105 protein-coding genes and 1 tRNA gene (1 of these 106 running past the window's edge) are annotated in these 115,343 nt (G+C 49.6%); 54 read left to right on the forward strand and 52 right to left on the reverse strand.

Annotation, left to right across the window (positions count from 1 at the left end; translation table 11 throughout):
- Positions 1 to 241 precede the first annotated feature (241 nt).
- The 10 genes from ACN4EK_RS12495 to ACN4EK_RS12540 all read left to right on the forward strand — a co-directional run bounded on the left by ACN4EK_RS12495 (position 242) and on the right by ACN4EK_RS12540 (position 5,590).
- A complete protein-coding gene (locus ACN4EK_RS12495) occupies positions 242 to 463 on the forward strand; it encodes a hypothetical protein (protein WP_431658224.1) in 222 nt (73 codons plus the stop codon).
- Positions 441 to 698 (forward strand): ParE family toxin-like protein, encoded by a 258-nt coding sequence (locus ACN4EK_RS12500; RefSeq protein WP_431658225.1) that lies wholly within the window; start codon positions 441 to 443, stop codon positions 696 to 698. The genes ACN4EK_RS12495 and ACN4EK_RS12500 overlap by 23 nt, the downstream gene beginning before the upstream one ends.
- A gap of 216 nt (positions 699 to 914) precedes the next feature.
- The gene (locus ACN4EK_RS12505; RefSeq protein WP_431658226.1) at positions 915 to 1,187 is read left to right on the forward strand and encodes a hypothetical protein; all 273 of its coding nucleotides are present in this window, start codon (positions 915 to 917) and stop codon (positions 1,185 to 1,187) included.
- A gap of 152 nt (positions 1,188 to 1,339) precedes the next feature.
- On the forward strand, positions 1,340 to 1,555 hold the full coding sequence (locus ACN4EK_RS12510) for a hypothetical protein (protein WP_431658227.1): 216 nt from the start codon (positions 1,340 to 1,342) through the stop codon (positions 1,553 to 1,555).
- Positions 1,556 to 1,969: 414 nt separating this feature from the next.
- Positions 1,970 to 2,194 (forward strand): DUF433 domain-containing protein, encoded by a 225-nt coding sequence (locus tag ACN4EK_RS12515; RefSeq protein WP_431658228.1) that lies wholly within the window; start codon positions 1,970 to 1,972, stop codon positions 2,192 to 2,194.
- Entirely contained in the window at positions 2,191 to 2,523 is a 333-nt protein-coding gene (locus ACN4EK_RS12520; RefSeq protein WP_431658230.1) for a DUF5615 family PIN-like protein, read from the forward strand. The genes ACN4EK_RS12515 and ACN4EK_RS12520 overlap by 4 nt, the downstream gene beginning before the upstream one ends.
- A 274-nt stretch (positions 2,524 to 2,797) precedes the next feature.
- Positions 2,798 to 3,856 (forward strand): anthranilate phosphoribosyltransferase family protein, encoded by a 1,059-nt coding sequence (locus tag ACN4EK_RS12525; protein WP_431658231.1) that lies wholly within the window; start codon positions 2,798 to 2,800, stop codon positions 3,854 to 3,856.
- A 51-nt stretch (positions 3,857 to 3,907) separates the two neighbouring features.
- Complete coding sequence (locus tag ACN4EK_RS12530; protein ID WP_431658232.1) at positions 3,908 to 4,384, forward strand: CYTH domain-containing protein; 477 nt, start codon at positions 3,908 to 3,910, stop codon at positions 4,382 to 4,384.
- A gap of 42 nt (positions 4,385 to 4,426) precedes the next feature.
- A complete protein-coding gene (locus ACN4EK_RS12535; protein ID WP_431658233.1) occupies positions 4,427 to 4,879 on the forward strand; it encodes a ribonuclease III domain-containing protein in 453 nt (150 codons plus the stop codon).
- A 108-nt stretch (positions 4,880 to 4,987) separates the two neighbouring features.
- Entirely contained in the window at positions 4,988 to 5,590 is a 603-nt protein-coding gene (locus ACN4EK_RS12540; RefSeq protein WP_431658234.1) for a hypothetical protein, read from the forward strand.
- Positions 5,591 to 6,301: 711 nt separating this feature from the next.
- Here the strand turns inward: ACN4EK_RS12540 and ACN4EK_RS12545 are convergent.
- On the reverse strand, positions 6,302 to 7,213 hold the full coding sequence (locus tag ACN4EK_RS12545) for a DMT family transporter (RefSeq protein WP_431658235.1): 912 nt from the start codon (positions 7,211 to 7,213) through the stop codon (positions 6,302 to 6,304).
- Between the two features lie 206 nt (positions 7,214 to 7,419).
- Here ACN4EK_RS12545 and ACN4EK_RS12550 point away from each other — a divergent pair, with 206 nt between their 5' ends.
- A complete protein-coding gene (locus ACN4EK_RS12550) occupies positions 7,420 to 7,803 on the forward strand; it encodes an RpnC/YadD family protein (protein WP_431658236.1) in 384 nt (127 codons plus the stop codon).
- A 33-nt stretch (positions 7,804 to 7,836) separates the two neighbouring features.
- Complete coding sequence (locus ACN4EK_RS12555) at positions 7,837 to 8,331, forward strand: Rpn family recombination-promoting nuclease/putative transposase (RefSeq protein ID WP_431658237.1); 495 nt, start codon at positions 7,837 to 7,839, stop codon at positions 8,329 to 8,331.
- A 94-nt stretch (positions 8,332 to 8,425) separates the two neighbouring features.
- Here ACN4EK_RS12555 and ACN4EK_RS12560 read toward each other — a convergent pair whose 3' ends face one another.
- The 7 genes from ACN4EK_RS12560 to ACN4EK_RS12590 form a co-directional block, all read right to left on the reverse strand.
- Positions 8,426 to 9,409, reverse strand: a complete 984-nt coding sequence (locus ACN4EK_RS12560) for a carbohydrate kinase family protein (RefSeq protein ID WP_431658238.1) — start codon at positions 9,407 to 9,409, stop codon at positions 8,426 to 8,428.
- Between the two features lie 50 nt (positions 9,410 to 9,459).
- Positions 9,460 to 9,801 carry a KGK domain-containing protein gene (locus ACN4EK_RS12565; RefSeq protein ID WP_431658239.1) on the reverse strand — a complete coding sequence of 114 codons (342 nt, stop codon included), beginning with the start codon at positions 9,799 to 9,801 and terminating at the stop codon, positions 9,460 to 9,462.
- 374 nt (positions 9,802 to 10,175) lie between these two features.
- The gene (locus ACN4EK_RS12570; RefSeq protein ID WP_431658240.1) at positions 10,176 to 10,565 is read right to left on the reverse strand and encodes a type II toxin-antitoxin system VapC family toxin; all 390 of its coding nucleotides are present in this window, start codon (positions 10,563 to 10,565) and stop codon (positions 10,176 to 10,178) included.
- Positions 10,555 to 10,764 (reverse strand): hypothetical protein, encoded by a 210-nt coding sequence (locus tag ACN4EK_RS12575; protein ID WP_431658241.1) that lies wholly within the window; start codon positions 10,762 to 10,764, stop codon positions 10,555 to 10,557. The genes ACN4EK_RS12570 and ACN4EK_RS12575 overlap by 11 nt, the downstream gene beginning before the upstream one ends.
- A gap of 141 nt (positions 10,765 to 10,905) precedes the next feature.
- Positions 10,906 to 11,535 carry a hypothetical protein gene (locus tag ACN4EK_RS12580; protein ID WP_431658242.1) on the reverse strand — a complete coding sequence of 210 codons (630 nt, stop codon included), beginning with the start codon at positions 11,533 to 11,535 and terminating at the stop codon, positions 10,906 to 10,908.
- 4 nt (positions 11,536 to 11,539) lie between these two features.
- Positions 11,540 to 11,908: a hypothetical protein gene (locus ACN4EK_RS12585; RefSeq protein WP_431658243.1), complete on the reverse strand. Its 369-nt coding sequence runs from the start codon at positions 11,906 to 11,908 to the stop codon at positions 11,540 to 11,542.
- 436 nt (positions 11,909 to 12,344) lie between these two features.
- Positions 12,345 to 13,382: an IS5 family transposase gene (locus tag ACN4EK_RS12590; protein ID WP_431655305.1), complete on the reverse strand. Its 1,038-nt coding sequence runs from the start codon at positions 13,380 to 13,382 to the stop codon at positions 12,345 to 12,347.
- Between the two features lie 464 nt (positions 13,383 to 13,846).
- Here ACN4EK_RS12590 and dnaK point away from each other — a divergent pair, with 464 nt between their 5' ends.
- Together dnaK and ACN4EK_RS12600 are read left to right on the forward strand one after the other, a co-directional pair.
- Positions 13,847 to 15,742, forward strand: coding sequence for a molecular chaperone DnaK (gene dnaK, locus ACN4EK_RS12595; RefSeq protein ID WP_431658244.1), 1,896 nt, complete (start codon positions 13,847 to 13,849; stop codon positions 15,740 to 15,742).
- A gap of 401 nt (positions 15,743 to 16,143) precedes the next feature.
- Positions 16,144 to 17,148: a branched-chain amino acid ABC transporter permease gene (locus ACN4EK_RS12600; protein WP_431658245.1), complete on the forward strand. Its 1,005-nt coding sequence runs from the start codon at positions 16,144 to 16,146 to the stop codon at positions 17,146 to 17,148.
- Between the two features lie 228 nt (positions 17,149 to 17,376).
- Here ACN4EK_RS12600 and ACN4EK_RS12605 read toward each other — a convergent pair whose 3' ends face one another.
- The 3 genes from ACN4EK_RS12605 to ACN4EK_RS12615 are packed head-to-tail and all read right to left on the reverse strand — an operon-like array spanning position 17,377 to position 20,881.
- Positions 17,377 to 19,236, reverse strand: coding sequence for a CheR family methyltransferase (locus ACN4EK_RS12605; RefSeq protein WP_431658246.1), 1,860 nt, complete (start codon positions 19,234 to 19,236; stop codon positions 17,377 to 17,379).
- Entirely contained in the window at positions 19,229 to 19,855 is a 627-nt protein-coding gene (locus tag ACN4EK_RS12610) for a chemotaxis protein CheB (RefSeq protein ID WP_431658247.1), read from the reverse strand. Before ACN4EK_RS12610 ends, ACN4EK_RS12605 begins: the two co-directional genes overlap by 8 nt.
- 6 nt (positions 19,856 to 19,861) lie before the next feature.
- Positions 19,862 to 20,881: a chemotaxis protein CheB gene (locus ACN4EK_RS12615; protein WP_431658248.1), complete on the reverse strand. Its 1,020-nt coding sequence runs from the start codon at positions 20,879 to 20,881 to the stop codon at positions 19,862 to 19,864.
- 141 nt (positions 20,882 to 21,022) lie between these two features.
- Between ACN4EK_RS12615 and ACN4EK_RS12620 the strand changes: the two genes are divergently transcribed.
- The gene (locus ACN4EK_RS12620; protein WP_431658249.1) at positions 21,023 to 21,346 is read left to right on the forward strand and encodes a histidine kinase dimerization/phospho-acceptor domain-containing protein; all 324 of its coding nucleotides are present in this window, start codon (positions 21,023 to 21,025) and stop codon (positions 21,344 to 21,346) included.
- A 69-nt stretch (positions 21,347 to 21,415) separates the two neighbouring features.
- On the opposite strand, the gene ACN4EK_RS12625 is transcribed toward ACN4EK_RS12620, so the two are convergent.
- Both ACN4EK_RS12625 and ACN4EK_RS12630 read right to left on the reverse strand, forming a co-directional pair.
- Positions 21,416 to 22,747, reverse strand: coding sequence for a PAS domain-containing sensor histidine kinase (locus ACN4EK_RS12625; RefSeq protein WP_431658250.1), 1,332 nt, complete (start codon positions 22,745 to 22,747; stop codon positions 21,416 to 21,418).
- Between the two features lie 3 nt (positions 22,748 to 22,750).
- On the reverse strand, positions 22,751 to 23,986 hold the full coding sequence (locus ACN4EK_RS12630; protein WP_431658251.1) for a Crp/Fnr family transcriptional regulator: 1,236 nt from the start codon (positions 23,984 to 23,986) through the stop codon (positions 22,751 to 22,753).
- Positions 23,987 to 24,184: 198 nt separating this feature from the next.
- On the opposite strand from ACN4EK_RS12630, the gene ACN4EK_RS12635 reads away from it, so the two are divergent.
- Genes ACN4EK_RS12635 through fumC form a run of 3 tightly spaced genes read left to right on the forward strand, consistent with a single transcriptional unit; the run spans position 24,185 to position 28,614 of the window.
- Positions 24,185 to 26,035, forward strand: coding sequence for a PAS domain-containing sensor histidine kinase (locus tag ACN4EK_RS12635; RefSeq protein WP_431658252.1), 1,851 nt, complete (start codon positions 24,185 to 24,187; stop codon positions 26,033 to 26,035).
- Between the two features lie 32 nt (positions 26,036 to 26,067).
- The gene (gene ald, locus ACN4EK_RS12640; RefSeq protein WP_431658253.1) at positions 26,068 to 27,156 is read left to right on the forward strand and encodes an alanine dehydrogenase; all 1,089 of its coding nucleotides are present in this window, start codon (positions 26,068 to 26,070) and stop codon (positions 27,154 to 27,156) included.
- 54 nt (positions 27,157 to 27,210) lie between these two features.
- Complete coding sequence (gene fumC / locus ACN4EK_RS12645) at positions 27,211 to 28,614, forward strand: class II fumarate hydratase (protein ID WP_431658254.1); 1,404 nt, start codon at positions 27,211 to 27,213, stop codon at positions 28,612 to 28,614.
- Positions 28,615 to 28,752: 138 nt separating this feature from the next.
- Here the strand turns inward: fumC and ACN4EK_RS12650 are convergent, their stop codons facing one another.
- From ACN4EK_RS12650 to ACN4EK_RS12665, 4 genes are all read right to left on the reverse strand, one after another.
- Positions 28,753 to 29,574 (reverse strand): SWIM zinc finger family protein, encoded by an 822-nt coding sequence (locus ACN4EK_RS12650; protein WP_431658255.1) that lies wholly within the window; start codon positions 29,572 to 29,574, stop codon positions 28,753 to 28,755.
- Between the two features lie 202 nt (positions 29,575 to 29,776).
- Positions 29,777 to 31,045, reverse strand: coding sequence for an RNA-guided endonuclease InsQ/TnpB family protein (locus ACN4EK_RS12655; RefSeq protein WP_431657960.1), 1,269 nt, complete (start codon positions 31,043 to 31,045; stop codon positions 29,777 to 29,779).
- Positions 31,038 to 31,433 (reverse strand): IS200/IS605 family transposase, encoded by a 396-nt coding sequence (tnpA, locus tag ACN4EK_RS12660; RefSeq protein ID WP_431658256.1) that lies wholly within the window; start codon positions 31,431 to 31,433, stop codon positions 31,038 to 31,040. Before tnpA ends, ACN4EK_RS12655 begins: the two co-directional genes overlap by 8 nt.
- A gap of 90 nt (positions 31,434 to 31,523) precedes the next feature.
- Positions 31,524 to 32,132, reverse strand: coding sequence for a Uma2 family endonuclease (locus tag ACN4EK_RS12665; protein WP_431658257.1), 609 nt, complete (start codon positions 32,130 to 32,132; stop codon positions 31,524 to 31,526).
- A 134-nt stretch (positions 32,133 to 32,266) separates the two neighbouring features.
- On the opposite strand from ACN4EK_RS12665, the gene ACN4EK_RS12670 reads away from it, so the two are divergent.
- Entirely contained in the window at positions 32,267 to 32,923 is a 657-nt protein-coding gene (locus ACN4EK_RS12670) for a Uma2 family endonuclease (protein WP_431658258.1), read from the forward strand.
- Positions 32,924 to 33,085: 162 nt separating this feature from the next.
- On the opposite strand, the gene ACN4EK_RS12675 is transcribed toward ACN4EK_RS12670, so the two are convergent.
- The gene (locus ACN4EK_RS12675; RefSeq protein WP_431658259.1) at positions 33,086 to 36,550 is read right to left on the reverse strand and encodes a DEAD/DEAH box helicase; all 3,465 of its coding nucleotides are present in this window, start codon (positions 36,548 to 36,550) and stop codon (positions 33,086 to 33,088) included.
- An 869-nt stretch (positions 36,551 to 37,419) separates the two neighbouring features.
- Between ACN4EK_RS12675 and ACN4EK_RS12680 the strand changes: the two genes are divergently transcribed.
- Together ACN4EK_RS12680 and ACN4EK_RS12685 are read left to right on the forward strand one after the other, a co-directional pair.
- Positions 37,420 to 39,570, forward strand: a complete 2,151-nt coding sequence (locus ACN4EK_RS12680; protein ID WP_431658260.1) for a polyribonucleotide nucleotidyltransferase — start codon at positions 37,420 to 37,422, stop codon at positions 39,568 to 39,570.
- Positions 39,571 to 40,035: 465 nt separating this feature from the next.
- A complete protein-coding gene (locus ACN4EK_RS12685; RefSeq protein WP_431658261.1) occupies positions 40,036 to 40,893 on the forward strand; it encodes a hypothetical protein in 858 nt (285 codons plus the stop codon).
- Between the two features lie 41 nt (positions 40,894 to 40,934).
- On the opposite strand, the gene ruvC is transcribed toward ACN4EK_RS12685, so the two are convergent.
- The 4 genes from ruvC to ACN4EK_RS12705 form a co-directional block, all read right to left on the reverse strand.
- On the reverse strand, positions 40,935 to 41,429 hold the full coding sequence (gene ruvC / locus ACN4EK_RS12690; protein ID WP_431658262.1) for a crossover junction endodeoxyribonuclease RuvC: 495 nt from the start codon (positions 41,427 to 41,429) through the stop codon (positions 40,935 to 40,937).
- A 39-nt stretch (positions 41,430 to 41,468) separates the two neighbouring features.
- Positions 41,469 to 42,521, reverse strand: a complete 1,053-nt coding sequence (locus tag ACN4EK_RS12695) for an amino acid ABC transporter substrate-binding protein (protein ID WP_431658263.1) — start codon at positions 42,519 to 42,521, stop codon at positions 41,469 to 41,471.
- A 20-nt stretch (positions 42,522 to 42,541) separates the two neighbouring features.
- On the reverse strand, positions 42,542 to 43,120 hold the full coding sequence (locus tag ACN4EK_RS12700) for a retropepsin-like aspartic protease family protein (RefSeq protein ID WP_431658264.1): 579 nt from the start codon (positions 43,118 to 43,120) through the stop codon (positions 42,542 to 42,544).
- A gap of 103 nt (positions 43,121 to 43,223) precedes the next feature.
- Entirely contained in the window at positions 43,224 to 44,405 is a 1,182-nt protein-coding gene (locus ACN4EK_RS12705; protein ID WP_431658265.1) for a S1C family serine protease, read from the reverse strand.
- Positions 44,406 to 44,659: 254 nt separating this feature from the next.
- Here ACN4EK_RS12705 and ACN4EK_RS12710 point away from each other — a divergent pair, with 254 nt between their 5' ends.
- On the forward strand, positions 44,660 to 44,986 hold the full coding sequence (locus ACN4EK_RS12710) for a heavy metal-binding domain-containing protein (RefSeq protein WP_431658266.1): 327 nt from the start codon (positions 44,660 to 44,662) through the stop codon (positions 44,984 to 44,986).
- 25 nt (positions 44,987 to 45,011) lie between these two features.
- On the opposite strand, the gene ACN4EK_RS12715 is transcribed toward ACN4EK_RS12710, so the two are convergent.
- Positions 45,012 to 47,450: a putative PEP-binding protein gene (locus tag ACN4EK_RS12715; protein WP_431658267.1), complete on the reverse strand. Its 2,439-nt coding sequence runs from the start codon at positions 47,448 to 47,450 to the stop codon at positions 45,012 to 45,014.
- Positions 47,451 to 47,635: 185 nt separating this feature from the next.
- On the opposite strand from ACN4EK_RS12715, the gene ACN4EK_RS12720 reads away from it, so the two are divergent.
- From ACN4EK_RS12720 to ACN4EK_RS12735, 4 genes are all read left to right on the forward strand, one after another.
- Positions 47,636 to 48,364 (forward strand): ComF family protein, encoded by a 729-nt coding sequence (locus ACN4EK_RS12720; RefSeq protein WP_431658268.1) that lies wholly within the window; start codon positions 47,636 to 47,638, stop codon positions 48,362 to 48,364.
- Positions 48,365 to 48,617: 253 nt separating this feature from the next.
- On the forward strand, positions 48,618 to 49,769 hold the full coding sequence (locus ACN4EK_RS12725; RefSeq protein WP_431658269.1) for a type II secretion system protein N: 1,152 nt from the start codon (positions 48,618 to 48,620) through the stop codon (positions 49,767 to 49,769).
- A gap of 81 nt (positions 49,770 to 49,850) precedes the next feature.
- Positions 49,851 to 50,429, forward strand: coding sequence for a TIGR04376 family protein (locus tag ACN4EK_RS12730; RefSeq protein ID WP_431658270.1), 579 nt, complete (start codon positions 49,851 to 49,853; stop codon positions 50,427 to 50,429).
- Between the two features lie 383 nt (positions 50,430 to 50,812).
- Positions 50,813 to 51,508 carry a response regulator transcription factor gene (locus tag ACN4EK_RS12735; protein ID WP_431658271.1) on the forward strand — a complete coding sequence of 232 codons (696 nt, stop codon included), beginning with the start codon at positions 50,813 to 50,815 and terminating at the stop codon, positions 51,506 to 51,508.
- An 8-nt stretch (positions 51,509 to 51,516) separates the two neighbouring features.
- Here ACN4EK_RS12735 and ACN4EK_RS12740 read toward each other — a convergent pair whose 3' ends face one another.
- From ACN4EK_RS12740 to murC, 4 genes are all read right to left on the reverse strand, one after another.
- The gene (locus ACN4EK_RS12740; RefSeq protein ID WP_431658272.1) at positions 51,517 to 52,005 is read right to left on the reverse strand and encodes a low molecular weight protein-tyrosine-phosphatase; all 489 of its coding nucleotides are present in this window, start codon (positions 52,003 to 52,005) and stop codon (positions 51,517 to 51,519) included.
- A 211-nt stretch (positions 52,006 to 52,216) separates the two neighbouring features.
- Positions 52,217 to 52,561, reverse strand: a complete 345-nt coding sequence (locus ACN4EK_RS12745) for a YbaB/EbfC family nucleoid-associated protein (protein ID WP_431658273.1) — start codon at positions 52,559 to 52,561, stop codon at positions 52,217 to 52,219.
- A gap of 108 nt (positions 52,562 to 52,669) precedes the next feature.
- Complete coding sequence (gene murB / locus ACN4EK_RS12750) at positions 52,670 to 53,686, reverse strand: UDP-N-acetylmuramate dehydrogenase (protein WP_431658274.1); 1,017 nt, start codon at positions 53,684 to 53,686, stop codon at positions 52,670 to 52,672.
- A 93-nt stretch (positions 53,687 to 53,779) separates the two neighbouring features.
- Positions 53,780 to 55,327: a UDP-N-acetylmuramate--L-alanine ligase gene (gene murC, locus ACN4EK_RS12755; protein WP_431658276.1), complete on the reverse strand. Its 1,548-nt coding sequence runs from the start codon at positions 55,325 to 55,327 to the stop codon at positions 53,780 to 53,782.
- Between the two features lie 514 nt (positions 55,328 to 55,841).
- Between murC and nadD the strand changes: the two genes are divergently transcribed.
- The 3 genes from nadD (at position 55,842) to ACN4EK_RS12770 (ending at position 59,820) form a co-directional block, all read left to right on the forward strand.
- On the forward strand, positions 55,842 to 56,444 hold the full coding sequence (gene nadD, locus ACN4EK_RS12760) for a nicotinate (nicotinamide) nucleotide adenylyltransferase (protein WP_431658277.1): 603 nt from the start codon (positions 55,842 to 55,844) through the stop codon (positions 56,442 to 56,444).
- 295 nt (positions 56,445 to 56,739) lie between these two features.
- On the forward strand, positions 56,740 to 57,753 hold the full coding sequence (locus tag ACN4EK_RS12765) for a type I glyceraldehyde-3-phosphate dehydrogenase (protein ID WP_431658278.1): 1,014 nt from the start codon (positions 56,740 to 56,742) through the stop codon (positions 57,751 to 57,753).
- A 345-nt stretch (positions 57,754 to 58,098) separates the two neighbouring features.
- Entirely contained in the window at positions 58,099 to 59,820 is a 1,722-nt protein-coding gene (locus ACN4EK_RS12770; protein WP_431658279.1) for a diflavin flavoprotein, read from the forward strand.
- Positions 59,821 to 59,834: 14 nt separating this feature from the next.
- Here ACN4EK_RS12770 and ACN4EK_RS12775 read toward each other — a convergent pair whose 3' ends face one another.
- Positions 59,835 to 60,206, reverse strand: a complete 372-nt coding sequence (locus tag ACN4EK_RS12775; protein WP_431658280.1) for a translation initiation factor — start codon at positions 60,204 to 60,206, stop codon at positions 59,835 to 59,837.
- A gap of 53 nt (positions 60,207 to 60,259) precedes the next feature.
- The gene (locus ACN4EK_RS12780) at positions 60,260 to 61,471 is read right to left on the reverse strand and encodes an HhoA/HhoB/HtrA family serine endopeptidase (protein ID WP_431658281.1); all 1,212 of its coding nucleotides are present in this window, start codon (positions 61,469 to 61,471) and stop codon (positions 60,260 to 60,262) included.
- A 122-nt stretch (positions 61,472 to 61,593) separates the two neighbouring features.
- On the opposite strand from ACN4EK_RS12780, the gene ACN4EK_RS12785 reads away from it, so the two are divergent.
- On the forward strand, positions 61,594 to 62,502 hold the full coding sequence (locus tag ACN4EK_RS12785; protein ID WP_431658282.1) for a LysM peptidoglycan-binding domain-containing M23 family metallopeptidase: 909 nt from the start codon (positions 61,594 to 61,596) through the stop codon (positions 62,500 to 62,502).
- On the opposite strand, the gene dtd is transcribed toward ACN4EK_RS12785, so the two are convergent.
- Entirely contained in the window at positions 62,499 to 62,954 is a 456-nt protein-coding gene (dtd, locus tag ACN4EK_RS12790; protein ID WP_431658283.1) for a D-aminoacyl-tRNA deacylase, read from the reverse strand. The genes ACN4EK_RS12785 and dtd overlap by 4 nt on opposite strands.
- Positions 62,955 to 63,049: 95 nt before the next feature.
- Between dtd and ACN4EK_RS12795 the strand changes: the two genes are divergently transcribed.
- Positions 63,050 to 64,525 (forward strand): CoA-acylating methylmalonate-semialdehyde dehydrogenase, encoded by a 1,476-nt coding sequence (locus ACN4EK_RS12795; protein ID WP_431658284.1) that lies wholly within the window; start codon positions 63,050 to 63,052, stop codon positions 64,523 to 64,525.
- On the opposite strand, the gene ACN4EK_RS12800 is transcribed toward ACN4EK_RS12795, so the two are convergent.
- Positions 64,522 to 65,028, reverse strand: coding sequence for a hypothetical protein (locus ACN4EK_RS12800; RefSeq protein ID WP_431658285.1), 507 nt, complete (start codon positions 65,026 to 65,028; stop codon positions 64,522 to 64,524). The two genes, ACN4EK_RS12795 and ACN4EK_RS12800, sit on opposite strands and share 4 nt — an antisense overlap.
- A gap of 309 nt (positions 65,029 to 65,337) precedes the next feature.
- Between ACN4EK_RS12800 and serA the strand changes: the two genes are divergently transcribed.
- The 3 genes from serA (at position 65,338) to ACN4EK_RS12815 (ending at position 71,986) form a co-directional block, all read left to right on the forward strand.
- A complete protein-coding gene (serA, locus tag ACN4EK_RS12805; RefSeq protein WP_431658286.1) occupies positions 65,338 to 66,918 on the forward strand; it encodes a phosphoglycerate dehydrogenase in 1,581 nt (526 codons plus the stop codon).
- A 340-nt stretch (positions 66,919 to 67,258) separates the two neighbouring features.
- Complete coding sequence (gene prmA, locus ACN4EK_RS12810) at positions 67,259 to 68,149, forward strand: 50S ribosomal protein L11 methyltransferase (RefSeq protein WP_431658287.1); 891 nt, start codon at positions 67,259 to 67,261, stop codon at positions 68,147 to 68,149.
- A 543-nt stretch (positions 68,150 to 68,692) separates the two neighbouring features.
- Positions 68,693 to 71,986 (forward strand): Calx-beta domain-containing protein, encoded by a 3,294-nt coding sequence (locus ACN4EK_RS12815; protein ID WP_431658288.1) that lies wholly within the window; start codon positions 68,693 to 68,695, stop codon positions 71,984 to 71,986.
- 8 nt (positions 71,987 to 71,994) lie between these two features.
- Here the strand turns inward: ACN4EK_RS12815 and ACN4EK_RS12820 are convergent, their stop codons facing one another.
- A complete protein-coding gene (locus tag ACN4EK_RS12820; protein WP_431658289.1) occupies positions 71,995 to 73,917 on the reverse strand; it encodes a glycoside hydrolase family 10 protein in 1,923 nt (640 codons plus the stop codon).
- Here ACN4EK_RS12820 and ACN4EK_RS12825 point away from each other — a divergent pair.
- From ACN4EK_RS12825 to ACN4EK_RS12835, 3 genes are all read left to right on the forward strand, one after another.
- Positions 73,916 to 74,041 (forward strand): hypothetical protein, encoded by a 126-nt coding sequence (locus ACN4EK_RS12825; protein WP_431658290.1) that lies wholly within the window; start codon positions 73,916 to 73,918, stop codon positions 74,039 to 74,041. The genes ACN4EK_RS12820 and ACN4EK_RS12825 overlap by 2 nt on opposite strands.
- A 690-nt stretch (positions 74,042 to 74,731) precedes the next feature.
- Complete coding sequence (trxA, locus tag ACN4EK_RS12830) at positions 74,732 to 75,055, forward strand: thioredoxin (RefSeq protein WP_431658291.1); 324 nt, start codon at positions 74,732 to 74,734, stop codon at positions 75,053 to 75,055.
- Between the two features lie 247 nt (positions 75,056 to 75,302).
- On the forward strand, positions 75,303 to 76,373 hold the full coding sequence (locus tag ACN4EK_RS12835) for an LOG family protein (RefSeq protein ID WP_431658292.1): 1,071 nt from the start codon (positions 75,303 to 75,305) through the stop codon (positions 76,371 to 76,373).
- Positions 76,374 to 76,461: 88 nt separating this feature from the next.
- Here ACN4EK_RS12835 and acnB read toward each other — a convergent pair whose 3' ends face one another.
- Positions 76,462 to 79,053, reverse strand: coding sequence for a bifunctional aconitate hydratase 2/2-methylisocitrate dehydratase (gene acnB / locus ACN4EK_RS12840; RefSeq protein ID WP_431658293.1), 2,592 nt, complete (start codon positions 79,051 to 79,053; stop codon positions 76,462 to 76,464).
- 230 nt (positions 79,054 to 79,283) lie between these two features.
- Between acnB and ACN4EK_RS12845 the strand changes: the two genes are divergently transcribed.
- On the forward strand, positions 79,284 to 80,549 hold the full coding sequence (locus ACN4EK_RS12845; RefSeq protein ID WP_431658294.1) for a BMP family lipoprotein: 1,266 nt from the start codon (positions 79,284 to 79,286) through the stop codon (positions 80,547 to 80,549).
- 141 nt (positions 80,550 to 80,690) lie between these two features.
- On the opposite strand, the gene ACN4EK_RS12850 is transcribed toward ACN4EK_RS12845, so the two are convergent.
- Together ACN4EK_RS12850 and ACN4EK_RS12855 are read right to left on the reverse strand one after the other, a co-directional pair.
- Positions 80,691 to 81,404 (reverse strand): hypothetical protein, encoded by a 714-nt coding sequence (locus tag ACN4EK_RS12850; RefSeq protein WP_431658295.1) that lies wholly within the window; start codon positions 81,402 to 81,404, stop codon positions 80,691 to 80,693.
- Positions 81,405 to 81,678: 274 nt separating this feature from the next.
- Positions 81,679 to 81,807 (reverse strand): hypothetical protein, encoded by a 129-nt coding sequence (locus ACN4EK_RS12855; RefSeq protein ID WP_431658296.1) that lies wholly within the window; start codon positions 81,805 to 81,807, stop codon positions 81,679 to 81,681.
- Positions 81,808 to 81,931: 124 nt separating this feature from the next.
- On the opposite strand from ACN4EK_RS12855, the gene leuB reads away from it, so the two are divergent.
- The 4 genes from leuB to ACN4EK_RS12875 all read left to right on the forward strand — a co-directional run bounded on the left by leuB (position 81,932) and on the right by ACN4EK_RS12875 (position 87,228).
- Positions 81,932 to 83,020, forward strand: a complete 1,089-nt coding sequence (gene leuB, locus ACN4EK_RS12860) for a 3-isopropylmalate dehydrogenase (RefSeq protein WP_431658297.1) — start codon at positions 81,932 to 81,934, stop codon at positions 83,018 to 83,020.
- A 338-nt stretch (positions 83,021 to 83,358) separates the two neighbouring features.
- A complete protein-coding gene (locus ACN4EK_RS12865) occupies positions 83,359 to 83,622 on the forward strand; it encodes a hypothetical protein (protein ID WP_431658298.1) in 264 nt (87 codons plus the stop codon).
- A 45-nt stretch (positions 83,623 to 83,667) separates the two neighbouring features.
- Complete coding sequence (locus tag ACN4EK_RS12870; RefSeq protein WP_431658299.1) at positions 83,668 to 84,495, forward strand: prepilin peptidase; 828 nt, start codon at positions 83,668 to 83,670, stop codon at positions 84,493 to 84,495.
- Positions 84,496 to 85,074: 579 nt separating this feature from the next.
- Entirely contained in the window at positions 85,075 to 87,228 is a 2,154-nt protein-coding gene (locus ACN4EK_RS12875; protein ID WP_431658300.1) for a CHASE2 domain-containing protein, read from the forward strand.
- Here ACN4EK_RS12875 and ACN4EK_RS12880 read toward each other — a convergent pair.
- The 7 genes from ACN4EK_RS12880 to ACN4EK_RS12910 all read right to left on the reverse strand — a co-directional run bounded on the left by ACN4EK_RS12880 (position 87,225) and on the right by ACN4EK_RS12910 (position 93,342).
- Entirely contained in the window at positions 87,225 to 88,109 is an 885-nt protein-coding gene (locus tag ACN4EK_RS12880; RefSeq protein ID WP_431658301.1) for a hypothetical protein, read from the reverse strand. The two genes, ACN4EK_RS12875 and ACN4EK_RS12880, sit on opposite strands and share 4 nt — an antisense overlap.
- Before the next feature lie 12 nt (positions 88,110 to 88,121).
- Positions 88,122 to 88,634: a hypothetical protein gene (locus tag ACN4EK_RS12885; RefSeq protein ID WP_431658302.1), complete on the reverse strand. Its 513-nt coding sequence runs from the start codon at positions 88,632 to 88,634 to the stop codon at positions 88,122 to 88,124.
- 337 nt (positions 88,635 to 88,971) lie between these two features.
- Positions 88,972 to 89,262 (reverse strand): hypothetical protein, encoded by a 291-nt coding sequence (locus ACN4EK_RS12890; RefSeq protein ID WP_431658303.1) that lies wholly within the window; start codon positions 89,260 to 89,262, stop codon positions 88,972 to 88,974.
- Positions 89,263 to 89,345: 83 nt separating this feature from the next.
- A complete protein-coding gene (locus ACN4EK_RS12895; RefSeq protein WP_431658304.1) occupies positions 89,346 to 89,762 on the reverse strand; it encodes a ribosomal maturation YjgA family protein in 417 nt (138 codons plus the stop codon).
- Entirely contained in the window at positions 89,759 to 90,946 is a 1,188-nt protein-coding gene (locus ACN4EK_RS12900) for an aldo/keto reductase (protein ID WP_431658305.1), read from the reverse strand. Before ACN4EK_RS12900 ends, ACN4EK_RS12895 begins: the two co-directional genes overlap by 4 nt.
- Before the next feature lie 106 nt (positions 90,947 to 91,052).
- Complete coding sequence (locus ACN4EK_RS12905; protein WP_431658306.1) at positions 91,053 to 92,258, reverse strand: glycosyltransferase family 4 protein; 1,206 nt, start codon at positions 92,256 to 92,258, stop codon at positions 91,053 to 91,055.
- Between the two features lie 169 nt (positions 92,259 to 92,427).
- Positions 92,428 to 93,342, reverse strand: coding sequence for an alpha/beta fold hydrolase (locus ACN4EK_RS12910; RefSeq protein ID WP_431658307.1), 915 nt, complete (start codon positions 93,340 to 93,342; stop codon positions 92,428 to 92,430).
- A 483-nt stretch (positions 93,343 to 93,825) separates the two neighbouring features.
- On the opposite strand from ACN4EK_RS12910, the gene ACN4EK_RS12915 reads away from it, so the two are divergent.
- Together ACN4EK_RS12915 and ACN4EK_RS12920 are read left to right on the forward strand one after the other, a co-directional pair.
- The gene (locus tag ACN4EK_RS12915) at positions 93,826 to 95,274 is read left to right on the forward strand and encodes a glycosyltransferase family 4 protein (protein ID WP_431658308.1); all 1,449 of its coding nucleotides are present in this window, start codon (positions 93,826 to 93,828) and stop codon (positions 95,272 to 95,274) included.
- Between the two features lie 144 nt (positions 95,275 to 95,418).
- The gene (locus ACN4EK_RS12920; RefSeq protein ID WP_431658309.1) at positions 95,419 to 96,609 is read left to right on the forward strand and encodes a Coenzyme F420 hydrogenase/dehydrogenase, beta subunit C-terminal domain; all 1,191 of its coding nucleotides are present in this window, start codon (positions 95,419 to 95,421) and stop codon (positions 96,607 to 96,609) included.
- 34 nt (positions 96,610 to 96,643) lie between these two features.
- On the opposite strand, the gene ACN4EK_RS12925 is transcribed toward ACN4EK_RS12920, so the two are convergent.
- Positions 96,644 to 97,603 (reverse strand): LysR family transcriptional regulator, encoded by a 960-nt coding sequence (locus ACN4EK_RS12925; RefSeq protein WP_431658310.1) that lies wholly within the window; start codon positions 97,601 to 97,603, stop codon positions 96,644 to 96,646.
- A 204-nt stretch (positions 97,604 to 97,807) separates the two neighbouring features.
- Between ACN4EK_RS12925 and ACN4EK_RS12930 the strand changes: the two genes are divergently transcribed.
- Positions 97,808 to 98,209, forward strand: coding sequence for a fasciclin domain-containing protein (locus ACN4EK_RS12930; RefSeq protein WP_431658336.1), 402 nt, complete (start codon positions 97,808 to 97,810; stop codon positions 98,207 to 98,209).
- A 148-nt stretch (positions 98,210 to 98,357) separates the two neighbouring features.
- On the opposite strand, the gene ACN4EK_RS12935 is transcribed toward ACN4EK_RS12930, so the two are convergent.
- From ACN4EK_RS12935 to pheS, 5 genes are all read right to left on the reverse strand, one after another.
- Complete coding sequence (locus tag ACN4EK_RS12935) at positions 98,358 to 100,085, reverse strand: diflavin flavoprotein (protein WP_431658311.1); 1,728 nt, start codon at positions 100,083 to 100,085, stop codon at positions 98,358 to 98,360.
- A 243-nt stretch (positions 100,086 to 100,328) separates the two neighbouring features.
- Positions 100,329 to 100,763 (reverse strand): type II toxin-antitoxin system VapC family toxin, encoded by a 435-nt coding sequence (locus ACN4EK_RS12940; protein ID WP_431658312.1) that lies wholly within the window; start codon positions 100,761 to 100,763, stop codon positions 100,329 to 100,331.
- Positions 100,760 to 100,972, reverse strand: coding sequence for a hypothetical protein (locus ACN4EK_RS12945; protein ID WP_431658313.1), 213 nt, complete (start codon positions 100,970 to 100,972; stop codon positions 100,760 to 100,762). The genes ACN4EK_RS12940 and ACN4EK_RS12945 overlap by 4 nt, the downstream gene beginning before the upstream one ends.
- Positions 100,973 to 101,479: 507 nt before the next feature.
- The gene (locus ACN4EK_RS12950; RefSeq protein ID WP_431658314.1) at positions 101,480 to 102,106 is read right to left on the reverse strand and encodes a YcjF family protein; all 627 of its coding nucleotides are present in this window, start codon (positions 102,104 to 102,106) and stop codon (positions 101,480 to 101,482) included.
- Between the two features lie 764 nt (positions 102,107 to 102,870).
- Positions 102,871 to 103,872, reverse strand: a complete 1,002-nt coding sequence (gene pheS / locus ACN4EK_RS12955; protein WP_431658315.1) for a phenylalanine--tRNA ligase subunit alpha — start codon at positions 103,870 to 103,872, stop codon at positions 102,871 to 102,873.
- A 474-nt stretch (positions 103,873 to 104,346) separates the two neighbouring features.
- Between pheS and surE the strand changes: the two genes are divergently transcribed.
- On the forward strand, positions 104,347 to 105,144 hold the full coding sequence (surE, locus tag ACN4EK_RS12960) for a 5'/3'-nucleotidase SurE (RefSeq protein ID WP_431658316.1): 798 nt from the start codon (positions 104,347 to 104,349) through the stop codon (positions 105,142 to 105,144).
- Between the two features lie 257 nt (positions 105,145 to 105,401).
- Here the strand turns inward: surE and ACN4EK_RS12965 are convergent, their stop codons facing one another.
- Positions 105,402 to 106,199: an SDR family NAD(P)-dependent oxidoreductase gene (locus ACN4EK_RS12965; RefSeq protein ID WP_431658317.1), complete on the reverse strand. Its 798-nt coding sequence runs from the start codon at positions 106,197 to 106,199 to the stop codon at positions 105,402 to 105,404.
- Between the two features lie 1,117 nt (positions 106,200 to 107,316).
- Between ACN4EK_RS12965 and ACN4EK_RS12970 the strand changes: the two genes are divergently transcribed.
- Positions 107,317 to 107,763: an NUDIX hydrolase gene (locus tag ACN4EK_RS12970; protein ID WP_431658318.1), complete on the forward strand. Its 447-nt coding sequence runs from the start codon at positions 107,317 to 107,319 to the stop codon at positions 107,761 to 107,763.
- Here ACN4EK_RS12970 and ACN4EK_RS12975 read toward each other — a convergent pair.
- The 3 genes from ACN4EK_RS12975 to ACN4EK_RS12985 form a co-directional block, all read right to left on the reverse strand.
- Complete coding sequence (locus ACN4EK_RS12975; protein WP_431658319.1) at positions 107,735 to 109,834, reverse strand: protein kinase domain-containing protein; 2,100 nt, start codon at positions 109,832 to 109,834, stop codon at positions 107,735 to 107,737. The genes ACN4EK_RS12970 and ACN4EK_RS12975 overlap by 29 nt on opposite strands.
- Before the next feature lie 83 nt (positions 109,835 to 109,917).
- Complete coding sequence (locus tag ACN4EK_RS12980; protein WP_431658320.1) at positions 109,918 to 110,724, reverse strand: ZIP family metal transporter; 807 nt, start codon at positions 110,722 to 110,724, stop codon at positions 109,918 to 109,920.
- 125 nt (positions 110,725 to 110,849) lie between these two features.
- Entirely contained in the window at positions 110,850 to 111,128 is a 279-nt protein-coding gene (locus ACN4EK_RS12985) for a DUF3493 domain-containing protein (protein WP_431658321.1), read from the reverse strand.
- Between the two features lie 79 nt (positions 111,129 to 111,207).
- Here ACN4EK_RS12985 and ACN4EK_RS12990 point away from each other — a divergent pair, with 79 nt between their 5' ends.
- The 7 genes from ACN4EK_RS12990 to ACN4EK_RS13020 all read left to right on the forward strand — a co-directional run.
- On the forward strand, positions 111,208 to 111,576 hold the full coding sequence (locus tag ACN4EK_RS12990; RefSeq protein WP_431658322.1) for a YccF domain-containing protein: 369 nt from the start codon (positions 111,208 to 111,210) through the stop codon (positions 111,574 to 111,576).
- Positions 111,577 to 111,681: 105 nt separating this feature from the next.
- A tRNA-Thr gene (locus ACN4EK_RS12995) sits at positions 111,682 to 111,753 on the forward strand.
- Between the two features lie 173 nt (positions 111,754 to 111,926).
- Complete coding sequence (locus tag ACN4EK_RS13000) at positions 111,927 to 113,138, forward strand: site-specific integrase (RefSeq protein WP_431658323.1); 1,212 nt, start codon at positions 111,927 to 111,929, stop codon at positions 113,136 to 113,138.
- A 114-nt stretch (positions 113,139 to 113,252) separates the two neighbouring features.
- Positions 113,253 to 113,939 carry a hypothetical protein gene (locus ACN4EK_RS13005; RefSeq protein WP_431658324.1) on the forward strand — a complete coding sequence of 229 codons (687 nt, stop codon included), beginning with the start codon at positions 113,253 to 113,255 and terminating at the stop codon, positions 113,937 to 113,939.
- A 138-nt stretch (positions 113,940 to 114,077) separates the two neighbouring features.
- Positions 114,078 to 114,395, forward strand: a complete 318-nt coding sequence (locus ACN4EK_RS13010; RefSeq protein ID WP_431658325.1) for a hypothetical protein — start codon at positions 114,078 to 114,080, stop codon at positions 114,393 to 114,395.
- Positions 114,396 to 114,559: 164 nt separating this feature from the next.
- The gene (locus ACN4EK_RS13015; RefSeq protein ID WP_431658326.1) at positions 114,560 to 115,252 is read left to right on the forward strand and encodes a hypothetical protein; all 693 of its coding nucleotides are present in this window, start codon (positions 114,560 to 114,562) and stop codon (positions 115,250 to 115,252) included.
- Positions 115,253 to 115,288: 36 nt separating this feature from the next.
- Positions 115,289 to 115,343, forward strand: partial view of a hypothetical protein gene (locus ACN4EK_RS13020; protein WP_431658327.1) — the 5' portion only. Its footprint extends 89 nt past the window's final position; the window shows 55 of its 144 coding nt (coding positions 1-55); it begins with the start codon at positions 115,289 to 115,291; the stop codon falls past the right edge of the window.

Here is a 115,343-nt window from a genome sequence, read left to right on the forward strand (position 1 = left end):
CGTCTAATGGGTCCGACTTTTTGCAATCTCTACAACTTTTGTCCCGTACTTAGATAGAAAACACACAAATAGAAAGCAAACAGGCATTTTCTTAATTCAAATCGTTGCAAGCTAAAAGCGATCGCGGTGTCGTGTGGTGCGATCGGTCAAGCAATTATCATCTAATAGAGTGCCAACAGCACTGACCTCCAAGCCATAGTTAGCGATAAAATGGGCTAATCTGTAAATATGAAATTGTCATATGACTAATCGCCTAGAAGTCGAGTTAGCGATTAAGCAACTGCCAGAGAGTGAAATTCGCGCTCTGGCAAACTGGCTGCAAGAATATCTTGATGAAATGTGGGACAGACAGATTGAAGCAGATGTGGCAGCAGGGAAATTAGATCACCTGATTGCTAGAGCAGAGGCAGATATAGCGACCAACAACATCAGAGATTTAGATGAAGTCCTTCGCGACGGCTGATTTTTGGCAAGCATACGCTGAATTGTCACCTGACATGAAAGAGCAAGCGCGAAAAGCGTACAGGCTTTGGAAGGAAAACTCACTTCATCCCTCTCTACATTTCAAAAAAGTTGGTAAAAAACTTTGGTCTGCTCGGATCAGTGCTGGCTATCGAGCCTTAGCCTTAAAAGAAGGTGAAGATTATTACTGGTTCTGGATTGGTGAGCATGACGAATACGAAAGTTTTTTGAATTAGTGGATTTTTGGTAAACCAGCCAACAAGTCATTGGAGCAGTGATTGAGAATTTTTACATTTATGTTCTAGATCACACACCGATGCTCAATTTAGCCGTTAGCCTATTCTATTTTATGTAGGGCATTCGCTTGATCTCCTCCCTCCACTGTTGCGGAAATTGCCACCTTCATGGCTCAGGTAAAATGGAGAGGCAAGGCTGAAACCGAGGGAAAGCTTATGGTAGTTCGCCAACGACGTTACAGCAAAGAAGAGTTAGCTCGACGTGGGCAAGAACTCTATGAGTCTGGCATTCGGCAGCAAGTCGAAACAGGCAATCAGGGCAAAATTGTGGCGATCGACATTGAAACCGGAGAGTTTGAAGTCGATGAGACCCTTATGGGTGCAACTGAGCGGCTCTATGAACGCCAGCCTGATGCTCAACCTTGGACGCTTCGGGTTGGGCACAGCGCTGTCTATCATTTTGGTTCGAGGAGTTTGAAAAAGGATTAATGATTTATGGAGTTGTTAATTTCCGTTATGAATTAACGCTTCCCCTCATAGTCAGGAACTCAAATGGGCAACGAGAGTTTGTCAATACCGTAATTGACACCGGATTTGATGGATTCTTGTCTTTGCCCTCTGAAATAATTGTTCGTCTTGGATTGCCTTGGAGAACTTCCAATATAGCGACCCTGGGGGATGGTAGCAAAACGCTGCTTGACTTTTACACTGGAACCGTAATCTGGGATGGACAGTATCGCTCGATCGATATTGCCGAAGCCGAAACGGAACCCCTGCTAGGATTGGCAATACTTCGCGGATATCGATTGCAGGTCGATAATGTTGAGGGCGGTATCGTCAAGATTGAAGCGTTGTGATTGTGTACGAGGACGATCGGTGAGGTACGGTCTAACAACCTAATTGGAGCGGACTGAACAAGTTTAGTCGGTGTTACAGCAAAAGTTACTAACAGCCGTTCAATTGAAACGTTAACCTACTCTATTTCATGTAGGACGTTCTTCGCTTGATCTACTCCCTCCACTGTTGCAGAAATTGCCACATTCATGGCTCAGGTAAAATGAAGAGGCAAGGCTGCAACCGAGAAAAAGTCTATGGGAGTTCGCCAACGACGTTACAGCAAAGCAGCGATCTTTTGGTCATTTTGAAATCATTACCAGTGAGAACTTTAGCAGCAGTGGCTCAATACATTGCAGATAAGCTCTCACACTATTCTCGGTCTGTAGGCAGCAAAAGTTCCTATTATAATAAACAAAATTCTCTCATACCACTTTATGGACTACCAACACATCATCACGATTGAACCTGGAAAACGCAGCGGCAAGCCGTGTATTCGGGGAATGCGAATCACAGTGTACGATGTTTTGGAATATTTGGCAGGTGGAATGACCGAGGCAGAAATTCTTGAGGATTTTTCTGAACTTACTTCGGAAGACATCAAAGCTTGTCTAGCGTTTGCCGCCGATCGTGAGAAAAAGATATTTGTGGCATCGCTGTGAAGCTGCTATTGGATGAAAACCTATCAGACCGGATTATTCCCAGAATTGTCGATCTCTATCCGGATTCTGAGCATGTCAAGCCATTAGGACTGATCAATACGGATGATGTGGTGATCTGGGAATATGCAAAGATAAATGGATTTGTGCTTGTTTCCAAAGATTCTGACTTTCACCAGCGCAGTTTACTTTATGGTCATCCCCCTAAATTTATTTATCTTCGGATTGGCAATTGTCCAACATCGTTGATTATTCAAATTTTGATAAACAATTTTGACACAATTACTCAATTTGAAAGTAGTGAAACGGAAAGCCTTCTGGTGTTAATGTAGGGTGAATCTCTCAGGTTCCCTAGCCCTCCTGTCCTGTAACATTTAGTTCATCGAAACTGTTCCAGACAGCTTAGTTGAGGAGGTGCAGGCAAAAATTGAGCCATTGATCTTGTAATGAATGGTTTTAACTTGCTAACCAGAATCAAGGCTGGATGCGGGAGAAGCTAATGCGATCGCCCTGACTCTTGCGACCAACTGATGACCTTTTGCTGGTTCAACTCTGACGCAATAGCCTTTACAATGGCTTATTCCTAGCTCCTCGTCATTGTTATCTATGAGTCATGCCTTTCGAGAGCTGCTTCGCAAGATTGGGAGTGGCACCCATACCAGCGAGAGCTTAACCCGCCAGGAGTCTGCTGCTGCCATGCGGATGATGTTGCTTCAGGAAGCGACCCCCGCCCAAATTGGCGCATTTATGATTGCCCACCGAATTCGTCGCCCCACCAGTACCGAACTAGCCGGAATGCTGGATGCCTATGCGGAACTGGGACCGCAGTTAGCCCCGATCGCGGCTGATCATCCTGTGACTGTGTTTGGGGTTCCCTATGATGGGCGATCGCGAACGGCTCCCATCTTGCCCTTAACGGCGCTGATTCTGGCGACCGCCGGATGTCCAGTGTTGCTGCATGGGGGCGATCGGATGCCAACGAAAGAAGGCGATCCCTTAATCGATTACTGGAAAGGGCTGGGGGTTGATTGGTCGTTGCTGTCCTTGAGCCAAACTCAGGCGGTCTTAGAGACTACTGGCATTGGCTTTGTCTATCTACCGACCCATTTCCCCCAAGCTCACGGCTTAGTGCCCTACCGGGAGCAAATTGGTAAACGTCCCCCGTTAGCCACAATGGAACTGATGTGGTCGCCCTACGCGGGTGAAACCCATGTGGTCGCCGGATACGTCCATCCTCCCACCGAAGAACGATTTCGGGAGACGTTTGCTCACCGAGGGATCACGCAATTTACGACTGTGAAAGGGTTGGAAGGCAGTGGCGATCTACCCAGAGAACGCACTGGCATTATTGGGATGCAAGATCGCGATCGTGACTTTGAGCGCTTACACCTGCATCCTCGTGATTATGGGTTTGAAGGTACCAACGTGCCACTAGATACGACAGCAAATTTGGTGACAGCGATGCACACTGTATTACAGGGGGAACTCTCCGAACTCTGGCGATCGACCCTCTGGAATGGTGGCTTTTACCTGTGGCGACTAGGAGTTTGCTCCACGATCGCCGATGGCATCACCCATACCGAAACCCTGTTACAAACCGGACAAGTCCAACAAACCCTGCAAACCCTCCAACAAGCCATCACTCCCGCGATCGCCCATTCCTAATATCTTCCTTATCTTCCTCATCTCCCTTATCCTCCCCATCCCCAACCTCCCATGCCTACCGAAATCGAACGCAAATTCTTAGTCATCGGCGACGACTGGCGGCAACTAGCTCCTGGAGTGGTTTATTCGCAGGGATATATCGCTAAAACAGACGGACGAGTTGTGAGAGTTCGGATTGCCGGAGATCAGGGATACCTGACGATCAAAGGGGCAACCCAGGGAATTAGTCGGAGTGAATATGAGTACGTGATTCCGATCGAGGATGCCAGGGAACTGTTGCAAACGCTCTGCGATCGACCGTTAATCGAAAAAACGCGGTACAAAATTGTGCAATCCGGGTTGGTGTGGGAAGTGGATGAGTTTGCGGGCGACAATCAAGGCTTGATCATGGCAGAGGTGGAATTAAGCGATGCCAATCAGGCGATCGACCTGCCCAGTTGGATTGGTGAGGAAGTCTCTCATGATCCGCGTTACTATAACTCGAATTTGGTGAAGTATCCGTATTCGCAGTGGGGCGGTCAGGGGTGAGGGCGCTAGCGAAGATGGGGAGATGAGGGAGGTGGGGAAGTTATGTCTCAGGTGGTTGAAGAGAAGTTAGGGTATTACTTTTTTGATAAGCGGTTATTGAGTCGGGCGCTGACGCGGAAAGCTTATGCGTTGGAACAACCGCAATCCTGTGAACACCAGGAAGCCTATGTGATGTTGGGGAATGCGATCGTCACAATGGTTTTAACCGAATGCTTGGTGCGGGCAGGCTATCAAACTGAAGCGGAATTATTAGTCAAAAAACTGGAATTGGAACTGGAGCGAGAAACTGTTCTGAGCCAAGTGGGTATCGCGATCGGGTTGGGCTACTTGATCAAACTGAGTGCGGTGGAACGACAACAACGAATTGAAGAACAGCCCCAGGTTTTAGTAGATACATTGGAAGCGGCGATCGCGGCAATCTACTTTGATGGGGGCTTTATGGCAGCCAGACAAGCTGTACAACGGTTGTTTAGAACGGTGTTGCCAGAAGTTTGACAGTGAGACTAATCAGGATTGTTGCGCGATCGTTGCCTCAGTACAGGTGTTCAGATTTGGCGATTCCCGCGTATCCTTAGAATGACTGGACGTTGAGGAGCATTGGCAATGCGTTTGGGCAAAGTGGTCAAATCCAATTCTCACTGTGACTATATTGTGCAGTTGGATGATGCGATGGATTATGCCGAACCGCCCCAGCCCGATGATTATGGGTTTGGTAGCTTCGTCCGGTTAGACTCCGACGATCGCCATTGGGCGATCGGGATTGTTTACAACTCGCAACTGTTCAATCCCATGTTTTTGAATATGGGACCTCGCCTGTCTAGCGAACCCGATCCAGTCTTTACCCCCGATCTGATCACCGAAACCCGTACCTTGCTCTGGACAGTCTTGATCGGCATGTTGGAATGGGAGAACAACACCTTTTATGGAGTTCACGGCATTCCCAGAGTGGTGGTTCCCGTGAATACGCCGGTTTACACCATGACTCAGCAAGAGGTGTATCGGTTTCACTTGAATGCGGCTCAGAAACCCCAATTCTGTTATTACAGTCACTTACTACGCTGCGGAGGGACATTTGCCTCCCAACTGACCCAGCAGGTATTAACCGAATTAATTGATAGCAATTTGTTTAAAGGTGCAGATCAACGAGCATTGATGGTGTTGTGTAAGGAACTGTCGTGGAAGAACACGATGGCAGCAATGCGTTAAGTAATGACCCTTTAAAACAAAAAACCGACGGTCTCGAAAGAAACCGATCGGCCAGTCGTGTGTTCCCTGTTGATGACTCGGCTAAAGTTGAGTCTCCTCTAATATCCCGGTTTTTACTGATTGGGTGAGCGATCGAAATCAACTTATCCAGTGATTCTCATCACAAAATGAATTGGGTTTAAAACAAAAAACCGACGGTCTCGAAAGAAACCGATCGGCCAGTCGTGTGTTCCCTGTTGATGACTCGGCTAAAGTTGAGTCTCCTCTAATATCCCGGTTTTTACTGATTGGGTGAGCGATCGAAATCAACTTATCCAGTGATTCTCATCACAAAATGAATTGGGTTTAAAACAAAAAACCGACGGTCTCGAAAGAAACCGATCGGCCAGTCGTGTGTTCCCTGTTGATGACTCGGCTAAAGTTGAGTCTTCTTTATTAGACCAGTTATCTAAACTTGAGTGAGCGATCGCTATCAGACTACCCTGTGATTTTGATCACCATAGCTAAATCTCTTTAAAACAAAAAACCGACGGTCTCGAAGAAACCGATCGGCCAGTCGTGTGTTCCCTGTTGATGACTCGGCTAAAGTTGAGTCTTCTTTAGTATCCCGGTTAATGCAACTTTATGAAGCGATCGTGATCATACTTACGTGTGACGTTCATCACATTTATTTGTGATCCGATAGTATTTCTCAATCTTCCTCAATCGAACTTAGCGATTCACGGCAGCCAGTGCCACTCCTAGCAACATTACTCCCGCTCCCGCTAACACGGTTACTCCAGGGACTTCCCTAAATAGCCAGTAGCCCAAAATACTGGAAATGACGGGTTCAAATAAAATCACCAATGTCACCAGGGTCGGAGACACCCAGCGGACTGCCCAATTGAAGCTAGTATGCCCAACTAATTGCGGTAATAACGCCATCAGCACCATATAGCCATAGGTGAGAGTCGGATAGCCACGATAGGATGTACCCATCAGCAGCGGTAACGGCAGTAGGACGATCGCCGCCACTGTATACGCTACAGTTGCATAACCACCAATTCCCATGCCTTGCCGTTGGGCTTCCCGTCCGAACAGGAAATAAGCACTAGCCGCCCAGGCTCCCATTAATGCCAAACCATTACCTAGCCAGGGTTGACTACTAATCACCGTCGAAGATTCACTCCCTAAGCTGATCAGAATGCCGCCGGATAGAGCGATCGCAATGCCAGCCAGTGTTAAGCGTGAGGGAAGTTCTCGCCACCAGATCCAGGAGAACAGCGCCACCCAGATCGGATTCGTGGTGACAAGGGTAGTAGAAGCCGCGATCGAGGTGTAAGACAGTGAGGTAATCCAGGTCGCGAAGTGAATGGCTAAGGCAAGTCCAGCGGCAGCGGCAGCTTGGTAGGCGGCGATCGCGGGTGGGCGACGCTGAATCGATCGCCAGGTCGGTAGCAGTACGATCGAGGCAATCGTGAGGCGGGAAGCGGCTAACACCAAACTAAATCCGACTCCTTGGATAGCGGCGGCGGCGATCGCGAGTCGAATTAAAATGGCAGCTGTAGAAGCGGCAAGAATGCCAATCATTAGCACCAGCCCGATTTGCCAATGACTGGGTGCTTTAGAGGTAGGTTGACTCAATGTATGACGATATCTCCTCTATAACTCTGCTTTTATAAACACTGAAAAATTTCAAATGCAACTGTAGCTCAAATGGGTTGCAGAGTGAAATTGACCACAAAACCCATGGATGAGTTTTCCAGTTACTAGATTCCGGCAGGTACTAAAACGCTAGAACGGAAGAAAAATAGGTAGGATATTTGAACTACTTAGTTTGAATTCAGACTGTGGTTAAAAAAGCAGATATTGGTGGCAAACGGCTGATCGCTTTGGCTCCAAATGCCTGGGTGCAATGGGTAACTCAGCAAGACGATATTGTTGCCCAAGAAATCCTGGGATCAGAGTTTCAATGGATCAGTCGCGAAAACGATGTGCTGATGAAAGCTTATAGCCCTACGCAAGGCGAATTTTTGATCTTAAATGAGTTGCAATTACGCTATAACGACAAGCTACCATCCCGAATGCGAGCCTATGCCGGACTGGCAACCGAGAAGTATGGATTACCGACCTATCCTGTTTTAGTCAATATTTTGCCTCCGTCTACCACGGTGACAATTCGCGATCGCTTTGAATCTACTTTTCTGGGATTACAAGCACGGCAGGATTATTAGGTAATCAATTTATGGGAGGTCGATGCCGCGATCGTGTTTGAGCGATCATTAAGCGCCTTGCTACCGTTTGTTCCGGTCTTGAAAAATGGCGGCGAGTCAACTGTAGTGCAACAAGCCTTAAATCAATTACGGCAGGATGAGCAGTTGGTCGAATTGGAATCGTTGCTGGCATTTTTTGCTAGTTTTGTGTTGGAGAGCGAAGTCGTGCGGCAAATTATGAGGTGGGATATGGCAGTGTTGCGAGAGTCACCCTGGTATCAAGAGATTTTGCGCGAAGGCGAACGTCAGGGTGAGCAGAGAGGCAGACAAGAGGGCAGACAAGAGGGCAGACAAGAGGGTCGGCAAGAAGAAGGACGATCGCTCATCCTTAAACTTCTCACCCGCAGAATAGGCAGTCTTACACCAGAAATGCTGGTTCAGATTCAGGCTCTGTCTATTGAGCAACTTGAAGCCCTGGGGGAGGCATTATTAGATTTCACGCAGCCGGAAGAGTTGATGACTTGGTTAGCCAACCATCAAAGTTCATAGGACAAATCCCCTTTGCCATCAAAAACTGTCCCTTAAAAGTGACGACTGAGAGGCGATCGTGGAACCTAAGCAACATTGTCCAATAGCAATGGTTTTAGCTGGGTTGTTGTTGCAGATGCAGAAAGGCTTCGACTTCGGCGGCAGTTGGTTGAGCCGCGATCGCGCCGGGTCGGGTTGTGGTCAAGGCTCCTACGGCACTGGCATAAGTTACCATCCGGTTGGCAATCTCTGGATCAGATAGGTGTTGGACACCGAATTTACAGAGTTGATGCAAAAAGCCCGCGACAAAACTATCCCCGGCTCCAGTGGTATCTTCTACTTCCACTGGAAATACGGGAACCTTGCCATCATTGCCACTGAGGTAATAAGCGCAGCCTTTTTCCCCGGCGGTGACTAACACCCCTTCCACATGTTCTAAACGGTGGGCAATTACACTTGGATCGGTGGTGTCAAACAGCCATTCGGCTTCTTCATCTGACAGTTTGAGAAAATCTACCCGCTCGATTAAGTCGTGAATCATTTTGGGTGCGATCGTCGGATCTTGCCAGAAGACGGGTCGCCAATTGACATCCAGCAGAATTTTGACATAGTGTTCATCGGCTAATTGCAACGCTCGTTCGATCGCTTTTAGGCTATCGGGATACGCCATTTCTAATGTGCCTAACACCAGATATTCCGCCGATTCAAATAGGGTTGCGGGAATCTGATCGGCTTGCAAATGCGTGTCAGCAAATTCTGTGGTTTGATAGTCACCAAACCCGGCAAAACTACGATCGTTGGTCAGCGATCGCACGACATAAACCCCCCGTGTGGGAGCCGTAGCATGGCGCTGAATCCCTGTCTCATCCACACCAATGTCGTGCAACAATTGCACTAGCGATTCGCCTAAGTGATCCTGTCCGACACAACCAATAAAGCCACTGGATGTGCCTAACTTAACTAATGCCGTCGCCACATTCGCCGGAGCGCCTCCCGGATAGGGAGTCCAGGATTTCACCTGATCTAATGGCAACCCTGGTTGGTCGGCCAGGAAGTCATACAGAATTTCACCAAGACAGAGAATGCGGGGATGGCTCACAGTTCGTTTTGCGGGAATAAGTGCTGTTAGCCATGCTACTACGAGCCTCGTCAGCGATCGCAGTCCTCGGGTTCATCCGGACAGAATTCTAATTGAATTTTTAGCTTTAGTCGCCCTGGTTGAGCGACGGGAATATCGGGCTGTAATACATCACAGGCAATCCCCTGCTGAAACCATGCGGGAGAATCGACCCGGCTCCATTGCCCCTCTGGTGTATATCTGCCCAAATCAATTTCAATCTCTTGAGCCTGCAATTCTGTCATCATCGCTTCTGCCATCTGGCTGTTGGCTAGATCCAGGGCATAGCGGAGTTCACTCATTTTCAAGGTCACATTTTTAAACACAAGAATAGCCTGATCACTCAAGCCTACCAGAGCGTTTTGAAAGCGCATTGGAAAACTCCTAATGTGATTTTTATCACTCTCTATGAGAAGAAGAGTGGTCAAAATTCAGACAAATTGGATTCAGCAAATTCTGCGATCGCGAGTAGCCGTGTGTAATACAGTCGCTAGATTTAAGAGCGGCTCTCCTACTTCCCATCATGCACAATTATGAGAGGGAGTGTAGTAAATATTACAATTCCTTGATATTGTCTTTTCTCACACCAAAATCGAGCAAACCGAAGTCGAACCTGACTCCAGATTCGCCAACCGCATCGCTGCTCCGTTATTTTGGCGAATGCGATCGCTGCCCGCCTCTACCCCAGGCTAAATTCTGCTGTTAATTATTTGGCAATGCTCAAACGTCTACGTTGTGTTAAACCAAGCTACCAACGTTCCAGAATTAACCCGTCCACGTAACTAAAATCCTGATCATCTGTTACCAGCACCCAACCCTGTTCTATGCACTGGGCAGCAATCCATACATCGTTCATGGGGATTGGTCGTCCCTTCTGCTTCAAGGCTAGTCGGGTTTGAGCATAGATTGTTGCTGTATCTCTTCCCAATGGGATAACGACACAAGCTGATACAAATTCTAGGTAACGAGGCAAATTTTGGAGTGGACGGGTGGAATTTTCTGCCCCAAACAGCAACTCCCCCACAACTACGATTGGTAAAACTATTTCCGGTACTGCCAATACCTTTGTAGTGACGGCTGTATCTCCATTCAAAAAGCGAATCGCTACAGAAGTATCTAGGGCAATCTCACCACTCATCGACATCTACCTGCCGACATTCTGCTGCAATGACTTGCTGGAGTTCTTCCGCCTCCGAGTTACTTAAAATTCCAGCAAACTTTGCCAGAGGATGAGTCTCGCGAACTGCCTTGACTCGATGTAAAAAGTCCAGCAGCGTTTGGACTACTTCATCAGGAGCCTGTTCAAGTTCCTGCATCAATTGCTCACGATTTGTCATGCAAGTAAGCTTTCTGACAGACTAAAGTTATCTAATCCTAGTATATCCAAATCCCAAACAGCTAATAACTTTTGCTGCTCTAAAAACTAGAAGAGTCTGAGTTATAGAGAATATGCTTCCACAACTACGATCAAAAGCAAGTTAATGTACGTTGGGGCTAAACCAAATCTCGAAATGCTTTTGATTGGCTTTACTAGTTTTCGTTAATTGTGAAACTACTTGACCTTGAATCCCTGAAGTTTGAAGAGTTTTGACTAGGTTATCTGCAATCTCCTTATCTTGTGGTCTAAAATAACGCACTTGTGTTCTATTACTCGGTCCTGTATTAACCTGATCTAACCCTGGAACAATGAAACCTTCTTTAGTCAAAGTGTTGGAAAGGCTTTGCGCTATCTTTTTCTGTGATTGATCACGAATCTGAATATAAACTAAAGGAGCTTTCTTCGCTATACTGGGATTTGCTGCATAAGCACTTTGAACAATCGGTTGAGGGATTTCAGCAATTAGGGCTTTTTGAGCAGCAATCAGTTGTTCTAACTGTATTTCTTGCTGTTCAAGCTGCGTTATTTGCTTTCTTTTATCTTGGATCTTGTTCTCTAAATCATGCAAGTTGCCCTGGGCTGTGAGAATCAGAGAAGCTGTTAAAGCTAAGTACAGAACTGCGGCAACAGTAGGAATAGTAATTGCGATGATGGTGCGCTTACGTGCTCTTATTTGGCTTTCTTCAGACCGTTCAATAAGAGAATTGATTTCATCTTGTGAAAAAGACATAGGCTTAGTTGGATACAGTTTTTTCAATCAGTTTTAGCAGACCTTCTTTAATTTTTTGCTGCTCATCTAGGCTAAGGGCAGTGTCACTTTTTTGGATCTCTTGGAGTAATGGTCGCGTAGCTTCTAGATTTCTAGCTCTTTCTCGACGATCCAAAATCTCCTTGGCAGGGGTATAGCCTAAACCGCTAAATATACTCCCGCCCAAAAGCCCTGCCAACTTATCAAAGGGTACACCTTGGAAAAGGATAGGTAAGCCTAGTAAAGCCAATACCGCAAGTATGACGTAAATCGTTGTGGCAACAGCCATTTCTTGCGCTGCTTTATACTGGTTTTTGATCAACTGCTCAAGAAAAACTTCATTTGTTTGTGTCATAAATTGAGCCAGCTTTCACTAATAAATTAAGAAACTTTATCCTAGCTAAACACCTGTCTGAACACTGCAATATTCTTCAATCTGAAATTGAAATGAATATCACAGGCATATAACTCAGTGTTGCAAACACTAAGCCTTGAGTATAGACAAGCTAAACATTGATGTAATTACAAAACTATCAATGCAATGTGCTAGAAATTAATAGCCTAACTAGTTAACTATTAGGCTCTACTCAATAGTAGCCTTGGCAAAAAGATGATCTAGCAAATTTTCATATATCTTCAGAAAAGAATTACCCTAGGGAACCTCGATTAATTGAGGTTTTACAAATTTCAAGTCTCATTCCAGTCTCAAAGTCGATTATCAGTCCTCTATGCCGTCAAATCTGCTGTGGATTCTCCGCTCCACTTGCTGCCATGCCGGATGTTGGATAGATCTATCCGTCAGCTTCAACCGGGCGTGTTTGCCAGAAGACCAAACGCAGGAAGTTGTAAGTCAAATTCTTCAACCCTAACTGCACCTTAGCCCGCTCCAGTCCAATCGAGCGTACCAGTTTGCCACCCATTTGCATCACCCAAGCCCCAAAGACATGCTCGACCTTGGCCCGGGTTTGAGAGCGCTCTCGGTTGGCGGCTTTTTGTTCCTCGCTTAAGGGGCGATTGCGATAGGCGCGTTCATGGATGTGACTGATGAAGGTTAAGACCACGAGCAACCCTTCGAGGGCGACGGAACGATAGGCACTGTCCGCCCACACCTCATCGCCTTCATTGTCAGCATCGAGCACTGCCGTGAAGGCTTGACTATCGTGCACGGCGGCATCGGTCACGGCATAGCGACGAATAAAGCCATGGTTGGCATCAATACTCAGGTGATCCTTATAGCCGAAGTAACTCTTGCCGTTTTTCTTCGTCCAGGTCGCATCGCCATCTTTTTGTGCCCCCTGATGCGGATTCTCTTGCCATTGGGGTGGCCTTTTTCCAGCCTCCAGATGGGCTTTTTCATCCTGGTCAAAGTGCTGTTTTGGCACCGGGATCAAGGTCGCATCAATAATTTGCCCCCCTTGGGCTTGATAGCCTTGCGCGCTTAAGTATTCTCCAAAGGACTCAAACAACGGCTCTACTAATTGATGCGCTTGCAACTGCTGACGAAATAACCACACTGTGGTCGCATCCGGCACCGAATCTTCAATTCCTAACCCCAAAAATCGCATGAACGAGAGTCGGTCTTTGACTTGATATTCCAACGCTTCGTCACTGATGTTGTACAACTGCTGTAACACTAACAGCTTAAACATCAAAATCACATCCATAGGCTTGCGTCCAGCGTTGCTTTTGCGCGGTTTGTCATGGATCACGGCAAGTTGTGCCCGAAACGATTCCCACGGAATTAACCGGTCTAAATCTTCTAAAGTGCTTTTCTTGGCGGCTAATTCTTGCTGGCGCTGTTCTAAATCCCAGAACCCTTGTTGTCCCATTGCTGTCCTTGGATGGCCTGACTGCTGCTATCTTATCTCTCTGATCTCAGAATGAGACATCCTTTTTTCGATTTTTCGAGGTGCCCCCTAAAAATTTAGTGTCAGGTATACCCTTTGGGATTTATTGCGATTAATTCCTTATGTACTTCAGCTATGCCATTGATTTGGAAATTGAGTAACTAATACCTGAATAGTCACGATTACCAAATATAGAAGTAACTTTGTCTACAGGCTTATTGAGATTAATTCTGTCATACTGCGCTACCGAGTCGTTTCAATAGGGCAATTAAGATCTGAGTGAGATCGCCAGTCCCAGATCCAACTATTCAGTCATTCCTCTGGTACGGCAATTACCCGTGGGAGGGGGTGTGCTAGCCGAACCCTGGATCTCTTCGCTACTCGTTACCGTGGACACATACAGAAATTATTCATGTCCCTTGGCGAGAGTGAGAGGTTAAACGCAGATGGCTAAAGTGGTTGGCATTGACTTAGGTACAACGAACTCCTGTGTGGCGGTGATGGAAGGTGGTCAGCCTGTGGTGATTGCGAATGCGGAAGGCACGAGAACGACTCCTTCTGTGGTGGCGTATGCCAAAAACGGCGATCGCCTGGTGGGACAAATTGCCAAGCGGCAGGGAGTGATGAACCCTGAGAACACCTACTATTCGGTGAAGCGCTTTATTGGGCGCAAATATGATGAAGTAGGACAGGAATCGAAGCAAGTTGCCTATAAAGTGGTGCGGGATGGTAGTAGCGTCAAGCTAGAGTCTCCGGCGCAGGGTAAGCAGTTTGCCCCAGAAGAAATCTCGGCTCAGGTGTTGCGGAAGCTGGTGGATGATGCCAGCAAGTATCTGGGTGAGAAAGTCACACAAGCGGTGATCACGGTTCCGGCGTACTTTAATGATTCCCAACGGCAAGCGACGAAGGATGCGGGAAAGGTTGCCGGGATTGAAGTGTTGCGGATTGTCAACGAACCGACGGCGGCAGCACTGGCGTATGGGTTAGACAAGCAAGACGATGAAACCATCCTGGTGTTTGACTTAGGCGGTGGAACCTTCGACGTTTCCTTACTGGAAGTGGGCGATGGCATTGTGGAAGTGAAATCCACGAGTGGGGATACTCACTTAGGGGGTGATGACTTTGACAAGAAGATTGTCGATTGGATTGCGGCGGAATTCCAACGCAATGAAGGCGTTGATCTACGCAAAGATAAGCAAGCCTTACAACGGTTAACGGAAGCGGCTGAGAAAGCCAAGATTGAGTTATCGAATTCAACCCAAACGACAATTAACTTGCCCTTTATTACGGCAACGCAAGATGGGCCGAAGCACGTTGATTTAACCCTGACCCGATCGCAGTTTGAGCAAATGTGTGCAGACCTGCTCGATCGCTGTCGAATTCCAGTGGAACAGGCATTACGGGATGCCAAGATGACCGCTAAAGATATTGATGAAGTGGTGTTAGTCGGTGGTTCCACACGAATTCCGGCGGTACAAAATCTGGTGCGGCAACTGACCCATAAAGATCCCAACATGACCGTGAACCCGGATGAAGTGGTGGCGGTTGGAGCCGCCGTCCAAGCCGGGGTATTGTCCGGTGATGTCACGGGTATGGTGTTGCTGGATGTGACCCCGCTCTCCCTGGGTGTGGAAACAATGGGTGGAGTGATGACTCGGATTATTCCGCGTAATACTACCATTCCAGTCCGCAAGTCAGAAGTGTTCTCGACGGCTGCCGATGGGCAGAGCAATGTGGAGATCCATGTGCTGCAAGGGGAACGGGAAATGGCAGGCGATAACAAGAGCCTGGGAACCTTCCGGTTGGATGGCATTCCTGCCGCACCACGGGGCATTCCCCAAATCGAAGTCACCTTTGATTTGGATGCGAACGGGATTCTCTCGGTGTCGGCGAAGGACAAAGGCACAGGGAAAGAGCAATCGATTACCATTACGGGTGCTTCGACGCTGGATGATGCCGAAGTCGATCGCATGGTGAAGGATGCTGAACGCAATGCTGAAGCCGATCGTCAACGGCGCGAACAAATCGATACCAAGAATACGGCGGATTCCCTGGTCTACCAGACTGAGAAGCAACTGCAAGATCTGAATGGGCAAGTGCCGGTTGCCGATAAGGAGCGGGTGCAAGCCTTAGTTAAGGATCTGCGGGAAGCCATTACTGCCGAGAACTACGATCGCATGAAGTCGCTCAGTGCCGAACTGCAACAAGCCATGATGCAAGTGGGGCAGGCGATCTATGCCAATGCCAACAATGGCAATGGTTCTAGTGATGCCAATGGCGCGACGGGTTCTCCAGGCGATCAGGATGATGTATTGGATGCAGACTTTGTAGAGTCGCGTTAATCCTCAGTTGGGGTGGGTCTTGAGATGAACTTGATCTCGCTAAACCTGCCCTGACGATCGCCCTAAGGGATGAGAATTAAATCAGTTCGAGATTTGGTAGGGGCGTGGCATTCGGGCAGAATTCTCTGTTAGTGCGTTCAGCACCGATGCCGAATGCTACGCCCGTACAGGGAATATAGCAGACATTATTTAATCCATCATCCTAAGTTGAATTGAAATCAGTGCAATTGATTGTCCTCCTGGTTTTTCTGGATTACAGAACGGCTAGGGGGATTTTTTCTGTCGCGATCGCTATAGACTATGGAGGAATGTCACTGACATAAATTAATTCTTGCCAAGCTAGCCCCCTAAATCCCCCTTTCTACGATGCCGCAGGCTATATTCTGGGGGACTTTGAAAGTTTGGCTCCCCCAGAATTGGGGGTTGGGGGGCAAATTAAACGCTATTTATCCCCCATGACTTTGACGCTATTTCTGCAAAACGTCCTCAACGGTTTATCGATCGGCAGTGTCTACGCCATTTTTGCCCTGGGCTATACGTTGATCTTTTCGATTCTGGGCATCATTAACTTCGCGCATGGAGCCGTATTTACCCTGGGAGCCTATTTCACCTATTTCTTGATGGGGGGTAGTACCGGATTTAATGGGTTGCTGGCGAATGCCCAATTACCGATTAATTTACCGTTTTGGTTAGCAGCGATCGTCAGTGGCGGGTTAGCCGGATTAGTCGGAGTCGCGATCGAGCGGTTGGCGTTTCGTCCGTTGCGGCGGAAGCGGTCTGATCCATTACTGACGGTCGTGTCCAGTTTGGGCGTGGCGCTAGTGATCGTCAATTTGATTCAATATCTAGTCGGTGCAGAGAACTACACGTTTCCGGCGGATACCTACGGTAGTTTGCCAGCGGCGATCAACTTTGGCACAGCCGATAATCCGATTCCGATTCGGACGGTGCAGATTGTCATCTTTGCGGTGTCGGTGGTGATTTTAACTATTCTTACCTATTTGATTAATGCCACTAAATACGGCAAGGCGATGCGGGCAGTAGCGGAGGATGCGACCACCGCCAGTTTGTTAGGCATTAACCCCGATCGCTTTATTGTCATCACCTTTTTTGTTAGCAGTTTTCTCGCCGGATTAGCCGGAACATTAGTCGGTTCCAGTGTCAGTATTGCGGGCCCTTATTTTGGCATTGGGTTTGGCTTAAAGGGATTGGCGGTGATTGTGTTAGGGGGACTCGGGAGCATTCCTGGAGCGGTAGTGGGAGGCTTACTGATTGGCTTGGTTGAAGCCTTTGTGCCAGGGGAATATTCCGCTTATAAAGATGCGATCGCCTTTGGTTTACTATTTGCCATTCTGTTGATTAGACCGCAGGGATTATTAGGGCGATCGTTTGTCCAGAAGGTTTAATTAAGTGCTTCTGCAAGAGCTAATCATACAAAGATAGTTGGTAGTTAGTTAGTTCTTTAAGCCCCCTAAATCCCCTTTTCTATGATGCCGTCAGGCTGTATTCTGGGGGACTTTGAACCCTGAATTCCCCCCAGAATTTGGGGGCTAGGGGGGCTAAATGCAGGATCTTGAGGTGGTTAAAATGATGTGTATACACAGTAGCTAGAATTGGGGAGATAGGCAGCAACCTTATTCGGCATGATTGCGTTCTTCCATCAGCAAGATTACCCCTTGAGTTTGCCCCTGGCTACCTATTAACGGCGTACAGGTGACACGGCAGGAAAAATTACGGCCGCGCCGGTTAATGGCTTCCAGCGTGACCTCGGACACTTCATCGGGTAGACCAGATAAACAAAGGCGGATTGGTTGCCGGAGTTGCTCCACAGGCAATCCAATATCCAAATTCAGAAAGTTCTGCTCTAAGGCTTCTTCACTGCGTAAGCCCCAGAAATCTTCAGATTTGTAGTTCCAGATCTGAACTCGCAGATCGCGATCGACGACAACAACCCCCCCTTTCAGGCTAGTGAGAATAGACTCTAAAAAAGAATTACTTTGATTCAGTTCTTCTGTACTGCGTTGCAATTCATCATTCACTGTCTGTAACTCTTCGTTGGTGGATTGCAATTCCTCATTCATCGTTTCCAATTCTTCATTGGTAGATTGCAATTCCTCATTGGTTGTTTCTAACTCTTCATTACTGGATTGCAATTCCTCATTGGTTGTTTCTAACTCTTCATTCGTGGATTGCAACTCCTCATACGCCATTTCTAACTCTTGATTGGAGTGTTCCAGTTCTTCCTGGAGGCGCTTGTAGCGGGTGACATCAATAAAATTAATGCTAACCCCCAGAATGTGATTATTGTTGTCGATTAACGGAGTCACTTGCACATCCAGGTAAACCACGTCATTTTGAGGGGTGCGCCATTCAATATCGCGTAAACTCACCGATCGCCGATCGACATAGGTTTGCTCCATACAAGAACGTAGTTCGACGGGACGGTAGGAGATTTCTAGATCTTGAAATAACCGACCGATATCCCCAGGATGGAGGTTGAATAAAAACCGTGCCCGTTCATTCACTAATGCCAGTGCGCCATTGGCATCAATCACAATCCGAGCCATGGGACCGCTATCAAAGGCAGCTTCGCGTAACCGGACATGGTTAGATAGATGGTTCACGGTTTCATTATGCCCGGATTGAGTAATCACGAGTAACCGATCGCGCAGATTCAGCTTTTGAACTTTCGTAAAAATGCGGCACTTAAGCTGCACTGGGGTAAAGGTATTGGTATGCGTGAGTAGCATTTCTGCCTTACCGAGAAACAAAAAACCACCATCCCGTAACGCGAAGTGAAAGCGAGACAGAATGCGACTTTGAGTTTCGGCATTGAAATACATTAAGGTGTTGCGACAAACCAAGAGATCGATGCGAGAGATCGGGGCATCCTGGATTAAATCGTGTCGCCCAAAAATTACCGATCGCCGCAGGTCTTTGCGAAAGACATAACGGTCGTCCACTGGTTCAAAAAATTGCTCTAGTTGTTGCGGAGACAACCCACCCACATCTCGTGTCCAATAGGTCGCCTGACGGGCTTGATTCAGCGCTTCTTCATCCATGTCTGTGGCATAGATTTTCACTCGTTCACGGAATTGCTCTACCCCAATAATTTCCGCCAGCATAATCGCGATCGTGTAGGCTTCCTCACCCGAAGCACAGCCCGCACTCCAGACCCGAATTGGCTCACCAGGCTGCTTATAGTCAATAATCCGAGGCATGACTTCACTGGCGATATAGTCCCAGGCGGAGCGATCGCGAAAGAACGAAGTTACATTAATTAATAACGTATTAAATAGAAAATTGAATTCTTCGGGATGGACTTCCAGATAATCCTGATAGTTACTGTAGCCTTCGATATTCACCGTTTGCATCCGCTTAGCCACCCGACGCATCAGGCTAGAGCGTTTGTATCCCGTAAAATCAAACCCCCGGCTCCGCTTCACATAGTCTAATAATGCTTCAAACTCAGGATTTTCGTTCGTATTAGCCACCCGTTTGTCCGTCCTTACACACTAACTTGACTAACATGGGGGCAATGGTTGCCAGAGGCAAGACAAAATCAACCGCTAAGGTGTGAATTGCTGCCTGGGGCATCGCAAAAAATTCTGCCGTGGTGCGATCCTGAGCGATCGTCACCCCTCCCTGTTGCTTAATCCGTTGAATCCCCATCGCTCCATCTTGCCCCCTACCCGTTAGCACAACCGCGATCGCTCGCTGCCCAAAACTCTGGGCGACAGACTCAAACAGCACATCCGCCGAGGGACGAGCAAAGTTAACCCGCTGCGTTTGCGCTAACGTTATTATGCCTGACGAATCGATCAGGAGATGATGATCAGGCGGCGCGACATACACCGTCCCTGCCTGTAATCGATCGTCCGCTACGGCTTGTTTGACGTGTAACCGAGTGTGACGGTTGAGAATATCTGCTAACAATGCAGGGCTGTGAGGGGATACATGTTGGACGATCGCGATCGCGGCAGGAAAGTCTCCGGGTAAGTCTGTGAGAATCGCTTCTAAGGCATGAAGTCCACCCGCCGAAGTCGCGATCGCCACTACATCGAAGGCTGCATTGACGAATAGAAAAGATGCCGCAGAATCTGCCCTTATCATGTTTGATCATTCATCAGTGTTAGCAGAATTTGCTGGGGGTTGAGACGCTTCCTGTTGCAAAATCATTTGCCGCAATAATGCGGCATGTTGCTCGGCTTCCTGGGCACGTACCAAAAATTGGGCTTCTGAGGCAGAGCGGTTGCTTTGCTGAGCCTGGACTGCCATGCGTCGAGCCAGGGCGGCTTTTTCTTCCAGCGCCCGATTGGCTGACCACAAGGCGCGTTCGACTTCATCTGCCTGCTCGGCTGCCATACTTTCGATCGAGTAAGCGTGACCGACATGACAGCGAAACCGGACTAAATTTCCGTCCCGTAATTCCCACAATACTCCGCCGCAGTCTGGGCAGGTAAAGGGAGAAGGATTTCCCGGATGCTCTCCCCGTTCCCGCGCGGCTTTATCGTGTGCCACAATTATCTCTTCACGGTCTAACGGCTCAGACACAGAACGATTCTCCTTGATGGGGTCATGGATTAACTGACTTAAACAGGATGCTAAGTTCGATAACTTGACAATGTGATCAACGGCAACATATTTCAGCGCACTGCGAGGCATGCCATCAAACAGCGCATCGTCTGGATCTTGAACGATCGCCAGTCCTCCTTGACTTTTAATCGTTAATAACCCTGCCGTCCCGTCATCCAGGGTTCCAGTCAGGATCACGCCAATCACCCGTGACCCATAAGCGCGGGCGGCAGATCGAAAGGTCGTGTCGATCGCCGGACGGTGTCCATGTTCCCGAGGACCTTGATTCAACCGGATATAACCGGGACGAATGAGGAGATGGTAGTTGGGGGGGGCAATATAAATCTGCCTCAGTTCAATCACAGTCTGATCACTGGGATGAAAGGCGGGTAACTTGCCTGCCCGACTGAGGATCTTGGGCAATACACTGACACTAAATGCTGGAAAATGTAGAACAATAAACAGTGCGGCGGGAAAATTAGCCGGGAGTTGTTTGACGAACTGGGTGAGTGCCTCTACGCCGCCAGCAGAAGCGCCAATGACAATAATGTCACGATTAGCCATAGCTCTCCTCGGGTGACAGTAGGCTTGCCAACGCTTGGCAATTAAGCTGTTTATACCAGATTCGTTACAGGTTTCCCTACTATTCTAGAAATAGATTTCTGTAATAGAAGGATTTTAACTGGCTATATGAGGTAGCAAAAGTTGGTACGGGATCACACTGTAATTAGTAAAGCCAGGATTACGCGATCGCAAAAGTTAGGAAGTCAGCGATCGCCACGCATTACTACCACCTCTCTTCAGCCGTCTTACCTGAGCCAGCTCAAAACTGATTTTGTCACTAGAGTCAATCATGAATTCCGCACTCCGTTGACAGTGATTTCAACCGCTACAGAACTACTGAAGCTTTACCATCCCCAACTATCAGACCAAAAACGCCAGCAGTATTTTCAGCAGATCCAGGCGGCGATCGCTCAGTTAATTCATTTATTAGAAACCGCTTTAGCGCATGTTGAAGACGATCTATAACTTAAGGGGAATTGAAACAGAGATCAGGATTCAGTCCTGCCAAATCCTCTTTAACTCCTCTTGATCCCACTAAGGTTGTACCCAGCGTGGGATTTCAATTCGGAACGTTGTTCCTTGACCGAGTTGGCTTTCAACGGAAATGCTACCTTGCATCAGTTCCACTAACGCTTTAGAAATAGCTAACCCTAAGCCAGTCCCCCCATGTTTGCGGGTGGTAGACTGATTCACCTGCCAAAATTTTTGAAAAATCTGCTCTTGATCGGCGGGGGCAATGCCAATTCCCGTATCACTAACGGTAATTGCCAGTCGTCCTTCTGGTAGCTCTAAAAGCTCAATTTGAATACTACCTATCTCGGTGAATTTAATCGCATTTGATAACAGGTTAATTAAGACTTGCTGCATCCGCAAGCGATCGTTCACTACCGATATTTCCGGCTCTGGCAACTGTAAGTTAAGGATTAACGCTTTTTGTTCTGCCAGCGATCGTAAATCGTCTACCGTACTCGAAATTAATTCGGCTAGATTAAAAGGTTCTAAGCGCAGTTCTAACTGTTCAGCCTGAATCTTAGAAACGTCTAGTAGATCTTCAATTAACGTGAGCAAATGTTTGCCATTACGAAAAATTCGCTCAATCATCCCGGCATATTGCAGATCTTGCTGATGGTGAAAGCGACGCAGTAATACCTCCGAAAATCCCAGAATGGCATTCATCGGAGTCCGCAACTCATGGGATATCATTGCCAAAAATTGATTCTTTAAGCGATCGGCTTCCTGTAACTCCAGGTTTTGCAGTTGCACTTGTCGGAGGCATTCCTCTGTATGCTTCCGGGCAGAGATATCCCGAACTAACCACCGCAGCGCGATCGCCTGCTGATGATGATTCCACACGGTTTCGACGGTTAAGGCGGCAGTAAAGGGTTTGCTCTCTCGACCGCATAACTGCACTTCCCAATCCTGAACTCGATGGATAATCGGAAGTTGGTTGAGTGACTGCCGGAACGATCGCCGCTGTTCTTCTGCCACAAAACTGACGATCGGCTTGCGGAGCAAATGCCGTTGCTGAATATTTAACAGAGCGGCGGCAACTCGATTCGCTTCTTGGATGTTACCACTGCAATCGGTGACTAAGTAGCCATCGGGAGCAAACTCGAATAGCTCCTGATAGCGTTGCCGCTCTATATCTGCCAACTGTTGGGTAACTTGAAGTTTCTCATTTTGTTGGCGGAGTTCCTCTTCGGCAATGCGTAACTCTTCCAACGCAACTTGTAATTCTTCCAGGCAAGTAATTACAATCTGAGGCTGTTTCCAGGGGATTTCCCTGACCGTTTGGTATAACTCGCTAGTCTGGTTTTCTACAGCCTTTATGCGTTTTTTAAATACATCTTCCTCTTGTATACTCATCTCTTATCTGCCCTTGCTGCGCTCTAAGAAAATGATGTGATATTTGCGGTCAAAAAGAATCCTGCCTTGTTGGTGAAGTTTACCTAACCAACGGGTGATTGTGACCCGAGTGGTACAACAAGCATTGGCTAAATCTTCATGGGTTAAGCGTACACTTAATCGCATCCCTTCAGCGATCGATTGACCGATTTCTCGCTTAAGGAATTCTAAAAACTGTTCCAACCGATCGCTGACTCGCCGTTGCCCAGAGATTGCCAGTAACTCTTCGGTCTGTCGCAATCGTTGACTCACTCGATCAATAAACCATTGAGCCAGAGTAGATGACTGAGTAATGGCATTGGTTGGAATTGCTACTAATTCGACTTGAGATAAAGCGATCGCTTGATAATTTGACAGGTTAGTTAAGTCACCGCCAAAGGGCATTCCGGCTCCTAAGATTCCCAACAAAACTTCTTCACCATCCAGCGCCAATGTGGTTAATTTGACCAATCCCTGGGTGATATAACAGTAAGATTGCGGCGGTATAACGATCGGCTCTCCCACTTTGTAGCGAGCTAAATGTTGATTGGGCAAACAATCTCCTTCCCAAGGAAGAGCCGAATCTGTATCAGTAGGCATAGAATCTTGCTGTCCAACCAGCCACTGCCCTTCATATCCAGCCGCTTCTCGAATTAACCACCGCCAAGTGATCACTCCATCGGTGGCAAGGTGGGGCGTAACTAAACAGGTGACTGTTGTAGCTGGGCGATCGCGGGGTTCCAGGTGTAATCGCCAGGTTCGGGGTGGGCGATTAGCTTCTTGCTGTAGTAAGTGCGCTAAAACGGATTGCTGATGGAGATCTTTCAAAAATAAAACTAGCGGTTTACCAACTAAAAACTTCTCGACAATCCCAAACAATTCAGCAGCCCTGCGATTCGCTTCTTGAATACATCCGTATTCATCCGTTACTAGATAGGCATCGGGGAGTGAGGTAAACAGTTCCTGATAACGTTGCCGTTCTGCTACGGCTGTAGCCAGGGTGGCAGTTAACGCTTCATTTTGACAACGTAATTCTTCGATCGCAACCTGGATTTCCTCCGAAGCGACTCCTAATTCTTTACAGACGGAAGGAATAAAATTTGAGCCATTCTCCGTAACCATTGAAGTTTCCTGTACTTCATGTAACAGGTGAGTTAAACGTGCTTGCGTTGCTGTCACCTGTCGAGCAAAACTATCGACATCGATTAACTGATTTTTCAAGCGGTACATCCTACCTTGGATTAATGCAGGGTTGGAGTTATGATCGTTAGCCAAAGATTACAGGAACTCTTCGCAAAATTGCCAACTCTAAATAGGAAAATTCAGGATTGCTTATTTTATAGTTGGGATTAACTTGATAAATTTTAATTCTTTTTCAACAAATTAGAACAATGGTCGTGGCTAGAGAAAAGCATTGTTATGCCCATAAATCCAATAGATTTCTCTAAAGAAAACAAACCCTTTTATCGCCGTATAAAGAAATTATATCGTCGTGCTATTCAAACTCCTACCCCCCAGGAGTTATTACCTGATGTTTTACAGGAATTGCAAGTTGCATTAGAGAAATTACAGGTCGCTGAAGAAGAACTCCGGCAACAAAATGAAGATTTGTTATATTCACAATCCCTGTTGGAACAGGAGCGGCAGCGCTACCAAGAGATGTTTGAGTTTGCTCCGAATGGTTATCTGATCGCTGACTGTCACGGGAAAATCCAGGAGGTGAATCGGGCGGCGGCACAACTGTTACAACGATCGCCGACTGATTTAATTGGGAAGCCCTTTGCGAGTTTAGTTGCACTAGACAGTCGCACCAGGTTCCGCACGAACTTAGCAAAACTGCTCCAACACGGAGATCAGCAGGAATGGGAACTGACTCTGCAACTCCGACAAACCCAAACATTAGAGGCTGCCCTGAAACTGGCTGTTGTTCGAGATGCCCAGGGGCAGGCAGTTTCATTGCGCTTATTGTTGCGAGATTTGACCGTCCAAAAGCAAACAGAACAACAACTGCGATCGTTGAATGCAGAATTACTCCAACGAACGGCTCTAGATGCCACCCTCAGGCAGATTAGTAATCAGTTGCGGGAGAGTTTGGCTGAGCCGCAAATTCTGCAAACGGCGGTGCAGGAATTAACCACCGCTTTGAACCTAGTAGCTTGTGATACGGGAATTTACGATCTGGAGCAACAACGGTCTAGCGTTACTTGTCGCTATACAGATCCGAATTCGTCGCTAACGCCTAGCCAATTAGGGGCGATCGCCATGAAGGATTTTGCCGAAGGCTACCGCCAACTAATTCAAGGGCAGGAGTTCCAATTCTGTGAACTGACCACCGATCCCGATCGCAGCCAGGTATCGATTTTGGCTTGCCCGATCGTCGATCATCAGGATGTCTTAGGTGATCTTTGGTGCTTTAGTCATCATGACATGGCGTTGACTCCCCATCAGGTGCAACTGGTGCAGCAGGTTGCCAGTCAATGTGCGATCGCGCTGCGGCAAGCCCGTCTGTATCAAGCGGCGCAAACTCAGATGATGGAATTACAACGGGTGAATGCGCTGAAGCATGACTTTCTCAGTACGGTGTCCCACGAGTTACGGACTCCGTTAACTAATATCAAGATGGCACTACATTTACTCCAGATCACTAAAACGGATGCTCAACGAATTCGCTGTTTAGAAATTCTGCAAGCCGAGTGCGATCGCGAAACGGAGTTGATTACGGATCTATTAGATTTGCAACAGTTAGAAGCCGAAAGTTATCCCAAGTTTTTGTTAGAAGCGATCGCCTTACCCGAATGGCTACCCACGATTCTGGTGCCGATTCAACAACGGGTCGCCGCGAAACATCAGCAGTTTACGATTAATCTGCCTGCCACCTTACCCCGAATGATTTCCGATCGCGCCAGCCTCCGCCGGGTATTGCTGGAACTGTTGCGGAACGCCCAGAAATATACCCCAGCTAAGGGCGAAATTACCTTAGAGATTACCCATGATCCTGAAACCGCCACCCTTACGTTTACATTACGGAATCAGGCGGAAATTTCCGCGATCGAACTCGATCGCATTTTTGATAAGTTTTATCGAGTGCCCCAAGCCAATTCCTGGGAAACCAGCGGCACTGGCTTAGGATTGGCACTGGTCAAACGCTTAGTCGATCATCTGCAAGGCGAAATTTATGTCACCAGTGAGAACGGCTGGACGACGTTTTGGATTAAATTTCCGATGCAGTTCCGCTCAAGCAATACACTACCTCCGATTCAGCCAGCTTAAGCTAGAAATAAAGCTGCTTAGTGAGGTAGATGATGGAAATTGGCGTACCCAAGGAAACGAAGGATCAAGAATATCGGGTGGGGCTGAGTCCCGGTAGTGTGCGTGTGTTGGTTGAGCATGGTCACTCGGTGTTTGTGGAAACGGCAGCCGGAGATGGGGCTGGCTTTACTGATACGGACTATGTGCAAGCCGGGGCGACGATCGTCCCTATCGCCAAGGATGCCTGGGATCATGAGTTAGTGGTGAAGGTGAAGGAACCCCTGAAGGCAGAATACAACTACCTAAAAAAAGGTCAACTGTTGTTCACTTACCTCCATCTCGCTGCCGATCGTCCCCTGACTGAGCATCTCCTCACCAGTGGCACCACCGCGATCGCCTACGAAACCGTGGAGTTACCGGATAAACGCCTGCCGTTACTGGCTCCCATGAGTGTGATTGCTGGACGGTTAGCGGTGCAATTTGGGGCGCGTTATCTAGAGCGGCAACAAGGGGGTCGGGGAGTCTTACTCGGTGGCATTCCTGGAGTCAAACCAGGGAACGTTGTAATTCTCGGCGGGGGCGTAGTTGGGACGGAAGCGGCTCGGATTGCCGTCGGCATGGGCGCTCAAGTCAAAATTCTCGATGTCAATGTCGATCGCCTGTCCTATTTAGAAACGCTATTTGGTTCGCGGGTCGAACTGCTCTACAGCAGCACCAGCCAAATTGAAGCCGCTGTCCCTGAAGCCGATCTCTTGATTGGGGGCGTGTTGATCCTGGCGCGTCGCGCTCCGACCCTGGTATCGCGATCGCTGGTCAAACGGATGCGTCCCGGCTCGGTGATTGTCGATGTCGCAGTGGATCAGGGCGGTTGCGTGGAAACGGTGCGTCCAACTTCTCACTCCCATCCCACCTATTTAGAGGAAGGAGTCGTGCATTACGGGGTGCCGAATATGCCCGGAGCCGTCCCCTGGACTTCTACCCAGGCTTTGAATAACAGCACTTTACCGTATGTGTTGAAGCTGGCAGATTACGGATTAGCGGCGTTCGATCGCGATCCCTATCTGGCGAAGGGGCTAAATGTCCAGGGCAATCATTTAATTCATCCGGCGGTTCAGGAGGTGTTTCCCGATTTAGTCGGTTAAGTCGCGTGGCATCCGGGTAAAATGCGTTACGACGCACCGCAACCTGCCATAACCATGACTGATTCCACTCCTGCTCCGACCCGTCAAGAAACCGATAGCATGGGCGCGATCGCTGTGCCCTCCGATCGTTATTGGGGCGCACAAACCCAGCGATCCCTGGTCTACTTCGCGATTGGGGATGACACCATGCCGCGTGAACTGATCCGGGCGATCGGGATTCTCAAGCAAGCGGCGGCGATCGTCAATCGGGATCTGGAGAAATTGCCAGAGGACAAAGCTACCTGGATGATGCAGGCCGCAGATGAAGTGATCGCCGGAACGTTAGATGATCACTTTCCCCTGCGGATCTGGCAAACGGGCAGTGGGACTCAAACGAATATGAACGCCAATGAGGTGATTGCCAATCGCGCGATCGAGTTAGCAGGGGGTGTGCTGGGCAGCAAAGAGCCAGTGCATCCGAATGATCATGTGAATATGTCGCAGTCCTCGAATGACACCTTCCCGACCGCGATGCACATTGCCGCTGCCGAACAGATCACCCATCGGTTGATCCCCATGCTGACGAAGCTGCGGGATGCCCTAGCTGCCAAAATGACGGAGTTTGATCAGATTGTCAAAATTGGGCGGACGCATTTAATGGATGCCGTCCCGCTCACCCTGGGACAGGAGTTTTCGGGCTACGTTGCCCAATTGAATAAAGACCTCGATCGCCTGCAAGGGGTGCTACCCGATCTATATGAACTGGCGATCGGGGGGACTGCCGTCGGGACGGGATTAAACACCCATCCGGAATTTGCCGTCCGGGTCGCGGAGCAAATCGCCCAAATTACCGGACTGCCGTTTGTCACTGCCCCCAATAAGTTCGCGGCGTTGGCTTCCCATGATGCGATCGTCATGGCGAGTGGGGCGTTAAAAACCCTGGCAACCTCGTTAATGAAAATTGCTAATGATCTGCGCTGGTTAGGCTCTGGCCCTCGCTGCGGTTTAGGCGAATTAGTCCTACCCGCGAATGAACCCGGATCATCGATCATGCCAGGGAAAGTCAATCCGACTCAAAGTGAAGCGATGACGATGGTGTGTGTGCAGGTGATGGGGAATGACACCGCGATCGCGATCGCGGGATCCCAGGGCAACTTTGAACTGAATGTATTCAAACCTGTGATGATCCATAACTTGCTACACTCGATTCGCCTCCTAGCCGATGCCTGTGCCTCCTTCACCGATCACCTGGTCGTCGGCATTGAACCCAACCGCGAACAAATCCACCATTTCCTGACCAACTCGCTAATGTTAGTGACGGCTTTGAATCCGCATATTGGCTACGATCGAGCGGCGCAAGTGGCAAAAAAGGCTTACAACGATTGCACCACCCTACGAGAAGCCTGCATCGAGTTAGGCTTTCTCAATGGCGAAGACTTCGATCGGATTGTCCGTCCGGAAGAAATGACTCATCCTTAATCCAGCGGGTGGGTCTGGTGAGGGCGGCTTTGGTTAACGGTTGCCTGGGTGGGGGCAAATGATTGAGGGAACCCGCCCCTACAGATGTCGATCGCAATCTCCTTCATCTTCCTCACCTTTCTCATCTCCCCATCTCCCTCATCCATCCGTACTCAACGCTGCCAACACCGCCTGCTGACTCACCGCCTGGTAGACCGTTTTCAAATACTCCATGCCTGCCTCGGCTGATCCGGCGGCTTCTGGTTTCAATGGGATGGTTCCCAATACATCCAGAACCGTCTCACTGCTGGGGGGTGGTGCAATCACCACAAGTGAGGGTTCCAGTTGATCGGCATACTGCCAAAACTGCTCTAGAGACGGCGGAGTATAAAGTGGGGTAACTTCTGGCGGCTCATCCGGAGTGGCTTTCTCCGTTTCCGCTCCACCTTGACCCCGAATTTTTCGCAGAGCTTCAATAATTTGGTCTTTCGTTTGTCCCCGCAATTGGAATAACACAAACGGATCATCGCCAAAGCGATCGCCGAGTTGGTAATACACTGCGCCAATATGTTTGCAGGGATTAGCCGGATCGGGACAGGAACAGCGACTATGAATATCAAACTTAGTAAAGGGAAATAGGCTTAAGCCATTAGCGGTAAACACTTCCTCAATATTCAAGGGCATTTCTCCCGACAACAATTTGGCTGAAAAAATCGCCCGTTCTGCCATCGACTCCACCACATAGCCCCATTCTTCGTCTGTAAACGGATCAAGGGATAACGTGACTTTGTACGGTTCGGGAGCCGTTCCCTGTACCAGGGCAATCACCTTAGACCCTTTGAATTCAATACTCAGGACATTGCCTTCCCGCGCATATACTCGCGCTCGCGCCAGTCTGCGGGCATAGCCAAAGGATTCCAGTACATCAATCCAGCGTTGTGCCCACCATTCGCGGCTGGGTTGTTGGTATGGTTCGTTCATAGGAGGTTGGGAGAATGGGGAAGGTGAGGAGGATGGGGGAGATAGGGAGGTTAGAGGGTGTCGGGATCGATGTTGAGTTCTCGGAGTTTAGCGGCTAGGCGATCGAGCCGTTGTTCGGCTTGTTGGCGTTGATGTTGTTCCATTAGAGCCGCTTCACTAGGACTGGGAACAAGTTGACCATCTGCCTTGATACTCCCCAGCCCTAAAGGGACGGGGATTCTTGAGCAACCCACAAACGGATTCTCAAAGGCGCAATCAAAGCACCCCTACTGACTCCACTCAGATCTAGTCTGAGTTTTGCCGCTACTTTTCTAAGAATGTTGCCTGCTCCATTGCAGTCAGCATTTATTTTTGTGCCATCAGCAGAACAATATAAACCACGCTGGACACGCTTCCCTGATTCTTGCCACCCTTCGGGTTTTTCGCCAAATGTAGGTAGCTCATCCGAATCCAGAAAACTTGCCTTGCTAGTGTAGCTCTCCTCTGTCTCAACAAACTTCAGACCGTATTGCTGGCAAAGTTGAGCAATCCTATCTTTCAGCCTGCCCGTTGGAATCTGGACAAACTTCTGATTAGTTTTGCTGCCAAGGTTTATTTCTTGCCGTTGTCCCTTATTCCAGCCAAAAACAACTGTGCCAATTCCATGTTCCAAACAATGATTCAAAACGAGTCGAGCCGCTTTATTTACAGCATCCCTGATTTGTCGATTCCGTTTTTCTGTGATGCCAGCTAATTGCTGACTCCAAAAGCCTTGGGGCTGATTTTCTTTCAGGACAGATACTCGTTTGTTGTACCACTGGTTCAAGCTTTTTAAGTGCAGCCCATCAACAATGAAGCTTGTCCCAATATTAGAGACGCAGGTTAGCCAGTTATCCAGCCCTGGGTCAATGCCTAACACCTTGTCAAAATCAACCTCAGCTTCCACTGTAGGTAGCTTGTAGACGAGTTCTAAATAGAACTGCCCATTGCGAGGGAGGATTCGATATTCCCGAATTGATTTGTATTCAAGGTTGGATGGCATTGGCAGATAGAACGCATCTATTCCAAACCACGCTTTAACTTTACTGCCAAGCGGAAAACGCAACCCTTCAGACTTCAATTTGACTGCTTGACCAGGGAACGTGACTAAGTTCAACCCACCTTTCCGGTATCCCGGCAATTTTGGCCTTTGGTCTACCTTGCCATTTTTGACAACTTTCAGTAGTCCAAAGAAAGACTTAAAGGACTCTGCAACAGTGGTCAGACATTGTTGTGCGACCTGGGAGTGCAACGCCTGAAAGTGAGGATTGCGACTCATTTCACGATGCAAGTCAAACTTACTGGGAGCCTTACCAGTCTTGAAATACAACTGTCGGGATAGATAGTTGCCACAGTTACTCAGTTTTGCCGACTCACCACAAATAAACTCAAGAATTGCTCGAAGCTCTGAGTCTGAACTAATTAGAATTTGCTGGCATCCAAAGCTAGACATTTTTTTGATTTTCGATGTACTGCTTAATGACTGAAATGGGCGCACCGCCAACAGTCGAGACGAAATAGCTATTAGTCCACAGTGTAGGTAGTCGAGATTTTAACCAAGGAAATTCCTGTCTTAAAATGCGTGATGTTCTACCTTTCAGGTATCGAATCAGCTTAGCAATCCCGAATTGTGGGTTTACCTCAACCAATAAATGAACGTGATCAGGCATTACCTCCATTTCAATCAACTCTGACGTGAATTCGGCACAAATCTCTTGAAGCAGTTCTTTAAGCCGAACCTCTACCCCATTGACTAAAACTTTGCGTCGATACTTAGGGCACCAGACAACGTGATATTTGCAGGAATAAACAACGTTATTGTTTGACTTGAATTTGCTCATGCTTCATTATACAGCAGTGAGCTATCTAATCCGGGAAAGCCACAGAAGCCGCTTTGTTACTTACATTAGGCGGCTAAAGCCGCGAATCGCTTACATCCCCATGCCTGAACTCAGGGGCTTTAGCTCGTTTTTGGTAAAGTAGCGGAGTTGCTGATTGTGAATACCTAAAAATAGGTGCAATTGTTTACTCCACAACCAACCGCGATCGTCAGGGATTAACGGTTGATAGTGACCATCGACTAAATTAAAGCCTGCAAATTCCAGCGTATCTGGGTCGAACCAGAAGTAATCGTAAACTTTGAGGACATCCTGATAAAGTTGCTTTTTCAACCCGCGATCGACGGCGGCTGTACTGTCAGATAACACTTCAATAATCACATTGGGAGTTTTGCCATTTTCTGCCCAAACCACCCAACTTTTGCGGGGGTGCGGGTCTACACCGAGTACCACAAAGAAATCCGGATCACGAAAATCACGGTGTTTCAGTTGATTGGCACTGAAATAAATGGTGGTGTTAGCACTGGCATAAAAGTCGTGACGATCGCGCCACCACCAATTCAGGCATTCCAAAAACAGAATGATTTGTTGTAGATGGCGATCGGTTTCCACGGGTGGCTCGTCACTGTACAGATCACAGGGGGGCAGGGTCGGCAAATCTGCGTCCTGAAGTGACATCGATAGATTTTGCACTGAGGACATCACCACCACCCCGCTTCCATATCGATCATGATTTAGCCTAACAAATTGCGGTTGAGGCGGGAACAACTGTTCTGAGAGATGAGATTGGTTAGGATGAAGAAACGCTGTTTTAACGGAGCGTTGCCGATCTGACTATGCATTCTCCACTACCCATTTCTCAACCAGCAGACGTTGTTTACCCAGATAGCGACGGACAGCCAATGGCAGATAATACGCGGCAGTTCCGGTGGATTGTCACAATTAAAGAAAACTTAGAACTGCTGTTTGTAGATGATCCGATGGTATTTGTAGCTGGAGATTTGCTCTGGTATCCGGTCGAGGGAAACCCACTGATGCGGCAAGCTCCTGATGTCATGGTGGTATTGGGTAGACCGAAGGGCGATCGCGGCTCGTATCAACAATGGCAAGAGGAAAATGTTGTGCCGCAAGTTGTATTTGAGATTTTGTCGCCTGGAAATCGTTTAAAGGAGATGACGAAAAAGTTCAAATTCTACGATCGTTATGGGGTTGAAGAATATTACATTTACGATCCTGATCAAATTGATTTAGCGGGTTGGCAACGTAATCATGGCGAGTTTGAAGCGATCGAAGAAATCAATCATTGGGTCAGTCCCCGCTTAGGAATTCGGTTTGTCCTTCAGCCGGATACATTAGAAATCTACCGTCCCGATGGCGATCGGTTTTTAAGTTTTGTGGAATTAGATCAAGCCAGAATTAATGCTTTGCAACGTGCCGATCGTCTAGCCGCTAAACTGCGCGAACTTGGAATTGATCCATCAGAGATTGCATAAGTAATTAATTACGTGGTGTGCAACTAATTTGCCCTCATCCCAACCCTTCTTCCCAGGGAGAAGGACTTTCGGAAGTTTCCAGTTCCCTCGCCCCCTGGGAGAGGGCTAGGGTGAGGGCTGTATCTGTGGACGTTTTAGAAAACTCGCACATTGCGTATTAATTTATTCTTCACCAATTACCGCACTCCGATCGAGTAACAACAGATCTCGTAATTGATCGGTATTCAGTTCCGTTAACCAGTTTTCACCTGCACCCACCACCTGTTCAGCTAAGGCTTTTTTACTTTCAATTAAGTCATGAATCTTTTCTTCTAACGTGCCCGAACAAACAAATTTGTGGACTTGCACATTACGAGTTTGACCAATCCGAAACACCCGATCGGTGGCTTGATTTTCTACTGCCGGATTCCACCAGCGATCGAAGTGAAACACATGATTGGCGCGGGTCAAATTTAAGCCCACGCCCCCTGCTTTCAGCGACAAAATAAAGATGCGGGGGGCTTGCGGATCATGCTGGAAGCGATCGATCATTTCTTCTCGTTGCTTCTTAGATGTACTGCCATAGAGAAATAAAGTTTCTCGTCCCAGTTGTTTATCTAAATGGGCTTTGAGTAACTTCCCCCATTCCGCAAACTGGGTGAAAATTAAGGCGCGATCGCCTTCAGCCACTACCTCTTCCAGCATCTCTTCTAAACGCTGCACTTTGCCCGATCGGCGATCAAATGGTAATGATGAGCCATCTATAGGCGTTGCATCTGCCTCTTTCAAAAACAACGTGGGATGATTACAAATCTGTTTTAGTTTCGTCAGCAATGCCAGAATAATGCCTTTGCGTTGAATTCCTTCCGCTGCATCAATTTCTGCCAGCGATTTCTCGACCATGTGTTGATACAACGAGGCTTGTTCATTGGTTAAACCGCAGAACACCGTCATTTCCTGTTTCTCTGGCAGATCTTGAATAATATCTTTATCCGTTTTTAACCGCCGCAGAATGAAGGGCTGTACCAGCGATCGCAGAGTTTGCAACGAAGAGGTATCGCCATAACGCTCGATCGGGGTAGCAAAACGACGTTGAAAGAAATTCTTCGGACCTAAATAAGCGGGATTAAGGAAATCCAAAATCGACCACAGTTCTGATAAACGGTTTTCGACTGGAGTCCCGGTTAAGGCGATGCGGAATTGGGCTTCCAGTTGGCGAACGGCCTGGGACTGTTTGGCATCCGGGTTTTTGATATTCTGCGCTTCATCCAGCACAATCCCTTGCCACGACACCGTTTGCAAGTCTTTGACATCCCGCTGTACCAGGGCATAGCTGGTAATAATCACATCCTTACTCTGTACCGCCTTCGCAAAGCCCTTCCCCTTCGGTCGCCCTTCACCATGATGCAACAACACCTTCAGACTGGGGGCAAACCGTTTGATTTCCCGTTCCCAGTTGCCTAACACCGAGGTCGGACACACGATCAAGGTCGGAGCCGTCAGTAACTCCTGTTGCTTCAGATGTAATAAGAAGGCGATTAACTGCGGCGTTTTGCCTAACCCCATGTCGTCAGCAAGGCAAGCCCCCAAACCCCACTGCTCCAGAAACGCCAGCCAGCCCACCCCCCGCGATTGATAGGGACGCAATTCCCCTTGGAAACTGGCGGGAGTCTCGATCGCTTCGATCGTCCGCTTCCCGGTCAGGGTATTGATCAACGCTTCCAGCGAACCTGAAGCTTCAAAGCTGACTACGGGCAGTTTTTCGATCATCTGGGTATCGCCCGTACTAATCCGTAACGCATCTTCCAGCGATAGGGCAGGTTGATCTTTCCGACTGGCAAAGAACGATTGAGCGGCACGAATATCCTGAGGACGCAGTTCCACCCATTCCCCATTAATTTCCACCAGGGGGGTATTCAATGTTACCAGGCGATCGAATTCTTCTTTAGTCAGGCTTTGACCCCCGATCGTCAGTTCCCACCGGAAGTTCAGCAGGCTTTGTAGCCCCAGCCGTTGCCCTTGCTTGAGTTTGCCCGTTTGGGCTTGAATCCTTAGTCCCAGGCGATTTGCCCAACCGCCCTGACTCGCCAAACTGGGAGGCACAATCACGCCTAATCCGCTATCCTGTAATCGCCAGGCGGCTGACTTGAGGAAATCATACGCCTGGATTGGAGTCAGCGTACAGAACTGGGGACGGGAGGCTTGCAAACTCGGTTCGATCGGGGCATAGAGCCGGGAAGCCAGGCCCAAGCCCATCAAAAAAGTTTCCTGCGGCTGAATCACCGTTTTTCCCCGGTAGGAGAGCCGCTCGACCGGATTGTTCCAGATGGTTGCCGCACTGACTAAAAATTCCGGCTGATCCATCAGTTGCAAAAAGTATTCCAGCCGCCAATTTGTTTGTCCCGTCTGGCTGGCTTGCTCCGGTGGATGCAGATACAAGCAAGTGCGAAACTGACTTTCTGCCCGCCGAGATTGCAGCGGAATTGTCCAATGTTCTAAAGCGGTCTGAAGCGAGGTTAAGCCCTCAGCCGTCACTGCTTCTGCCTCCCGCCCTAATGCCTCTAGCCATTCCCGCATCGGTGACGCGATCGCGGCTCCTGTCCCTTTCTTCGCTCCTGGCTCAGACCCCGAACCGGGTAACGCTTGCTGTCCCGTCACCAGCCGGATCTGGGCATCCAAAATGCTTCCCAGGAAATCTTGCAGTAACACCTGCGGTTCGGTTGGCAGATCGATCGCCCAACTTGAACCCATCGCATCCGGCTTCCCCATCTCCCCTATCTGCCCTAACTCCCCATCTCCCCATCTCCCCAGTTGATAGGTGCGACAGGCAGACGGCATACGATCGCAGAACTGGGTTAACCGCCGTTGATCAACGCCACTATCTAACAACGGCTCCCAAATCGCTTGAGGGACTTGGGCAACTTCCGGTTCTGGAGCAACCTGCAATCCCGGCAGGAATTTGCATCGTGCCAGTAGATCTAAACTCCAACGGGCAATGTGCGACCAGAACCGCAGATCGCTGCCCAGAAATGATTCTTCAGTGGTGGCTGAACCGCCCAACGGTAACGCATTTAAAAACTGTAAGGCTTCGCTGGGAGACAGCAGAATACCATTAACCTGCCACGGCGACAAAAATTCCGCCCGATCGCGGGTGGCTGCGGTACTGGCAGAGAGTTGCGGCAATACCCGGTGTGGATCAAATTCAGATCCAGTCTCGACTAAATAGGAGGGCAGGGCGATCGTCTGCTGTCGCCAACGACTGGGAGATACCGTCCCTGTTGCAGCCGATTTTGCCTTGGTTGTCCGACCTTTGCGAGTTCCTTTAGCGGCGGTTGTAGTAGTTGCATCAATCGGTAAGGTCAACCAATGTTCGGCTGAAGGTAATTTCACCTGCCCAGACTCATGCAACGATCGCAACCAGTCCACTAGCTCTAGTGGAGTCATGGCAAACGGGTGGGGGAGACAGGCAAGGGATGCTTCAGGTGAAGGGCGATCGGTACTGCCCGAATTCCCTTCCTTCATCGGCAATCGTCGCCAAATTTCTCCCCAAATCAGTAAGCCCTGCTTGAAACCAGCTTGACTGCTCTGGGGCTCTGTAATCAGGGGCTGTTGGGCTGCAAGTATCCAGCTACCGTGTAGGATTGCCATTCGATATTAAGGAGTATCAGACGGTGCAAATATCGGGTGAGAGGGAGTCAGTCGTGGGGCTTGATTGAGATTCTGCCAAAGCGTCCAATCATGGTTGATTGCTGGGGGCTTTCTCACGCTGATCACATGTTTGGAATCGGGCTTCATGCCAGTGCTATGCTGCGGTTCTATCCTGAAAGAATTGATCTCATCTAGTTGATCTAATTACCACATTGCCATTGAGCAATCGTAGAAGCGGCGATCGAGTCAGCAAATTTTTGTCTCTGACGGAAACCGAGTTATATAGATGCGATCGGCAGAGCAGGTCAGCCTCGATCTGATTCATCTTTGAGTTGAGCGAATGTCTCCCATCCATGCAAAAAGATAGCGAGAATATTCGAGCTGGCTGACTCAAATCTCGCGGTGGCAGAGATGACCCTGCACAATACCTGCCATTGTACAACTTAACTTCTGCAAGTATGGGGAGCGACCTGGGCTAAATCACTGCGACTTCCGCCTGGGGCAAGCTAGCTCAGGGATGATGCTGGCTGGATCGTTGCCAATGTTGGATTGAGGGATAAAAATTGGATCGACACTTTTCGCCCCCACCAACCGATCGACGGAGTAAAAGTAAGTATTAGAAAATCTTTAGAATTTTACTGCCAGATCGAGTCTAATAAAGTAAGTTAGAGTCACTGAACGGGGATAACAGGAAGCTACTAAACCCGATTTTCAACTGATTGTTCCTCAATTCAGCGATCGCAATTGGATAAACTCAGAAACAGTTACCCATTGAATTGCTGCATGACTGTAACAAAGGGCAGTCCTCGTATATCAGTGCTACGATTGCGACAGAAGAAAGAAAAAGACGAGAAAGGATAGCACAGTACATGGAAGAAGTTAATAAGTCGATATCCTTCGATGGTCGGGATATTCGGCTCAAGGTCGGTCTACTCGCTCCACAGGCTGGCGGTGCCGTTCTAATTGAATCCGAAGATACAGCAGTATTAGTGACCGCAACGCGAGCGGCTGCCCGAGAAGGCATTGATTTTCTCCCCTTGTTGGTGGATTACGAAGAGCGGATGTATGCTGCCGGACGGATTCCGGGTGGTTTTTTGCGACGGGAAGGGCGACCACCGGAAAAAGCGACGTTAATTAGCCGATTGATCGATCGTCCGTTGCGTCCGCTCTTTCCGTCTTGGTTACGGGATGATATCCAGGTAGTGGCGACGACCGTGGCAATGGATGAACGAGTCCCGCCGGATGTCCTGGCAGTGACGGGAGCCTCGATCGCGGTACTACTGGCAAAAATTCCTTTCAATGGCCCGATGGCGGCTGTGCGGGTGGGCTTAATTGGTGACGACTTTATTATTAATCCTTCCTACAACGAAATTGAATCCAGTGATCTGGATCTGATCGTGGCTGGCTCCCCGGAAGGCGTGATCATGGTGGAAGCCGGAGCCAACCAATTGCCAGAGCAGGACATGATCGAGGCGATTGATTTTGGCTATGAAGCTGTGCGCGATTTGATTCAAGCCCAACGGGAATTACTCAGTTCAATGGGGATTGAACAAGTTCAGGAACAGCCCCCAGAAGTGGATACCACCCTGGAAACCTTCATCCGCGATCGGGCGACGGCTCCGGTCAAAGAAATTTTAGGACGGTTTGAGAAAGACAAGCATGTCCGGGATAATGCCCTGGATGAAGTAAAAGCTTCGATCTCAACTGCGATCGCTGAACTGGCAGAGGATGACCCTGTGCGAGTCGCCGCCAGTGGTAATGACAAAGCGCTCGGGAATGTGTTTAAAGATGTCACCAAGCAATTGATGCGGCGACAGGTGATCGAAGACAATGTGCGGGTCGATGGACGGACATTAGATGAGGTGCGGGCGATCTCCTGTCGGACGGGTGTGTTACCCCGGCGGGTCCATGGCAGTGCCCTGTTCAACCGAGGCTTGACGCAGGTGATGTCCGCTGTGACTCTGGGTACGCCCGGTGATGCTCAGGAACTTGATGATCTGCATCCCGATGAGCAAAAGCGGTACTTGCATCATTACAACTTCCCGCCTTACTCCGTGGGGGAAACCCGCCCCATGCGATCGCCCGGTCGGCGAGAAATTGGTCACGGAGCCTTAGCAGAACGGGCATTAGTGCCAGTCTTACCGCCCAAGGAAGAATTTCCCTATGTGATCCGGGTGGTATCAGAAGTGCTGTCCTCAAATGGTTCTACCTCGATGGGGTCGGTATCTGGTTCGACGCTGGCCCTGATGGATGCCGGAGTACCCATTACCAAACCCGTGAGTGGAGCCGCGATGGGGCTAATCAAAGAAGGGGAGGAAATCCGCGTCCTCACGGACATTCAGGGAATCGAAGACTTCCTGGGGGATATGGACTTTAAGGTGGCAGGCACCGATAGTGGCATTACGGCGCTGCAATTGGATATGAAAATTAATGGCTTGCCCCTGGAGGTAATTGCTCAGGCAATTAAGCAGGCAAAACCCGCTCGGCTGCATATCCTTAGCAAGATGTTGGAAGCGATCAATCAACCGCGCAGTGAAATGTCGCCCTTTGCGCCGCGCTTGCTGACGATGCGGATCGATCCAGAGATGATCGGCATGATTATTGGTCCGGGTGGGAAAACCATTAAGGGAATTACCGAAGAGACAGGAGCCAAGATTGATATTGAGGATACTGGGATTGTCACCATTTCCTCACTGGATGCCGAGCAAGCCAAACGGGCACGCAATATTATTCAAGGCATGACCCGGAAGCTGAATACTGGCGATGTTTATGTCGGCAAGGTGACTCGAATTATTCCGATCGGGGCGTTTGTGGAATTCCTGCCTGGAAAAGAAGGCATGATTCACATTTCCCAATTAGCCGATTACCGGGTCGGTAAAGTCGAGGATGAAGTCACTGTAGGTGATGAAGTGATCGTCAAAGTGCGGGAGATTGATAACCGGGGTCGGATTAACCTGACTCGTCTGGGCATTCATCCCGATGAAGCCGCCGCTGCGCGAGAAGCCGCTGCCGTGGGCTAAATTCCAACTATCTCTGACCTGAAGTAGGTCAGTGACCGGGGCAGGCTTGGGCAAGGGTACAGCCATATCCTTGTCGGGGTCTGCCTTTAATGTTGGAGCGCAAACAGAGAGAGAGAATAGGTTTAATACATCTGCTTTCAGTGTTTTTACTGAAAGAAAAAACTTTATTTTCCGCTTAGAAACCGTGATTCTGTACGAAGAGTCAGTGAAGTTGACCCGCGATCGTCCAGACTTCGCCTAGCATTTAAGTAGTAGATTAATTTACCTTCAAACTAAATCTCAGCCATCATCGGTGGATTAAGCTAAGCCATTCCTGATCAGTGAGATCTTGCCTTAGCCCACTGCATCACCCAAGAATTTTGCCCCCAAATTCTGATTGATTCTTCAGCCAGCTTTTAACGCGATCGCTTGCCATAGCCGCAAACGATCACACGTTTGTCTCTCTATCTACCTGCTCTGCCAACCATGAACACACTCGATGATCTTGCCTTAATTCAGAAATTTATCCGGGGTGAAACCACGTTATTAGCCAATCAACGCCTGCGGATTGAAGCTGTCTTTGACTCAACCCAATTGTTGGCAAAGCGGGGTGGGTTGATTGCCACCATCAAACAGGGTGCAGAAGGAAAAGTTGTCCTATTAAGGCGAGAGTCTGATTACTATGGGCTGGTGCATCAGTGCTTACTCGATCGCTCCTTAATGCCGACTGGGGAAATTGACCAGGCAGGCTTTGAGCGCTACTGTCCCTGTCGAGTGCCAGCAGGATATCGACTCAACTGCACTGAAGCCAGAGCCTTATGGAAAGAATGGTGGATGTCGGCTCGTCACGGCAATCGCAGTAACATTCAAACCAATCTGCTGATCTTTACGCGGAATACCTGGTATCCCATTCGAGAAATCGCCTGTAATCAGGGAACCGTGTTTATTACCACCTTAGTTACAGAAGTGATGCTCCAGGGAACGGATCAGGTAATTTGGTTAAGTCGGCTTCCGGGAGAGGCATTAAGCGCTGCCAAGACGCTGCAATCTACTCCCGCCGCACCGCCGCCCGTCCGTTATAGCAGCGATCAGCTAGGTAGACCCACGGTAGTACGCCCGCCTACATCAACTCAACCTGTACCCACGGCTGGATCTCAGGCATCTGTCCCACCGAAACATGTGGATGCAACCGAGGCTGGTGTTAGCACTGCGGCGCTTCATCCCGACCTCCGGCATGTTGTGAAAATGCGTCAGGGTAAGCTCTACATCAGAACGGCGGTGGGTGAAATTGTCGTGCAGGGTGGCAATCTCCAGTTCTGGCTGCAAGAGTCCTGCCCCTTGTAATGGAACCGATCGCAACACTATTGCTTCATTCACCTCGATCGCTAATTTTGGAACCATGCCGTCAGTGCTACGGCTAAGGCATCGGCAGCATCATCTGGCTCAGGAATTGCTTCCAGATTTAACTCACGGGCAACGGCTTCCTGCACCGCCAACTTTTTAGAATTGCCATATCCGGTCAAGGCTTGTTTAATTTGAGCCGGAGTGAATTCGACTAATGGTACTTTGTACTGCGCCAGGACTAACATCACGACACCCCGAGCTTGAGCCACCGCGATCGTATTTCCCATACGATAGAAGAATAATTTCTCGATCGCGACTAAATCTGGCTTGACAGTGGTTAATACCGTATTCAGATCCTCATAGATCATGCAGAGGCGATCGCCAATATCCGTATGGGCTGGAGTCCGAATTACCCCATAATCTAATGGCATCACCTGGGCTGCCTCGCGGCTACCGGCGGTCGATCGCTGGCATTGCAGCGCTCCAAACCCTAATGTGGCTAATCCTGGATCAAGACCCAGGATGCAATATTCCATAATTAACCTAGACGACAATAGCGAAATGACACCTGGACTCTAGCGGAAGGGTGGCGAGATCATCAGCCCACCGTTTGTCCACAAATTGTTTTCGCCTCGGGGTAAGTTGAGGCGAGTTTGGGGCCCTAAATGTCGATCGTAGATTTCGCTATAGTTCCCGACATGCCGGACAATCCGAGCCGCAAAATCATTGGACACCCCCATGCCTTTGCCTAGCTCCCCTTCTAATCCCAGAAACCGCCGGACGGATGGATCTTTACTGGTATTAAACTGCGCCAGATTTCTGGACGTAATGCCCAATTCTTCTGCCTCGAATAAGGCAAAAACACTCCACCGTACCACATCACTCCAGGCAGAGTCGCCATTTGCCGTTGCTGGAGCCAGGGGTTCCTTAGATAGCACCTCATCCAGGATCAGATGATCATTGGGTTGGGGAAAGGCGGTGCGGCGGGAGATCAGTTGGGAGCGATCGGCAGTTACTCCCTCACACCGACCTTCTGCATAGGTGGCAAAGGTAGTATTCACATCCTCAAACACCACAGGTTTATAGGGAATCCCCCGCTTCTGCATTTGGTCGGTTAAGTTTTGCTCCGTCGTCGTTCCGGTCTGAATACAGATCGACTTGCCCTTTAAATCTGCCAGGGTTTTAATGCCACTGGCTCGTTTCACCATAATGCCCTGGCCATCAAAGAACACGACCGGAGCAAAATCTAGACCCGTCGAGGTATCACGGCTGACTGTCCAAGTGGTATTCCGGCTGAGAATATCGACTTCCCCCGTTTGCACCGCCGTAAACCGCTCTTTAGCATTGAGATTCCGGAACTCTACGGCATCGGGATTATCAAATAAGGCGGCGGCAACTGCCCGACATACATCCACATCCAGACCGGAGTATTTGCCATCCTGCCCGACAAAACTGAATCCCGGCAGTTCTCCACTGACTCCACACACCAGACTGCCACGATTGAGGACTCTGGCGAGTCGCCCAGCCGCTTGCCCCCCGGTTCCACTTTGCCCAGTATCATCACCACAGGCCGCCAAAGGTAAGGTCAGGCAGCCCAGCACTAACAGCGAAAACGTCCATCGGGGCATAATCAGTTCGGTTGATCTACTTAGCGTCGGTAGAATTCTACGACATCTTGCTTGATCTTCACGTCATAGTTGCCAAAGAAGTCATGACCGAGTAATCCAATGTTAGTCCGATCGGCGATCGCAACGGGGACATTCCGAATTTCAGCCCCATCGACGGCGATCGAGGTCACTCGACCAATATCAAAGGCAACCGCTCTGCCATCTGCCAGCGTCGCGATGCCGCGATTGAATGGGGTGACGCTGAGGGCATTGGCCATCGATCGGGTAATTAATGTACCACTGGCTCCTGTATCGAGAATCATCTCGAAGGTACGAGATCCATTAAAGGTGACATCGATCACCGGAGTACCGGACAAGCGATATTTAATCCGGGCGGTATACACATTTTTGGCGGCGGAATTGTTAGTTTCTGGCGCATTGCTCCTGCCACTACTGCCACCACTGCCACAGAGTCGATCCAGGTTAACCGTACTGCCAGAGGGCATCACCATATAGCAGCCATTGTTATCCTGAGCCATGCTGGACTGATGCCCACCGATCGCTAGAGTGACTACGGTTGTTATCCCGGCGATCGTCGTTAACCCACGCCAACCTTTCATGCTTCAACCTCTGCCCTCAAAACCCAATTCGGATTTACTTCATCCCCCATCCTAACCAGTCCATCAGGATTTTGGAGAGATTCTCAGAGTTGGCTGGCTTCAGTTAAAATCTGACGGCGACAGTGGTAGGTTGTCCCTGACGGCTGATCGTGAATTGAGCATAGCGCGGCGGGTGGCTCATAAATTGCAGCAAATCCTGGAAGCTGCCCAGACGACTGCCATTGATTTCCAGCAATTGATCTCCGGGCTGTAAACCACAATTCGCCGCGATCGAACCGTTTTCTACCTGTTGAATTACTAAGGTGCGGGTGTCCATAATCACCCCTAAACGGCCATTAGTCGGCACAGACGAGGGTAAACCGGCTCCAGAGGTCGGCTCCGGGATCACAACTTCATTCGTCAGTTGGCGGCGGATGGGACGATCGCTGGCTGACTCAATCGGTTGATGCACCGGCAGATTGGGGAGGGGATTGGGTTCTGTGTTAGGGCGAGGCGTATAGCTTGGTGGGGCGACAGCAACTCGTCCCGGACGATTGCCTTCAATAAAGGCTCGGGTGGCTGCAACACTGGTGGCGAAGCTGATGCCAGTATTGCCACGTCGGGAATCAAGAATGGCTTTATTCACGCCCACCATTTCGCCCCGCGCATTCAGTAAGGGACCACCGGAGTTGCCGGGACGCAGAATCACTTGCGATTGCAGATCCCCATTTTCCCGCACTCGACTAAAGCTACCCGTAGTCATCACGCCGGGACGACCGTAGGGACTGCCGATCGCATAAACTGGCTCACCCGGTTGGACGCTGCTACTGGCTAATTGAACTGTAGGGAGTAGCTCTGGTGTATCGAGTTGAATCAGTGCCAAATCTTTCCGCACATCGGTGGCGATCACCCGACCAGGATACCGGGTGCCGGTGGCAGTGCGGACGAATACGTAACCATTTTGCGATCCCCGGATCACATGGTTGTTGGTAATCACCAAACCATCTGAACTGACAATACTACCCGAACCAATCTCGCGACCCGCAAATACCGTTACTACTGCCGGATTAACCTGCTGATAAACCTGATTACCATTGTCCGCCAGTTGTCTGGACTCGATCGCCACCTGAATGGGAGCGCTGAATGAGGGCGATGACCCAATCAACAACAGAGAAGCGGCAAACAATAGTAAGTATTTCGCTTTCATAGGATGTTTGGTGTGTAGAGCAATCAGAATCGGTACAGGTTGTCTTCTGAACTCCAGGTCACGATCAGTCACCGCTTCATGTCCCCAAGAAATTGACACAGCTTCCCCCTTCCCCGCTCCACACTCCGACGGCTTCAGTTGCTTTACGGAATTTGGGGAAATGCTGTGGTATGTACTTAGGGAGATGAATCTTGACCAGAGTTACTGCCTGGTGCAGATGGACGTAACGAGAAGCTTCAAGTACCCTTACCTTTCGAGGACGTATCGATCGCATCCGGATAATTTTTCAAATGCGCTCAGTCATCTCTGCTACGTGATTCACACCGTCACTATCACTTTCAGGACAGGGTTTTATGATTGTCACTACCACCGACTCGCTAGAAGGCAAAACCATCGTGGCTTACTACGGGGTGGTGAGTGGTGAGGCGATTTTAGGAGCCAATATTTTTCGCGATTTCTTCGCCAGTATTCGAGATATTGTGGGTGGACGATCGGGGATGTATGAAAAATCGTTGCGCGAGGCGAAGGAGATTGCCATGCGCGAAATGATTGAAGCCGCGCGATCGCTGGGAGCTAATGCGGTGATCGGGATTGATATTGACTATGAAAACATCACCATCGGCGACGGTGGCAGCATGTTAATGGTGGCGACCAGTGGTACAGCCGTGAAGTATCAGTAGGCTCTGAGCAAGCAGAACGATGGAATTATAGGTCATGCCGCGATCGCTGTCTGGCTAATTCCAACAGTAACCGCCGTTCGGCTCGGACGATCGCTTGATACGTCGGTTCTACCGCATCGGGTTCTACGGAAATGGCGGTAATCCCCCAACGCACCAAATCATCGATGATCTCCGGATATTGCACCGGAGCCTGACCACAAATAGAGCAGGAAATATGAAGCTGGCGAGCTTGTTGAACGAGATGTGCGATCGCCCGTTGCACTGCCGGATGACGAGCCGTATAAAGATCCGTTGGTTGAGTGCTATCGCGATCGATGCCTAACAATAACTGAGTCAGATCATTGGAACCGATCGCAATCCCCTGGACTCCTGCCCGTACATAATCCGGTAATAAGAATAAGATCGAGGGCACTTCTGCCATGATCCAAAGTTGAAATTGGGGAATTTGCGTCAGTCCCGCTTGTTCTGCCCGGTGCCGACAAAAGGTAAACTCTTCTACCAGTCGTACAAAGGGCAGCATTAACTGAATATTGGGATAACCGGACTGCTGGACTTGCCTTAAGGCAACCAATTCCAGATCAAATAAGCTGGGATCGGTCATGTACTGGAGGGTGCCTCGGAGCCCTACGATCGAGTTGCTTTCCGGGGGGGATGCTTCGGGCAAGGCAGTGTGAGTAAATTCATGGCGACGTAAATCTAGCGATCGATACACCACCGGACGGGGCATGAAGGCGGCAGCAAATTGGCAAATTGCCGTTGCCATGCGATCGACGAATTCCGCTGCTCGTCCCTGTTGCAACCACCATTGAGGATGCTGTCCTTCTAGCAACTGACCTGCCAGTAATTCCGATCGCAGCAGGCCCACGCCATCCACTGGCAATGCCGAGATGGACTGCAACGCGTCTAACTGACTCAAATTCACCATCAGTCGGGTGGCGATCGCAGGGCGAACACGGCTTGTCTCTGCTAAAGGGCTGAGGCGGTGGGGCGCGATCGGCATTAGTTCCGCCACGATCGGGGGATCGGTTTCCGCTAACCGATACACGGTTCCAGTATTGCCATCAACGACAATCTGCTCCCCGGTGTGAATCCGTTGGGTGGCTCCGGTGGCAGACACAACAGCGGGAATCTGGAGTTCTCTCGCCATAATGGCACTATGGCTAGTCATCCCCCCTTGTTCGGTGACGATCGCCGCCGCCTGCCTCAGTAGGGGAATCCAGTTCAGTGGCATGGTGGGAGCAATTAATACGGTGCCAGCCGGAATGTGATTGACGGGTTGATTGAGATCGCGGATAACGGTGGCTGGGGCGATCGCCTGTCCCGGTGAGGCGGCGAGTCCGGTGACGAGCGCAGGAGCCGTGAGCGCTTCAGTTGGTTCGGTTGGGGGAACAATCTCAGAGACAATAGAGCGAACTGTAAGGCTCTCCAGGGGGTTGAGGAAGATTGCCGTTTTGGTTCTCGCGATCGCGGCAGACTGGGGCGTAACCTGCGTCAGCCATAACGCTGGACAGATATGGGGCGATCGCTGCAATGTCCACTCCAGTTCCAGACAGTCCCCGACTTCAGCGCTGACGGCTTGAGTTAACTGAATCACCTCCTGCAAATGGCTATCTTCCAGGGCATACCGTTGCTGTTGGTCGTTCTCCAGGAAAAAGGATTGCAATCCGGTCGGAGTTTCGTGAGGATCAGCGTTGGGACGGTAGGCGATCGTCTTTTGCCCCAACTGTTGCACTTGAATGCTGCCCGTCTCCGCCTGCACTTGATAAAAGTCTGGTACCACATCCCCCCAGGTGATTGCCATGCCTAGACCGGGGGTTGCCTGAATTTCGATCAGGTGATCGTGCGTTTGCACAATCCCAGCCGCGATCGCCGGGTGAATTGGTTGGACTAATACGGCTAAGTTCACCTGCTGCAAATGAATGCCAGATCGTTGCCAGTAAAACAAACTCTTTGCCCCAAACAGATCTGCCCAGACGTGTTTCAGTCCCTGTGCCAAACTGGCTTGATCCGATCGACAGACCTGCATATTTACTAAGCCAGACGCTTTGAGTGGCAATATGGTCTGGAATTTGTCCTTGCCCAAGCGGCCATTGGTCTGCATTGCCATCGAGGGACGCAAAATTAGCGTCGAACAACCTAAATCGGTTACGGCTGTGACTAACTCAGTTAATAAAGAGGGTGCGAGGGTGGCTGTATAAATTTGCTGGCGAATTTGGCGGGCAATGGTCTGGAGTTGTTGGGAATTTTCAATATCCAGCCGGAGGGAAGAATGGGATAAATCGGCAAATAACGGTTCTAACCACTCAATAGTTTCCAGAAAATCTCGTAATACCTGTGCTGAAATCACAAAGCCCGGTAGCACTGGAAATCCTTTCTGGAGCAAATAACCCAGGTTAAATGCTTTACCACCCACGATCGAGTGATGTTCAGGCTGAAGTTGGAGAAGCCAATAAACGTTTGCCACCAGTTACCGTGAGTCGAGTCAATCTTCAATATGAGTCAATCTTAGAAGTCTTGGGGAGCAGTCACAGACTTTTCTCACGATAAATCCATGATCGGTACTGACATTGAACGATCGCCAAGCGGTTCAAGTGGGCATTCTGAAGAAGCATTAGCGAATTCAACCCAAGTTAGGTATAGTCGCGATCGATGAGCATGAAAGTATGGAGCCAGCACTGGCAACGGTGGCTAGGAGTTTTTTTGGAAACGACCTGCCCCCTATGTCAGCGATCAACGGCTCAAACCGTTTGTCCGGCTTGCCAACGCCAGCTTGAACACTGTCAACTACCCGCCTCAGAGCAGATCACTCACCTGGAGCCATGGTCTTTAAGGATCTTGGCTTGGGGAAGCTATCAGGGGAGCTTGAAACGGGCGATCGCGGCTTTGAAATATGACAATCATCCCGAACTGGCAGGTTTACTCGGGCAGTGGTTAGCCCAAGCCTGGTTAACGCATACCTCTCCAGCTAAACCGCACCTTACCGTGGTGCCCATTCCGCTCCATGCCGACAAACAACGGAGCCGTGGCTTCAATCAAGCAGAACTTTTAGCCGAACATTTTTGTGACCTGACGGGCTTACCGCTCAACCGTTGTGGATTGGTGCGCTCGCGCTCTACCGAAGCGCAGTTTCAACTCTCTGCTAGCGATCGTAGCCAAAATCTAACCGATGCCTTCAGTCTGGGTACTGCCTGGTTAAAGCACCCCCCTACGGGCGCAGTCTTATTACTGGATGACATCTATACGACGGGGGCAACGGCACGATCGGCAGCTCAAACCCTGCGGCGACACGGGATTCGAGTATCCGGCATTGCTGCCCTGGCAAAAGCGCGATCGCTCCATTCTGGGTCGGTCAAACCACTGGGTCGGTCAAACCTGTGATGATTGATACTTTGGCATACGGAATCAGCAGTTTTGGCAGGCATGGCTTTTCTATAGTTTTCTAACATTCAGCCCAGATATCGGGTTTTTCGGCATTCTATTGCTAAATTGAATCATTCCTTGCCATTTCTCTAACCACTAGATACAGGGATCAGCCGCATCTACTTGCTCTAGCCGTACAGAAATCTGCTCCCAACGGCTCCGAATCCTCTATACTTCAGTCGTGCGTTTGATATTTTTCAGTGAGCAGCCTATGTCTCAGGATGCCAGCACCAATCCAGGTCTTCTTCACCCTTCGGATCGCCCACCTACTGAAGCTGAACAGCAAAGGCTTCGATCCGAGGCGGATTTTGGTTCAGAGCCTTTAGGCTTTGCCGTTGAATCCTATGCGGATGACTTGATGGATGATCTGTTCGAGGAAGTTGAGCGGTTTTTGAACGGGGGAAATCCGTCGTTACCCAATCCGGCTCTAGACCCTGATCCAATCCAAGACCGTCATCCACCCCTAGAAGAACCTGCGATCGCGCCACCACTACCCTCCCCGCCAGTAGCAAGCCCGTCGTCGCAACTGGTGCTCCCGTCAATGATTCAACCACTCCCAGAGGGGGAGCCAGAACTGCGGGAGTCGGTGGTTGAGTCATCCCCGGAACCAGCATCGGCTCCAGTGGCAAGTCCTCGTCCTATGGGTCGTTCCTACGATCGCCTCTTGTTGGGATTGGGTTGTATTTCCATTCTGGTAACCTTGGCAATCTGGTTAATTAGCCAACGAACACAACAACAGGCAACGGTAGTCACAACGGCAGTGCCGCAACCGTCTCCAGTCAATCCAACCACGGTCAACGATCGGGAGTTTGCCGAATATATGCAGCGATCGCTCCAGACGATCGACCAGCGTTCAACGGCTCCTGGCAGCACGATCTTGTCACCTACGGCACTGCAACCCGGTACTACCCTACCCCCGGTGTCTGTGCCAGGGACTCCAGCCATTTCACCGCATACCACTGCCACCCTGACAGGGCGCATTCCCACGGGTTTAGAGCGGGTGTATGTGCCGGTCTATCAACTCCCACCGAATTTGTTGCAACCCGGTAGCTCGATCGCCCCGTTGCCAGGTGGTAGTTCCGCGATCCGATTGCCATCTTCACCCACGGCTCCAGCCAACAAGCCGTCCACTGCTCCCACCCCATCAACTGTAACTGCCGCCGTTCCCCGCACGTTAGTTGGCGTAATGGACTTGGGCAATGATTCTGCGGCTCTGGTGGAAATTAATGGAGTGACTCAGCGCTATCGGGTTGGCGAGAGTATCAGTTCGAGTGGATGGACGCTCGTAGAAATCTCGAAAAATCAAGCCATTATTCGCCGCAATGGCGAAGTGCGATCGGTGTTTATCGGTCAGAGCTTTTAGAAGTTGCTAGGGTTGAGTTATCACTAATCTAGTGAACTATCTTAATTCGCTAGCCCTAACACTGATATTGGGAGTTCTGCTATGGGTTTATTCGACGATTTCAGTCGGTTTCTCGAAACACGCCTGGAAGAGTTTCTCCGCAACAATCCGCATCTAGAATTATTGGTTTTAGAGGAGAAATTGCGGGAACAGGAAGAGGAAACCCTGCGACTAATGACGGATCTGCGAATGCAGGAAAAGCGGTTACAGGATGAAATTTTGGCGCTGGCTCGCGAAATTCAACTCTGGCATATTCGGATTGAGAAGGCGCAATCGGCGGGACGATTAGATCTGGCGGAACCGGCTCAGCAGCATGAGGCAACGTTATTGCGTCAGGGCAATCAACTATGGGGACAAATGGAGGTATTGAAGGAGCGGATCAAACAAACCCATGGGCTGCAACAACAAATTGAACAACGCCGCAAGGAAGTACAGGTAAAAGTTGCCGAATCTCAAGCCGCTCGGGCGACTGCAAAAACGGGTAGCCAGTGGGATAATACTACCTGGACCGCCAGTACCGCCGATCGCAGCTTTCGTAACATTGACTCATTAGAACAACAGTTCAGACGATGGGAGGCGGAAGAGGAGCTAGAACAACTCAAGCGGGATATGGGGCGTTAATGGACTTCCTGTTTGCTGAGCTGATCGCGCCAATGCCTTTGGTACGCCGCTACCCAGGGAAAATTTTTCCGATGGGGGTTGGACTCAATTACCCTAAAGATTGGGTTAGAGTACAGGTATGTGATTTAGGGTGGAGCACGTCAAGTGCCATTTTTCTTCCCGGTGTTCTGCCGTCAGTATCAGGCAGTTCAATTAATCATTAAATGTATAATCAATTGTTTTTATAGTCAGCGACTTCAGGAACGCTTATTTTCTACGGGTGTAGAATAGCTATGATTTATCCGTTGGGCAGGAATGGAAAATATAGATAACGCAATGATTCAAGTAGGAATTCAAGTCATAGAATATCGAGATTTCTGAATTGGCTTGATTCCGTTGCATTCATGAACAGTACGGATGGCTTGCTTCTCATGCCTTTGACGATCCTGGTAGCGGATGACGACTTAGGAACGCGTTTATCAATCGGGGATTACCTGGAAGCCGCAGGGTATTTAGTGGTATCGGCTGAAAATGGTCGAGATGCTTTGAACCTGGTGGAAAAGTATCACCCGCATCTGATTGTTACAGATATCACAATGCCCCAAATGGATGGCTATGAGTTTGTTCGTCAGGTGCGGCAAAGTCCAGCGTTGCGCTTGCTTCCCGTTGTATTTCTCACGGCTCGTACCGACATGCACGATCGCATTCGGGGCTACCAGTTAGGGTGTGATGTTTATCTGCCAAAGCCCTTTGAGTTGCAAGAACTAGGAGCCGTCGTCCGCAATCTATTGGAACGGCTCCAGATGATTGAGATGGAATGGCGTTCCCGTTCCTTAGAAGTTACGGCTCAACCCGTCGCCTCTGCTGCCAGCGTCAAACCGGCTAGCTCTCACCTGCCCTCGATGCCCAGCCTGACTCAACGGGAGAATGAGGTATTACGGTTATTAGCCGATGGCTTACCCAATACCCAGATTGGCGATCGTCTGCATCTCAGCCCGCGCACGATCGAGAAATATGTCAGTAATCTCCTGCGCAAAACAGATACCAATAACCGGGCAGAACTCGTCCGGTTCGCGATGGATCACCATTTAGTGGACTGAAGCCGGATTTAGGGTTGACGCAGGGCTAACTGGGGCTTAATTTCCTCTAGCAGTCCGGTGCAGGCATCCATTAATAGATCAATGACTTGATTGAATCCCTCTGCCCCGCCGTAATAGGGATCGGGGACTTCCCGGAGGGAATGATGGGTACAAAAATCACACATTAACCGGACGCGATCGCGATACTTGCCACTGGGGTCTAGGGCGCAAATGTCGGCATAGTTATCTCGATCCATCGCCAGAATGAGATCAAATGCGGCAAAATCATCGGCATGAAATTGGCGAGCCCGACTGGAGAGGGGAATGCCGCGTTGGTGGGCGGCGGCGGTCATACGCCGATCGGGAGAACTGCCAATGTGATAACTGGAAGTACCGGCGGAGTCACAGGTAATTTGTTCACTCAACCCCGCCTGGGCAATCAAATGATTCATGATGCCCTCTGCCGCCGGAGAACGACAAATATTTCCCAGACAAACAAACAGTAATTTGTAGGACATCGGTAATCTCTAGTTTGGGTGGTGTAACAACAACGACATCTGCAAAACAAAGAACTGAGAATCGGCGATCGACGATCGGATACTCAGCCCTTTGTGCTGCTGACGGAATTACTTCGACCAGCTAAAGAAGCGATCGGGAATATTTGCCTTCAAACAATCCTGGGCAACTGGCAAACCAACCTGCCAGAATTAGCCTTTAGAGAGCCAATGACTATAGCCCTGGGAGATTCAGCCCACCGGTCAGTTCTTCCATTTTTTCCCGCATGGTATCTGTAGATTTGCGGTAGGCATTCTGCATGGCTGTCAACACCAGGTCAGAGACCGTTTCTGGACTTTCCTTCAGGGCATCTGGTGAAATGCTGACATGACGTGGTTCCTGGTTGCCACTGAGGACAACCTTCACCAGCCCACCACCAGCTTCACCCTCGATTTCCATTTGCTCTAGTTCTTCCTGAAGGCGCTTAGCCCCTTCTTGAACCTGTTGAGCTTTTTTAAAGGCTTCTGTCAGCTCTTTCATTTTGCCGAGACCGAAGCCAAATCCCTGTCCTTGTGCCATACGTATTTTATGAATGAGGTACGAGTTGAGTGTACACAACCAATGGTTTCATTATGACACTGCCGATCGAAGCAGGGTCATTTTTTGTCAAATTTGCTGGAGCGCTACTTAAGCCGCCTGGAACTCACCCAGAATCTTCACTTCAGGCTCTAGCCTCAGTGCCCAATGCTTTTCCACCTGTTGCTGCACATGCCGGATCAGTTGGAAAATATCGGTTGCCGTAGCTCCCCCACAATTGAGAATAAAGTTGGCATGACGTTGCGCAATCTGTGCCCCGCCAATCTGATGCCCTTTTAGCCCCGTTTGTTCAATTAACCAGCCCGCTTTATAGGCATCCGGGTTACGAAACACACTGCCACAACTGGGTAAGTGATAGGGTTGGCTTGCCCGTCGTTGATTCAGATGTTGGCTGGTGTCCGCCGTCACGATGGCGGGGTCGGCTCCTGGGTGCAATTGGAAGGTGGCTTGGGTGACTAACCAATCTTTGCCTTGCAGCACCGAGGTACGGTATTGATAGTTGAGCTCGGCTGGAGTCAGGAGTTTGGTGGTGCCATTCGGCAGCAAAATCTGAGCATTGACCAGATAATCCGCCGTACAACTATTGTGGGCACCCGCATTCATCACCACGGCTCCTCCGACAGTGCCCGGAATGCCGACCGACCATTCCAAGCCTTGCCAACCCCGATCGGCGGCTTGCCAAGCTAACCTGGGAATCGGTTCTCCTGCCCCGACTGTAACCTGCCCCAAGTCGGCGTTAAATTCCAAACGGCGGAGTCGTCGGGTGCTGATGACTAGCCCAGGCAGCCCGCGATCGCTGATCAGTAAATTTGAGCCAGCCCCGAGCAGGGTAATCGGCAAGCGTTGGCTATACGCCCATTCAAAACTGGCTTGCAACTCTTCGAGGTGTTGCGGGGCAACATACCACTCGGCCGGCCCGCCGACTCGAAAGGAGGTGAACGCCGCGAGAGAAACTTGCGCTTTGATCAGGCAGTCTGTACCGGGTAGGCGAATTTGCTGGACATTAGAAAGTGTTGTGCTGGCTGGTCTTGGAAGTTTAGCCACTTTCGGCTGCAAACTGGCTGCGTCAGAGGATGCCACTTTAGGAGGGTTGAATGAGAGAGTCATAGTGAAGTCGCTGCAATTATGCCCCAATATTCAGAAACCTGTTAATCGGTTCTGGTTCGTCAAGATTACTCAAATCAGTGTGCAGTTTTACCATCAAGCCTGGTTACACCAAGTTTGAGATAGGCTCTGCTCAATCCCTTGGTGAAACGCCATCACTTCTGGAATCAACTGATTGAGATTACCGGCTCCCAAAAATAGGGCAATATCCCCTGGCATCAGCACCTGGCTTAAGAACTGGCTGATCGACGGGAGAGAAGCTTGGTAGTAAACCTGAGGATGGTGCTGCGCCACTAAGCTGGCAACCTGCTCGCCAGTTAAGTTACCCGGATTCGGTTCACCGGCACTATAGATATCGCTGAGGACGACCATATCGGCATCGCCAAACGCTTCGGCAAACTCCGCCAAAAAGGTTTGGGTACGACTATAGCGATGGGGCTGAAAAATTGCGACGACTCGTTTCCAGGGACAGACAGGCGTATCTTGGATTTGCAGTCGGGCAGCCGCTAAGGTCGCCCGGAGTTCACTGGGGTGATGGGCGTAGTCATCCACAAATAGGATGCCGTTGTATTCGCCGCGCCGCTCAAACCGTCGCCGCGCCCCTTCAAAGATGGCGATCGCCTGGGCAATCACAGAGAACTCCAGACCGAGCAATCGCCCAACCGCTACGGCCGCTAAGGCGTTACTCAGGTTATGTTGACCCAGCAGCTTGACATTGAGCCGACCCAGAATTGCTCCCCGTTCCCAGACTCTGGCGATCGTTCCTTCTGCCCGATAGGTAATGCAGTCAACGGTATAGTCAGCGCCCCGGTTGGGGTCAAGGCTATAGCTGATCGTGGGTGGTAAGCGATCGCGCACCGTCGGACAGTCCAAACACCCAATTACCGTCTGGCAATTCTGAGTAAAGGTTTGGAAGATCTCGACGACTTCATCCAGGCTACTGTAGTGATCGGGGTGATCGAGTTCAATATTGGTAATAATGCCAATTTGAGCCGTTAGTTTCACTAAAGACCCATCCGACTCATCGGCTTCAGCCACCAGATGGGAGCCTTGCCCAACCCGAGCATTGCCTTGCCAGACATTGACCTCGCCTCCCACGACGATCGTGGGATCGAGTCCCGCCTGTACCATTAGGTAGCCAATTAAACTGCTGGTTGTGGTTTTACCATGAGTTCCAGCAACAGCAATGCCTTGATAGTCCTGCATTAAGCCGGCCAGGACATCGGAACGGTGAAAGATTGGACAGCCTAACTCAAGTGCCGCTTGATATTCGGCATTGTTTGAGTGGATTGCGGTTGAGCAGATCACCTGAGGTAGTTTTGAGACTGATCGGGAATAGCTCACCTCAGGTTGTTTAGACACCCTGGTTTCAACTGATGCAGTCAATGATCGTGCGGTAGGAACCGCGACGGGTTGAGCCGTAATTGTCTTAGATTGAAAAAACTCTAAGTTGGCTGGCTCTTGGCTCCAAAAAATATGGGCTCCGTTTTCTTGCAGCCGTTGTGTAATGTGGCTGAGGCGTAAATCTGAGCCAGACACAGGCAACCCGCGTTTAGCAAGTACATACGCCAGTGCTGACATTCCAATTCCACCTATACCAATAAAGTGAAACGGTCTGCCGCCGAAATCGACAGAATTTGGCATCTTGAGATCCTCACACACCACACCGTACCAATTCTCACGCGTTATCATATCAAGAATTACCTTTTCGGCATACCGCCTGGTTAAGGATTTATTGCTCTAGGCAGATTTTGCTCTGGTGCATATATTGTCTAGGTTTCAAATTTGGTGTAGACCATATTTCTCCTCACAATGCGATGGTTTTGCACCTCTTTGGAGGAATTGTGCTCTGGAGTCTGCCCAGTTGTATTGAGTGTTCTGAAAGTTATATCACTCCCTTTCAATTTTTTTCGTTTAATCTAATGGTTTAGGAAAACCTGTGGTTTGGCTAGAAATTGCCAGTAAACAGTAAGTAACAAATTGCCAGGTCTTTCCGCATCTGCCTTATGCTAGTTAATTGCCATTTTCCCGGTGGAATTTGGTTTAGATAGTATCTAAACACCCGCGATCGCGGCATCAATCCGGTAACTTCTTTGACTCAGGATTGGGTTGGCTAAATCTCTATCAGTGCATTAAATCGGGCGGCTACTGTCGAAGCATGAATACCGTAGCCATTTTTGGTGGCAGTTTTAATCCAGTGCATTGGGGGCATCGCTTGATTGCCGAAACGGCACTGAATCGGGTGGCTCTCGATCGCATAATTTGGGTACCAACGTATTGTCCTCCTCACAAACCACAGACTTTACTAGCATTCCCGCATCGGTTGGAAATGGTACAACGGGCAATTGCGGATCAGCCGTTATTTTTGGCATCCGATCTAGAAGCTCAGCGGGGTGGGCGATCGTTTGCCATTGCCACCTGGCAAGCCTTGCACCGCCAATACCCCAACACGGATTGGTATTGGATTATTGGCAAAGATGCGTTCCAAACCCTACCGCATTGGCAGGGCTGTGAAGAACTGGTTCAGCAATGTACCTGGCTGATTGCCCCTCGAAATGGCGACGTTAAAGCCACCATTGACTGCGTCAGCCAGCAACTAGCTCAGCGATCGCTGCACCTGCGCTGGCATCTGCTCCCGCTCACGCCCATTCCCGTGTCCTCCAGCTTGATTCGGCAACGCTGCCAGTTAGGACAATCGATCGCCGACCTGGTACCGGAAGCGGTGCGCTCATACATTGTCGCTCATAATCTGTACAAATAAGTTAAAATACCTACTCATTATGTTAATATAACGATACAAAGGCTTAAGCAAGTAGTTGCCAGAGATAACCCTGAGTCAGGGAACTTTACATTGCCCTCAGCAGAGGGGCTAATCCTGAGTGATAGCCCATCATGAAGCCGGTATCCGACGATCGATGACTGGTCTAGATCCAGCTTTTCTTAGTGAATTTGGGCAGTTGTACCCGCTTGATTCAGTTATTGCACTTGGTTCCACTACCGCCTTATGATCGGGTTTGACTATCGGTATCTATTTAGTAGACAGAGGGCAAGACGCAGTGATTAGAGTAGCGATTAACGGCTTCGGACGTATTGGGCGCAACTTCATGCGTTGCTGGCTAACCAGGCAAGATAGCCAGATTGAAATAGTTGCGATTAATGACACTTCTGACCCCAGAACGAACGCTCACCTGCTGAGATACGATTCGATGCTGGGTAAGCTGAATGCAGATATTCAGGCTGATGAGAATACCCTGACCGTCAATGGCAAAGTCATCAAGTGTACATCCGACCGTAATCCCGAGAACTTGCCCTGGAAAGCCTGGGATATTGATCTCATTATTGAATCTACTGGGGTTTTCGTTAGCAAGGAAGGGGCTTCTAAACACCTGAATGCAGGTGCGAAAAAAGTGTTGATTACAGCACCCGGTAAGAATGAAGATGGCACGTTTGTGGTCGGTGTGAACCATCAGGACTACGATCACCACAAGCACAACATTATTAGTAATGCCAGCTGTACCACTAACTGTCTTGCTCCCGTCGCCAAAGTATTGCATGACAACTTCGGCATCATCAAAGGGACGATGACCACCACGCACAGCTACACTGGCGACCAACGCTTACTGGATGCCAGCCACCGTGATTTACGTCGGGCTCGGGCGGCGGCGATGAACATTGTGCCAACCTCCACTGGAGCAGCTAAAGCCGTGGCACTGGTGCTACCGGAACTGAGCGGCAAGCTGAACGGGATTGCCTTGCGGGTTCCCACCCCTAATGTGTCGATCGTTGATTTAGTCGTCCAGGTTGAAAAGAGCACCATCTCTGAACAAGTGAATGAGGTGCTGAAAGCGGCTTCAGAAGGTCCGATGAAAGGCATCCTGAAGTATTGCGATCTGCCTCTAGTGTCTAGCGACCATGCGGGGACGGATGAATCCTCGATCGTAGACGCAGCCCTGACGATGGTGATGGGTGGCGATATGGTGAAAGTGGTGGCCTGGTACGACAACGAGTGGGGCTATAGCCAACGGGTCGTTGACCTGGCAGAAGTCGTGGCTCGTAACTGGGTGGCTTAAGCGAATCTGTCTGCGATCGCAAACTCTGTAGGGACTGCTAGGGTATATTCTGCGATCGCGTTAAACTGCCCCCCTTTGCCTGTCAGTTGCAGGTGAGGGGGGTATCATTTTGCCATCTTTGATGACATTGATAAATAAATAGAATATTACAATTGATGACTTATAAGTACCGTTGAACTTAAGCTGGAATCAATGCCCTAAAAGGCGTAGACTGAAACCAGACGACTGGGTAATGGCTCATTCTGGCTGGTTCTCAGGCATCCCTATGTTGCCCCTACAATGCAACTGAACCGTCCTACTCCGTCTGGTCTACTCCTTGTTCACCCTACTCCCCGATCGAACCGTATGGCTGATGTGAAACCTCGCGACGTTCAAGTTGCCCCGATTGGTGAGAACACGACTGTCCTGCGATCGCGCACCTGGGATCGCCTCAAATTTGAAGTAGAGTATGCCCGTCAGCGAGGGACGACCGCCAATTCCTATTTAATTCAAGCCAGTAAGAGTGCTTTAATCGATCCGCCGGGTGGCTCATTCACGCAAATTTATGTGACGGAGTTACACCAGCAGGTTTACTTCCAAAAACTCAACTATCTGATTCTGGGGCATGTCAATCCCAATCGGATGGAAACGCTCAAAGTTTTGCTGGAACTGGCGGCTCAAGCGATCGTTATTTGTTCTAAACCAGGAGCGATCGCTCTGAAATCGGCATTTCCCGACTTAGAACTCCGGATTGAGCCCGTTCGAGGTGATGAGGTTTTAGATTTAGGCATGGGGCACGAACTGCAATTTTGTTTTGTGCCGACTCCGCGCTGGCCGGATGCTTTATGTACCTATGATCCGAAAACTTGCATCCTCTATACCGACAAGTTATTCGGGGCACATGTGTGTGATGAGGAGGTGATGGATGAACACTGGCGATCGCTGGAAGCCGATCGAGCCTACTATTTCAACTGCCTCCATGCGGTGCAAGCTCCACAGGTCGAGGCGGCAATGGAACGGCTGTCGAGCTTCCCGGCTCGCATCTATGCCCCTGCCCACGGTCCGATCGTGCGCCATAGCTTCAGTCGCTTGACCCTGGATTATCAACTCTGGTGTCAGCAACAACAAACGAAGGAACTCCGGGTTGCCCTGCTGTACACCTCTGCCTATGGCAATACGGCAACCGTTGCCCAGGCGATCGCCCAGGGCATTACCGAAGCGGAAGTTGCAGTTCAGAGTATTAACTGCGAATTTGCCACCCCAGCCGAAATTACTACCGCGATCGACCAATGTGATGGCTTCATCATTGGTTCACCGACACTCGGAGGTCACGCGCCAACCCAGATTCAGACGGCATTAGGCATTATTCTGTCTACGGCGGCTAAGACGAAAGTGGCTGGGGTGTTTGGTTCCTATGGCTGGAGTGGTGAAGCGGTAGATTTGCTGGAAAGTAAGCTGCAAGATGCCGGATATCCATTTGGGTTTGAGCCAATTCGGGTAAAGTTTGCCCCCACGGACGAGGTGTTGCAGCAGTGTCAAGCAGCAGGCAGTGAGTTTGCTCAGACCTTGAAAAAGTCGAAAAAAGCCTATGCACCTCGCCAAATGGCAGCCGAAGCCCAAACCGATCGCACAGGGCAGGCCGTTGGGCGGATTCCCGGTTCGTTGTGTGTGATCACTGCCAACCTGGGAGGTACACAATTTGGCTTTCTCACCTCCTGGGTATCCCAAGCCAGCTTTAGCCCACCCGGACTGACGATCGCGGTTGCCAAAAACCATGCCGCCGAACTGTTGATTCATCCCGGTGAACAGTTTGTCATTAATATTCTCAAAGAGGGCAGAAACGTCCGCCGCCATTTTCTCAAACAGCGGGAGCCTGGAGAATACCCCTTTGCTGATGTGGCTACAGCGGAAGCTACCAATGGTTGCCCAATTTTGACTGAAGCCCTGGCATATTTGGAATGTACGGTGCAGAACCGGATGGAATGTGGCGATCACTGGTTGCTGTATGCGGTTGTTAACAATGGTAAGGTGCTAGAGCCAACGGGCGTAACCGCAGTCAACCACCGCAAATCTGGCAACCAATACTAAAGGCTAGTTTGCGGCTAACCTCCACTCGCTTTAGCTTTGTAGCCTAATTGCAGCAAAAACTGCACAATTTTCTGTTTGTGATCACCCTGGATTTCGATCTCATTGTCCTTAATCGTGCCGCCAGCGCCACAGGTCGTTTTTAACTTTTTGAGTAAATCGGCTAAGGTATCGTCACTGGCTTGAAAGCCGCGAACGATCGTGACCGTTTTGCCTTTACGTCCTTTGCTAGACGCTTCGACCCGTACATTTTGTTGATTAGGAGGTAGGTCAGGTACACCTCGCTGCAAGGCATTGGGATTGGCAGGGTTGCCAAACTCAGAGTAAGCGACGCGATCGGTCGCGGAATGGTGTGATTGTGCAGACTTGGATTTTTTCGCGGCTGCCATAGAGGAGTAATCGAGTGAATAGGTGTGCAACAAATTGCCAACAACGGCAGTGATCAGCGACTATTGTCCGCCGGGAAAGCACCTGGTTTGACTTGTAAGGTTTGAGGTTGTCCATTGCGGATAATCTCCACCTGAAGCACCTCGCCGATCGCGGTTCCTTCTACCTTTTGTTGCACATCAGCCGCAGTCTTCACCTCATTGCCATCAATTTTCTGAATAATATCTCCTTCCTGAAACCCGGCTTGCGCGGCGGGAGAATTCTCAATCACCCGTACCACTAACACCCCGTCATCCTGATTAATCTTCAGTCTAAAGTTACTATCTTGACTCAGTTCTTTGCGAATCGCGGCCGTTAAATCAACCATTTGGATACCCAGAAATGGATGCTCAACTTTACCCTTTTCAAATAATTGTTCGGCAACCCGTTGAGCCGTTTCGATCGGAATGGCAAAGCCCAAGCCCTGAGCATCTGCCCGAATCGCCGTATTCACGCCAATCACCTCACCCTGATCGTTGAGTAGCGGACCGCCTGAGTTACCGGGATTAATCGCGGCATCGGTTTGAATGAAGCTAACTCGTTTATCCGGGACACCGACTTGAAAACTGGAACGTCCGGTAGCACTGATAATTCCGGCGGTGACTGTATTATCCAGACCTAAGGGATTGCCGATCGCGATCGCCCATTGACCGGGAATTAAGGTTTCCGACCTGCCTAATTTAGCCGTCGGTAGCCCCGTTGCTTCAATTTTGACCACGGCTACATCTGTCACCGGATCTGCACCAACCACCTTCCCTTCAAACGATCGCCCATCCTTCAGCGTCACTTCAACCAAATCTGTTCCGGCGACCACATGGGCATTCGTCAAAATCCGTCCATCATTCGCCAGAATGAAGCCAGAGCCTGTCCCCCGTTCCACCCGTTCCCTCGGCATGGGCATATCATCCCCAAAGAACCGCCGAAAGAAGGGATTACGCATGGCATCCGGCAGGTCACTCGACACCCGCCGCGCCGCATCAATCCGAACCACGGCAGGCCCAACCTGCTCAACCGCTAACGCAATAAAGTTAGCGTTGTTATTACTACCCGGTGCTAACGCGATCGCGCGATCGTTCGTCCCCATTAACGGTTGGGAGAGGGGTGGATTGGATAGATTAGATGAAGAGCGTCCTTGACTAATGAGATATTGGCTTCCTAGCAATCCCGCACCACCCCCGATAATGAGTAATGATACATAGGTCGCCAATTGTTTGAACGATAACGACATGATCGTAAGTAAAGAATAGCGGACATCCTAACCCTACTCTAACTGGAACTTAGACTGCCTGGGCGGAATCTTCAACCACAGTGAGCCAGTCACGACCTATTCCTTGAATTTAAACCTGACCTATGAAGCTGAATCGGTTGCTAGTATTGAGCCTAATTGTGTTGCTAGGGGAAATACTGGTTGAACACCCTCTGTCGCCATTGCCACTTCACGCCCAAACCTCTCCTCAGGCAACCTGTGCCCCGCCTGTGCTGTCTCGGTTAACTCGACATCGGGTAACGGCGGGGGAAACCCTTGCCAGTATTGCTCAAAACTATGAGCTGATTCCAGCCACACTGATGGGGATGAATCCTGGCTTACGGGGTGGCAACGTTACTGTCGGTAGTGAAATTTTAGTTCCGCCTTACAACGGCATTCGGGTTCAGCTTGCCGCCAACCAAACCCTCAAGGATGTGGCGAAACAATATAATGTGCGTCCTGATGTGTTGTTTGAGGTGAATGGGTGTCAGCCCAATCCCAGAGTGGTATTTGTGCCGGGGGTCAATTGGTCCCCGATCGCGACTCCTAATGCGACTCCTTCAGCCCAGGAACGGCGGATTTTGGCAGGATCGCCCTTAGGGGGACAGACGACGACTCCAGCGATCGAACTTCTGGGTTATGGCTGGGTCGTGCATCCTACCACGGGGAAAGTGGCATTTCATAGTGGGGTTGATTTAGAAGCGGCTGCCGGTACTGTCGTGGTGGCAGTCGGAGATGGAACCGTTGCCTTTGCTGGAGTGCAGGGGGCTTATGGCAATCTGGTGGTGATTAATCATGCCGAAGGGTTGCAAACGCGCTATGCCCAACTGGGAACCATGCAAGTAAAAGCGGGGCAAACCGTCAGGCGGGGACAGGCGATCGCCACCGTGGGCACAAGTGGTCAGCCCAGTTCTCCCACTCCCCATTTGCATTTTGAAGTGCGATCGCGATCAAACTTAGGCTGGGTGGCGGAAAATCCGCAAAATTATTTTGCTAGCCGTGTCCGACCTTAGTGGGGTTCAGCCTCGCGTTCTAGCAGGATCGTGACCGGTCCATCATTCTCGATCGTCACCTGCATCATGACACCAAACTGACCCGTTTCTACCCGCAACCCGGACGATCGCAGTTTGGTGACAAACTGGTTATATAAGGCTTCAGCCTGGGGCGGAGCCGCCGCGCGATCGAAGGAAGGACGGCGACCTTTGCGACAATCGCCATACAGGGTAAATTGACTAACTACGAGCAACTCGCCGCTAATTTCCTGCACAGACTGATCGAACCGACCACCATTCCCAGCCGGAAATAACCGCAGTTCCAAACATTTTCGTGTCATCCAATCCAGTTCGGCGGTGGTATCCGTGTCGGTGATGCCGACTAACAGATTTAGCCCCTGTCCAATCCTGCCGATCACCTGCCCATCGACCAGGACTTGAGACGATCGCACTCGCTGAATCACAACCCGCATAAAGCAATCAGTAGATGAAAGGGAACGCCGAGTAATAGTATAGGTGGGTTCAGTTCCGCTCTGTACGGACGATCGCACTATCAACTAGCGCCATTATGGGTTCGTCTCCAGTTCTGCAAAATTACATCAACGGGCAATGGGTTGCTTCCAGTACCACTGAGTTTCTGGAGGTCGTAAATCCCGCCACAACGGAAGTTCTAGCGACTGTGCCCCTATCGCTTGCCAGTGAAGTGGATCAGGCAGCGCAAGCGGCGGCTACTGCCTTCATCCATTGGCGACGCACTCCTGCCAGCGATCGCATTCAATATCTGTTCAAACTCAAGGCATTACTGGAAGAACATCTGGAATCCCTGGCTCGCACGATCACGATGGAATGTGGCAAGACCCTGGCGGAATCTCGGGGTGAACTGCGGCGGGCGATCGAGAATGTCGAAGTTGCCTGTGGTATTCCCATGCTGATGCAGGGCTACAACTCGGAAGACATTGCCAGAGGCATTGATGAGTTCATGATCCGGCAACCTTTGGGCGTGACAGCCATCATTGCACCGTTTAACTTTCCGGGCATGATCCCGTTCTGGTTTATGCCCTACGCGATCGCCTGTGGCAATACCTGTGTGATTAAACCCTCAGAGAAAGTGCCGCTCACCCTACAGCAGATCATGCAGTTGCTGGAACAAACGGGCTTACCCAATGGGGTCGTAAATCTGGTGAATGGCGCGAAGACCGTAGTCGATGCCATGCTTGACCATCCCACGATTCGGGCGATTAGTTTTGTGGGCTCGACCCCGATCGCCCGTTACGTCTACAGTCGAGCGGCGGCGAATGGCAAACGGGCCCAGTGTCAGGGGGGGGCGAAAAATCCCGTGATTGTGCTGCCCGATGCGGACATGGAGTTAACCACCCGGATTATGGCAGACAGCGCCTTTGGTTGTGCCGGACAACGGTGTTTAGCCGCTGCTGTGGCAATTACTGTTGGGGCAGCCAAACAGACGTTTACGGAGGCGATCGCGGATACTGCCCAATCCCGGCGAGTCGGTTATGGACTGGAGGATGGGGTACAGATGGGACCTGTAATTACCGCCCAAAGTCGAGATCGTATCCACCATTTGATCCAGCAGGGAGCTAACTCTGGTGCCACGGTGTTAGTAGACGGGCGGAATCCGGCGATCCCTGGCTATGAACAGGGATACTTTATTCGACCGACAATCCTGCAAAACCTTGATCCCACCAGCGAACTGGCGTACACCGAAATCTTTGGGCCTGTATTGAGCTTGATTCACTTAGAGACGATCGATGACGCGATCGCCCTGATTAACCAGGGACAGTACGGCAACATGGCCTGTTTATTTACCAGTAGCGGTGCGGCGGCACGAAAATTCCGCTACGAAGCCGAAGCGGGTAACATTGGGATCAATATTGGCGTTGCCGCACCGATGGCGTTCTTTCCGTTTAGTGGCTGGAAAGATAGCTTCTTCGGTGACCTGCATGGACAGGGACAGCAAGCCGTCGAGTTTTTCACCCAAACCAAAGTCGTGGTCGAGCGCTGGCAGGACTGGACACGCCAATTCTAGTCTTCGCTGTAACCCTGAATATTCTCCGGCTCAAACTGCTTAATAATTTTGCTGGCTTGTCGCGTCAGGGTTTCGGAACCCTTAACCACAATCAAGTACTTTCCGGCATTCAGCCGATTTCGGTAGGGTAAGGCATCGCCACCCCCGATCGCCAATCCCACGCCACCTCCGACAAAGAAGCTGCCCATCGCGCCAGAAATTGCCCCTAATAAACCTCCAATCAAGTGATTACCAATTTCTCCTGCCCAGGCAAAGGTATGGAGGTTGGTAATCAGGCTAAACGTCGTGCCTGCCGCAAAGCCAAACGGCACCAACCAGAATGACATCAGTCGGGCTAATTGACTGGCACGTTTGTTGGGATCAATCAACCCATACTCATCGGCAGTTTGATAGCCTTTGCCTAAAATTGCCACATTACTCATCTGTAACTCTGCCTGCTCCAAGGCTGAGTAAGCGGCTTCTGCCTGGATGCGATCGCTCAATACAGCCACTAGATAATTCATAACCCTACGCGTTGATTTATAGTCAGCACCACTATTTAGGGTAACAGGAGCGGGGAAGGGGCAGGTGGGGAAGATGAGGGGGATGAATTGCTGGAACTAATTAAAATAATCGGGCGGTTTCAATAAATTGGGATCCGAAATAACGTATTGTAAATAGCCTGACCGATCGGCAATAGCAATCTCTGTCTTAATTTGAGAGAGTTTATCCTGACTGATTTACGGTAGCTAATTCACGCCTGTTATAGCTCTCAAAAATTAACTGTTGCCGCATAGGGCTACCTGTTGTTTGTTCACTCGTATCTGTTGATCATGCCTAAGGTTCTTGTTTCTGATCCGATCGACCAGGTTGGAATTGATATTCTGTCGCAGGTTGCCCAGGTTGATGTGAAAACGAACCTGTCGCCCGAAGAACTGATTCAAACCATTCCTGAATATGATGCCTTGATGATTCGTTCTGGGACTCGTGTCACGCAGGAGGTAATTGAAGCCAGCCAAAATCTCAAGATTATTGGTCGGGCTGGGGTCGGTGTTGATAATGTCGATGTCATGGCAGCTACCCGTAAGGGGATCGTCGTGGTCAATTCCCCTGAAGGCAATACGATCGCTGCCGCCGAACATACATTAGCGATGATGCTATCCATGTCCCGCTACATTCCTGCCGCCAATCAATCCGTGAAAGGGGGCAAGTGGGATCGTAAAAGCTTTACAGGGGTTGAAGTTTATAAGAAAACCCTGGGGATCGTGGGCTTAGGCAAAATTGGTGCCCATGTGGCAACCGTGGCTCAGGCAATGGGCATGAAGTTGCTGGCGTATGATCCCTTCGTGTCGAATGAGCGAGCGGAACAGTTGGGCTGTCGGCTGGTTGATCTCGACATTCTGTTGCAGGAAGCAGATTACATTACTCTGCACCTGCCCAAGACCACCGAAACTACTAATCTGATCAATGCCAATGCGATCGCCAAAATGAAGCCTAATGCTCGCATTGTCAACTGCGCCCGAGGCGGCATTGTCGATGAAGCAGCCCTGGCGGAAGCTTTGAAGCAAGGCAGAATTGCCGGAGCGGCGCTGGATGTGTTTGCCTCTGAACCGTTGGGTGAGTCTTCCCTGCGGGAATTGGGCAAAGAAATGGTGCTAACTCCTCACTTAGGGGCTTCTACCGAAGAAGCTCAGGTGAATGTCGCGATCGATGTGGCAGAACAAATTCGTGATGTGTTGCTGGGACTCCCGGCGCGATCGGCGGTGAATATTCCCGGTCTACGTCCCGATTTGTTGGAACAACTGCGCCCCTATCTGCAACTGGCAGAAACCCTGGGGAACTTAGTCGCCCAACTGGCAGGTGGTCGGATCGAGTCCTTAAATATCCGGCTGCAAGGGGAATTGGCAACCAACCAAAGCCAACCGATCGTGGTCGCCGCACTCAAAGGTCTGCTCTCCCATGCCTTGCAAGAACGGGTCAACTATGTGAATGCCAGCCTGGAAGCCAAGGAACGCGGCATTCATGTGATTGAAACTCGGGATGCCGCAATTCGGGACTACACGGGATCACTCCACCTGTCGGCAACCGGCTCTTTGGGCGAACACTCGGTATCCGGAGCGCTGTTAGGGGATTCGGAAATTCGCATTACCAGTGTGGACGAGTTCCCGGTGAACGTGCCGCCAAATCGCTATATGCTGTTTACTCTCCACCGCGATATGCCGGGGATCATTGGTAAAATTGGTTCCCTGTTGGGGAGTTTCAATGTCAATATTGCCAGTATGCAGGTGGGGCGCAAGATCGTGCGGGGCGATGCCGTTATGGTACTTAGCATTGATGATCCTCTCCCAGACGGCATTCTGGCGGAGATCATGAAAGTGCCGGGAATCCGTGATGCCTATACCGTTACCCTGTAGCGATCGGGCTAAGGGTCATGGCGTAAAGCGAATTGAGATCATCTCCAAAATCATTTATCCCCATAAATTGTAGGAGTTTGACATTCGGTCAACCGTCTTTGCCATGGCTCAGGGATGATCTGCCGAATGCTAAACCCGTACAGGGATAATACCTTTCTCAGAAATGTCCTTGCTAGGGGCGAGCGGTTGTTCGCCCTTTGCCATTTAGGCGAACGTTCATTCCAATGACGAAAGCGATCGAAATTTTAGATATTGCGGCGGCGATCGCTCGTTAGCCGACCAAAATCGCCTATTCTGACAACTGAGCATGAATTAGTGATTACGGATTGCGATCGGGGCTATGGCATCAAGCTGGTGGGAAATTCAAATTTTGTGTGACCCCATGCTGGAAGAAACGATCTTCTGGCGCTTAGAGGATTTTGGTTGCCGGGGCATGTCCAGTGAAAATAGCGGCTATTCCCGCCTGATCTGTGCCTACTTACCCCAACAACAGGCACAATTACTGGATTTATCGGCATTGGGATTATTACTGCGTCAGGATGCCCTGTGTGTTGGCTTGGCTGCTCCCGCCATTCAATGGGATTTGATTGACGAGGAAGATTGGTCAAGTAGCTGGAAGGCACACTGGGAACCACAGGAGATTGGCGATCGCCTCTTAATTAATCCCGCCTGGTTGCCGCTGCCGGAACAGACCGATCGCTTAATCATCAAACTGGAACCTGGTGTTGCCTTTGGTACGGGAGATCACGCCACTACCCAACTTTGTCTGGAAGCCCTGGAAATGCGGCTCGGAGACCATGCCTCAGAACAGATTATTGCTGATGTGGGCTGTGGTTCAGGCATTCTGGGCATCGGGGCTTTGCTTCTAGGGGCACAAAAGGTCTATGCCGTCGATACTGATCCACTGGCGGTGCAGTCAGCGTTAGAAAACCGAGAGCTGAATGATGTTGCGCCCGATCGCTTAATTGTGGCAGAGGGGAGTGTCGATCGCTTAATTGCCATGAGCGATCGTCCGGTGGATGGGATCGTCTGTAATATTCTGGCGGAAGTAATTATTGATTTAATTCCGCAAATGACCGCCCTGACCAAGCCGCAAACCTGGGGCATTCTCAGTGGCATTTTATTAGAACAGGCGAAACCCGTTGCCGACACATTGGAAGAAAACGGCTGGATTGTAGCGACCCTATGGCGACGGCAGGATTGGTGTTGTTTAAATATCCGACGAACCTGATTTCTCTCTTAAGATATTATTCATCAGATCACTGATAAAATTTACTGAAACTTTAATCTACTTGCTTGACAAGCCTGACTGAGTAATATTTCAGTAAAGCTAATTCGGATTTGTCTAGCATCCTGGCTATCACATGTTAAATATATAATTCAGTTTCCGTGTATACACTTAGTTGGTAATTCGTGGAGCCTGTTTAATGGGTTCCTGATTGCCACTGGATTAGCGCTTGCTCCTTAGGTACTCCAGGACGATCGTCGCCCTGCCAGATTCCTCACTCTGGCAACAAACTCTTTATAAAAATAATTACTGGTGTCAGTTTTATCTCAGGTAGCTGCTTAGAATCAACATTTCTGTGCATCACCTAAAAAGCTTTATCCCCTGCATCGGTCGATCCCGACAGGACGTGACTGGGGAGATGTAGACACTGGATGACGATGAGTTTGATCCCAGAGCCACCGCAGATTTCTGCTTGCTTGGTCAGCCACTAAGTTCCAGCCGCTAAGTTTTGGACACTCACACTTCACCCCTGACTCGGAGCTATCTATGGCATTTTTTATTAATGATGTGTTTAACGGTGAAGGTAATAGTGGGACTACCGCCTTCACCTTTACAGTCACACGGACGAATCCTACTGGATCTGCCAGTGTTGATTACACAACTGCCCTGGCAGCGTCTAACCCTGCCACACCCGGTGTAGATTTTGTGGCGACGAGTGGCACACTCAATTTCTTGCCAGGAGAAACGAGTAAAACCATTACAGTGTTAGTCAATGGTGATACCACCTTTGAACCAGACGAATATTTCAATGTGATTTTAAGTAATCCGATCGGTGACACGATCGGGCGTAGTACTGGTCTGGGAGGCATCCTCAACGACGATGCGGCTCCACCAACTGTATCAATTCTTCCGACTCCAGGGATTTCTTTGCCCGAGGGCAATAGTGGAACGACAGCATTTACTTTCACTGTGGCTCTGTCTACCTCACCAACGCAACCCGTTACCGTCAACTACAGCACTAATGATGGGACGGCTACCCTATTAGATAATGACTACCAGGACAATGACGGGACTCTGACGTTTTTACCAGGTGGACCACTGACCCAGACGGTTACGGTGCTGGTGAATGGTGATACGCAATTAGAACCCACTGAAACCTTCACCGTTAGCTTAAACTCTGCTACTAATGCGCTGATTAATCCTACTGCAAATGTGGCGGTAGGCACGATCGTCAACGATGAGTTGGTCTATACCCTGACGGCTTCCGACTCCCTAACTGTGCTGGAGGGTAACAGTGGGAGTACGCTGCGAACGTTTGTGATTAATCGCCTTGGAGTCACGACCCAAGCCAGCACTCTCAATTTTGACCTGGCGGGTTCAGCGACGTTAGGAACAGATTACACGCTAGTTGGCATTACAGGCTCGGGAGTTTCTGTTTCTGGCAACACGATTCAGTTTGCGGCTGGAGCCACCAGTGCTGTCATTACTCTCGCGATCCAGGGTGACACCCAAATTGAGAACGATGAAACAATTCTGCTGACTATTGCAGATCCAGCCAATCTCGCTGCGATCGTCGGTAGCCCGATCTCAACCACGATCGTGAATGATGATTTTGCGCCGACGTTGCCGATCGTCAGTGTGAGTGTCAGCGATGGTGATGTCTCAGAAGCGGGTAACAATCCCGGAACCTTTACCATCACTCGCACCGGGGATACTACTGATGCCTTGATTGTGAGCTACATCGTCGGTGGAACGGCGGCGATAAATGGAAGTGATTACACGCCTACTCTGACGGGAACTGCGACAATTCCTGCGGGACAATCGTCGGTCACTATCACGATTACGCCCATTGATGATCTAGAGGTGGAAGGCGACGAAACGGTTAATCTGACACTAACCAGTAGTACCGCGTATACCCTGGGTGTAGCTGCTGCAAGTCTCACGATTGTAGACAACGACTTTCCCCCGCCACCATTACCCACGGTTAGCATCGCAGCCACCGATCCGACGGCAGCAGAAGCTGGAACCGATCCAGGAGTGTATACTATCACTCGTACCGGGGATACCAGTCAAGCGTTGACCGTTAGCTACACGGTAGGTGGAACCGCAACCAATGGCACAGATTACACGGCAATCACCGAAACCGTCACCATTCCTGCCGGACAGTCATCGGTCAATGTCATCATTACTCCCATTGATGATCTGGACGTGGAAGGCGATGAAACGGTTAATCTAACGCTGACCAGTAGTGCTTCTTATACCCTGAGTACAGCTACTACGGCAACCGTGACTATTGCAGACAATGACGTTGATGTCCCCCCGCCACCATTACCCACGGTTAGCATCGCAGCCACCGATCCGACGGCAGCAGAAGCTGGAACCGATCCAGGAGTGTATACTATCACTCGTACCGGGGATACCAGTCAAGCGTTGACCGTTAGCTACACGGTAGGTGGAACCGCAACCAATGGCACAGATTACACGGCAATCACCGAAACCGTCACCATTCCTGCCGGACAGTCATCGGTCAATGTCATCATTACTCCCATTGATGATCTGGACGTGGAAGGCGATGAAACGGTTAATCTGACGCTGACCAGTAGTGCTTCTTATACCCTGAGTACAGCTACTACGGCAACCGTCGCTATTGCGGACAATGACGTTGATTCTCCCCCGCCGCCATTACCGACTATCAGTATCGATAATGTCAGCCTCAGTGAAGGAAACAATGACCTCACAGCATTTACCTTTACGGTTAGCTTATCAACTGCCAGTAGTTCAGTCGTCACGGTAGACTACGCAACGATCGATGGTTCTGCTACCGCATCGAGTGATTACACGGCTATTCCTTTAACAACCCTAACCTTTGCTCCGGGGCAAACCAGCCAAACGATTACGGTCAACGTTCAGGGAGATTTAGACGTTGAAACCGATGAAACCTTCTTCGTCAATCTGAGTAATGCGGCTGGCGCGACGATCGCAGTTCCTCAAGGTCTTGGCACAATTCTGAATGATGATCTCCCTGTAGTGGTGAATAATCTCCCGATCGCCCTCGATGATCAGGCAAGGGTAACGGAGGGGCAAGCCGTGACGATCGCAGTGCTGGACAATGACTCTGATCCCGATGGTGATCCACTGACGATCGACGGTTTTACCAATCCCCAGGTTGGCACATTAGTTCGCAATCAGGATGGCACATTCACCTATCAAGCCAGTTTAGATTTTGCCGGAACCGATAGCTTCACCTATCAAATTAGTGATGGGCAAGGGGGCATGGCTCAGGCAACAGTAACTATCACCATTGATCCGCTCAACCTGATTGGAACAGACTGCTGCGATCGCTTGATTGGCACTAACACAGGCAACCGGATTGAAGGCAGAGGTGGCAATGATTGGCTGGACGGTCGGGGTGGTAATGATTGGCTGAATGGTGGAGCCGGATGGGATACGTTGATTGGTGGTCTAGGAGCCGATCGCTTTGTCTTTGACTCTGGCGCAGCATTCAACCCTTGCAGCCTGGGAGTTGATACCATCGTGGACTTCGATCGTACTCAGGGGGATGCGATCGTCCTGAGTCGAACCACCTTTACGGCGTTGTCCAGCCTGGTGGGTGATTCGTTGACTGCCGATGATTTTGCGGTGATCAATTCTGCCTGTGACGGCGCGAGTTTAGCGGCTGCCAGCGTTGCCCGGATTGTCTTTAACCAGGCAACGGGGGATCTGTTCTATAACCAGAATGGCAGTTGTTGTGGGTTTGGGTCGGGTGGACGGTTTGCCACGCTGTCGGTTAACTCATCCACCACACCTCTACAAGCGTCCGATTTTCGGGTGATCGCTTAGGGAAACGACTAAACGGGCGGACTCCAATTCGCCATAAGGTTTGGGCGCGGCAAGGGGGGCGAGAACAGCGATTTAAAGGCGGCTTTGCGATCGCTCTCTCGCTCTCCAGTCCGGCTCCACAGGGTTTCATAGAAAAAGAATGAAATCCCTTCAAATCCCTGTTGGCGTACTGCCTGTGCTTGCTCTTGCACCCGTTGCACTGGGACAGGTTTATCTTTCAGACCCGTCAAAATTCCTACTCCGGTCGGAATCCGCCGACGGGCATCCTGAAGGGACGGACGCTGTAACTCCGCGATAAAGGACGGTAAACTGTCGCGATAGATTTGGACAAGTAATTCCTCAATTAATCCTTGTTGTTGCCAGGTGGGCCAATCCTGTAATGAATGGTCGTAGGCATAGGGATAGGCATTCGGGGATAACGAGAAAATTACCTGCCGTTTGCGAGCTTTGATCGATTGAAATAATCGCCGGGTAAATTCTGTGATCTTATTGGCTCGCCATTTGACCCAGTCGGGATCACGCGGATCGATCGGGGGCGTTTTGCCGGGATTTTCCTGGGTATAGAGTTGCATGGTGTAGGCATCATAGCCAAAGTCATAGGGTAGCCCGAAGTGATCGTCCAACTGGATGCCATCAATGTCATACTTGTTGACTACTTCCAGCACCAGGTCAAGGATAAACTGCTGCACTTCTGGCTTAAACGGATTCAGCCACACCCGAGGATGAATGCCTTCCATCCAGACCTGGCTATTATCCTGCCGACTGGTTAACCAATCAGGATGCAGTCGGGCGAGTTCGGAGTCCTCTGGAGCCATGAAGCCAAACTCAAACCAGGGAATTACCGCTAACCCACGTTGGTGCCCCTGCTGCACCATCTCAGCTAAGATATCCCGTCCTTGCAACCCGATCGCCTCAGGGCGTGGATCATAGGCAACTCCCATTGTGCGCTGGGCAACGGCACTGGGATATAGAGTATAGCCCCAGTTCCAGACGGCTGGATAAAGAGTATTAAAGTTCAGCTTCGCTAAATCTTGAATGGCATGGCTTAAACGATTGCGATCGAACAAGACATCGCTATCGACATTCGTGATCCATACTCCCCGAATTTCCCGAGTCGGCATCACGGGGACAGGTGGGACTGTCGTATCACTGATAGGCAAAACCACGGTCGCAGGGGGAGGGGTCGCTGCTGGAGTAGGACTTGGTGGTCTAACGATCGGCGGTAAGCTATTGGTTGCGCCATTACTGGCAATATACTGATTGGGAACCAGGGCGGCGGTACTGGGGAGCGCTCGACAGAACAATGCGGCAATTTCCCCCCGAGTAGCTGCCTGATTGGGATTTAGTTTCTTGACATCGGGATAATTGACAATTAAGCGATTTTCTAAAGCCGCCGCAATCGCTGTCCTGGCATAGGCTGGAATACTTTGAGCATCACTGAATACGGCACTCAAATTCTGGGAGGCTGGCTGATTCGCAACCTGACGCAACCCACCGGCTAAAGCCCCGATCGCCTGCACCCGCACAATTTGTTCCGAGGGATTAAACTTGCCACCGGGATAACCCGTTAAAAAGCCAGACTGATAAGTATATTGAATCGCTTTTGTAGCCCAATGATTCGTCGGCACATCCTGAAATTGGATTGGAGAACGGATGCGACCCATGGTGGAAAAGGCACTATCTACCATGACGGCAAACTCTGCCCGAGTCACCGGAGCGTTGGGACGAAAGCTGCCATCGGGATAGCCATTAATTATCCGCTGCTGTGCCAGGGATTCGATACAATTTTGTGCCCAGTGTCCCTGCACATCCTTAAGTTTGGCAGGTGCGGAAACAGATACATCTACCTTAGAACACACCACCATCAGCAACGTGGTGGTAAAGATCATCACCCAGAGGATCCAGACCTGCGATCGACGAAACTTCCACATGCTCAAAAATTCTCTTACTGTCCTCAGCTTTCGCGACTTTCTCTTGGAGATCGGGAAAGAAGCTGTGGCAAAGCAGTATAAACGCGATCGCGGTAATTTAGGCTATTTTCAGCCCAAATACTAGGGTAATCACGGCATCATCATCGATTTGAAACGTTAGAGTCTCACCAGATTGTTGGGTAAAAATTCACTACGGTGAAAATAAATGATTTTGAGAGTAAAAATGCCTCTAATGCCTTCCTAAACGAAAATTGCGTGATTTTTTCAGTTAGATGGGCGGTTGTTTGAACGTTGGGTGGGAATTGAGTTGCGGCAAAAGAATTAGTCCCTGACGATCGTTGTCGAGGTAACAATATGCCCGGATGGTCAGGACTGACAGTGATGCAACCTCACAGGAACAGGATCAATTTTTTGCTCTTATTCCTCTCAATAAAATTTGTCTGACTGTGTATAGAATTATCTCGATGAAGGTTACGAGACTTGTGGATAAAATTCTTAAGACTTTTTCAGGCTTTGTAAGATTGACTGGAAAACCTTGATCGGTCGTCTACAATAAAAGAAGCGGAGACGCATGTTTCCGTTCACTCCTCACACCACACTCCGCCTGAACTTTGGTTCGGGCGGTTCCTTTTTAAAGGAAATTTACCCCGATCGCGAACTGCCCCCAGTTAATCATAAATATGGCAGGAACGCACAGGGTTTTCGATCCGACTCTCAGGAGTGAATTGTGTCTATATGTGTAGGAGTAGCCCCCAGGAGCATTGTTATCGCTATGGTAGAATCTTGTAAAACAGTATAGGCAAGGATTCCGAGCATGTCAGCAGCCGCGCAAGTTACAGATGCCACCTTTAAACAAGAAGTCCTTGAGAGCGAGGTTCCCGTTCTTGTAGATTTTTGGGCACCCTGGTGTGGTCCCTGCCGCATGGTAGCGCCGATCGTCGATGAAATTGCGTCTCAATACGAAGGGCAAGTCAAGGTTGTCAAAGTCAATACTGACGAGAATCCTACCGTTGCTAGCCAATATGGCATCCGTAGTATTCCGACCCTGATGATCTTCAAGGGCGGACAGCGGGTGGATATGGTGGTGGGTGCAGTGCCCAAAACCACCCTGTCCAGCACTCTGGAAAAATACCTCTAATCTCATGCCTTCTGGATCTGAACCATAATAAGCCTACTTTAAGAGTCTGTCTGGTTTTAGGTTGCCGTCCTCATACTCATGGATGACGCAGCTTACAGGCTTTGATTGAGTCCTTTCGCTAAATTAGTTCAGTTTCCAGACGCCTCGGATAACGATCGAGGCGTTTTTTCGTCGCTTGGTAACAGCGCTCAGCGTTTGTGTACCCGGAATCTCGATACAATAGGATGCTGCCAGTCTGGAGGAATGCATGACTTCATCTCCGTCGTTTGACACTTCTGAGTCACTCCATGCGGACGTGATGAAGTTGCTCGATCGCCTACCTCATACCAAACATGGAGAGCTGATTCAGTTAGCTCTATCTACACTGGTGCAAATGGCGGACTGTGAGATCGATCGCCTGGACTGGAAAATTTTGAATGCCTCATTGCAGGATATGGAACGGGCATTCAAGACCTTTTACCATTACCGCCATATTCGCAAAATCGCGATCTTTGGTTCGGCTCGCGTTGCCCCCGACACGGAAGAATATCAAATGGCGGTTGAGTTTGCCCGCCAGATTACCGAACTCGGCTTTATGGTAATCACGGGAGCAGGGGGCGGCATTATGCAAGCCGGAAATGAGGGAGCAGGAGCCGATAAATCCTTTGGGCTGAACATCCAACTGCCCTTTGAACAAGGAGCCAACCCCTTTATCGAAGGCGATCGCAAGTTGATTCCGTTCAAATATTTCTTCACCCGCAAACTATTTTTCCTGCGAGAAAGTGATGCGTTAGCGCTATTTCCGGGTGGCTTTGGCACCCAGGATGAGGCTTTTGAATGTATTACTTTAAGCCAAACCGGGAAATCATCCCCCATGCCCCTGGTGTTAATCGACAAACCCGGTGGCAATTACTGGCATGACTGGAACGATTACATTCACAAGCAACTGATGAAGCGCGGCTTAATTAGCCCAGACGACTCTAGTTTATATACGATTACCGATCGCATTGATGTGGCGTGTGAGGCGATCGCGACGTTTTACAGTGTGTTTCATTCCTGCCGTTATGTTGGCAATCGCTTAGTGCTTCGGCTCAACTGCGAACTCTCGGATGAGGATGTGGAATTTCTGAATCAGAACTTTAGCGATGTTCTCGTGAAAGGGCGGATCGAAAAAAGTCATGCCCTGCCCCAGGAAGCCCAGGATATGACGGTTGGACTCTCTCGGTTAGTCATGCAATTTAACCAACGCGATCTGGGTCGGCTGTATCAAATGATCGGTGCTATTAATCGCCTGGGCAGTTGCCGTCTCACGAAAGTCAACCATCCTGAACGCAAGTAACTGGCTCGTCTTTTCCAGGTTGGCGATCGTAGAGGCGGATGCAGTTCATCCTCTGCTTGCCGCCCCTACTGCTAAGGGATAAGTTTAACTAACTGATAGTTGCTGCCAGATTAGCCTCCTCCTCTTTGGGTAGCACGCGACCTTCATCGGTAAATCCAGCGATTTGGTCGAAGTTGAGGTAGCGGTATAGATCACCCGCAAAGGGATCAATCTTCTTAGTGACGATTTCCAGGTACTCCTCGACGCTGGGAATCCGACCTAAGAGGGCACAGACCGCCGCCAGTTCTGCTGAACCGAGGTAGACTTTGGCATCCTTACCCATCCGGTTATTGAAGTTACGGGTGGAGGTGGAAAATACGGTCACACCATCAGCGACTCGGGCCTGATTGCCCATACAGAGGGAACATCCCGGCATTTCGGTTCTGGCTCCGGCGGCGGCAAAAATGCCATAGTAGCCTTCTTCCCGCAGTTGCTTTTCATCCATGCGAGTGGGGGGGCAAATCCACAGGCGGACTTTAACGGGACCTGCCCCTTCCAAGACTTTGGCGGCAGCGCGATAGTGTCCAATATTGGTCATGCAAGACCCGATGAACACTTCATGGATTGGATCACCGGCACATTCCGACATTAGTTTGATATTGTCTGGATCGTTCGGTGCAGCGACCAATGGTTCCTTCACCTGATCAAGATCGACTTCAATCACATCGGCATAGTCCGCGTCAGCATCACCGGACATTAGGGTAGGATTGGCTAACCACTGTTCCATCTTGGCAACCCGCCGCAGAATAGTCCGCGCATCGCCATACCCGCGTGCCACCATATTTTTCAGCAGAGCCACGTTCGATCGCAGGTATTCTGCTACTGTTTCGGGACTAAGTTTGATCGTGGAACCAGCACAGGAACGTTCCGCTGTGGCATCCGTGAGTTCAAAGGCTTGTTCAAGTTTCAGATCAGGCAACCCTTCCATTTCCATGATTCGCCCAGAGAAGACATTCTGTTTATTTTGCTTCTCGATCGTCAGTTTGCCTTGCTGCATCGCCACATAGGGGATGGCATTCACGACATCCCGCAGGGTCACTCCCGGTTGCAATTTGCCTTTGAACCGAACTAGGACTGACTCCGGCATATCCAACGGCATTACCCCCAAAGCTGCCGCAAAGGCAACTAACCCCGACCCAGCCGGGAAGGAAATTCCCAGGGGGAAGCGGGTATGGGAGTCTCCGCCTGTGCCAACGGTATCGGGCAACAACATGCGGTTGAGCCAGGAGTGAATGATGCCATCCCCCGGTCGCAACGACACCCCACCGCGAGAGGTGATGAAGTCGGGTAGTTCTTTATGTGTACCGATGTCTACGGGTTTGGGGTACGCGGCTGTATGACAGAAGCTTTGCATCACCAAATCGGCTCCAAACCCCAGACACGCCAGTTCTTTCAATTCGTCGCGGGTCATGGGACCAGTCGTATCCTGGGAACCCACGGTCGTCATCACTGGTTCACAGTATGTACCGGGACGAATTCCGGGTAAACCGCAGGCTTGCCCCACCATTTTTTGTGCCAGGGTAAAGCCTTTTCCAGTATCGTCGGGCATTTGGGGACGGGTAAAGATCGGGCTAACGCCTAATCCCATTGCCGTCCGAGTTTTGTCCGTCAACGTGCGTCCAATCAGGAGGGGAATGCGTCCACCCGCCCGGACTTCATCCAAAATGGTATCGGGCTTGAGTTTGAAGGTGGAAATCACGTCGCCCGCTTCATTCGTGATCTCGCCTTTGTAGGGATAGATGGTAATTACATCCCCGGTTTCCAGGCGGGAAACATCACATTCGATCGGGAGCGCTCCCGAATCCTCCGCCGTATTGAAGAAAATGGGCGCGATTTTGCCACCGAGAATATAGCCGCCCGATCGCTTATTGGGCACACAGGGAATGTCTTGTCCGATATGCCATAACACCGAGTTAATCGCTGACTTGCGGGAAGAACCTGTGCCCACCACATCACCGACATAGGCAACTGGATGCCCTGTTTGTTTCAGTTCCGCGATCGTTTGCAGTCCTCCCGGCATCCGACTTTCCAGCATCACCGTGGCATGAAGCGGAATATCGGGGCGAGTGGTGGCGTGGGGAGCAGGAGACAAATCATCCGTATTGGTTTCACCGGGAACCTTGAAGACAGTGACCGTAATCGATTCCGGTAGTTCTGGACGGCTGGTAAACCAGTCGGCATTTGCCCAGGACTCCAATACTTGCTTGGCAGAGGCATTGCCCTGTTCTGCCAATTCCAGCACATCATGAAAGGCATCGTACACCAGCAAGGTTTTACTCAATGCGGCAACGGCTGTAGCGGCAATCTCGGCATCCGGCGAGTGCAACAGATCGATCAAAGATTGCACATTGTAGCCGCCCATCATCGTACCGAGCAGTTCTACAGCGTATTTTGGCGAGACAAGGGGACTGGTGACTTCCCCTTTGGCGATCGCGGTTAAAAATCCCGCTTTGACATACGCCGCTTGATCCACTCCAGGGGGAACGCGATCGCGTAATAACTCCACTAAAAATGCTTCTTCTCCCGTGGGTGGAGCCTTAAGTAACTCTCCCAACTCCGACATTTGTTGGGCGGTTAAGGGTAACGGCGGAATTCCCAGAGCCGCGCGTTCAGCAACGTGTTGACGATAGGATTCAAGCATGGTCTAACATCCCTACGGAAGATCACTGGTTCAGGAGTGGTTGAATTGATCTGGGGAACAGGTTAACCCCAACTGCAAAAGCGTACTCTTGCCAAACTCCCCTTGCAGTTGGCAATGATACCTGTTGTTCCGATCCTCCATCTACCTCTATTTTGTCTTATCCCGACCGTCAGGCGTGATACAGTTCGTTGTTCCGCGATCGCCGTAGGTTAAAGTCAGGTGTAAAGGGAGTGAATGGAGAAAAAGTGTTAAATCGCCGTTGTTGGAGTTTATTGTCCGCCTGTTGTCATCGCTGGTCGCCGATCGTCGTACTAGGGCTAATCCTGGCAGCCTGTAGTCCGACCGCTACGAACGCTCCATCGCCAACCCAATCCCCAACGACATCCAATGGGAATGCCCTGACGATCGGGATGATTTTGGTAGGCCCCAAGAATGATGCGGGTTGGAATCAAGCCCATTATGAGGGGATTACTGCCGTGACGCAGCAAATCCCAGGAACCAAACTGGAATATGCCGATAAGGTGAACCCTGCCGATCGTCCGAATGTCACTGGTGTACAGGTGGCAGATGAATTAATTGCCAAAGGGGCAAAACTGATTATTTTTAACTCCGATGACTTTAAGGATGATGCCCTGGAAACCGCCAAGAAACATCCCGATGTGGCGATCGTCCATGCTTCAGGAGACTATGCCTGGAAAGAGGGTAAAAACTACAAAAACCAGCCCAATTTAAGTAATGTCATGGGGCGGATGGAGTATGGCAAGATGATTGCCGGATGTGCGGCGGCGTTGGGGTCGGAAACCGGAAAAATTGGCTATCTGGGTCCTTTGATTAATGATGAAACGCGCCGTTATGTTTCCTCCGCTTACCTGGGAGCGAAATACTGTTGGGAAACCTATCGCCAGAAACCCGCCCAGAGTTTAGACTTCAAAGTCACCTGGATTGGCTTCTGGTTTAATATTCCGGGTAAAACACTGGATCCCACCAAAGTTGCCGATGATTTTTACAACGGTGGTTATGACGTGGTGATGAGCGGCATTGATACGCCAGAGGTGGCGGTGCAAGGGAAGAAGGCGGCGGCGGCGGGTAAACCCGTTAAGTTTGTTCACTATGATCTGAAAACCGGGTGTGATCTGGCTCCGGATATTTGTCTGGGAGTACCGTTCTATAACTGGGCGCTACCCTACGGTGATTTGGTGCAACAAACGATCGCTGGCAAGACCCCCAATCAATTTATTTGGCTGGGGCCCGACTGGAAGGATATTAATTCTGATAGCTCGATGATCGGCTTTCTGCCCGGTAAAGCGATGGGTGACAACCAGCAGTATATTGATACCTTCATCAAAGGGTTGGGCGATGGCAGTGTTAATCTGTTCAAAGGACCGATCGCCTTTCAAGATGGGTCTACCTTTTTGAAGGATGGCGAGGTGGCAACCGATCAACAAATTTGGTATCTGCCACAATTACTCCAGGGCATGACTGGTTCCAGAAGTTAATTGGATTCTCCCAGCCGTAAAGGTAAGTAATCATGAAAATGGCGCTGATGACTGAATGTTTGAGATAAGCCAGATCATCAGCGCCGGAGCGATTAACTTACGGTTTAAGAGAATGGTGAACTGGCAGAGCCAAGCTGCCGATTAAGCTTTCGCCTTGTCCTTCAGCTTCTTACCACCAAACAGGGCGCCACCCGCCGCGATCGCACCCAGGATGGTTGCGGGTTCGGGAACGGCTTCACTATTGCTGGTCACGCCACCTAAAACCTTATCACTGCCGCCACCCGCATTCACTTGTTGGAAGCGAGCCACTGCTCCAAGGGTGCCATTGGTGAAACCAGCCAAGAAGTCACTCTCAACCTGGGCAGCACTGAGACTGCTGTTCAACAAGAAGCTGACCATTGTGGTTTGACCTGCGGTGAGTCCATTGTTGGCGTTACCACCAGCAAAAGAGTTTCGAGGAGTGCTAACACCAAGATCAAAAGTACCGAAGGGCTGTAGAGCAACATTTTGCCAAGACTTAGTGAAGTTGCTGCTGCCAGCGCTAAAGCTGTTAAAGGTAACGCCAGAAACCACATCAAAGGCAAAGCCCACTAAGGTAGCGCTGGTTGCACCCAGTCCAACGGTTCCGTTGGTGGTATTCGTCAAATTGAGGTTTAGACGGACTAAATTGTTAGCCTCTTGAACGAAATTGAAATTGAGATCTGCCGTCGCTCCGGTGTTTTCTGTGCTGCCAAATTGCGGATTGAAAGAGATGGTGAATGCTTCAGCCGGTTTTGCCATAGCTAAAGACGCGGTGAGCGCAACACCAGCAGCCAGAGCAGAAAGAGGCAGGGAAGCAGAAAGAGCGCGTTTCATCAGTAACTCCGGGTGAATTCCTTATATTTGTAGCTTAGTAGACATTATTCACGGACACCTGAGGGATTACACGTAGAACACTCATACTTCATGGACAGTTTAAAAACGGGATATTTTATTTAAGTTTTGACTTTATCAATCTCTAAAATGCCTGATGTAAGCGATCTTCAAAAGTTTATAGACTGATCTAATAATTAATTAAATCTAGCTTTTTATATCTAAAAAGATTAAATAGAATTAGGGTGATTTTTATTACTAGCTAAAGTGATCCTAATCACAGGTGAGGTTGATACCCATCACTTAACCCCGTGGCTGACTCGGTATAGGCAATCGCCGCTGCCATCGGTGCAGTCACGCGATCGACCGTTGCTGTCGCGATCGCAGGAACGTATAGATCCAACATGCCCTGATGCTGCCACCCAGCGATCGCTTCAGTATCGCTTTGGCTGTACCGCTTCCAGGGTATGATGGTTGACTCAGCCTTAGTTGATTTATCTGCACTGTTCAGACATTTGTAGCCGCATTCTATGACTCAGCAATACCGCATCACGCTGCTTCCGGGCGATGGCATTGGGCCCGAAATTATGGCAGTTGCCGTCGAAGTCCTGAACGTGATTGGTCAACAATTTGATCTGGCATTTGAGTTTCAGGAAGCCCTGGTTGGTGGCTCCGCGATCGATGCGGAAGGTGAACCCTTACCGGCGAAAACGCTGGAACAGTGTAAAACCAGTGATGCCGTGTTACTCGCTGCGATCGGGGGCTATCAGTGGGATACCTTACCTCGCCATCTGCGTCCAGAAACGGGACTGCTAGCACTGCGATCGGGTCTGAGTTTGTTTGCTAACCTGCGTCCCGCCCAAATTCTGCCACAATTAATTGATGCCTCCAGCTTGAAGCGCGAAGTGGTGGAAGGCGTAGACATTATGGTGGTGCGCGAATTAACGGGTGGGATTTATTTCGGTCAGCCTCGAGGGGTGTTCTCCACGGAATCTGGTGAACAACGGGGTGTTAACACGATGGCATACACCGACTCGGAAATCGATCGCATTGGTCGAGTTGCCTTTGAAACAGCTCAGAAACGCCGCAAAAAGCTTTGTTCCGTAGATAAAGCCAATGTGCTGGAAGTCTCACAACTCTGGCGCGATCGCATCACCGCTTTGGCAGCAGAGTATCCCGATGTGGAACTGTCACACATGTATGTAGATAACGCCGCCATGCAACTGGTGCGTAATCCCAAACAATTCGACACGATCGTCACCGGAAACTTGTTTGGCGACATTCTCTCGGATGCGGCAGCGATGTTAACCGGGAGTATTGGCATGTTGCCGTCTGCCAGTATGGGAGTGGCGGGAACCCCCGGCTTATTTGAACCCGTCCACGGCTCTGCCCCTGACATTGCCGGACAGGATAAAGCCAATCCATTAGCCCAGGTACTCAGTGCTGCCATGATGCTGCGCTATGGTTTAGACCAACCAGCTGCCGCCGATCGCATCGAGCAAGCGGTCATGCAAGTGTTGGATCAAGGCTATCGCACAGGCGATATTTGGTCGGAAGGCATGACGGCTGTAGGGTGTAAAGGAATGGGCGAAGCGCTACTCAACATCCTGAACCAGTAAGGACTGGAAAGTAAATAACCTGTAAACAGGTGTCAGCGTCTTGCGCCCTCATCCCCAACCCTTCTCCCTAGGGAGAAGGGAGCCAGAGAGCAATTCCCTCTCCTGGGGGAGAGGGCTAGGGTGAGGGCTAAAGATTGCCACTTAAAGAATCCACGCTCCTAAACGTCTGCCGCGCACCATAACCGATCCGCAGTGAACCATTTATGGATTTATGGAGGCTCAGTTTCTGATCACTACTAATTTTCGATCTCAAGTGTTCCCTATCGTCACATTTCTTTAACTCCATCAAAAGGAGAGCGACTATACTAAAGTCGAGCAAAATTCATGGGGTACATTCGGTGGTATACGTTTCACAAAAGCAAACCGCTAGCCCGTCTGAAGACACGGATTTTAGTGTTCTGCTTGATCCTTCCCTGATTCGATCGGCACGGCTAATCTACACAACTTATTATGAAGTGCATCCAGAGTTAATTCAGAATCCTTTAGGAGTGGCGATCGATCGGTTCACTCACCGGGGCAAGCTGATCTTTGCTGGTAAGCCTGTCCTATTACCGCAAGAGTGTTTTATTCCGTTCAGCTTGATCGAAGCTGATTTGTATTAAGGGGTTGGGGGCTAGGCTCTTAGCCCCGTCTCCCTCATTCCCGATATGGATACTTTAATCATTGGGCTAGTCTTTCTGATTGTGTTTGCCCTGGGTGCGGCGATCGGCAGTTTTTTGAATGTCGTCATCTATCGTCTGCCTGCTGGGATATCCCTGCTGTATCCACCCTCTCGCTGTCCCAAATGCCTGCATCGGTTAAGCAAGCATGAGAATGTGCCTGTGTTGGGATGGCTATGGCTGAAGGGTCGCTGTGCCCATTGTCGAACCCCAATTTCGATTCGCTATCCTCTGGTAGAGGCGGCAACGGGGCTGGGGTTTGTGCTGATTTTTGGGTTGTTTGACCTATCGTGGCAAACGTTCGGCTATTGGGCGTTATTTAGCTGGTTGCTGGCATTGTCCCTAATTGACCTGGATACCATGACCTTACCCAACCCCTTGACGCAATCCGGCTTAGTGGTAGGGCTGGGGTATCAGGTTGTGTTAGGGTTTCTGGTCAGTGCGAGTCTGGCAGGGGTCGTGACCCAACTGATGACGGGCGTGATCGGTGCCGTGGTGGGGCTGTGGTTGTTAGAAATGATTGCGATCGTCGGTTCAGTGATTTTAGGTCAAACGGCGATGGGTGCCGGGGATGCCAAACTCGCTGCCATGATGGGAGCCTGGTTAGGTTGGAAATATTTGCTTCTAGCCGGATTCCTTGCCTGTGCGGTAGGGGCATTTGCGGGAGGAGCCGCGATCTCGTTTGGCTGGCTCGATCGGCGACATCCCATGCCCTTCGGGCCGTTCCTAGCCCTGGGTGCGATGATTGCCGCCTGTTGGGGAGAAGCCCTATTGTCTCTATACCAGCAGATCTTTTTCCCCCTGGCTGGAGGCTGAAGTAACGGGTTGGTTTTCCCTAGTGCAGTATCAACGAGTCTTCTGTGCATCGCGCAACGCTGCCCTCACCCTAGCCCTCTCCCACAGGAGCTACGGTGTACACACAAGTCGAGCCTGACTTCGTTTGCATTCTTTTAGCCCCCTAAATCCCCCAATTTTGGGGGACTTTGAGCGACTCTGGTTCCCCCCAGAATTGGGGGGTTAGGGGGGCAGAATGCAGGGTCTCCAGGTTACAGAGAAGATGTGTGGACACCGTAGCTCCCACAGGAGAGGGAACAAAAACTAATCGATTCCGTTCTTTCTGTGGGAGAAAGATGGGTCACAGGAGGTTGCGAGTTCGTCAACTAGCTTGCTGTCACCCGCCCTCATCGCCTTCAAATCGGATGGTGATATGTCACAATCGTTAGAAGGAAAGCAGACCACGTACCTTTGCCTACACTGTGTTGTGGCATGAATCGTGGTTACTTGGCAATCGGTACATGCATCATGGCAACTGCCTGACACGCTGCCATTACCTGTAAGGCTCAACTGTTCGCCGCTTCTAACCTTGGGAACATTCAACCAATCATCCTAGGCTGCATGTTGGGAATTCTGCTGAACGATCGCTACAAAATTATTCGCGGCTTGGGTAGCGGCGGTTTTGGGCAAACGTACCTGGCAGAGGATATTCGGCAGCCTGGTCGTCCTCGATGTGTGGTGAAACAATTTCAACCCGCCAGTCAGGATAGTAAGTTTCTGGCGGTGGCTCGGCGGTTGTTTTTGAATGAGGTGGAAACCCTCAGAAAACTGGGTAGCCACGATCGCATTCCGACACTGCTAGATGACTTCGAGGAAGATCAACAGTTTTTTCTGGTACAGGAATACATTGAGGGACACCCCTTAAGCGAAGAATTAGCCATCAAGCGCAAACTACCGGAACCCGAGACGATCGCCTTAATGCGGGATGTGCTGGAAGTTTTGGAGTTTGTGCATCGCCACCATGTTATCCATCGGGATATTAAACCGGGAAATCTGATGCGGCGGCGGCAGGATGGCAGAATTGTCCTGATTGATTTCGGAGCGGTGAAGGAAATTCAGACCCAACTGACGGCGATCGAGCCGGGGCAAACTAGCCTCACGGTTGGCATTGGCACTCAGGGCTATGGTGCCAGTGAACAACTGATGGGCAAGCCCCGCTACAGCAGTGATGTCTATGCTCTGGGGATGACCGCCATTCAAGCTTTGACGGGCATTCATCCCTCCCAACTCCCCGCTCATCCCGATACGGCGGAAGTGATCTGGCGCGATCGGGCACAGGTTAGCCCCTGGTTAGCCAGCATCCTCGATCGCATGGTGCGGTTTCACTTCACTTATCGATACCAGTCGGCAACGGAGGTGTTGCGGGCACTGGATCAAACCACTGAAGAACTGGTGACGGAAGCCCCAGTAGATGAAACGCTCGTGCCTACGACCCTGTTTCCCGAGTATCCTGATCCGGTGGTTGAATCCCCAGAAACTCCGGCGATTGTTGCGCCCAGGCGATGGCATCCAGCAACCGTAGCAACTTTAGTTGTAGGAATTGCCAGTGCAATGATGACTGGGTTAGTGGTAGGTCTACGCGAACTGAGTTGGCTCCAACCGCTTGAATTAACGGTCTATGATCACATGGTACAGTTTGCCCCCGACCCCGGCATCGACTCGCGGTTACTGATTGTGGGCATTACGGAAACGGATATTCAAACACTGCGCCAATTTCCGATCGCCGATCGCACCCTAGCTCAGTTACTTAAGACGTTGAAAACCTATCAACCTCGGGCGATCGGGGTTGATCTACTGCGGGATATTCCCCAACCACCGGGTACTTCAGAGTTACTGACAGAACTTCAGGCTCCCCAGGTGATTTCGATTACAAATTTGGGGGGTGCCGACAATCCGCCCACGCCGCCACCGCCGGGTGTATCAGCGAAACAGATCGGGTTTAACGATCTGGTGCTGGATCCGGATGGGGTAGTGCGGCGGAATTTAATCTTTGCCGATCATGAAGCCACTTCATTTCATTCCTTTGCGACCCGACTGGCGTTGCTGTATTTAGCTCAGGAAGAGATTCGCTTCATTGGTGATCCAACGGATCCAGAGCGGGTTACATTGGGAAAAGCCACGCTGCAACCATTAATGCCCGATTCTGGTGGTTATCAAACGATCGACGATCGGGGCTACCAAATTTTGCTGGATTATCGCAGTCGGCATGTGGCGCGGCAGGTCAGTTTAGGCGATGTGATGGCAGGCAACGTTGATCCGGAGTGGATTCGGGATAAAGCCGTATTGATTGGCACGACGGCAATTAGTGGCAAGGATTTGTTCTTCACTCCCTATAGTGCGGCGGAGACGGAAACCGCCCGGATGCCAGGGGTAATGATTCACGCCCAAATTCTCAGTCAGTTTCTCGGTGCTGCGTTAGATGGGCAACCCCTATTTTGGTTCTGGTCGAATCAACTGGAAATTTTGTGGATTGGATTCTGGGCAGTGGCTGGCGGCGTATGTGCCTGGTGGTTGCGCCATCCGATCCTGTTGGCGATCGGGGAAACAATCTTGTTAGTTGGTTTAAGTGGAATGGGATATGGCTTATTTTTGCAACGGGGGTGGGTGCCGATCGCGGCTCCAGCGATCGCCATTCTGACCACAGGCGGGATTGTGGTTGCCTATCGAGCCTATGGCATGGACAAAGCCGCGATCGGGGATTCAACCAAGGCTTAAATTTCGGCGTAAGCCCGTTCTACCAACCGACGCGCTAGAGTTTGCACACCAGTATGCCGATAGTACTTAACGTTCATATCGAGCAAGGCTCCAACGTAATCGGCTTTGTCGTCTGTAAAGTCAATAAAGCCTTTGAGTCCACCGAGCAAACGCTCCCGTGTCACCCCTTTGGAAGCAACGAAGTTAGTCATCCAACCTTTCACCGAGTCAAAGCTTTGGGTGATGAAGCCTAATTGAGCCGTGGGATTGCCACCGGGAATTAAGTCTTTCACACCATTAAAGGTTTGGTTGCCTGCTAACTCCGCCGGATTCGTGCCTTGCAGCATCTCCAACGTTTTACCCGCAAACTCGGGACCTAAGGGAATAATGCCATCGAAGCAAACCAGGGCTGCCATCCGCATTAGCGACTCACCACTATAGTCCCCCAGGGCGGCCAGAAAATCTCCCACACTATCGCCAGGGATGCCGTTGATTTGGCAGAAGGCAACAATTTCAGCTACCAACTTCACACCCAGGTCAATACTTTGGGCTTTCTCAGGTTTGGGCGTAATGTTTTTCAAAAAGCCAAGAAAGGTATCCTGTCCGATGCGATTGGCTAATGCAGCGGTTCCCAACATGCCCGAAGCCGAATCAACCGTGTCATACAGCCACATGGCTCGTTGGTAGCCTTGCGATTTATCGTTATACAACGTGACTGCCCGTTCGCCAATTTGTTGAATCAGGCTTTCATCGGTTTCACCGGTGACGGTGCGAATGGTGTGATCGAAACCGACAATATTTTGCCATTGCCCAGGTAGCAAGAAATCCAGGGAATTCAGTGCCATGACTGTAATTCCGCCTTTGGGGAGTTCATCTACCAACTCAAATATTGCTTTGCTCACAATTGAGTCTCCTTATTTGAGGCGTTCTAAGCCGTTTAAGTTAAATTTGGCAATCCAGGCTGCTCGATCCTGTGGAGTAAACGATGGATCGCGGGAACTGACTTTGACTTGATAGCGATCGTTGACCAGAATCCCCGTGGTATTGCTGCCCTGCTCAACCGTGGGATAGCCGGAAATCTGTTTGGTACTGTTCTGATACTTTGCGGCGGCTGATGGCACACTGCTAGTATCATTAATCGACAGCATGGCAACATTTTTGCCACCCTGGTTGACTTTGTATTCCGCAAAGCCTTTCTTCTCTTGAGCGGGCACAATTTGATAACCCGGCACTGATTTCGGGAAGAACTTATTAAATTCACTACCCTGAACTGCGTCTTTGGCAACGGCGGGGGCAGCATCTCGACGGCTCGTTTCCTGTTGCACCTGGTCATACCGGGATGGGGCTTCGGGCGCACAGGCAGATACCAGCAATAACAAACTGAGAAAAATCGGGGCAAGAATCCTACGCCAACGGGGGGAAATCATTAATTGTCTCCTGCGACGAAATGGACTTACTCGAATCTTGTCGTAGATTAAGCGATTCTGTAGCAAACTACGCAAAAAATTAAGGTAAACCAGGATTTTGCGCGACTACCGCAAGGACGAATTCTAGAATGCCACCCTGACTCGCCTACATCCTATCTAAAGGAATGAGAATGAAATAACTTGAACAACTTTAACCTGCTACCTGTACGGGCGCGGCATACCCTGCGGGAAGCCAGCTATGGCAAAGACTTCTGAGGCGATCGCAAAGACTTTTTACCGAATGCCACGCCCCTACGCCAAGCATTACACTTGAATAAATCCCCGTTCCTTAGGAAGCTTACGATCGTGACTGGATATAGTCAGCCACCATATTCCTCAGCTCTTGGATACTGGCAGTCAGCGTAGCGATCTGTTCTCTGTTCGCTTCAATCTGGTGAGTATGGGCTTCAATCTGTCGAGTATTTGCTTCAATTTGTTGGGCGTTGACAGTCTGTTGGGCGCTAATGCGGTCTAAGTTGGCATTAATACGGCTGAACTCGTTATCGTGCCGGACACTAGCAGTAGCGAGTTCCAGCATTAGAGCCTCAATGCGATCGAGGCGGCTACCATTCTCATTCCCTTGAGACATTGCTTGACAATTTGGTATAGGGTAATTGACTTACTGTGGCTGAATTTTAGCGTTAATTTTGCTCAATTTATCAGATTTTGCGGTTAACGATCGGCTAATTTTTTCAACGATCGTACCCCTACCCAACCGAGCAAACTACCGACAAAGTAAGCTGGAAAATCTGACAACGAAAAGGTATTTCCTAATACTAAGCGTCCGGGTAAAGTAGTCCGAATCGCTTGCAAAAATGGCGGTGTCCAAAGTTGCAGGAATTCGATCGCACAGGTGGCGAGACAAACGGCGATCGCTACTTTAGCAATGGAAAATTTGGGAAACAGAAAGATCACTAATAAAATCCAAAACATCTCATAGGCAACGCTCCCGAAAAAATCACCCAATCCTGCCTGGGTTGCCTGGGAAAACCGAATGAAATAGCCCAATGGCACAATTACGATCATGCTGATTAGCAGAATCAGGCGATAGCGAAAATCAGGATGATAGGGAGAAAGCGGAAAAGTCATGTGGATTGTTGGGATAATCGTCGGAGTTCCTGTCCCCCCAATAATTCATGGGTTTCTATTAGGAATTGAGGAATTTTATCGGCATGGGGACTTTGGCTTAAACAAGCTTGCAAGGCAGCGGAATCAATATCAGTTGCCTGGACACCGGGAAACCAATGACCGCCATTTCCCAGTAGGCTGTAACGCATTTTGGCATAATCAACCATGTCATAGGCGATCGCTAAATTGCGTAACCACAAAATCACTCGAAGATTCAAGCCACCCGGAGTTTGATCGACCGGAGGTAATCCGACATGCCAGGTGTGATACCAGTCTGCTCCTAACCGCTCGATCGCGGCTTGTTCTAAACGCTGCAAAATGCTCGGTAAAATTTCATCGGCACGATCGAGCCAAGCCAAGGTTTTCAGATGTTCATCAAAATTCTGGGGATTGGCAGCACCGATACTTAACGTATGAACTTGGGGATGATTTAAACAAAACAAATCATTAAAAACGATCGGGCTTAGTGGTTCACATAATTCTACTAAGCGAGGTGGAGGATTAAATAACAGCCCACCTTTCTCCGTAGGGCTAATAATAAATACCCCCATGTCGTGCCGATTCGCTGCTTCGATCGCTGCCCAATTAGTTTGATTAATGTAGTACCAATGGAGATTGACATAATCAAATTGATCAGTGGCGATCGCCTGCACAATTACCTCCGTTGGCGCATGGGTCGAGAACCCCACAAAGCGAATTTTGCCTGCTTTTTGAAACTGTCGGACTACTTCTAAACAGCCACCCGGTTTTACCGTCCAATCGATTAATTCGGGGGTGTTAATGCCATGAATGCCTAATAGATCGACATAGGGGAGTTGCAAATTTGCCAGGGAAGTTTCTAGCTTAGAGCGAAACTTTTCCGGGTCGGGTTCTGGCGATACTTTGGTTTGCACAATCAAGCGATCGCGGGGAAATTGCGGTAATACTTGCCCCAACTGTAATTCTGAACTCCCATAGCCGCGTGCCGTTTCAATGTGATTAATCCCCACGTCCAGCGATCGGTAGATTGTTGCCGCTAAATTTTCCTGGTTGTCAGCCGGGATGTCTGAGAGCGGGACATCCTGCCACTTGTACTGATACCGCATTCCCCCACAGGAGAACACTGGCATCTGTAATTCAGTTCGTCCAAACCGTCGATATTGCATTCAACTTGCGATCACGAAAGTAAATTGTCCTCCTTTAGTGTAAATCCGTTAATTTCTTCCAATCGCACTCTGCACCCAGCACTCCGCATTGGTTCGATCGCTCCAATTACCGTTCCTGTAACCACTGAAGATGCTTCGGGAGTAAGGTATGCAAGTCGTAGCGATCGACGATCGTTTGTCGAGCATTGGCGCGGATCTGAGCCATGCGATCGCGGTTTTCCAAAGCTTCATCCAAGCGATCGCAGATCTCCTCAGGGGAAAAGAAGTCCACCAGCAGACCGTTGTAATTGTCCTCAATCACTTCCTGTACCGGAGCCGTTTTAGACGCGACCAGTAGACATCCCGCCGACATCGACTCCAGCATCGACCAGGACAACACAAACGGACGGGTCAGGTATACATGGGCAGAGGAAGCCTGTAGCACCTGAAGATATTGGTTGTAAGGTAATAGTCCAGTAAAGTGGAGCCGGGATAAATCGAGCGGCAAGGTTTCTAACATCAATTGCTTGTAGGTTTTGCCATCGGGGAGAGATTTGCCATACGCCACCCGATCTTCACCCACGACGACCACATGACAATTGGGACGACGTTTTTGTAATAGGGAAACGGCTTGCATAAACTGAGGAAACCCCCGATAGGGTTCCATGCCGCGCCCCACGTAGGTAATCAGTTCATCGACCTCGGACAAATCAAGATTAATCGATGGCAAAACTAACTTGGCTCCTGGTTGGGGCTGAAAGAAATTGGTATCCACGCCATCATGCAACACCGTAATCTTGCTCTGGAGTTCCTTAGGAAACTGCTGATGCTGCCAGCCTGTAGGCGATAGACCCCGATCGCAGTTGGTCACATCCAATAAAATCGAGGCATTCTGAATTCTCACCCAGGCTTCATCATCGGCACTCAAGGGTTGCGCCGGATCAAAATCGGCATCCGACCCGTGGGCATGATAAAACCACTCAAAATAACAGCGCAAATCGGTGGTTGGAAACACATCTTTAATAAACAACCCACTACCCCACCCGGAATGGGCATACACCACATCCGGCACAAATCCCTTTGCCTTTAATGCCGTTGCCATGCGATACACTGCCTGACCTTCCAGCACCGCATTTTCCAGCGATCGCACATAGCGATGGGTTTGGGGATTGGCTTGCCGCGAGGGTGCATAAATCGCTTTAATTACCCCCGGAATCGAACCTTCTCGGCGTTTCGTACCGAAAATGACCTGATTGTCGGGTTGTTGTGCCAACACAGTGGCTAAATGACGAAATTGCGCCGGAAAGTTAGAGTGCAAAAATAAAATCCGCATAGGTGCTACCGTTGCCAGGTGTTAGTTTGCCGCAGGCGATTCACGGGTCGTCAGTGACTAGGGTTAGCGGTGTATTCATCCACAATGTACGCTGGACTTCCCTAAATCACCAATCCCTTCCTCACTGATCTACGGTGTAGCACCCAGTTTTATGCAACTCCAGCAAATTTTAGATAACAGTTCGGCTCAACTTACCAATCCACTCTTGCAGTAACGGATTCACCAACTCCGGCGCTTCATCTTGAGGACAATGACCCACACCTTCTAGCGGAATAAACGCCTGCACCTGGGGAAAGTTTGCCAAGTTTTGTCCTAACGCGATCGGTTCCCAGGGATCATCCGTTCCCCACATCAATACGGCTGGACAGGGTAAAACCTCTAATAAATCTTCTGGTAAAGGACCTTGGGAGTAGCCTGTAAATGCCAGAAACACATCGGCAGCCCCCGGATCAGAGGCAGGAACCATAAGTAAATCGATTAATTCATCGGTGACTGCTTCGGCGCGGATATAGGCTTTTAGGAGAATCTTACGCACCGTTTCCGGTCGGGCAATTTGCTTGAAGAAGGCTCGCCCGATCGCGGGAAACTTCAAAATCTGCTGAAGTAATGGCGCTCCTAATTGCTTATACCAGGTTTGGGTGGCGCGACGACGATCGTGGAGGAGCCGCAAGGAACAGTTAATCATCGCGATCCCTTTGACCCAATCTGGAGCCACGATCGCGGCTTGCATCGCCACAATACAGCCGATCGAGTTACCGACCAATACAACGGGTTCACCGACTACTTCTCGACAAAAATCAGCAATCTGCTGTCCCCAAGTGTCAAAGGTGTACTCCGTTCCATCCCCAGGCTTCGGTTTTGCCGACCCCCCGAAGCCAATCAAGTCCAGGGCATACACCCGATGGGTTTCTGCTAGAACTGGCAAATTTTTCCGCCAATGTCCTAGCGAAGCCCCGAAGCCATGAATTAAGACAACGGCAGTTCCCTGCTGTCCCTGGGTTTGATAGGTAATGGGAAATCCGCGCCAGTGCCAAAGCTGGGTGGCTGGAGCCACAGAATCGAGGGAGAATGTCGGAGATGCCATAAATCTTGACAAAAGTTAATAACCTCTTCTCAATCCTACATCGTACTGAAATGAACCAAGACCAGGGAGGGCAGTCAGTTCGGATTTCCCTACCGAAATGAGTCGAAATCTCTAGCTTGCCAAAAATAGGTAATTATCCTTAAACTCTGACTACAAAATTATCCTTGGCTTACGATGGACAGTAATTCTACCGTCAAACTATCCCAAAGTTTCCTGACTCGGCAAGATCCATAGCCCCCCATAACAGGTCAAAAGCCCATCAATACTAGCCTGGCGGATTTAACGATGAATTTCTGTCTTTAGGGTGTCGTGAACCCTGAATCCTGTAATTACTCTGAATGTCACGGTGGGACTGTCCCACAGGAATCAGGGTCAGTTCAATTCATCGCTTATTCTGGTTAGACAACAACCCTAACCTCCTATGGCGCTATTAACGGTTGCTTTTGAAATTGTTCATAAGTTTCATATTGACGAGGTGAAGGTATGGTAAGTCTCAACGCAAAACCCAGTACATCTAGCCCCGCAACAACTAAATTGCCCAAATCTCCCTTTGTATCTGCCCGTTCTAATGTCCCTGGACGGCAGGCGATCGCCTTAATTTCTGACCACGGAGACCCCGCCGCTGAAATTGGCAAAGAAGAGGCGGGCGGACAAAATGTTTATGTTCGGCAGGTGGGTGAGGCATTAGCTAAGCTCGGGTGGCAGGTCGATATGTTCACCCGCAAAGTTCGACCGGATGACCCGAAAATCGTTCAGCATTCTCCCCATTGCCGCACCATTCGGCTAACTGCTGGCCCAGAACAATTCATTCCTCGGGATCAACTGTTTAATTACCTGCCGGAATTTGTCGAAGCATTTCAAACATTTCAAACGAAAGAAGGTACCAATTACCCGTTAATTCATACCAACTACTGGATGTCTGCCTGGATTGGCTTACAACTCAAACAACTTAGTAATATCCAGTTAATTCACACCTACCATTCCCTGGGTGCCGTGAAATATCAGGCGGTTCCAGTTCGACCCGCGATCGCAGAAACTCGGCTGGCAGTAGAGCGAGAAATTCTGGAACTGGCAGACTGCGTAGTGGCAACCAGTCCCCAGGAACACGATACGTTACGTTCCCTGGTGTCCGATCAGGGCTGTATTGAGGTGATCCCCTGTGGAACGAATGTCGAAACCTTCCATAGCATTCCCCAAGCCGAAGCCCGGGAGCAACTAGGGTTTGCCCTGGATGAGGCGATCGTTTTGTATGTGGGTCGCTTTGATCCCCGTAAGGGCATTGAAACCTTAGTCCGAGCTTTTGCTCAACTCCGAGCCGGTCAACGCAATGATTCTCTCGATCCAGCTAAACTCCGCCTGGTCATTGTTGGAGGTAGCGATCCCGATCAGATTGATGGTCAGGAGCGACAACGGATCAAGGGCATCGTGCAGGAATTAGGATTAGCCGAGCAGACCCAGTTTGTCGGTCGGGTTGGTCATGATCTACTACCGCTCTACTACACCGCTGCCGATGTTTGTGTGATCCCAAGTCACTATGAACCCTTTGGTCTGGTCGCGATCGAGGCGATGGCGTGCGGTACACCCGTAGTTGCCTCGGATGTTGGTGGTTTGAAGTTTACGGTGATTCCCGAAGAAACTGGATTACTGGCTCCGGTACAGGATGACACGGCGTTTGCTCAAGCGATCGCGCGAATCTTAAGTGATGAATTGTGGGCACGGAAACTGCGGCGGCAAGCGTCCCTGCGAGTCCAGCAAAACTTTAGTTGGTCAGGGGTAGCGGCTCGCTTAAGCGATCTGTATCGCCGCTTGTTAGCGCAATCGATTTCCCATGAAATCTTTTGGAGTGCGCCTACCGCTCAACCTGAAATCATCACTCCGGCGACGGCGCGATCGTTGGTGACTTCTACCACTCCACTAACCAAAGCCTCCTGAGCCTGACTCAACTCGCTCAACCTTAAGCAGGTACGACCGTTCGTGCCTGTTTTTGTCTGTTTAGATGCCAGAACGATGTGATCAGCCTGTGCCCGATTTCAACTAGGATAATCAAGAATGACCTTTTAACCAACGTGCCATCCCATGACTCTTGCGCCGCACAAGAAGGCTAAAGCACTCAAGCCCTCCAGTCGTCGTCCTGCGAAAGAACTGTGTAGTGAATGTGGACTGTGCGACACCTATTACATTCATTATGTCAAGTCAGCCTGTGCGTTTCTCAATCAACAAATTGCTGACTTAGAAGCGACGATTCATGGACGCAGCCGCAACCTGGACAACCAGGATGAATGGTATTTCGGAGTCAGCCAGGATATGATGGCAGCCCGGAAACAAGAACCGATTCCGGGAGCGCAATGGACGGGCATTGTTAGCACGATCGCGATCGAAATGTTGACGCGCGGCATGGTGGAAGGTGTCGTCTGTGTGCAGAATACCGAGGACGATCGCTTTCAACCGAAACCCGTGATTGCCCGGACACCGGAAGAAATTTTGGCAGCTCGGGTCAACAAGCCAACCCTGTCCCCCAATTTGTCGGTGTTGGAGCAGATCGAACAGTCCGGCATGAAACGGTTGTTGGTGATTGGGGTCGGTTGCCAAATTCAAGCGCTGCGAGCCGTAGAACAAGAGTTGGGCTTAGAAAAGCTGTATGTGTTAGGCACCCCCTGCGTCGATAACGTCACCCGCGCCGGATTACAGAAGTTTCTGGATACCACCAGCCGATCGCCCTCCACGGTGGTCTACTACGAGTTCATGCAGGATTTCCGGGTGCATTTCAAGCATGAGGATGGCTCAACGGAAACAGTGCCCTTCTTTGGACTGAATACTAAGGAACTGAAGGATGTGTTTGCCCCGTCCTGCATGAGTTGTTTCGATTACGTCAACTCTTTAGCGGATCTAGTCGTCGGCTACATGGGTGCCCCGTTTGGCTGGCAGTGGATTGTGGTGCGGAACGATCGCGGTCAAGAAATGTTGGATCTGGTGCAGGATCAAATTGATACACAGCCTGTCGATTCTAAGGGCGATCGCCGGAATGCTGTCCAGCAAAGCATCCCTGCCTATGACAAGGGAGTAACGTTGCCAATGTGGGCAGCCAAACTGATGGGTGTTGTGATTGAACGCGTGGGACCGAAGGGATTGGAGTATGCGCGGTTCTCGATCGACTCCCACTTCACCCGCAACTACCTGTACGTCAAACGGCATCATCCGGAGATTTTGGATGCCCATGTGCCGGAGTACGCGAAACGGATTGTTGGTCAGTACAAGCTGCCGGATTAACTGGAGGCGGGCGAATGGTTAGTTCGCCCCAAAATTATTTTCCTTCGGGATCAGCTTTCGGGCCGTAGTTAAACAAATCGTGGAACGCCGTTTCTTCCGCGACCGTCTTACCTTCATTCATCAGGTAATCGAAGAAGGTTTGGGCAATAATCGATAGCTGCTTACCCGCCGGGTAGACGATATACCAGTAGCGCTGAATTGGAAAGCTTTCGGCATCCAGAATCGTTAATGGGCTACTCTGCCCTTCTAATGCCATCGTATGCAGTGATAGCACCGAGATGCCTAACCCCCCCGCGATCGCCTGTTTAATCGCTTCATTACTGCCTAAATCCAGTTTGACTTTCAGTTCCAGGCCCTGATCATCAAACAAGCGTTGCACCGCTTTCCGAGTCCCCGAACCCGGTTCCCGCATAATAAACGGTTCTTCGGCTAACTGCTTCAGGGGAATATTCTTCTCGTTTGCTAGAGGATGATTTCGCCAGGCCAGCACTACTAACGGATTTTCCAAAAATGGATGGATGGAAACATCCAGGTCTTCCGGGGGCTGACTGAGGATGTAAAGATCATCCCGGTTATCGACTAAGTTTTCGATCACCCGCTCATGGTTGTTGACGGTCAGAGACACATCAATGCCGGGATAGCGTTGGCAGAAGGGGCCCAGTAAGCGGGGAATCACATACTTCGCAGTGGTGACGACCGCCAGCCGCAGTGACCCTTGTTTGAGTCCTTTTAAGTCGGCGATCGCAATTTCAAACTGGGACAGGCGATCGAAGATTTCCCGGCAGGTCGTATACAGTTCCTTGCCTGCCTCGGTTAAGTACAATCGTTTCCCGACCTGTTCAAACAACGGCAGCCCCACGACCTTGGACAGTTGCTTGACCTGCATGGATACCGTCGGTTGGGTTAAGAACAATTCCTCAGCCGCGCGGGTGAAACTATTGTGGCGAGCGACAGCTTCAAAAACTTTAAGCTGATGGAGAGTGGCTTGTCTCAAGAGCGAGTCTCCTGATGAAGTGGATCATAGATAATATTCTATTTTAGCAATCAAAAACAATGATTTTTATTTATAACTTTCCCCAGTATAGTTCTAATTAAGAGTCTATGCTCCCTTCCATGAGGCGTTGCACAGTCCAGTCATTAATTTTTCTCCGAGTGTGTAACGCCTTTCCTCATACGCGTGACCAATCTAGTTAAACACATGGCTGACATTGTTGAGATTGCAGTTGGGGCAGGTGCGTTTAATACCTTAGTTGCCGCTGTCCAGGCAGCAGGCTTAGTCGAAACGCTAAAGAGTCCTGGGCCGTTTACGGTATTTGCACCCAATGATGAGGCATTTGCTAAGCTACCGCCAGGAACAGTCCAAACCCTTGTTCAAAATATTCCCCAATTAACTAGAATATTAACCTTTCATGTGGTTCCTGGCAGATTGAAACAAGCCGACCTGGCTCAGTTAGGAACCGTGACCTCGGTAGAGGGTTCACCGATCAAGATTGATTGTTCCGATGGTTTTGAAGTGAAGAATGCCACGGTCGTTGCGGCGGATATTGAAGCAGACAATGGCATCATTCACGTCCTCGATCGCGTGATTTTAATGGGATAGTTTGGGTTTCTAGTTGGCTGGATTCATCGCTCGGTACCTTGTCACCAAAGCGCGGGGTGTGTCAATCGCACCCCTTTTTTATGGGTTTAGGTCAGCCAAAGGAGCGGGTAGAGGAATAGGATCTTTACCCCCAACCCGCAACATTGGCTTAATAGTGATTGCCGACTTTGCGATGGTGAACGGCGGTCATCGCATCCACTTTAGACACCCGCCCGGAGTTGACGGTGCTGTAGACAATCCAGTGGTCGCTACATTCCATCCGGCTGGTGACTTCACATTCCAGGTATGCCAGAGCATCTGCCAGAATCGGGGAACCATTGGTGGCTGGGTAGGTTTTGACATCGGCAAACCGATCGGCTCCCGGTGGGAATCGTTTCAGGAAGTGTTTCATTAAGACCTGATAGTTCCCTTCTGCCAGCACATTCAGGACAAAGTGATCCCCGACATGCATAAAGGTTTCGATCGCCCGATCTTTTGCCACCGCGATCGAAATTCCCAGGGGTTCAAAGCTGGCTTGAGCCACCCAGGAAGCCAACATGGCACTAGAAGCCTCCCCTTTCTGAGCGGTGATGATGTAAAGTCCGCCACTAATCCGCCCCAGCGCTTTATCCAGATCGCCATCCAGGGATTTCATTTGCTTGATGCTGCGATCGCGGGTTAGCCATTGCCCCAGGTCGGTTCCGGCTTCGGTACAGAGTTGGTAGGTGGCGATCGTCGGCGTTTCCTTAATCAGAATCGGTTGGAAAGCTTCCACAATTCCGGCTTCCTGAAACTTATTGCGGAGTGGATAGACGGATTCATCGTCACCCCCACCCGTTTCAAACAACCCGAAGGCTTGCTTGGCATGGGTGGATGCCAGAATCGTACTGAGTAGGGCATGGGTCTGCGCCGCATAATCCCCCGACTGGGGCGGCATCCCAATGACGATTCCCGAGGCTAAATCGACCAATCCCCGCACTTCCTGAGTATCAACGGTGCGTAAATCCACTAAATCGACGGCAACCCCTGTTTTGCCAATGCCATTGGCGATCGACTGGGCTAAGCGATCGCTATCCCCGTATTCCGAGACGTAGAACACAACGACCAGCGTTTCCGCTTTTGCCTGTGCCTGACTCCACTCTCGGTAGCGTCCCACCAGTTCCGGCACATGGTGTTGCAGCAAGGGACCATGCCCGGTGGCGATCAGTCGAATCTCCCCTAAATCCCCCATGCGCTTGAGCGCTGACAGTACCGATCGGGCATTCGGACCCATTAAGCAGTCGTAATAGGTCTGAAAATCGGCTTCCAGCAGTTCCAGCTTTTCATCAAAGGTATCGTCATCGCAGTAGTGCATGCCAAAGGCATCGCAGGTGTAAAGAATCTGCGTTTTATGGTCGTAGGTAAAGATGGTGTCAGGCCAGTGCAGGTTGGGAGCCGAGACAAATTCCAGGACGTGACCATTGCCTAAATCTAAGCGATCACCATTCTTAACGATCTTGCGCTCAAACGGCTGATGAATCAGATCTTCCAGAAATTGGATGGCGACCTTCGCACCCACTACGATCGCCTGGGGAGCCAGTTCTAGAACCTCTTTGACCAAGCCACTGTGATCCGGTTCGGTGTGACTGATGATCAGGTAATCGATTTTCGTGGGGTCAATCTTGCCCCGCAATGTATCCAGATAAAGTTGCTGAAACTTGGCATGGGAGGTATCAATCAGGGCAACTTTTTCACCTTGAATTAAGAAAGAGTTATAGGTTGTACCATTCGTGAGGGCAAATTCAATATCGAAGCGATCGCGATCCCAGTCTAAGGAACGGAATGCCGTGGTGTCGTCAGCTAACTCAAGGGTTTGCATTGTCAACCGGGCTGAAGCGCGTTCTGTAAGTGCGACCATGCATGAACCTCCCTGCAAACAATTTACAGCAATATCAGCTCTTCCCTATTATGAGTCCGAGCTACCTATAATTGTAAAGTTTTGTTAGCCAAAGTAATTGATTAATTTGGCTTATCTATTTCTGCGCCCAGATTCCCGAGCAATGCCAACAATCATTTTTCAGCGATCGTTGTTCATGGTGTTAGATGGCGATCGCTGGCTTGAAGCAATTCATCAGCATGGTGTGTTCCCAAAATGTCTCTATTAAAGTCCAACTGTCCAATCTTCAAGCACTAACCCTGCCACTTTACTAAAGTCCCGATGATTACGAGTCAACAAAATTAAGTTGCGAGATAAAGCAATTGCCGCGATCCGCGCATCCATTTTTGCTAATTGAATTCGTTGAGATTCTAATTCAGCGTAGGCTGTAGCGGCACTGGCATCAAACGGAGCAACGGGTAACACCTTGAAGTCGCTTACTACTCGTGCCATTATTTCGTATCCCTTCACCACCTGGTTCAGAGTACGAGCGCGATTGATATAAGCGTGGCTGCCAAGCATTTGCTCATGGAACGTCACAACAGATGCTGCAAAGTCTAATAGCGAGTGCTGTGCCATCCGCTTTGTCAGATTGTTGTAATCCTCCCCGATCTGGCGTTGCAGAATACTTAAATGGTCAGTGTCTAACAAATATTTCATAGCTCATCTGATGCTTCGAGCAGAGACTCATCTCCCTGGCGAATTGCTCGTCCATAAGTGAGTACTTCCTCAAAGGCAGGCTCATCCTTGAATGATCCTGTAATTTGTTGCAGCCAATTCGTCTGCTGAGGAATGACAATTTGCTGCTGCAACTGGGCGATCGCGGCTTCTACTGCTGCAAGCCGTTCCTCTAACGAAGTATTAGCCATTTTTGCCATCCTTACTTGCTGAGTGCTGTTGAAAATCGAGTTTACATCGCTCTCATCTCGATAATTCCATTCAACTGCCGCGATCGCCAACTAACAACGTTATTGTCCACGCCCTGGTTTACAATCTGCAAAACCCAACGCTTCTGAATCAAGGAAGCTGGCGATCGCCAATCGGCAACTGCAATGCCTGATTTTGTAGCTCTTGTAACGTCATCAGCCCTTTCCCTGGCAACTCTTGATCTATTTTAGATTGCTGTTGTCTCTGTCAACCTGAAAATACTCTGACTAAGGAGATCGTGCCACCTAACTTGAATACTGATAGCTCAGCTTTCGGCTGCACCCCAACCGATTGTCCTGCGGCATAACAGTTAAATTGAGCGGCAGGCGCTCGCCTTTCAACTCAAACTAAAAATATCAAAATTTTGTCTGCTCCAATGATTTGTTATGCCCTAATCACCATCAATTGATAACTTCTGCGAACTTCGCGATATTGACATAAGAAACTTCTCACCCTTTTAATTTTCTATACACATTCCTACGCATTATATAGTCACTATGATTAGGCGTAATATTCCAAATAGCAAAGATTATTTCCTCTTCGTTAAATCCCTTAGCTTCAAAAAATTCGATTTTCTGTTTTAGCTCTGCATTTTCAGATTCATGTTCGCGATAAGATTGCTCTCCTTCTTTTGCTCCACTTTCTCTTGCTCTCTTTAAATCTTCTTTTGTTGCAGTCATTCCGCTAGAGAAATAAAGCTCTGCTGCCTTTCCTATACCGTATGTCCAACCATAAACAAAAGTAGATCCTACTAATCCTCCTGCACCTGGCAAGCCAATTTTAAATAAAGCCAAAATTGTTTGCTGTCCGAGAAAGCCACCACCAATTACAGCTACGATTTCACCCACCGATTTTTCGCTAATCTTATAGCCATAAATATTGCCAATCGCTCTAACCATAAGGTACTGAACTGGTGTGATGGTAAAAATATCGGCAAATGGAACAGGCGCGAGTGCCAGGGCAGCAGCAGCACCACCAGCGATTACTCTGATTTGAGAGCAAAGCTTCTGCCTCTCCTCATCATTGCAATCTGAGAAGTCTCCGTTAATGTAGCTCCAGATTTCATCTAAATTCATAGACGTATTTAATCACAACTTTAAGGGATACCCTGAATACTTTTTATCTTTCTTTGTTTGCCTAGAGCCTAGACAGTGCTCTCAACAGGAACCTTACTTGACTCCGCAGTTCGACATGACTTGTAATTAGAGCGACATTATCTACCGATTCACCCTATTAGGGGAATTAGGTGGAATAGAATCTGCCTAAGATCCTAAAATCAAGAATTAGATAGATAGATTTCTGCATAATAGCCATTACGGAAGGAGTTATGCAGAAAACTTTAGTAATTTTTCAGATAAGGAAATTTACTATGGATGCGGCTATTGCTTCCAGGTCAGTCTGGACAAATGAAAACAAATTGTAGAACTTGGAACTCTGTCCTGATCGGTGGTGGAGCAAGTACAGGCGCTTCACCTAAACCACAACTCCAGTTCGCTGACGATGGGAGCGATCGCCCCTGCAACCTCTCTGAACCTTTTTCCTTTAGCGCTTAAACTCAAACATTCAGCCGCTAAAGTTGAACATTCAGGCGTGAACCAAAAACATTCAGCGCTGAACCTCAGACTTTAACACGCTAAGGTCAAACATTCAGCCGCTAAAGTCAAACATTAACGCGCTAACCAAAAACATTCAGCGCTGAACCTTAGACTTTAAGCCGCTAACCAAAAACATTAAGCGACTAAGCTCAGAGATTCAGCGCTGAAGCTCCAACATTCAAGTGGTGCTCTGAAGTGGGTAGCCACGATCGCAGACCCATCCCATCGACAGACGAATTAACCGCTTAGAACTGTTGCAGGAAGCGGAGATCGCTCGTGTAGAGGCGACGAATATCGTCAATTTGGTGCAAGACTGCCGCCAGTCGCTCCACGCCCAAGCCACCCGCAAAGCCCGTATACACTTCGGGGTCGTAGCCCACCGACTTCAATACATTCGGGTCAACCATACCGCAACCCATAATTTCTAGCCAGCGACCTTTCCATTGCAGATCCACTTCTGCCGAAGGTTCCGTGAACGGGAAGAAACTCGGACGCATCCGAATCGGCACTTCCCCAAACAGTTGTTCCAGGAACATCCGCAGCGTACCTTTCAGGTCAGTGAAGGTCAACCCCTCATCGATCGCCAGGAATTCGATTTGGTTGAAGACTGCCGTATGGGTCGCATCCACCGTATCCCGGCGATAACAACGACCCGGCATCACAATCCGGATCGGGGGTTCATTCGCTTCCATATAGCGAATCTGCACCGAGGAGGTATGTGTCCGCATAATGTTGCCATCCGGCAGATACAGCGTATCCTGCATATCCCGCGCCGGGTGGTCAGGCAAAAAGTTTAACGCCTCAAAGTTATAGTAGTCCGTCTCCATTTCGGGACCTTCGGCGACGGTGTAGCCCATGCCGACAAAGATATCAATCACGCGATCGCTCATCGCATTTAAAGGATGCATCCGTCCCTGCGGCCAGTAGGTTCCTGGCATCGTCACATCCAGAGTTTCGGCATCCAATTGTGCCTGAAGCTGCGCCGCTTGCAGAGCCACCCGTCGTTGTTCCAAATCCGACTGAATCGCTTCCTTGACTTCATTCGCCAGGGAACCAATACGCGGGCGATCGGCGGCATCCAATTTCCCCATGCTGCCCAACACTTGAGGAATGGGACCTTTTTTACCAAGATATTTGATCCGAAGTTGTTCTAATTGCTCTAACGCATCGGTCGCCGCCAGGGCTTGCTGAGCTTCCAGGCGGATCGCTTCTAGTTGAGCTTCAAGTTCTTTGGGCTGAACAGTCATACGAAGGGTTTAAATAGGAAACGAGTGCTACGTGACCAAAAATCACGCACCTTACCAGTGTAGAGGGTGGGCTGATCTTCTGACAGTAGAGCAGGCCGCAAAAGTGATTTTTTGCCAACCTACCTCTTAGCCTCAACTACTGTGTAGACCTATAACGAACCGATCCTCCCTAACCCTCCTTAAAAAGGAGGGAACCAAACCAAAGATGTTCAAAGTCCCCCTTTTTAAGGCTACGGTGTACACACATCTCCTCAACCGCCTCAAGATTCTGCATTTAGCCCCCCTAGCCCCCCAATTCTGGGGGGAACTCAGGGTTCAAAGTCCCCCAGAATTGGGGGATTTAGGGGGCTAAAAGGAATGCAAACGAAGTCAGATCAATTTGTGTGTACACAGTAGCTTTTTAAGGGGATTGAGGGATCACCCCCATCTACCTCCCAACCCTAGAACCCGTGCAAGCGATCGAGTGATTGAGTCATGAAACTTCTGATTAGCAACGACGATGGCATTTCGGCATTAGGCATTCGCACCCTGGCGAATACGTTAGTAGAAGCAGGGCATGAAGTCAGCGTCGTCTGTCCCGATCAAGAACGATCGGCAACCGGACACGGACTCACCTTGCATCATCCCATTCGCGCCGAGGAGGTGAAATCTATCTTCCATCCTGCCGTCCGCGCCTGGGCATGTTCCGGGACTCCGGCTGATTGTGTCAAGCTCGCCCTCTGGGCACTGCTGGATAGTCCCCCGGATCTAGTGTTATCTGGGATCAATCACGGCTCCAATCTCGGTACAGATGTGCTGTATTCCGGTACAGTATCGGCGGCGATGGAAGGAGTGATCGAAGGAATTCCCAGTGTGGCGTTTAGCCTTACCAGTTACTCTTCCAAAGAGTTTGGGGTCGCCGCGAATTTTGCCCGATCGCTCGTTACCCAATTAGAAAAGCAGCCCTTACCGGAACTATTGCTGCTGAACGTAAATGTCCCGGCGGTGCCACCCGAAGCGATCGCGGGGGTAATGATTACTCGTCAAGGGATTCGCCGTTACATTGATGTGTTTGAGAAACGGATTGATCCCAGAGGCAAAACCTACTATTGGCTCTCGGGTGAGGCACTGCTGGAAGATTCCGAAGCCGCGTCAGAGTTAGCCGATCTCGTACCGACGGATGTGCAGGCAGCGCGGGAAAACTACATCACCATCACTCCCTTGCAATACAACCTCACCTCCGTTCCTGGCATTGCTCACCTGAAAGACTGGCAATTGCAGTTTTTGGTCTAAACCTCGTTAGGGGCAACGCATGATTTGGTAGGGGCGGGGTTTACCGACAGATTATCCTAGATAGACAGATTGGTCTGCCAAACCCGCCCGCATAGGTTGCCGATTGATTAAATCGACAATCCTAAAGAGATTTCTGAGAAGGATATTACCCCTGTACGGGTTTAGCATTCGGCAGATCATCTCTGGTCGATCGCAAAGACTATTGACCGAATGCCAAACCCCTACCGTTTGTGGGGATAACTTCTTCTGGAAATGGTCTAAATAAACGATCGTCGTACCGAGGGGTCTGATTTAGGAGCGGTAATGCGGACAATCCGCTCGACTAACCAGGGAGCCAGGCGACTACCCCATACGGCTAAATGACTCTGCCAACCGACCAACACCTCCGGGGCATCTTTTTGTAAGCCGATCACTAAAGCTTTAGCAACTTGCTCAGGTGTACTGGGAATCAGTCCTCGGAACCATTGGAACTCCCGCACCATATCCGTCGTGGTGAGTGACGGTAGTAGAGCACAGACCCGCACATTATAAGGAGCCAGTTCATTGCGTAGTGCCTGGGTGAAGCCGACGATCGCGAATTTAGTCGCTGAATAGGTTGCCATCGTGGGAGCGGCAATTTTACCCATCAAGCTAGAGACATTGACGATCGTGCCTTCCCGTTGCACCACCATTCGGCGGGCGACTAAGCGAGTAATCGTATACATGCCCACTAAGTTAGTAGTCAGTTCATCCTGCACATATAGCAAGCGGGATTTGAGGAATGGAGTTTGATAGGCGACTCCGGCACAGTTCACCAGTAAATGAATCGGCGCATAGGTGCGGCAGGCTTTGGCGATCGCACTATGGACTTCGATCGGTTTGGTCAAATCCAGTGGTAACACGATCGCTTCTGCCCCTAACGCGGTCACTTCAGTGGCGATTAGGGCTAACCGCTCGGGGTTGCGAGCGACCAGTAATAGGCGGCTAACTCCTTGACGAGCCAGTTCTAATGCGATCGCCCGACCAATGCCACGAGAGGCTCCAGTAACGAGAGCTGTTTTTCCTTGAATATTCATCGCTACAACCTCCAGAATTGAGGCTCACTGCATAATTTTGGTCAATCGATCGGAAACACAAATCTCATGACACATTGAGCGAATGCAGGGAGACAAAGTGTGTTTTGTGGTATCAAATTGACTGATTCAGTCGTCATTTCATCTCGATCAATCAATCAAAAACAATCGGGAAACCACGGAACACAGGGACATTATTGATTTAGTTCCATCGGCTATTTAGGGCACAAGGGTAAGAGTAAATAGCCTGGTTATTGTTGCTACAGCATAGAGTCAGTGCAGTTAGTTAAAGAACAGTAGGTTAACCGGGTCAAGCTACAGCAGGACTTGAGAGGTTTCCAGAAACTTAGCGTTATTTTGCCAGTAAATTTCGGCTTTAAGACTGGTCAATAACGGAATATGTTCTGGAATTAGATGCGTTATTTCCTAAGTGGAAACGGGCTGCTTATACGCATAGATTACCTCCAAAGAAATTTAACCGACCTGTTTACAGACGTTAACACCGGGATCGGGTTCCTGCAATGTTTATTAATGAAAACCCGCAATATTTACATTACTTAATAATCTCTCTAAGTTTTGCTTGCTAGTATTCTCTCTCTCTACTGTTATAGAAGCCTGATTTACAAAGTCTTTTGGCTATTAAGGTCTGCTTGCAGCCAGAGTTGTTCTAGAGCTAAACCTGAGAAAAGTTTGCTAACTCGCCATGTTAGATGAAACAACAAGGTAGAAATCCAACTTAGTTTTGTGTAGTCAATTGTTCGGGAGTGATCATAGAAAAGTTTGGTAAAACTAATTACTTTTGTTTGATGTTTGTATTAGTCATCATCTAATTGGGTGAATTTAATCAATCTCCTGATTTCTACTGATGCTGTGATGCGAATCACACCCATTGTTCATCGGTTTGTCCTAGAAATTGGCAATGTCGATCGCGGCACTCTCCCAGTAAAAGACGATTGAATATCTCTCACTTGGCTGGGAACTTCTACCATTGGGTGGATAGGCAACCTGGCTCGATCGTCAGATGATAACCCTGTGAGGAGTTGCAATAACTAATGAAAGCTTTCTGGAATCGAAACACGGCAAGATCCAGAAGGCTTTTGTTTAAATCAATGCAGTGATGATGTTCAGGCAGTCTGGAGTGATTCCCTATCGAGTGCGATCGCGCACTGTTGAGATCCTGCTAGTCACGACCTCTAGTGGTAAGCGCTGGGGGATTCCTAAAGGTTGGATCAGTTTATTCATGTCGCCCTCTGGCTCCGCTGCGAAAGAAGCCTGGGAAGAAGCGGGAATTGTGGGATCAGTGATTACGCCTGCGATCGGAGAGTATCAGATTCGTAAATGGGGCTATCCCTGTCAGGTCAAAGTGTTTCTGATGCAGGTTCAGAAAGTTGCTGATGATTATCCTGAAGTGAAACAACGCCAGCGACAATGGTTCAGTTTAGACAAAGCCATCAAACGGATCAAAGATCCAGAACTACAAGCGTTATTCAGTCAGATTGAACCATCGCTATTGCTCGAAGGAATGAAGCGCTCCCAGATCAGTCAGCGTCAAGATTCCAGACTTTGATCACCCGATCGCTGCTGCCCGTCGCGATCGTCTGCCAATCGGAACTGACTACAAAATAATTAATCTGGTGACTGTATCCAGTCAAGGTACGAATGACTTCACCTGTAGTTAAATTCCATAGTCTGACTGTGCCATCACTGCTGCTACTCGCCAGAATTTTGCCATTGGGATGTATTGCTAATGCCATCACATATCCTGTATGACCAGTCAGGGTTTGCAATTCCTGCCCCGTTGCCAGATCCCAGAGCTTAATGGTTTTATCGGCACTGCCACTAATTAAAGTTCTGCCGGTGGGCGTGAGGACGATCGCATTAATGTAGTCTTGATGTCCGGTGAGGGTACGCCAGAGTTTGCCTGTGCTTAAGTCCCAAAGTTTGATCGTTTTGTCGGCACTGCCACTGGCAAGGATGCGATCGTCGGAACTGATCGCCAACGCATTCACAAAACTACTATGTCCGGTCAGGGTACGGATTAGCTGACCTGTGGTTAAGTTCCAGACTCTGATGGTTCGGTCGGCACTGCCACTCACCAACGTTTCGCCATCGGCAGTAATCGCTAGTGCATTAATAAAGCTGGTATGTCCGGTCAGGATTTGACGTTGTTGACCTGTTGCCAGATCCCAGACGCGGATCGTGCGATCGGCACTGCCACTGACTAACGTAGAACCATCCGGTGAAATTGCCAGGGTATTGACGAAACTGGTATGTCCGGTCAGGGTTCCAACTGATTCACCAGTGGTTAAATCCCAAAGTTTGATCGTTTTATCGGCACTGCCACTGATCAAGGTCTTGCCATCTGGACTGAGGATCAACGCGTTGACAAAACTACTATGTCCCGCCAGCGTCGTTGTGACTGCGATCGCTTGCTCAGTCCGATCGCGAGTCAGCCATTGATAGCCCTGCCAGCCTCCCACACCTAATACTCCTAGCAAAACCGCGATCGCGCCACCCAGTAACCAGATCTTAGTTCGAGCAGGCTGGGTGATGGCGGGATCTGCCTGACTCGCATGATTCACCTGATCAATCACTGCCACGGGAGGCAATTGGGAATTTTGCAGGTGGGTAGGGGCAGTGGCATCTTGAATCTGGGTAAATAGAGCGGCATTCAGAGGCGGCAAGGTGGAATCAGCCACAGGAATGGCATGGCGAACGGTAGCCGTTAAGTGATGGAGCCGTTGCAATTCATCCAGGATCTCCTGGGTATTTTTGGGGCGATCGATCGGACGAGGGGCAATCAGGCGATCGAGGAAATCGGCTAACTGTCGAGAAACATTGGGCGCATACTGTCGCCAGCGAATCTCCCCGGTCTGAGAATCATAAATACTGCCGTCGGTTAACTGCACCCCAGTTAATAGATAAACAAACGTGCGTCCTAAGGCATAGAAATCAGACTGCGGCACCGCATGACCCATATCCTGTTCTGGGGGAGTGTAACCGGGAGAACTGATCTGCGTAATGCTGGAATTGCCCAAATGCGCCAGATAGGTATAGGTCATTTGCCGCGCCGTACCAAAGTCAATCAGTACCAGTTGCCCGGTCGATCGCAGCATAATATTCTGCGGTTTAATATCCCGATGGAAGTAATTCTGTTGATGCACTTGATGCAAGACCTCTGCGAGTTGCTGCAACCAGTTCAAGGCTTGCCGTTCACTAATCGGCTGATTCCCCTGTTGCTGCATCCACTGACTCAGATTTAGTCCATCAATCTTCTCCATGACGATGCAATGCACGGGTTCAGATTCCCCTGGAGGAGTCATTTGAAAGTAGCCATCTGACCCAATTTGCGGCACTGCCAAACTATGAATGCGGCTTAATACCTCCGCCTCCTGCCGAAACAGTTCCACCGCTTTGGGATTGTGGTTATGGATCGCCTTAAGTACCTTGAGAATTTTAGGCGTGGTATGTTCATAGGCTTCATAGACAATGCCAAATCCCGTCGTATCACTCAAGACACGCATAACTCGGTAGCGTCCTTGCAGCACCAAGTCTGACCCGCAACATTGACAGCGACGACTATCATCGTTGCCGGGATGATCCGGTTGGAGGCAGTGAGGATTGATACACAAACTCATGGAATCTGCTCATGGCGTAGATGCAGAGGCTTGTATCCCTACTATAGTCGCCCAATTCAGTTCGCTACCCTCACCCCGTCAGGTTATCCCAGGGCAATATCCAAAAACATCATGGTGACAAAGCCAATCATGATCCCGATCGTCCCTTCTTTTTCTAATCCTTTCCGGTGGGACTCGGGAATAATCTCATCACTAATCACAAACAACATGGCTCCGGCGGCAAATGCCATCCCCCAGGGCAGAATGAAGTTCCCCAGATGCACGACACTGACTCCGACTAAGCCTCCGATCGGTTCCACTAATCCCGTCAGCAACGATACTCGCAACGCATGACCCACCGAATAATTTTGGGCGAGCAGCGCTACTGCCACCACTAACCCTTCCGGCATATTCTGTAACCCAATTCCTAAAGCGACGGGCAATCCTTCATGAATGTCCCCACTGCCAAAACTGACCCCGACTGCCAAACCCTCGGGAAAGTTATGCAGGGTAATCGCCGCAATGAATAGCCACAGCCGTGTTAAATTCGTGCGATTGGCAGCAGATTCTTCTTTAAAGAAATGTTCGTGCGGAAAGTGAGCATGGGCAAAGTTGAGACACCACCCCCCTAAGAGAATGCCGCAGACCATAATCAATGCCGCGATTGCTTTCGGGAACCCTTGCGACATGGCAGCTTCCGTACCGGGCAGAATCAATGAAAAAGCTGTCGCTGCTAACATCACCCCACCACCAAACCCCAGCAGAATCCCTTCGGCACGTTTGGTCAGGGTAGGAATAAACAGAATCGGTAAAGCCCCGATCGCGGTAGCCAGTCCAGCAATTAGACTCGCGAGAAATCCAGTCAGAATAATCGGCATGGGAGAGGTAAGCGTCGGAATAAATGATGACAAACGCAATGGGCACTAATTTGCCCTTATCCCAACCCTTCTTCCTAGGGAGAAGGGCTATAGACAATTCTGGTTCCCTCGCCCCTTGGGAGAGGGCTAGGGTGAGGGCAGTCTTTACAACCAAATGACTATTGCCGCTTCTTTCGTCCTTCTAAGCGAAACAACCAGACCATCAGTGCCACCACCCCCGCCTGCAATGCCAGATTGGGTAAGGCGGACTCCACATCCCGACCTGCCAATGCCTGGGTGAAAAAGACAAACGCTCCGATCGCCCCAGACGCACCAAACACAATATAGATAAGCTTGCGGAGCCCTTTATAAGGAGCCGCCGCCTCTGCTTTCAAATAAGCATACTTCTGACGCTTGGACTGGACAGATTCAGGTTGGGACTGGATAGGATCGGTCATAGAAATCGTTGAGTGGATGTAGTGCGATCGTGGCACGATTAACAGCATTCAGAAATTAATCGCTAGACGGAGATTGAACATGAGCCTTCTAGGAAATATTATCTGGCTGATTTTTGGTGGATTAATCAGCGGGATTGGCTACATTATCGGCGGCTTAGGCATTTGCTTAACCATTATCGGCATTCCCTTCGGGATCGAAGCGATCAAACTCGGCTTTGCCACCTTTACCCCGTTTGGTCGGCAGATTATCACCAGTCCCAATGCCGATAGCCCCCTGGTGTTTATTTTTAACTTGATCTGGCTGTTGCTGTTTGGTTGGGAAATTGCCCTCTGGCATTTGATCTGGGGTGCCATATTAGCAATCACCATCATTGGTCTACCGTTTGCCAAGCAACACTTCAAACTGATGATTCTGGCACTGATGCCCTTCGGTCGGGATTTGGTCTAAGGGTGCGATCGCGCCTTCAGGGGATCAATAGCAGGGGCGATCGAGATTTTTTCAGATTCCTTCTGCTATCTTCCACAAACATTGTTACAATAATGTACGGTTATTGCCGATGTGGCTCAGTGGTAGAGCACTCGATTCGTAATCGAGCGGTCGCGGGTTCAAATCCCGCCATCGGCTTAAAGAAAGAATCCCCGGAAATCAGTGGTTTTCGGGGATTCTTTTATGTCCTAGACCGATCTTTAGTAGTGCAAGTATTCTATACAAAGGTAAAATTTTGGGTTGATTGCAGGCACTTTGGGTATTGTTTGGGTATCATCTGGGTATCAAAACAGATGTACTAGGAGGGGCAGATGCATAGTAGCGGCGCTGACAAAAATCCATCAGGCAAGAATCCCAAAGGCTCAGTAACGGTAGAGTCCTTTCGGGGAAGACTAAGATTGCGTTTTAGATTCAATGGACAACGGTATTCCCTTGGTTTGGGATTGTCTGCCGACAATAGAGCCAATTGGAGAGCGGCTGAAACCAGGGCTAGGCAGATTGAAAACGACATGAGATCGCAGCTTGCACATGGCGGCAATTACTTTGACCCCACCCTTGCCAAATACAAGCCAGAAACTGTGTTGTCGGTTACAGATTTGGATATAGAACCTAAACCGACACCTAAACTTAAGGAGCTTTGGGATCTGTACGTCGATTACAAAAGCCCTAGTGCTTCTCCTAAAACTATCAACGGCACTTACCAACCCGTTACGAGTTACTTAACAAAGTGTTTAACAGATGGGTTAGAGGATGCTGTCAAGTTCCGTATGGAACTGCTACAAATCACAACTCAATCACAGGCACGGCGGGCACTAATGCAATTGTCTGCTTGTTGTAAATGGGCTATTCAACACGGAAAGATTCAGACAAATCCTTTGGAAGGGATATATCAAGACTTAGCTCCCACCACTCCCCCTCCTCCGCTGGCTTTTACAGTTGAAGAGCGCGATCGCATCATTGCTGCATTTGAAAATGATACTAGACATGGCTTAAACTACCGCCACTATGCTTCGTTGATCAAATTTCTGTTTTGGACTGGGTGTAGACCCTGTGAAGCCATTGGACTACGTTGGAGTAGCATTACTCCCGATTGTAGCCGCATTCATTTCCATGAAAGTATTGTGGAAGTATCGGGAAAACTGGCGAGGCGTAAGGAGACCAAAACTGGGACACAGCGTTGGTTTACCTGTCCTCCGAAACTCCAAAACTTACTCCAATCTATCCGTCCAGCAAACCCAGAACCAGATGCATTAGTCTTTCCAGCCCCCAAGGGTGGAGCGATTTCAGAAACTAATTTTAGCGATCGCGCCTGGTCAAAAATCCTTGAAAAAGTGGGGCTTGCCAGTAAAGATGGCATCAAAATGACCCCCTACAATTGTCGGGATACTTTTATTACCCTGCAAGCAACACAGGGTAATTCTTCGACCACGATCGCCCGGTGGGTTGGCAACTCTAGCCAAGTAATCGAAGAGCGATACCTCGACCGAATAAAGCTAGATCATTTGAGACCTAGCGATGTGTAGATATGAGTTAGCAGCCTATGCTAAACAATGCTCCCTCTAATTCCTGCCAATATAGTCAGGAAACGCTATTTTCCATTTTGTGCCTGGATGGAGGTAGTTTAATCATCACAGACAATGCTACCTAAAGAAATAAAACGTCAAATTAGAAGGTTGAGGAGTAATGCGCCTGAAGAGCAGCAAGATGCTTTTTGGATACTTATGTTGTCACGAGATCATCAAGCAATTTCAGAAGCTCTAAAAACTATTGAAATGCTAGAAGACTGGCCTCTTTCTGGTGATCCTGATAGTCTTGCTTGGAGTTGGTCAATAGAACCGATGCACAGTGTAGTCCTTCCATTAATCAAGTATTTAGAAGAGTCACCTCTTTCAAACGTAGGTCGAGATTGCGCTTACATCCTTGGCAACCTTTCTTATATAGAGGGTTCTCTAAAAAGGCACCCAGAGACGAGGATTGTTCCCAATTTAGTGCGAATTGGAGAATCTGTTTTATCTAATGGATTATATGCAATTACTCCAATACTATATGCTCTGCATGAATGCTCAAAAGTTAGATCTGTTGAAGACGCTGAGCATCTGGCACGCCAAGCACTAGCATTATCTTTCCAGGAAGATGCCTTTAAACAGGATCTTTTTCCAGAACTAACTATTATTGCAATTTTAGAAATTTTATACTCAAATAATCCTAAAACTCGTTTATTTAAGGAATTACGTGCATTAGTAAAGGGTCAGCCTAGAGGAAAAGAACCAGCTAAAACCATTCGAGAATTTTTACGAAAAAAGGGAAAAGATGAGTGGTGGTAAATCTAACAAGGTAGACGATTTCACTGCAATAAGTTGAAGCGTAATGGACAATTACACCTTCCAGCACAAATCCTATATCTAAATCCTTAAATAAGATTTTTCAACAGGATTTCTGCAAGTTATTTAAAGGAAAATTGAATGCGGAAAGAATTAGTTAAAAGAGTTGTTGGTGCTTTCCTAACGTTAGGAGTTAATCTACTTGTTTTTTTTATTACAATCTTCCTTTATACTTCATACTACCAACCTGGAAACCCAATTCGACCTGAACGAATTGACATAGATATTATTGGACTAATCGGGTTTTATATCGGTTTATCTCAATTTATTTATCTTATTCCAATGATTCTTTTTTTAAAGAGAAGAAATAAATTGGACTTGCTTAGAGGTGCAATTCTAGGAGCATTTATGACTATACTACTTAATGTCATGATTCTTTTAACTCTAGCAAAAGCATAATTTACCTGCTCATCTTGTAGCTATTTTTGTAAGGGAAATTGTCGCCGAGAACGAATACTAAACGACCTATTCCAACCAGAGTAGAGGTCGGAGATCTGAGGTAGCTGAAAGCCAGGTGTTACAATAGCGCCATCGATCGAAGGTGAGGTAGAGGAACGTGCAGCATGGAATTGGAATTCACCACTGACTTTGCTTATCAACCGCAATCGATCGACACGTCAGTTGAATCCGATCGCCTCTTCTTTAAACTGCTGCAACAGCTATCGCCTATACAGCGCCTTCAGATGGGAAGTGAGATGATGCGGTCAGCGCGACAGTTATCGTTAAGTTGTCTGCGATCGCGCTTTAGTGATCTCTCGGAACTTGATTTTGCTCGAAAAGTTGCCCTGGCATGGTTACAAGAAGACTTGCCACCCAATTTCACGCCTCATCTCAACCAAATGACCTGGATTCAAGATTCAATTGGGCTTGCCGCAGTTCTGCACCGGGTACTCACCACCTTAGCGGTACGTTACTACATTACGGGAGAGGTTGCTGTCATTACCTACGGTGAACCCAGAACTACCCGTGACGTGGATATTGTGATCGATATTGCTCCAACAGATATCGATCGCCTGGTTACTGCGTTAGAGAATGCAGGCTTCTATGTGCCGGGAATTGAGGATATGAAATCGGGCAGAATGATGTCTCTGGGGATCACCCATATCGAATCGATTTCGCGGGCTGATCTAGTTCTGTCGCAAGGTAACGACTTCGATCGCAGTAAATTTCAACGCATTCAAACCATTGATGTTCCTGGCATTGGCACACTCAACTTTGCTTCCCCGGAAGATGTCATTCTGGCGAAGTTGCTCTAGGGACAGCGTAGCCAATCCGAAAAGCAATGGCGGGATGTGTTAGGCATCCTGAAGGTGCAGGGCAATTCCCTGGATTTTGTCTACCTGACCC

This window comes from Pantanalinema rosaneae CENA516 (genome assembly GCF_050753385.1).
Classification (GTDB): domain Bacteria; phylum Cyanobacteriota; class Cyanobacteriia; order Leptolyngbyales; family Leptolyngbyaceae; genus Pantanalinema; species Pantanalinema rosaneae.

Excerpts from the sequence above, each read along its gene's own strand:
- ACN4EK_RS12495 (WP_431658224.1), top strand. The coding sequence starts at position 242 with ATGACTAATCGCCTAGAAGTCGAGTTAGCGATTAAGCAACTGCCAGAG.
- ACN4EK_RS12500 (WP_431658225.1), top strand. The coding sequence starts at position 441 with ATGAAGTCCTTCGCGACGGCTGATTTTTGGCAAGCATACGCTGAATTG.
- ACN4EK_RS12505 (WP_431658226.1), top strand. The coding sequence starts at position 915 with ATGGTAGTTCGCCAACGACGTTACAGCAAAGAAGAGTTAGCTCGACGT.
- ACN4EK_RS12515 (WP_431658228.1), top strand. The coding sequence starts at position 1,970 with ATGGACTACCAACACATCATCACGATTGAACCTGGAAAACGCAGCGGC.
- ACN4EK_RS12525 (WP_431658231.1), top strand. The coding sequence starts at position 2,798 with ATGAGTCATGCCTTTCGAGAGCTGCTTCGCAAGATTGGGAGTGGCACC.
- ACN4EK_RS12530 (WP_431658232.1), top strand. The coding sequence starts at position 3,908 with ATGCCTACCGAAATCGAACGCAAATTCTTAGTCATCGGCGACGACTGG.
- ACN4EK_RS12535 (WP_431658233.1), top strand. The coding sequence starts at position 4,427 with ATGTCTCAGGTGGTTGAAGAGAAGTTAGGGTATTACTTTTTTGATAAG.
- ACN4EK_RS12540 (WP_431658234.1), top strand. The coding sequence starts at position 4,988 with ATGCGTTTGGGCAAAGTGGTCAAATCCAATTCTCACTGTGACTATATT.
- ACN4EK_RS12565 (WP_431658239.1), bottom strand. The coding sequence starts at position 9,801 with ATGCGCTTTCAAAACGCTCTGGTAGGCTTGAGTGATCAGGCTATTCTT.
- ACN4EK_RS12570 (WP_431658240.1), bottom strand. The coding sequence starts at position 10,565 with ATGAGTGGTGAGATTGCCCTAGATACTTCTGTAGCGATTCGCTTTTTG.
- ACN4EK_RS12575 (WP_431658241.1), bottom strand. The coding sequence starts at position 10,764 with ATGACAAATCGTGAGCAATTGATGCAGGAACTTGAACAGGCTCCTGAT.
- ACN4EK_RS12580 (WP_431658242.1), bottom strand. The coding sequence starts at position 11,535 with ATGTCTTTTTCACAAGATGAAATCAATTCTCTTATTGAACGGTCTGAA.
- ACN4EK_RS12585 (WP_431658243.1), bottom strand. The coding sequence starts at position 11,908 with ATGACACAAACAAATGAAGTTTTTCTTGAGCAGTTGATCAAAAACCAG.
- ACN4EK_RS12590 (WP_431655305.1), bottom strand. The coding sequence starts at position 13,382 with ATGGGACAACAAGGGTTCTGGGATTTAGAACAGCGCCAGCAAGAATTA.
- dnaK (WP_431658244.1), top strand. The coding sequence starts at position 13,847 with ATGGCTAAAGTGGTTGGCATTGACTTAGGTACAACGAACTCCTGTGTG.
- ACN4EK_RS12610 (WP_431658247.1), bottom strand. The coding sequence starts at position 19,855 with ATGATAAGGGCAGATTCTGCGGCATCTTTTCTATTCGTCAATGCAGCC.
- ACN4EK_RS12615 (WP_431658248.1), bottom strand. The coding sequence starts at position 20,881 with ATGGCTAATCGTGACATTATTGTCATTGGCGCTTCTGCTGGCGGCGTA.
- ACN4EK_RS12625 (WP_431658250.1), bottom strand. The coding sequence starts at position 22,747 with ATGAGTATACAAGAGGAAGATGTATTTAAAAAACGCATAAAGGCTGTA.
- ACN4EK_RS12635 (WP_431658252.1), top strand. The coding sequence starts at position 24,185 with ATGCCCATAAATCCAATAGATTTCTCTAAAGAAAACAAACCCTTTTAT.
- ald (WP_431658253.1), top strand. The coding sequence starts at position 26,068 with ATGGAAATTGGCGTACCCAAGGAAACGAAGGATCAAGAATATCGGGTG.
- fumC (WP_431658254.1), top strand. The coding sequence starts at position 27,211 with ATGACTGATTCCACTCCTGCTCCGACCCGTCAAGAAACCGATAGCATG.
- ACN4EK_RS12650 (WP_431658255.1), bottom strand. The coding sequence starts at position 29,574 with ATGAACGAACCATACCAACAACCCAGCCGCGAATGGTGGGCACAACGC.
- ACN4EK_RS12655 (WP_431657960.1), bottom strand. The coding sequence starts at position 31,045 with ATGTCTAGCTTTGGATGCCAGCAAATTCTAATTAGTTCAGACTCAGAG.
- tnpA (WP_431658256.1), bottom strand. The coding sequence starts at position 31,433 with ATGAGCAAATTCAAGTCAAACAATAACGTTGTTTATTCCTGCAAATAT.
- ACN4EK_RS12665 (WP_431658257.1), bottom strand. The coding sequence starts at position 32,132 with ATGTCCTCAGTGCAAAATCTATCGATGTCACTTCAGGACGCAGATTTG.
- ACN4EK_RS12670 (WP_431658258.1), top strand. The coding sequence starts at position 32,267 with ATGCATTCTCCACTACCCATTTCTCAACCAGCAGACGTTGTTTACCCA.
- ACN4EK_RS12675 (WP_431658259.1), bottom strand. The coding sequence starts at position 36,550 with ATGGCAATCCTACACGGTAGCTGGATACTTGCAGCCCAACAGCCCCTG.
- ACN4EK_RS12680 (WP_431658260.1), top strand. The coding sequence starts at position 37,420 with ATGGAAGAAGTTAATAAGTCGATATCCTTCGATGGTCGGGATATTCGG.
- ACN4EK_RS12685 (WP_431658261.1), top strand. The coding sequence starts at position 40,036 with ATGAACACACTCGATGATCTTGCCTTAATTCAGAAATTTATCCGGGGT.
- ruvC (WP_431658262.1), bottom strand. The coding sequence starts at position 41,429 with ATGGAATATTGCATCCTGGGTCTTGATCCAGGATTAGCCACATTAGGG.
- ACN4EK_RS12695 (WP_431658263.1), bottom strand. The coding sequence starts at position 42,521 with ATGCCCCGATGGACGTTTTCGCTGTTAGTGCTGGGCTGCCTGACCTTA.
- ACN4EK_RS12700 (WP_431658264.1), bottom strand. The coding sequence starts at position 43,120 with ATGAAAGGTTGGCGTGGGTTAACGACGATCGCCGGGATAACAACCGTA.
- ACN4EK_RS12710 (WP_431658266.1), top strand. The coding sequence starts at position 44,660 with ATGATTGTCACTACCACCGACTCGCTAGAAGGCAAAACCATCGTGGCT.
- ACN4EK_RS12720 (WP_431658268.1), top strand. The coding sequence starts at position 47,636 with ATGAGCATGAAAGTATGGAGCCAGCACTGGCAACGGTGGCTAGGAGTT.
- ACN4EK_RS12725 (WP_431658269.1), top strand. The coding sequence starts at position 48,618 with ATGTCTCAGGATGCCAGCACCAATCCAGGTCTTCTTCACCCTTCGGAT.
- ACN4EK_RS12730 (WP_431658270.1), top strand. The coding sequence starts at position 49,851 with ATGGGTTTATTCGACGATTTCAGTCGGTTTCTCGAAACACGCCTGGAA.
- ACN4EK_RS12735 (WP_431658271.1), top strand. The coding sequence starts at position 50,813 with ATGAACAGTACGGATGGCTTGCTTCTCATGCCTTTGACGATCCTGGTA.
- ACN4EK_RS12740 (WP_431658272.1), bottom strand. The coding sequence starts at position 52,005 with ATGTCCTACAAATTACTGTTTGTTTGTCTGGGAAATATTTGTCGTTCT.
- ACN4EK_RS12745 (WP_431658273.1), bottom strand. The coding sequence starts at position 52,561 with ATGGCACAAGGACAGGGATTTGGCTTCGGTCTCGGCAAAATGAAAGAG.
- murB (WP_431658274.1), bottom strand. The coding sequence starts at position 53,686 with ATGACTCTCTCATTCAACCCTCCTAAAGTGGCATCCTCTGACGCAGCC.
- murC (WP_431658276.1), bottom strand. The coding sequence starts at position 55,327 with ATGCCAAATTCTGTCGATTTCGGCGGCAGACCGTTTCACTTTATTGGT.
- nadD (WP_431658277.1), top strand. The coding sequence starts at position 55,842 with ATGAATACCGTAGCCATTTTTGGTGGCAGTTTTAATCCAGTGCATTGG.
- ACN4EK_RS12770 (WP_431658279.1), top strand. The coding sequence starts at position 58,099 with ATGGCTGATGTGAAACCTCGCGACGTTCAAGTTGCCCCGATTGGTGAG.
- ACN4EK_RS12775 (WP_431658280.1), bottom strand. The coding sequence starts at position 60,206 with ATGGCAGCCGCGAAAAAATCCAAGTCTGCACAATCACACCATTCCGCG.
- ACN4EK_RS12780 (WP_431658281.1), bottom strand. The coding sequence starts at position 61,471 with ATGTCGTTATCGTTCAAACAATTGGCGACCTATGTATCATTACTCATT.
- ACN4EK_RS12785 (WP_431658282.1), top strand. The coding sequence starts at position 61,594 with ATGAAGCTGAATCGGTTGCTAGTATTGAGCCTAATTGTGTTGCTAGGG.
- dtd (WP_431658283.1), bottom strand. The coding sequence starts at position 62,954 with ATGCGGGTTGTGATTCAGCGAGTGCGATCGTCTCAAGTCCTGGTCGAT.
- ACN4EK_RS12795 (WP_431658284.1), top strand. The coding sequence starts at position 63,050 with ATGGGTTCGTCTCCAGTTCTGCAAAATTACATCAACGGGCAATGGGTT.
- ACN4EK_RS12800 (WP_431658285.1), bottom strand. The coding sequence starts at position 65,028 with ATGAATTATCTAGTGGCTGTATTGAGCGATCGCATCCAGGCAGAAGCC.
- serA (WP_431658286.1), top strand. The coding sequence starts at position 65,338 with ATGCCTAAGGTTCTTGTTTCTGATCCGATCGACCAGGTTGGAATTGAT.
- prmA (WP_431658287.1), top strand. The coding sequence starts at position 67,259 with ATGGCATCAAGCTGGTGGGAAATTCAAATTTTGTGTGACCCCATGCTG.
- ACN4EK_RS12815 (WP_431658288.1), top strand. The coding sequence starts at position 68,693 with ATGGCATTTTTTATTAATGATGTGTTTAACGGTGAAGGTAATAGTGGG.
- ACN4EK_RS12825 (WP_431658290.1), top strand. The coding sequence starts at position 73,916 with ATGCTCAAAAATTCTCTTACTGTCCTCAGCTTTCGCGACTTTCTCTTG.
- ACN4EK_RS12820 (WP_431658289.1), bottom strand. The coding sequence starts at position 73,917 with ATGTGGAAGTTTCGTCGATCGCAGGTCTGGATCCTCTGGGTGATGATC.
- trxA (WP_431658291.1), top strand. The coding sequence starts at position 74,732 with ATGTCAGCAGCCGCGCAAGTTACAGATGCCACCTTTAAACAAGAAGTC.
- ACN4EK_RS12835 (WP_431658292.1), top strand. The coding sequence starts at position 75,303 with ATGACTTCATCTCCGTCGTTTGACACTTCTGAGTCACTCCATGCGGAC.
- acnB (WP_431658293.1), bottom strand. The coding sequence starts at position 79,053 with ATGCTTGAATCCTATCGTCAACACGTTGCTGAACGCGCGGCTCTGGGA.
- ACN4EK_RS12850 (WP_431658295.1), bottom strand. The coding sequence starts at position 81,404 with ATGAAACGCGCTCTTTCTGCTTCCCTGCCTCTTTCTGCTCTGGCTGCT.
- ACN4EK_RS12855 (WP_431658296.1), bottom strand. The coding sequence starts at position 81,807 with ATGTTGGATCTATACGTTCCTGCGATCGCGACAGCAACGGTCGATCGC.
- leuB (WP_431658297.1), top strand. The coding sequence starts at position 81,932 with ATGACTCAGCAATACCGCATCACGCTGCTTCCGGGCGATGGCATTGGG.
- ACN4EK_RS12870 (WP_431658299.1), top strand. The coding sequence starts at position 83,668 with ATGGATACTTTAATCATTGGGCTAGTCTTTCTGATTGTGTTTGCCCTG.
- ACN4EK_RS12875 (WP_431658300.1), top strand. The coding sequence starts at position 85,075 with ATGTTGGGAATTCTGCTGAACGATCGCTACAAAATTATTCGCGGCTTG.
- ACN4EK_RS12885 (WP_431658302.1), bottom strand. The coding sequence starts at position 88,634 with ATGATTTCCCCCCGTTGGCGTAGGATTCTTGCCCCGATTTTTCTCAGT.
- ACN4EK_RS12890 (WP_431658303.1), bottom strand. The coding sequence starts at position 89,262 with ATGTCTCAAGGGAATGAGAATGGTAGCCGCCTCGATCGCATTGAGGCT.
- ACN4EK_RS12895 (WP_431658304.1), bottom strand. The coding sequence starts at position 89,762 with ATGACTTTTCCGCTTTCTCCCTATCATCCTGATTTTCGCTATCGCCTG.
- ACN4EK_RS12900 (WP_431658305.1), bottom strand. The coding sequence starts at position 90,946 with ATGCAATATCGACGGTTTGGACGAACTGAATTACAGATGCCAGTGTTC.
- ACN4EK_RS12905 (WP_431658306.1), bottom strand. The coding sequence starts at position 92,258 with ATGCGGATTTTATTTTTGCACTCTAACTTTCCGGCGCAATTTCGTCAT.
- ACN4EK_RS12910 (WP_431658307.1), bottom strand. The coding sequence starts at position 93,342 with ATGGCATCTCCGACATTCTCCCTCGATTCTGTGGCTCCAGCCACCCAG.
- ACN4EK_RS12915 (WP_431658308.1), top strand. The coding sequence starts at position 93,826 with ATGGTAAGTCTCAACGCAAAACCCAGTACATCTAGCCCCGCAACAACT.
- ACN4EK_RS12920 (WP_431658309.1), top strand. The coding sequence starts at position 95,419 with ATGACTCTTGCGCCGCACAAGAAGGCTAAAGCACTCAAGCCCTCCAGT.
- ACN4EK_RS12930 (WP_431658336.1), top strand. The coding sequence starts at position 97,808 with ATGGCTGACATTGTTGAGATTGCAGTTGGGGCAGGTGCGTTTAATACC.
- ACN4EK_RS12935 (WP_431658311.1), bottom strand. The coding sequence starts at position 100,085 with ATGGTCGCACTTACAGAACGCGCTTCAGCCCGGTTGACAATGCAAACC.
- ACN4EK_RS12940 (WP_431658312.1), bottom strand. The coding sequence starts at position 100,763 with ATGAAATATTTGTTAGACACTGACCATTTAAGTATTCTGCAACGCCAG.
- ACN4EK_RS12945 (WP_431658313.1), bottom strand. The coding sequence starts at position 100,972 with ATGGCTAATACTTCGTTAGAGGAACGGCTTGCAGCAGTAGAAGCCGCG.
- ACN4EK_RS12950 (WP_431658314.1), bottom strand. The coding sequence starts at position 102,106 with ATGAATTTAGATGAAATCTGGAGCTACATTAACGGAGACTTCTCAGAT.
- pheS (WP_431658315.1), bottom strand. The coding sequence starts at position 103,872 with ATGACTGTTCAGCCCAAAGAACTTGAAGCTCAACTAGAAGCGATCCGC.
- surE (WP_431658316.1), top strand. The coding sequence starts at position 104,347 with ATGAAACTTCTGATTAGCAACGACGATGGCATTTCGGCATTAGGCATT.
- ACN4EK_RS12965 (WP_431658317.1), bottom strand. The coding sequence starts at position 106,199 with ATGAATATTCAAGGAAAAACAGCTCTCGTTACTGGAGCCTCTCGTGGC.
- ACN4EK_RS12970 (WP_431658318.1), top strand. The coding sequence starts at position 107,317 with ATGTTCAGGCAGTCTGGAGTGATTCCCTATCGAGTGCGATCGCGCACT.
- ACN4EK_RS12975 (WP_431658319.1), bottom strand. The coding sequence starts at position 109,834 with ATGAGTTTGTGTATCAATCCTCACTGCCTCCAACCGGATCATCCCGGC.
- ACN4EK_RS12985 (WP_431658321.1), bottom strand. The coding sequence starts at position 111,128 with ATGACCGATCCTATCCAGTCCCAACCTGAATCTGTCCAGTCCAAGCGT.
- ACN4EK_RS12990 (WP_431658322.1), top strand. The coding sequence starts at position 111,208 with ATGAGCCTTCTAGGAAATATTATCTGGCTGATTTTTGGTGGATTAATC.
- ACN4EK_RS13000 (WP_431658323.1), top strand. The coding sequence starts at position 111,927 with ATGCATAGTAGCGGCGCTGACAAAAATCCATCAGGCAAGAATCCCAAA.
- ACN4EK_RS13005 (WP_431658324.1), top strand. The coding sequence starts at position 113,253 with ATGCTACCTAAAGAAATAAAACGTCAAATTAGAAGGTTGAGGAGTAAT.
- ACN4EK_RS13010 (WP_431658325.1), top strand. The coding sequence starts at position 114,078 with ATGCGGAAAGAATTAGTTAAAAGAGTTGTTGGTGCTTTCCTAACGTTA.
- ACN4EK_RS13015 (WP_431658326.1), top strand. The coding sequence starts at position 114,560 with ATGGAATTGGAATTCACCACTGACTTTGCTTATCAACCGCAATCGATC.